Source organism: Bifidobacterium sp. ESL0690 (assembly GCF_029392315.1).
Taxonomy (GTDB): Bacteria; Actinomycetota; Actinomycetes; order Actinomycetales; family Bifidobacteriaceae; genus Bifidobacterium.
This window is the reverse complement of the sequence record NZ_CP113939.1, coordinates 230,685-346,027: the sequence shown is the minus strand read 5'-3', so window position 1 is coordinate 346,027 and position 115,343 is coordinate 230,685. Positions and strand designations below refer to the sequence as shown.

The following is a 115,343-nucleotide window of genomic DNA, read 5'->3' as shown; positions in this document are numbered from 1 at the left end:
AAGAGCTGAGATCTGGGAGACACGATGATTTGCCCTCACTGCGGTGCAACAATATCCAAGAACGCCAAATTCTGTTCGCACTGCGGGCAAAGCACGGTATCCGCAGGAACACCGTTGCCGCAAAATCCTGGCGGCACAGCGGGCAATGCTTCAAGGCCACAGAACCCCGCAACATCGGCAGCAGCACCCTCGATTCCTCTGCCGGGCGCACAAAATCCCGGTCTTCCACCGGTTTCTGGAGCGTCTGTAGGCGGAACCGAAGCGCCCCTGTCGCAAAACCTAAACCTGCAGGCAATACCTTCCAATCAGCCGACCGGTGCCGTCCCACAATTCGGTGCCACACCGTTCAACGCAACGCCCACACCGCCGACGGGCAGCCCCCAAAGTCCCGCACCGGCGGGACAGCCAAAGAAGAGTTCCGAGCTCGGCGCGCAACTGCGCAGAATATTCAAAGATATGGCGACTCAGAGCAGTCTCAAAACCATGGGAGCTTCGCTCGGCATTGGGCTAGGCGCGGCAATGGTGCTGGCCCTGATCAACGCCATCATTATCAACTCAAAGCTGAGTGGTGTCATCAATATGGCCCGGACCGCGGCACAAGGTTCCACAGCTTTGGGCATGCCGGCATCAGTCAGCATGCCGAATTTCTTCCAGGTACTCGTCTCCGCCCTCATCAGCGGCGTAGCCGGATCCTACTCCCTGAAAATCTCGGCCATGGGCATGGACGTGGACAAAATCGGCACCCATATCTTATTGTGGGGGCCGATGACTCTCTCCGGGGTGGCGCTGCTGCTCGGCGCGGCATTCGGTGCGTATCTGCTCGCCCACAAGACGACCTCGCACTTCAAATGGGACGGCATCGCCAACTCGGTTGTGGTCGGTCTGGCGACCGGTCTCATCTACGTCATCCTTGGCGCCATCTTCCCGCTTTCGTTCAACGGCGCCATCGGCGGTGGCTCATCGCCGTTGGGCGACCTGTCAAGCAGCCTGATGAGTGGTGGTTCCAAATCGTCCAGTGCCAACGGATCGATCATCATCAGTGGGGCCACACCACGCACATTCCTTATGGCCACCGTTTTCGCCGGTCTCGGCGCTCTGCTCGGCTTCGCGCTGGCACAATACGCTCCCGATAGCACCAACGCCTTCAAAGCGGCATGGCGCTGGGGTCATCGCCTCCGCGGATTCGCCCGCACCGCCGTGGAGGCGCTCTCCATTTACACGCTGGTGTACACGGTCCTCGGACTCGTGGCGTTCATCATCTTGGCGTTCGTATACAAGATTCCATCGCTGTTGCTGTTCATTCCCTCGCTATTCCCCCTCTGGCCTTTGTTCCTGCTGCAGCTCTCGTCATTCGGCGGCATTGGGCTCTCGGCTTTGGGCATGGTTTCAGGCAATCTCACCTGTTTCACGTTATTTGGCTGGACCGGACTGGCCAAAATCAGCGGCAACGACAATATCGTCAAATCAGTGCCGCCGGAACTGACGACTCCTGGAGCGCTGCACTTTCCCGGCGGTCTTGTCGCCATGACCATCGTGCTTATCATCGTCTTTATCGTCACCACGCTATACATCGCGCTGCGTGCCTCCGCCCGCAATATGCAGGATCACTATTACATGGACTGGAAGCATACATGGAAGCAGCCTGTGGCCGCGGGAATCTTCTGGTTGTTCATAACATTCGCGTCCGCAACGGGTATATCGGTGAAAATCAGCGGTGTTGCAGGCATGGCCACGAATCTGATGAGCGGCGTGATCAGCTCTGCCACAGGCGGCATCGACCCCTCAAAGCTGCATGGCTCCATCTCACTGGAATTGTGGTACTTCCTTGTTGCCATGATCTGGGCTTTCCTCATCGAAGTGGTGGCCATGACGTTTGGCCCCACGCTGGTGGCGTCCATGCCCGGCATCTGGAAGATATTCAAAGGCGGCCAAGTGGAAGCGACTCCAGCGGCCGTGCGCCAATACGTCGACGCATGTGATGCCCGATTCGGCAAAGACGGAAAGAACCGGGGTGACGGCCAAGGCAACCCAGGTGGATCTGCCGGCCTTCCTTGGCCTGGTAATCCGAACGGGCCCACCAACCCCGTCAATCCGGACGGGTCCACCAACCCTGTCAATCCGGGCTCACCTACCGGACCGCAAGGTAGCGCAAACGGGATTCCCCCGCTGCCTATGCCGGGTTCATCACTTCCAATACCATCAACCCCTACGTCGCAAAACGCAGGAAACACATCAAGCGGTGCCGACGCTCATCCAGCGATTCCCGCTCCCGCAGCAGCCGGACAAACGTCAACTGCGCCTGGCAGTATCCCGCAACCTGCCGGACAACAGAATGCAGCAAGTCCACAAACGCAAGACTCATATCCGGCCATCCAAATTCCACCAGCTGCATCGAGCCCATCGAAATCCACACCAGCAAGCGCATCGGCGGTATCAGCCGTATCAGCCACACCTCAACCCGGCGCACTTATCTCCGACATCAGCGCGACTGATGGCGTTGCCGCAAAAGCCAAGCCCATGACTGCCTCACAGAAGAGAATACTGTTCATTTGTCTGGGATTGGTGGCATTGTGCGCAGCTCTCGGAATCACATATGGCGTACTGAACGCAACGGTATTCAGCCCCAAAACGGTAGTCAGCCAATACACCGACGCCATTGCATCCGGCCGTTTCGATGATGCCAGCTCCATAGCAGACCCGCAGATCGGAGGCGCAAAATCAGTGCTGCTGCACAACAACGCGGCAAAACCGGGCAACTTCATCTCAAACCAGCACATCGTTTCGTCCAAAATCAACGACGACGGCTCGGCGTATGTCGACATCACCTACACCCTTGCGGGCAAAGAGAAGAAGTCGACGATCAAACTCGTACCCAACGGGTCACAGGGCCTTATCTTCAAGAAATGGGCCATTTCCACACCATTGGTCTCGAACATTAAGGTCGATACACCGAAAATCGTCGACGATCTGACCATCAACGATGTCGATGTCAGCGAAAAGAACGCCGAAACGAACGAAGCCGGCAGCCGCGAGAACGTCTTTGTCTTCGCCGTATATCCCGGTACCTATACGGTCGGGATACAGGAAACGGACTATCTGAAGAGCAAGAGCATCACACTGGAGCCATCGCAGCTGGGTACCCTCGACGTCAAAGCGACCAAGAAACTCAGTGATTCGCTCGAAGCCGATGTCAAGAAGAAACTCGACAAATGCGCGACCTCAACCGACGCGGAACCCAAAGGCTGCCCGTTCAGTTATCCGTTCTACAGCGACGGCGACCAATACCGTAACTTCTCATGGAGCATCCTCAAATATCCGCAGGTCACTTCCGTAGATGTGAAAAACGGCACGTTCGACGCCACTACAGGCAGAGTCAAGCTCACCTATCAACACCGATACTCCAGCATTAGCGACGATTGGGACTCCGACGATTACGAAGAATCCATATACTACTCGGACGTCACTTTTTGGCTCAACAAACGAAAATCGTAGGCAGACCGGACGGCGGCAATTCAATATTGCGCGGCTCACACGCGGAAGTCGCAAGCTGCCCACTGTGGCTTGTATATTAGAGTGTAGTTTGCTTCCGTATTGTCTGGGTCTCATTTGGATCATGACAATATCGGATTGGCATAGTGCGTAACAGCGCAGCACAACGGAAGGCGAGATATGTCGGCGATTCTCGAAGGAAAGCCCAAAAAACGACTGGCACTGGTGACAGGTCGAGCGTATCCGGAGCAGGCTCAAGCCACAGCCGAGTGCCTGGGCACCGTCCCGCTTGAGACCACGGCTTATGACTTTGCCAACGGCGAGATGTACGTGCGCTATACCGAGCCGGTGCGTGGCGCGGACGTCTTCGTGCTGCAAGCGCACACCGACCCCATCAACAAGTGGATTATGGAGCAACTGCTGATGATCGACGCACTGAAGCGCGCCTCGGCCCGTTCCATCACTGTTGTAGCGCCGTTCCTCGGCTATTCACGTCAGGACAAGAAGGGCCTGGGCCGCGAGCCCATCACCGCCCGCCTGATGTTCGATCTTTTCCAGACCGCCGGTGCCGACCGCATCATGACCGTTGATCTGCACGCCTCGCAGGAGCAGGGCTTCTTCGACGGGCCGGTCGACCACTTGACCGCAATGCCGGTGCTGCTCGATTATGTCAAGAACTCGATGCCGCTGGAAAACGCGACCATCGTCTCCCCCGACGCCGGGCGTATCAAGGTCTCGGAGCGTTGGGCCGCCAAGCTTGGCGGGCTGCCGCTTGCTTTTATTCATAAGACCCGCGACGTCACCCGCCCGAACCATGCCGTGGCACATGGCATCATCGGCGAGGTGCGTGAACGCGACTGCGTGGTGGTCGACGACATGATCGACACCGCCGGTACGATTTGTGAGGCCGTGCGTACGCTGCGCGAGGCCGGTGCGAAATCGGTAACGTTGGTCGCCACCCACGGACTGCTTTCTGGCCCGGCCGTCGAACGGCTCAAGAACTGCGGCGCGCGCGAAATCGTTCTGATGGATACCGTTCCGGTGCCAGAAGAAAAGCGCCTGCCCAATATGACCGTGCTCTCCATCGCCCCGCTGCTAGCCGCCGGCATCCGCTCGGTCTTCGAGTCCGGTTCGGTCTCTGGCCTCATGGACGGTCTGCCCGAAGACATGCACCCGCGCAATATGTACGCGTGACAGCTCTTCTCTCACTTTGACCCATCGATTCCTCTGTCGACTTTCCCGTTCCTGCTCACCATGACGTTGTCAACTGAACCATAACCGGCCTCTAATCCGCTCTGCAGGCTCTTCCCGGCACCTCCGTCCACCTTTCCGGCACCTCCGCCCACCTCTTCCGATTCCTTCCAGCCCTCCGGCTCATCATCCAGCGTCGCGAATCACCTATCAACTCCCGTTGTCGGGTGATTTGCGACGCTATAATGCGATTTATCGTCGCAAATCGCCCACTAATCTTCATTAAGAGCGGACTTGCGACGCAAAATAATACTTTAGCGTCGTAATCCACCTACTAGGCATCAATCCCAGAACTCGGCGAGCTAATTTTGTCCGCTTCTCGCCCCGTTGATATCGACTCTCGTCCTAACCTGCCAACTTCATACAAGGAACGCCGGCATCCGCCAGCTTATGCACCAGTTCGCTACGCCCCACGACATCGCGGTAAGTAAGACGCACTATCCGCGAGACGCCACTACGAAAGAGGAATCGTTCACGCTCCTGCTCCCGACGCACGACTTCCTCTATTGCTGCTCCATGGGTCATCAACGGATTGACATACTTCTCCATGCCATCAAACTCGACGACAATAACCTCCCCGCCGCGTAACCGGTACTGGAAATCGACACGATACGTTGAACCAGCATCATTAGCATATTCCACTTGAAGCTGCGGAATCGGAAATCCTTCCTCGATCATCGTGGCCCTGCAGAACGATTCGCCGCCACTTTCGCTCTTGGCGTCTGCGCAACAAATCAGACGATCTATCAAAGCCCGACCATGACGCAGGGTCTGCCGTTCGGCGGCAACATCGTCCAAAAAGACCAACCCTGCACGTAAAGCCGAGTCATAAAGCGGCAAGGCATCCCTGAATGCACAGCGTAGGCCACAATCCACAAGTGTTCTGGCGACCGAAGTCACCGGGATTCCATCGACATAGCAAACTTCAGCATGCGGCATCGAAACACGGCGCAGCAATCGGCTGTTCGAAGAGCTTGAACTATCAGCCACATATATGGTGCCATCATAAAGATTTTGGCGTAAATCAAAGCCATAAATCACAGCAGCAGTGAAAGCGGCGAACCCCCAATCTGGATGCTTGAAGTGAAGGGCACGCGCCACATACAACGTCCGATGGCGATAATCAAGCTGCTTCCAATCCTCGGCGGGGAAAAACAATCCTGGATATGGTTTTACAAGTTCACCGGCAACACTGCGACGGTACAACGCCCGGCTTTCGACAGCGTTTGTTGAAACACAGCAGCGTTTCTTTCGCTTCGCCTGCGCAATCAATGCGTTGACTTTTTGATGGTTTCTCATATCGTCACCATACGGCGAACAGGCAAAATTCCGCGAGAAAACAAGGTACTGTGGTCGAACGCTATCACTTATCCACACGCCCGGGCGTGTCGCAGGAAGCTATTCACATACTCGGAAGAGCTACCCACAATTTACCTTGCTCATCTGCGCTCAGCTTCCGAACAACCCAGCCCGCAGAACAATACTAATGGAGAAATCACGACGCTCAGGTCTAATCCAGCGTCGCAAATCACGAGCTAACCCCCCACTCGTAGAGGAATTACGACGCACACACCCGATTTACCGTCGCAAATTATCCGCTAACTCTCATTAGCAGAGGATTCACGACGGCAATCCCCTGACGACGATGGCACTGACGGCAATCCCAGCTGCTCATTCTTTATGAACCTCGACAACGCCCTCCGTACAATTTGACTTTTTTGATAAAGCGTTTTATCTTATAACCAAGTTAGTAATAGCGCACTAGTTTTTAATGTGTGTTGCGAATAACCAAGAACCAATCGAGGATGAAATGAACGCAAAGACGCTTTCCCTGCTAGATGGCATTTCCGGATCAATCAGCATTGTCGGGTCGATGAACGCGGACTACACCGTCACCGCCAAGCGTCTGCCGAAGCCCGGCGAAACCATCGCCGGAGGCCCGTTGCGCATCCTGCCCGGCGGCAAATCCGGCAACCAGGCTGCGGCCGCCGCACGAATCGGCGCGAAAGTCAATATGTTCGGAGCTGTGGGAAACGACAAGAACGCGGATTTCCTGCTTGAACAACTCAACGACGCCGGCGTCGATACCTCCCATGTCCGCCATGTCGAGGGTGCCAGCGGTACTACCGTGATCACCGTCGACGGTAACGGCGAAAACACCATCGTCTATTCGGCCGGATCTAACGCCACCGTCAGCACCGACTACATCGAGAGCCAGAAGGACGTGCTGCTGAAGTCATCGGTGCTCGGCCTGTGCTTGGAAAGCCCGATCGAAACCGTTACCGCCACAGCGAAAATGTGCCATGACGCGGGCATCAAAGTGCTTCTGAACGACTCCCCCTTCACCGACAAGCTGCCGGACGAACTCATCCAATACTCCGACATCCTTTTGGTCAACGAACACGAAATGGCACAACTGCTCAACATCGCCGAGCCCAAGAACGGCGACTGGCTGGGCATGGACTGGAACTACATCGCCCAGTCAATGCACGATTTCGGTTTCAAGGAAGCGGTCGTCACGTTGGGCGGCGACGGGGCCATGGTGCTCGACCATGATCGCACGTACCACGTCGACGCAGCCAAGATCGATGCCGTCGACACCACCGGCTGCGGCGATTCCTTCATGGGCACGCTTCTGGCTGGTTTGGCTTCCGATTTCCCGCTCAGCGACTCCGCTTCGCTGGCCTCGTACGTGGCCGCCTACGCCGCCACTGGTTACGGCGCCCAGGCCTCGTACGGCAATGCCGATCAGATCCGCGCTTTCTTCAAACGCCAAGCTCAGTAAGGCATAAAACGCAACCGGCAATGACCTGAGGAAGAGCACATACGGTCAGTCGACTAAGCTTTTGCGTGAACGCCACGATGGCTATGACGGCCTTGAGGGCAGGAACCGGAGCAGAAAAACATGAACCACACCGTGACGCTCAAAGACATCGCCAAAGCTTGCGGCGTCTCGGTCACGGCGGTTTCCCTGGTTCTCAACGACCGGCCGACCCGCATGTCGCAGGAAAAACGCGAACTCATCGTTGAAACGGCCAAACGCCTGCACTACGTGCCCAACCAGGCGGCTCGCAGCCTCGCCACCAACAAATCGATGCTGCTCGCCCTGCTCATCCCCGATATCGAAAACATGTTCTTCGCCTCTCTCGCCAAAGCGCTTGAGGACGTAAGCAGCAACAACGGCTACTCCCTGCTGATGGCGAATTCGGACGACTCGCAGGCCACGGAGCACAAATTGTTGCGGCAATTTGCTTCCCGAGGCGTCGATGGACTGTTTCTCATTCCCTCACGCGAGTCGGTGAACAATTCCGAAGCTCTCAAAAAAGACGTCAGCAATCTTGATTTCCCGGTGGTACTCACCGACAGGCTTGTCAGCGATGACTGGTGCGACGCCGTCGGCTCCGATAATTACGTCGGTGGCCAGCTTGCCGCACAAGTGCTTCTGGCAAAAGGGCACAAACGCATCGCCTGCATCTCGGGAGACACCCGAACAGGAAATATGAACAGACGTGTCGCCGGTTTTTCCAGCGTCCTCGAAAAGGCCGGTTTGCCGCTCGACCCAAATCTCAACTGCTCGGGAAACTACCGCTATACCGGGGGCTACCACGCCGCCGACCATATCATCGACGCCCACGCGACCGCCGTTTTCTGCACCAACGATCTGATGGCACTGGGATTCATCCAGCGCCTTGAAGAACGCGGCCTTTCCTGCCCGCAGGATTGCTCCGTAATCGGCTACGACAACGTTTCCGAACGGTTGGGCTTCAACCATCGCCTGACCACGCTTGACCAGAACATCAGCGCCATGGCCACCGCCTGCAACGAGCTCATTTCCTCTCGAATCAAGGATATGGGGTCGGAATCGGGCCGCAGGCCCTGGATCACGAAGCCCAAGCAGCAATTCATCCGGCCAACACTCGTCAACCGAGCGACGATATCGGAACTTTAAATACCACAAACAACGGGATGTCGTATTGCGTTTGCCCTGTGAATAAGGGCTTCTCGTCCGATAGATGTATCACAATTATAAAAAGCGGGGGCGGCTATTTATTTATCAAGGAACCCGTCTCGATTTGACTCATTAAATTAAACGCTTTATCATAGATAGCAGTATTGATAAAGCGTTTTATCGATACGATAAAACAACACCTGCAATGGCGCTGTCTGATTGTTGTTGATTGTCAGTGTTGAGTAACATCTAAAATCAGATGCTGCGAAGACGAAAGGCAGAAGTTATGAAGAAAAAGATTATTCTCGATTTGGATACCGGCATCGACGATACCCTTGCCATCTCCTACGTATTGGGAAGTCCTGAAGTCGAGCTTATCGGCATCACCAGTACGTTCGGCAACGTGCTCGTCGACCAGGGCATCCGCAACGACCTGGCCATCACCGACCTGCTCGGTCACCCCGAAGTGCCGGTGTATCGCGGCGAAAGCCATGCATTGAAGAAGGATTCGTTCGCCGTTTCCGAGGTCTCGGCCTTCATCCACGGCAAGAACGGCATCGGCGACGTCGAGATCCCAGACTCCCCTCGCAAGGCCGAAACAGAAAGCGCAGCCGACTTCATCATCGACTCGGTGAAGAAATACGGCAAGGACCTCACTTTCGTGCCCACAGGCGCAGAGACCAACATCGCCACGGCGCTCAAGAAGGCTCCCGAAATCAAGGACGAAATCGGCAACATCGTCATCATGGGCGGTGCACTGACGGTGTGCGGCAACGTCAGCCCTTGCGCCGAGGCCAACATCTCGCAAGACCCCGAGGCCTGCGACATGCTCTTCCGTTCCGGCGCACCGGTGACCATGGTCGGCCTCGACGTGACTCTGCAGACCCTCATGACCTACAAGGATTCGCAGAAGTGGCGCGAAATCGGCACTCCCGCTGCCAAGTTCCTCGCCGACATGGTCGATTTCTATATCAAGGCCTACGAGACCACCTCCCCGAACCTCAACGGATGCGGACTGCACGATCCGCTGGCCGCCGCAGTCGCCATCGACCCGACGCTGGTCACCACGCTTCCGATCAATATGAAGGTGGACACTGAGGGCGAACTGCGCGGACGCACCATCGGCGACAACGACCGCTTGAACGACCCGAACAAGACCATGAAGGTCGCAGTCGGCGTCGACAAGGAACGCTTCCTTAACGAGTTCATGACTCGCATCGGCAACGTTGCAGCTGCCGCAAAGTAAATATAGGTAAGCAAATAAAAAGAAAGATATCCATTCCAAGGACGGAAAATATGGCAGAAACAACCAAAGAGAGCACGGTTAGCTCTCAAAACCCGAAGGCGAAAGGCAGCGAACCTGAGATTACCAGCGATCAGGCTGTCAAGGCGCTTATTCCGCTGCTGATCACCTTCATCCTCGGCACGCTGTGCCTGCAGGGATTCAATCTGGTGTTCACCCAGGTCGGCCAGGACGTCGGCGCCCCGGCTCAGGCCTCGCTTATCACCGCACTGCCCAGCATCGTGCTCGGCATCGTGTGCTTCGTTTACGGCTCGCTCGGTGACTTCGTTTCGCTGAAAAAGCTCGTGATCGTCGGCATTACCCTGTTGATCACCGGGTCGATTTTCGGCTTCGTCGCGAACTTCTTCTTCAAGGCCAACATCTGGACCGTGATCATCGCTCGTGTCATCCAGACCGCAGGTGAGCAGGTGGCGGGCTCCGTCTACCTCGTGGTCGCCACGAAGTACTTGAAGGATTCGCTGAAGGTCATCTTCTTCGGCATCTTCACCGCCGGCTATCAGGTCTCCGCAGCTATCGGCGTCTTCGCCGCCGGCTTCCTGACCTCCATCCACTGGCAGTATCTCTTCCTGATCCCCGTGGTCACCATCCTCTTCCTGCCGCTGCTGCTGCACAACCTGCCGAACAAGTCGGGCACGGGTGAAAAGGTCGACGTCTGGGGCTTCGTGCTCTTCGGCACCGCCACCGCATTCCTGACCCTGTTCTTCTCGTACACGATGTGGTGGATGCTCCTGATCTCCGTCGCGCTCTACGTGGTCTTCGCGGTCTACATCCACAAGGCCAAGAACCCGTTCATCACCCCGGACTTCTTCCACAACACCCGCTGGATCATGGCCATCAGCCTCGTCCTGCTCTTCTATCTGCCGAACTATTCCTTCTCCCCGATCTTCAACGCGATCGGCAGTGAGATCTACCATCTGCGTACCGACACCATCTCGCTCTACATCGTTTGGGCGTTTGTCGTGGCGGCCATCTTCGGCACCTGCTCCGGCTGGATCATCGGCAAGATCGGCAAGACCCGCGGCATTTTCCTCGCCGGAGGCGCACAGCTTGTCGGCCTGGTCGTCGCTTCGTTCTGCGTGAACGTCAGCCCCGTGGCACTGGCACTCGCTGGCTGCGTCTATTACGCAGGCATCGGCATGATGTATTCGCCGATTATCGACTCCGTGCTGGGCACGCTGACCAAGGACGAATCCGGACGTGGCGTGGGCATGAACGATCTGGCGATGAACGTCGCCGGCTCCATCGGCATCGCCATCATCGGCGGACTGATGAGCTCCAAGCCTATGACCGGCTTCAGCTTGGCTGGCCTGAAGGGTTCCGCAGCAAACTACGGCAACCTGTTCCTGGTGGCCGCCATCGCGACCGTCGCCGGCTTGGTCGTCTTCATTGTTTGCCACAAGAAGATCTATGCTGGCACCAACGAGGAGCTTCCTTCTGCTGAGTGATCAGGTGAGTTGATTGATTGATTTTTCGATTGATTCATAGATTTATTTTTCGATTAATTGATTAATTAACTGATTGATTGACAACGGGCGGTATCGTACATCTTGCGGTGTGCGGTGCTGCCCATTTCGTTATGCTACGAAAATAGATACCACAGCATAACGTACATAGTATGGAAGAGACAAAAACTGAATTTTTAGTCGCAAAAAATAAGAGCGGCAAAATAACCAGCAACGATACTGGTACTGGAGCACGGCCTGACAATGACGCAGGAGCCGGCCCTCAGCCTAGCAACGATGCAGGAGTTAACTTTCAGCCCAGCAACCACACCGAAGCGCAATCTCGTATCAATGCCAAAACCCGACATACCAAACACACCAACATCTGGTTGCCAGATCAGCCAGGGGCTTGGGTCATGGCACTATTCCCGGCGCTCGGAGGCATTGTCATCGGCGGGATTTCGTGGCGCAATGTCTGGCTGCTGCTGGCATGGACGCTGTGCTACTGCTTCCAATTCTCGGCCGCACGCTGGCTCGCCGTTCGCTCACACGAAGTCAAGGACGCCCGAAAACGCAGACGCGGAATCGGCCATTCCGGCAAAATGAATACTCCGAATCCGATGGCTTCCAACTCGTCTTCAGGCAACCTTGCAGCCAAACAAGCCTCTGCTTCATCTACAAACAGCAGAATCCTTGGTCTAACTTCCAGCTCAGCTTCGGCTTCCAGGACAGCTCGTACGGTAACTTCAACGAAAAAACGTCATTCGAATATCTACTTCGTTCCGGCGGCGGCCTATTTCATTGCCACGGCCATCGTGGGTATTCCGGTTTTCGTGTTCGCTCCGAAACTGCTGTGGTGGATTCCGGCCTACGCCGTGCTCGCTACGCTTTCGTTCGTGGCCGCATGGTTGAGACGCGAACGAACACTGTGGGGCAATGCCGTCGCCGTCATCGCGGCAGGAGGGATGGCTCTACTCGCCACTTCGCTTGGATCACGCTTCTTCGTCGCTGCCACCCCGAACGAAAGCCTTGCTTCCAGATTGTCGCCGCTGCTGCCTTCACACAACACTTTTGCCGCGGGCTCAAACGGCGTCAGTACCGCACTTCATCAAGGCAATCCCTTGTCCGTTTCGCGTTCGATTGATGCGACGCAATATTTTCTGGGCTCGCCGCTGCTGCCTAAAGCCGGAGTGATCGCGGCCGTTGCGTTCGTCCTTACCGAATACGCGTCGGTCGTTTTCGTCAAGACCATGTTCCGCAAATACGGCAATTCCGGTTATTACGGGCTTTCGATCATTTATCACGTCGTTCTCGCCGTACTCGGCTTCGGCGCACCGACGCTGTTGCAGAACCTTGCCGGATTCACGCCGGCGCGAGGCGTGACAGCCGCCACCCTGCTTTGGGGCGTTGCCGCCACCGTACTGTTGCTGATCGCCATCATCTTTCCGCACCACAAGCGCATGAAAGCCATGCAGGTCGGCGGCATCGAGGCCTTCACCAGCCTGATGAACCTCGTCGTCATCGCGGTTGCATTGGCATAATTCAATATTCCGAGACTCTCCGACAACGTATCGCACAGATACCAACCGGTGGTATGGAACCCGCCGCTATACACCTGTCACCACTTGCCGCTGCTGGTAAACGGCATCTAAGAACTTGTTATATCCCCTTTACCAGCATCAAATCAGTATTGTGCATGAAAACTGCATCTTGCACTTCTTTAAATGACGTTTACCAGCAGCAAAGTGTCAAGACGAACGCTTGCAATACACCAAAACTCTACCTCGAAAGATAGGGGTTACCGGCGATGACGAAACGGCGCGGGCGATCCTTGGCTTTGCTGATGCCGATGCGTTGCGTGGCTTCGATACGCTCGCCCGGATGCAATGAACCCGTTGCCAAGCTCAGCGGCGGCTTGCGCAGGTCGTGGCCGTAGAGATCCATCGTGATGCCCAGCGATTTGCAGATTTTTCCGGGACCGTTGAGACAGTCCTTGATACGGCGGCCGCCACGGCGTTTTTCGATGATTTCGACGGTTCGCGTATCCATCGGTTCGGCGGCACGAATGAGCGCGCCCGCACCGAAGCCCTCCTCGAACGCGGTGACGTTCATACACAGATTCATGCCGTAAATCAGGTAGATGTAGGCATGGCCGGACGGGCCGAACATCGCGCGGTTCCGCTCGCTTTTACCGTGAAAGGTGTGGCTTGCCGGGTCAAGCTGATCGTAGGCCTCGGTTTCAACGATGCGCACGGTCAAAGTCTCGCCGTCGATTTCACGAATCAGGAGGCAGCCGAGCAACCCCTTTGCCACGGTTTCGGCGTCTTCACTCAAAAATGAAGGAAACATATTCCCATTGAAGTCCGCATACAGGATTTGCGCAAGAGCGTTTCTGAGCACAACTAAATCGCATTACAATATAGCAATAAAGCTTACTCTGATGCAAAATTCCGTTCCGTGCTATGCTCTGCCATACTGAAAAATTAATATTGCCGGAATCTCAACATTTTTAATTTGCCATTTGTCGTATTTGCAGCAGGGAAAGCATATCAAATACCATTCACGCTTTCAATGCTACGAATAAGACGTTTTGCATCAGGAAACACCCTATTGGTGTTTTCTCAGCGACGTTTTGCGAGCACCGATAAGTCAACACCCAACAAATGCGCCTCTTCGGCGGTTTTGCCGGTGACCAACAAGTCTGTGCGACGCAAGTCGGCGACCGTTTTCGCGCCGAGCAAGGCCATCAGCGAGCGCACCTGACTCTTCCAACTGTTGATTTCGGCGATCAGGCCGCCTTCGCCAGACGCATTCAAGACCTGCAGGAAATGGCCGGAGATGCCGACGGCCTTGGCACCCAGTGCGAGCGCCTTTACCACGTCGAGTGGGTTACGCACACCGCCGGAAGCGAGCACGGTCACGTTGGTTTCGCCAGTCGCTTTGTTCACAGCTTTATTCGCGCCATTAGCGGGTAAGTTGGCATCGGTTGTAACGTTGCCGGAATTTGAGGAAGATTCACTAGCGCTATCATTATTTAATATATTACATTTATTCGGCAACGACGCCAACAGACACAACGCCGTGGACTGGCCCCAACCGGCCATGTAGCCGTATTCGTGGCCAGCTCGCCGAGCGTTTTCAACGCGCGCGAAATCGGTGCCACCCCGACCGCTGACATCAACAGTGCGCACACCCAACTCAGCCAGTTGCCGCACGGTTCGCGCACTCATGCCGAAGCCGACTTCCTTGACCATCACCGGCACCGGCGAAGCCTTCACGATTGCCGCTATACGCTCTGGCCACGCGTCGAAATCGCGCGAACCTTCGGGCATCACCAACTCCTGGGCGGCATTGATATGAATCTGCAGAGCATCAGCATGAATCATCTCGACAGCCTGCAACGCCTGCTCGACGCTCACGGAAAGCCCGACGTTGGCAAAGACGAAACCGGACGGATCATGCTCACGAATCGTGGTAAATGTGGGCTCGAGTTTCGGGTCGCGAATGGCTGCATGCTGCGAACCGGAGGCCATGGCCAAGCCGGTCGCGGCGGCAACGCGTGCAAAAGAAGTGTTGATAGCCCCGGTTTTGGCCGACCCGCCGGTCATGGCATTGATATAGAACGGCACGTCCCACGTCGCGCCGCAAACCTGCGTGGCCATATCAACGTCGTTGACGTCGACGCTGCCCAAGCTGTGGTGCACGAACGCGATGTCATCAAATGCATTACGTTGCGTGTCGGCATGTTCGGCAAGCGCGAGACGAACGTGGTCGTCCTTGCGGTTCGCCCCGGCAGCAGGGAACTGCGAATTTACGCCAAGTACATGACCTGCCGAGACGTTCGCCGACATATTCGACATCCCCGAACCGGCGATACCGGCACCGCGATTACCTGCAATTCCAGCTCCAGCGGCACTCACAATATCGTTAATGCCAAACGCATCGCCGGCACCGCCGGCACTAGCACCGCCGATGCCATCGACACCACGTACACGAGAGACACCAGCAATATCAGCTATACCGGCAACACCTGCGACACCACCGATCCCGCCTACGCTGCCGACTTCAATGGCGCCGACGCTTCCAATACCACCAATCCCAGCGTCTTCACTACCGCCGGCGCGTCCGGAAAAATTTCCTTCGGCACGAGCGCTTCCAATAATTCCGTCAGACATATCGACGAGAGTTCCGCCCGCCCAATCGGCGAGCTCGACCTGTGGGGCGTGCACCGAAAGACCCAACGGAACGATGCTTTTCTCCTGCCAGCCGCGTGTGATAGCAGCACAATCGGCACTCGGTCCGGCAATCGCGATGCCGCAGTCGCCGCCGCCGGCACCGGAGCTTTTCGCCGCCGCTCCATGATTTTCCGCGACTTCTACCAGAGCACGCAAGGCTGGGGTTTCGATGGTCACGCCCGTAAATGACGAAAGGTTTTGCAGCAACTTGCGGGCCTCGCGCACGCGGGCGATGACGGCTTGCTCGTCGTCGCGGACCAACGCCGAAGCCAACGCGTCGACGCAGGCATCGCTACCGTTTAAAAAGTCCTGATACGTCCGCTCGTGTTCGGCGGCGCTCTGCTGCTGGACGTGGCCGACGAGCGAAGGTGTGGACGCGGGATTGCCGGTCCAACCAACCATCAGACGCAGGCTGCTGCCAGGCGCGAACGCGCGAAGGCGCGCGATGCTCAGCCCCGGCCATGGCATGTCAATCAGGTCGCTCAGCGCGGTGTCCTGCAAGCGATTGGTGACCCACTGCCGGTCGACGGCCGTGAAGCGGATGCAACCGCCGAACAGGCTCGCCGCCAGATCGCCGCCGGAACCGACCTTCTGGGCGCGGCTGGCCGAGACGAACGCAAGTTTATATTGCTGAATCGGGTCGAGCTCAAGACCGTAGAACGCGGTAAGCGCCTTCATCATGGCCACCGTCACCGCAGCGGATGAGCCCAGACCGTATTTACGGCCGGAGGCATCGTCGAGTTCGCTTTCGATATTGACGTCGTAGATTTTGAGGTCCCTGCCCTGCTGCTGGGCCAGCTCCTCGACTGCGTGGATGACGGAAAGCACGAACGCCGCGCCCGGCTGCTCGACATCGGGCACTGCACGCCCCGCGCGACGCCGCCAAGTCACCGACGCCTCGGGATGGCCTGCGGAATGGATACGGCCGACCGGATCAACGCCGAAAGGCTGAAGTTGAGCCGCTGTGGAAGTGGTGTCATGCTCGGTGATGCGAGCGGTCAGAAGACGATTGACGGCGACGAGAATCGCGGGGTGACCATGCTCGACCACGGCGTATTCGCCGGCGATATACAGTTTCCCGGGGGCCGTCGCTACGCTGCTACTCGGTTCCTGGGCTTGCCTACCGCTCATCGTTTGCCGTTCCTTCCCCTCGTATTTCGTCAACCACGTTCGCGCGTTGCGATGGCTTGCAAAACTCTTGAGTATCATAAATTGATACTTTTTAGTAAATCGCGTCATACCGCTTCGTGTCAACATTCTTAATGTACGCACAACCGGGGCGAAGAAGGTACCAGTAGGCATACTCTGCACCAAATACCCCGATAATCTGCGCAGCACCGCCACATTAGACGCTGATGATCCGGCAATAAACGCATTCACCGATTGCAAATGGAAAAGGGGCCAAAGTACAAGTGCGGCAAACAGAATGTCAGATTGCGGATGCAAAACCGCTCGCGTCACAGCTGCCGAAACACAATCTCACATTGCGGGCATAACATAAACAGGAGCATGGCCATCGCAGGCGCAACTTCAGATTGCGGACGCAACACCAGAACAGACGTGAGCATCACCAACGCAAGCGGCAGGCCAAAAATGGAATCATCGTGGTGCTATACACAGCGCTTGTCATAAAATATCAGTGACGATAACGATTCACCGCAAAACGCAAGGAGCTATCATGCCAGTCATTCATACCCACGTTTCCGTTTCCACCACGCCCGAGCAGCGCGAGGCGCTCAAGGCCGCATATGGCAAGGCCATCACCGCCGTTCCCGGCAAGACCGAGAGCTGGCTGATGTGCCCGTTCGAGGACAATATGCCGATTTACTTTGGCGGCACCGATAGCAAGCCGGCGGCCTACGTCGAGGTCAACGTCATGGGCGCGCCCGGAAGCATCGACCGTTCCGTGTGGGAGGCGATGTCGAAGCAGATCATGACCGCGCTCCACGATGAGCTCGGCGTACCGGAAGACCGCACCTACATCCGTTATACGGCTACGGGCGACTGGGGCTGGAACGGCGGCAACTTCTGATTGTTACGTCTGTCGGCGCTGAACAGCACTGAACGGCACCTATAGCAAATGTGATTAAAAGGCGATAAACATACCAAGAATTTTCTATGGTCTGTTTATCGCCTTTTGTGGGTTATAGCGTCTATAATCGCCGCACACAGGCAGCTATTGCAACTAAAGCAATCCATCAGCCGATAATTTTCAGCCCGCTTACTTGAAATCCAGATAGCGTACGAAAGCGCGGGGATGGTCCTTGCCGTTCTTGATGTTGCTGAAACCGAACAGTGCATCGCTTGGCAGGCTCTTGGCCTTCCACGTCTGCGAGCGGGAAAGGTCGAAGGCGATGGCGTCTTCTGCGCTCGTGGCCGGCTTGTCTTTCGCATCGACCAGAACGCCCATATTCAAGTACCGCTTGAGCTCTGAAGCGGTGAGCACTTCCGAGGGCTTGTTGACGAGCCCGCGTTTATAAAGCGTTGTTATCGTCTTCTTGTCGGAAACCATGGCATTGATCTGGCCGGCCGCAACCTGGGTCATGATTTTCGGGGAATCATCGGCATAACTGTTTTTGCCGATGTTCAGACTGCTGCCGAAACTCACCCTCCGCGCATCCTTGACGTTATCATATTTGACGAATTCGTCTTTCAACGCGCTGATTTGCTCAGAATCCTGGTGCATATTCACCGCTTCCAGCGTGAAGACCGGTGTGGGCGGCTTAGTCAGATACGTGACCACCAGCGAAATGGCGATAACGAGAGCGACGACAACCACGACCGTGCCAAGCAGAAAGTTTTGGACGAAATACGTCCCTTTCTGGCCGGCAGGAAGCTCGCGGAACGTGGTCCACTTCGACTGCTTGACATAGACGTTGTCTTTGGCAAGGCCGGAAATGGCCGCACGCTGGTCGGCGTTCAGCTGAGTAGTGTCGACTCCGCTGTGGGTATCACTCTCGTCGCCCTTGTCGTCTTCAGCCATCCGACGGCCTCAGACGATCTTCGGCATCGGGGTGGTGAGCGAAGTAGTGAGGTTGACTTGGACCACTCCAGCACCGAGATGCGGCTCGACCTTTTTGAGCGTAACGGTGCGCTCGTCAGCTCCAGCGGAATCGTCGTCGGTCATCGTAGCCGGGGACTTCACCGCGACCACTGCAAGGTCATCGATGCTCGTGCCGACGCCGTTGCACAGTTCAGTCGCTGCAGCCAGGGATTCTGTGAAACCGACTTTGGTCAGCACGCGGTCTGCAGGCACACCATAGGCGTTGTCGGCGATCCACTTCACATCCTCGACCAAGCCCATGCCCTTATGGCTGGCGTGGTTATCGGCGACTTCCGGATCGGCAGAATCGGCGGGGGCGTTTGTCGCGTCAGCGGAATCATTCGCGTTTTCAAGCGCATCAACAAATCCGTCAAGCTGCGGGGCCAACGCCTCGCCGCCGTCACGGAACAGATTGCCGATAATCGGATCACGGAAGTCCAAAGATTTCGCGGTGTCACGCAGGGAATCGATCTGATCGTCCTCACCGTCCCAGAGGTTGACCAGCGGGAAGGTCGGAATACCAAGGCTTTCGAGGCGGTGGACGTGGAACGGGTAGCGCCAGGCGAGCTTCGGATCGTCGCGCCATGTCGAAGCGCGGGTGACCACCACCGCGGCGGCCGGCCATTCTGCCCCAAACTCACGGCAGGCGATATCAAGCCATTTCTGAGCGCCGGCGTCGGCACCATACCCGGCTTCGACCACCACGACGTCGTGCAGCGCACAGGCCATTTCAACGGAAATCAAGCTCGGAATGCCCAGTGACACGTTGGCGAACGGGCCACAGTGCACGTAGACCGGCGAGCCGTTCACGGTTTCGGTCTGGGCCGGCTTCACCGCGTCGCCGAGGATACCGGTGATGCGCCAAAGGTCAATGAAATCGCCAAAAGCGACGGGGTTGCCGTCCTTGGTACCGGCGACCATCTTGGAGACGCGTTCGGCGATCTCGTCCATGGAATGGGAAAGCACGACGATCTGCATTAGCTCGCAGGTCGGGGTCAGCACCACGCGCTCGGGCACATTGCCCTTGCCGCGATCGACGGCAATCTGACGCAGCGAGCGCGACGGCACTTCGGAAACGCGCGGCACAAGAATGGTGTCGATAAGACCATCGTCAATGGCCTTCTCGGCGAAGGAAACCAGCAGGTTCTGCGCGTTTTCAATGGCAGCCATTTCGCCGCATAGGCCCCAGTCGATCAGTTCAGGATGGGAAAGCGAGGACTTGCCACCGCCAGAAGCGCCACCTTTGGAACCAGCTGCAGTGATGCCCATGCTCGGCTGGCGCAACACGGCGGTCGCGTCGATACCACGGGCACGCAGCGCGTCAATCAGCGCGATGGTGGTGGTGGTCTTGCCTTCCCCGCGCGAGGCCTTCAGCGGTGTATCAGCAGTGACGAGCACAACCTGCCCGTGCTTGCGTGGCTCGTCGGCGTGGTTTTTCAGGTAATCGAGATACCCGAACGCGTCGATTTTTTTGACCAGTCCATATTGAATGGTGAATTGATCGATCAGAGCCATGTTGTACCTGCTTTCGCGACGCATAAGAATTATCTGAAGTTGCGAAATCTTATCGCTATTTATGCACAGTCATATCCGCAAACCGACCGTGCCGGTAAAACCGCAACCAATACCCAAAGCCTATCAGCACACGTCGCCGCGAAGGACAAAACGCCCAGAAACAATCCTGTCATTCGCCTTCCAGCACCAACTCCATGCCATTGATATTCCGAACGTCTAAACTGCACTCGAAACTTTCAACTTGGCAAGAAAACTATTGGCGCGGAGCCACAAAACCGCCGTTCGGATGGTAAAGGGCATCAATCCGCGCATTCAAATCGGTGAAGAACCGTTCCATATCCTTGCGATTGCGCCTGCCCTGCATCAGAGTGCTGAAGTTTGCGTTCACCTTCACGTTCACCACTGACCCCTGTGCATCGGGTATCACTACAGCATTCATGTACTCACCCCATGCGGTCAGACTCACATGGGTGGAAAACACGCAGCTCAACGGCTGCGGACCCACCGAACGCAACCTGAAGAACTTGGAGCTTTCCAACATCTGCCGTATTTGCTCAAACATCACGTCGGCCGGCAAAGGATAACGCATCTGCTGGATTCGTGACGATTCGAATGGCTCAGCCATAATCTTTCTCCTTATGCGGCAAAAGGCCGGGCAACAGAACAACAGAAACCTTGGAATTCCAACGTTCTGCAATTGCTATCGACCGACCTTTTGCCATCTCACTTTCAGTTGTCGGAGCGGTCGAAACCGTTGGCCATCTTCATCGAGACCGTGTAGAGCACGGAGTCGAGCAGCGAGTCGGTCTCCTTCTTGATTTGGTCGGCCATCGACTGGTTCGCGGCACGCAGGATCTCGCGTACCTCGGCATTGCGAGTGGCGGCGATGATCTGGTTCGGCTCCATCGGCTCGACGTCGCCTTCAGGGTTGCCGGCGTTGAGTTCGGCCTGGGCCATGGATTCGGCGCTGGCCTCCTTGTCGCCGCCAAGCCGGGCGATCTGCTCGTCGGTGGCCGCCACCATGCGATGGCCCATGCCGCCGGTCAGCTCCTGATAGCGCTCGATGGCGTTGGAGGTTTCGGCGAACGCGGAGTTGCACAGCGCCGCGATGATGCGGTTCTCCCAGTAGAGGTTCTCAGAGGTCACGCGGGTGGTGGTCGCCTCGAGATAGGCCGGGGTGGCGTCGACGTTCGGGTAGAACGGCACCAGCGCATTGAACGGATTCGAACCGTAGGAAATCCACTGGATGGCGCGGTCGGACTGCGGACGATACGGACGAATCTGAATCACCGCAAGCTGGCTCTGACGGTTGATGCCGATGCAACGGTACATGTGACGGGTGCGCTCGTTTCCGAGGTGGCCGTACGGATCGTAAGGCGTGCCCTGATAATGCGAGCTCAGCACGTACTTGACGTCCTCGATGGTGACCTTGCGCTCAGGCTGGCGCGCCCACGGAATGTCATCGGATTCGGGAGTATGGTCGGCGTCCGGGCCGTCCCACACCTCATCGTACGGGTTCAGCGTGCGTTGCATGTACCAGGCGCGCGGGGTGTTGTAGACGTGGTCGGAATCGGAATGAGAACCGAAGGCATCGCGCGGGTTGAACGGGGTGGTCGCCTCGACGGCGAGGTCGAGGTGGTTGGCCTCGATGAACTCGTTGAGGTCGGCGGAGCACATGTGATTCTCCTGCTCGCTCAACGCGTCCTCAAGGTCGAACTCGTCGATGCCCAGCTGGTTCGGCATGGTGACGTAAGCCTCGTCGGGCACACGCTTGGCGATCCAATGATGGCCACCGACGGTCTCAAGCCACCAGATTTCGTTGACATCGCTGAAGGCGACGCCATTCATCTCGTTGGTGCCATACTGCTCGAGCAGCGAGCCCAGACGTTCCACGCCTTCACGGGCGGTTTTGATATACGGCAGCACGATGGTCAGGAAATCCTCTTCGCTGATGCCACCGGCGACTTCCGGCACGTAATCCGGCTCGCCTTCCTTGCCCTTGGCCGGCTCGAACTCGACGAATGGGTCAGCTCCGATGACACGCTCATTGGTGGTCAGCGTCTCGGTGGCGCTCATGGCCACGTTGGCCTCGTTGACACCCGCTTCGCCCCAGACGCCATCTTTGGTGTCCGCGTTCGGCAGCGACGTATACTGCATCGGATTGTCCGGCAGCTCGATATCGAGATGGTTCAGCACGCTGCGATAATGGCGAGGTTGATCCGCGGGCTTGGTCACGACGAAACGCTTCGGGTTGAATTCCCCGTTCGCCGAATCCTCGTTGCGCGCGATGATGGTCGAGCCGTCATAACTCGCGTCCTTGCCGACCAGAATGGTGGTGCATGCCATGTTTGTTGTTCCTTTCATAAAAGATCAATAATTACTGTTTACGAGATAAGGTCGTGCACTTTTCTACCAAAAAGTAAAAAGTGCATGAATGCTAAGCTGAAACTACCTAAAAATACCTTGAAATCGACACACTTTAACAATCGACCGGCAAAAGTGCACGATTCTGCTTTTCGCTCTTACTTGGCCGGATTGCCGATAAACGTGATCTCGGCATCGTCGATCGGACCGGTGTATTCAAGAATCTTATGGTACAAATCGTTGAGCCAGAAGCCCTGACGCATCTCCGGCAGCGGATCGACGGTGGCCCAGACGTGCAACACATAGCCGTGCGGTTTGTCGGGCGGAGTCGGGCCGTTGTAGTGCATCGTCACCGACGGGTTATCGGAACCGACGAACTTGCTGGCGGCGCTGGTGCGGCCTTGCGCGGCCTCGGGAATCATGGCTGGCAGTTGGCGCGAGAAGTCCGGCGGAATCTGCAGGGCGTGGGAATCGTTGAAATCGAACATCAATGCGTCAATCGGCACGTTGGCCGCCGACCAGTGAATCCACTCGAAGCCGCAGACGGGAATCGAGTCGGGATCGGTCAGCTGCCAGTGCAGATAGTGCATATTGGCCTGCACTTCATCGATGTAGAACGGAAACGAGACGATCGGCGTGCCGTCGACCTTGTATTCGGGCGCCGCTGCCCCGGTGAAATCGTCGGGAATGGTGGTGAAATCTGCTGAAATCTTCATGGTTCAAGTATCTCTCAGCCTTGTGACGAAAAGCATCCGTCACTTAATCAATAGTGAACATTCCGCTATCTGCCGTTCCAGCCACCGTGAAACACATAAGGACACAGAGATAGCGACCGTTTTGGCAACCCAGCCGACGACCGACCAGCTGCATTGCGACGACCTAGCCGACCGTAACCGGTCATTTCCATTACGCCAGATTACGCCAACAACGCACAGAACAAAGCTTCGAAAAGGAGGGGTTGGTTGCCGTTGCCGTTGAGACGGCGTCGGGCAACAGAGATGGATTCGAGACGATCGACCACACCTTGGCGGGTCAGGCGCTCGGCAAGGTTGACGAGAGACGCACGTTTTTCCTTGTTGATCAGCCCGGCCGAATCTTCGGCATTGTTTTGCAACACCGAGACATCACGGTAAACGCTGGAGATAGTGTTCAAATTGCGGTCGAGCACGTCTCGGCTGCGTCTGGTCGCCCTGCGCTTGATATCGGCTTTCTTGCCGATCTGATTGAAGGCACCGCGCAGTTGTGGCGGTATCCGGTCCTTCTCGCCCAAGCCGTTAATGCGCCGGAACTCGGCCTCCTGCTCGCCCGCTTTCTCTTCGACGTCGGCCTGCGCCTGGGCTTTGGCATTGTCGATGAGCTGGCCCGCAAGCAACACGGCATCCGAAGCCTTGGCCATGTTGAGCACGCCGGAGACCAATTCGGCCCGGTCACTTCGCACCCGCTCGTCAGTGGCATAAAGTTTGGCCACGCCAATATGACCCTCGGCCAGACGCGCGCATTGGGCAGCAAGTTTCGGCTCGATATGTTCCTGCGTTTCCAAGAACTTAGCAACGGACTTGGTTGTCGGCACCGCAAGATTGATGACGCGTGTACGCGAACGAATGGTCGGCAGCACATCCTCGGCGCTCGGTGCACACAGCAGCCAAATGGTGTGCGGACTGGGTTCCTCGATCTCCTTGAGGAGCACGTTAGTGGTGCGCTCGAGCATACGGTCGACATCTTCGATGATGATGATCCGCCAAGGGGCTGTGCTCGGCGTCTGCTCGGAGGTCTCGATCAGGTCGCGGACCTCATCGATGCCGATGGTGACCTTGTTCGTCGCCAAAATGGTGACATCAGGATGCGTTCCGGCCAGTACCTGCTCGCTCGAACGTTCGGGTTCATCACTCAGGCCATGGCTCGGACTTTCCAGCGCGGCCGCAAACGCCCGCGCGACGTTGGAACGACCGGATCCAGGAGGGCCGCAAATCAGCCACGATTGGGCGATGGCCTTGGGGTCGCCGGAAGCGACGGCGCGCAGCCGTTCGACCACTTGCTCCTGGCCGACAATCGAGTCCCATACGCTCATTGTTCCTCCACTTGTTTTCGTAACCCCACCTTATTGCCCGCCACAGATAGACAATTCAATTACATTACTTAAACGTTTCGCTTGCCTTTCGAAATCGCTAGATTCATATATGCAATATCACGTTGCGCTGCAAAATTAGCTAATCCACTATGTCGCCCTTTACAGCCCACACGACCAATCAGCCAACAGGTCATCGGCATCGGCACGAATCTGGTTCCACACCTCATCAATCGGTTTCGAGGCATCGATGACCTTGAAACGCGACTTCTCATGCGCCGCCAAATCAAGAAAGGCCTGACGTGTCCTCTCCTGAAACCCGTTGCCAGCCGATTCCATTCGATCTTCGTTGTGATCAAGCCGGCCATGCGAAGCCGCCGGATCCATATCAAGCAAGTACGTGCGTTCCGGAAGCAGGTTGTTCGTCGCCCACAGGCTCAGGTCCCTCACGTCCTCCTGCGTCAACTCCCGGCCACCGGCCTGATAGGCCAGCGAAGAATCGATGTAACGGTCGGAAATGACCACGGCCCCACGCGCGAGCGCCGGCCGAATCACCTCAGCGACATGCTGGGCCCGATCGGCGGCAAAGAGCAATGCTTCGGTGCGCGGCACAATCTCTTCCCCATGCAGCAACAACTGACGCAACGCCACACCCAACTTCGTGCCGCCCGGCTCGCGGGTAACCACAACCTCACGCCCCAGCTCTTCGACGTAATTCTTCAGGCGCTTGACCTGCGTGGTCTTCCCGACCCCGTCGACGCCTTCAAACGAAATAAACACCCCGCTCATAATCCTCAATTCCACTTACTGACAACTTCCAAATCCATTATCCGTTACGACCATACTTTAAAGCCGACTACACACCGTGAAACGAATGAATGGCCGCCGATAATGGCTCATGTCTTATTTATCAAAATGATAATCGCTACCAAATTGATATGACCAACGATCAACGATCTTCTTGTACCTGTCTTCGACCGCATCCTCAATCTTCGAAACCTCATAATCGGAAAGCCCACCCCGATTGTGCGCCAGAAAAGCATGACCATCTTTGGTCAGGATAAATTTGCTCAGATCGCGTTTCCGCCCTTTACCGACATGTACATGAACGCCATGGTGCATATCTTGCGAACTGAAGAATACCGAATAACCCATCACACGAAACAGTTCAGTCATGTCCGTACTTCCGATCTATCGACCGGGCACGCTCAATCATCTCGTAGTTCTGCCGGAAATAGCGATGGACAAAATCCAGACTATCCTTCGGAAAAGTCGACGATAATACATTCCCCTCATTATCGAGCACGGCTTTCCTGCCATATCCGATTTCCGTAATAGTCACCGTATCGGCGTTATACCCCAGGCGGATGCCATCTTCCTCAAAGAAGTCATCGCACTCCATATTGCACCTCCTTTCCTCCTGCAATACCGCCAATTGTAGCGGAAATGCGGGAGGTCGCGAGGCAGGGCGAGCGCGACGGGACCGAGACGGAACCTTGATATCTGCAGGCCTGCGTTTGCCGTTGCCTGCGATTGATCGAGCCGGCATTTTGCTCCTTTCGCTTGTATGAAATCCTCGTTGATTCCATCGAAGCACAAAACACAAAATTACCGGGGTAAAAACGGGCACTGTGGTCGAATGATAGGGGTTATCCACATTTGAGGCGTGTCACGGCCTACACCCGCCAGTTATCCACAAAAGCCGATAAAGTCCGTCGTTTTATCCACAATCAGCGGTTTGTTGGAAATTTCCCGCACACGGCACTCGCGATTCAGACAACTCGTTTCAGACAACGCTTGATTATGCCGAAACAAACCATTCGACTCGCTCAACCCTTTAAAGCCAGCTCGTTCCAACCGGTCTGAGCCATCCTCGCCCTTCTGGCCTGTTGCGGGAACGAACCGTCGGAGTCGAATTGCAGGCTTACCCCTTCTTCGGTAAAGTCCAACCCACATACGCACATGCGCAGCTTGTTATCCATAGGATCAATCCATTCGCCGATCGCCGCATAGGAAATCGGCAGGCAGTCCTTCTTGATTTTGAAATCCTGCAATACGGGTTGGTTGTTGTTGCCGGCATAACGATTCTTTTGATATTTAAAGACAACGTCACCATTGGACTTGCGATGAATCTTACCTATAATGAAACCTCTAAGCCCATAAGCTTCAGCTAATTTCACGGCGTCGAAATAAAGGTAGTTACGGTTCGGACGCAATGCGACCAAATCCTGAATAAGAAAAGCCAAGAAGAGAATTCCGACCACCACAACGGCAACAACCACATCGACTTTGGTGATTCTTCCGGTCTTTCTCCAAACTCTTACCAAAGCAAAAATCCCGATAATAACGAAAATAAGTACCATGAACAGCAAATCAACGCGTTCCTTTTTCCTGCCCGCACTGGTAAATCGTTCTATTCCGGGTTTAATGACCGGCCGTTGGTTGTCCTCTTGCATTCTTTCTCCCTAATCTAGCCACAATGCCGAGTCTATTATACAAAACACAATGAATTAATTAAAAACGATATCACCTACAGTTTTCGATATTCATAATTGAGTTCGCATCAGCTTCGTCATTGGCCGAAATGCTGCCCCTTCTTCGGCGCCGTGGATATCGCCATATAGATAAAGGCGATTATCGCACCGGCACAAATAGCCGCTACAGTCCAGGCATAACACCAACCAACTGTCCCACAAAATTTCTGCCATAACGCCTCACTAGGAATCGTACATCCGGTGGTTTGCATTTCATGCAATCCAATCCACCCATACCAAGCGAAATAGGCAACTAATACCACAATCACCAAGATGAAACCAAAAGTAACATACTTCGACGGTTTTTGGACCTTTTTGGGAAGAAACCATGAATCCTGCCCCGAGGCCGTCCAATAGCCTTCCCCCTGAGAAACCATAGGCTCCATTGGAATCTGATCCATAACACTCCTCATCGGTTTAGGTAATAAACGGCAGGCAATCACCGACTTGCAACTCCAAGCAACCTCAACTCTTCGAAGTCGTATGTGCTCCGCTTTAGCAGATTTTACTCTTTTATGTTATTTATGTTACAAGATTCAAGAGTTTTCCTGTTTACCCACCTATTTCCCGGCTATACTCTTGCGCGGAAGATTTCCAGTGACTCTGTGCATATGGCATTCGTTGCCTTTAAAGCCGGCTGATTCTCGCACCGCCCGAACCATGTCAGAACGCAAGTTCAGCTTATCCGGCTCTTTTCAAGACAACAGACCAATAATCTTGAACGCCTGTTATCAGGCATCAGGACCACTACAAAAACAGACTGTGATCCAACTTGTGGCATCGCCCTTGAACCAACGGGAATTTCGGGCATACGCCAAGCGTTAACGTCATGCCTTCGGCGGTGATGTCTATGGTCGCCAAGCGAAAAACGAAATCAGAGCCCTCTTTCCTACGAATGGATACAAAAGTGGAAAGCGGCAGGTGCCTTCGTTGGACGGAAACCGCAGAAAGCTGGGAAAGATCCCCATCATTGGCTCTCCGCAATTTGGCCACAGCGGCAGGATCGGTCTCTGGATCACTGAAGTCTCCGCCATACCAATACACTCCATTGACCTGATACAGCTTCGCAATATCGTTGGAAGGGTACATACGCTGCCCTGGCTTCAACAGTATCATCGATGCCATGCCGACGGCGGCAAGCACGCAAACAACCGCCTGCAGCCAAGCATAAAGCCAACCTGCCATACCGCAGAACACTCGGAACTGGTCCACGGCAGCAACCGTGCACCCGGTAGTCTTCATTTCATGCAAACCGTTCCACGCCATCCATGCGAAATATACGAACGCCACGGCAAGGCAGGCAACGCCTATCCAACTGGTATATTGTTTGAACGTTTGAGGTTTCAAGACCTTATCGGGAAGAGGCGCACAATCCCTTTCCGCACTCGCATTCGTGCCACGGTAGGCCTTTTCACAATCGGCAAGGTTCATTGATTCACTCATGATATTCCTCATCAATTCCCGATAGTCAGTAACTCGCTATCACCATGTTGCAGTTCAACGCTTTCAACGTAGAAATCAGCGCGGAATTGCTGTTCTATCCCCGATACCGCTCCATCGCAAGGCGCAAAACCTTCAATGCTTCCGTCCGGCCATGTCGCCTACTTCTTGGCAGTCGTCTTACGAGTTGCGGTCTTCTTTGCAGCTGCCTTGCGCGTCGTGGTCTTGCGGGCCGTGGACTTCGTCGACTTGCGCGCGGCGGACTTGCGGGTGGTCGTCTTGCGACGACCGCGACGCTTCGAGGGACCGGCGGCGCGCTTCTCGGCGAGCAGCTGGAACGCTGTGGCCGGATCGATGGACTCCGGAGTGTACTGCTTGGGCAGAGTACGATTGGTCTCGCCGTCGGTGATGTAGGCGCCGTAGAAACCATCCTTGATGGTCACGTTCTTGCCATTCTCAGGATCGGCACCCAAATCGCGCAGCGGCGGTTTTGCCGCTCCCCTACCGCGCCCGCGGCCATATTTTGGCTGGGCGAACAGGGCCTTGGCCTTGTCGAGATCGACGATGAAAATTTCCTCTTCACTGCCCAGCGAGCGCGTCTCAGACTTGCCATCCGCGCTCTTCTTGGTGAGGTAAGGACCATAGCGACCGTTGCTTGCGGTGACGACGGCTTCGCTGGTTTCGCCAGTCTTCGCATCGGTTTCATCGTATTTGCCAACTTCACGCGGCAGGCTCAAAAGCCTCAGCGCATCGTCGAGCGTAATCGTGTCTGGGCTCATCGTCTTGAAAAGCGACGCCATCTTGGGCTTGGGAGCCACGGATTTGGCAGCCTTCTTCGCACGGGCCTTGGTCTTAGTCGCCTTGCCGTCTTTGCTATTATCCGCAGTTTCGGCAGCCTTCGCCGCAGCGGCCTTGGCTTCGCGTTCGGCCTTCATCTCGGCCTCGGCCTCCGGCGAGATCAGCGCAACATAGGGTCCAAACCGCCCACTGCGAACTTCTACGGTACCGCCGGTCGCCGGGTCTTTACCCAGTACACGCGGCCCGCCAGCGTTGTTCTTGATGAGCTCGTGACCGGCTTCGACGGTCAGCTCGTCGGGAGCCATCGTCTCGGGAATCGAGGCACGCTTGGGATTGCCTTCGGCATCCAGGTTCTTCGTGTCCTCAAGATAGGGGCCGTAGCGACCGACGCGCACCTGCAGCCCGTCACCGATTTCGATGGTGTTGATGGCTCGGGCGTCGATATCGCCAAGCTGGGCGACCTGCTGTTGCAGGCCTTCGTGCGCCTCGTCCTGCGATTTCGCCGCGTCCTTGCCGTCGCCGAAGTAGAAGCGGGTGAGCCATTCCTTGCTGGTTTCCTTGCCCTGCGCAATCTTGTCGAGCCCGTTTTCCATATCGGCGGTGAACTGATAGTCCACATACTTCGGGAAGTTCGTTTCGAGCAGTTTGGTCACAGCGAAGGCGAGCCAGGAAGGAATCAGGGCACGGCCGCGTTCGTAGACATAACCGCGGTCGATAATCGTCGAAATGATGCTGGCGTAGGTCGACGGACGACCGATTTCCTTGGCCTCGAGCGTCTTGACCAGCGACGCCTCGGTATAACGGGCAGGAGGCTGTGTCTCGTGGCCGTCGGCGGTAACCGACGTGGCGTTGAGCACTTCGCCGGTTTTCATTGGCGGCAAAGCCGCGTTCTCCTCAGACTTGGAGGACTTCATTGAAGCCTTGCCATCCTTCGTCTCGGCGGCAGACGAACCGGACGCAGACCCCGAGGAGTGCCGCGGCCAACCGGAGGCCTTGAGGAATCCCGGGAATTCAATGACGGTGCCGGAAGCTTGGAAAATAGCCTCGCCTTTATCACCGGCAGGTGCGGAAAGCCGCACGGTTGCCGTGAAGCCGGTGGCATCGGCCATCTGTGAAGCCAGCGTGCGCTGCCAAATCAAAGTGTAAAGCTTCAGCTGATCCGGCGGCACCTTAGAAGCCAGTTCGGCCGGATCATGGAATTTCGATCCGGCAGGACGGATGCATTCGTGCGCTTCCTGCGCGCCGGCGGTTTTCGTAGCGTACTGCTTGGGCTTGTCGGAAAGATATTCCTTGCCAAAGTTCTTCGTCACGGACTCGCGGGCAGCGGCAATGGCCTCCTGCGAAAGCGTGACGGAATCGGTACGCATATAAGTGATGAAGCCATTTTCATAAAGGCCCTGCGCGGCACGCATGGTCTGGCGCGAGCTCATCGAAAGGCGGTTGCCGGCAGCCTGCTGCATGGTTGAGGTGGTGAACGGCGGCACCGGACGGCGGTGGTACGGCTTGGATTCCATCGACACCACGGTGAATGGTGCGTGCTCCAAGGACTCGGCAATCGCCTTGGTCTGCGCCTCGTCAAGCTGGCAGACGTTGTCTTTCTGCGCGGCGGCGGTCAGGGCGCCGGTAGAAGTGAAATCGCGGGAATTGGCCAGACGCGAACCGCCCAGCGAGACCATACGGGATTCGAAATCGACGTTCTCGCCCTGCGCGTCAGGCGCGGAAAGCTCGGCAATCACGTCCCAATACGGCGAGCGCACGAAGGCCATGCGTTCCCGTTCGCGCTCGACGATCAGACGCGTCGCGACAGACTGCACGCGACCCGCGGAAAGTCCCGGGCCGACCTTGCGCCACAGCACCGGCGATAGTTCATATCCGTAAAGCCGGTCAAGCACACGTCGCGTCTCTTGCGCGTCAACCATGTTGGAGTCCACATCACGTGTCTTGCCCACAGCGGCCTTGATGGCGGACGGGGTGATCTCGTGGAAGACCATGCGGTGCACCGGCACCTTGGGCTTGAGCGTCTGCACCAAGTGCCAGGCAATGGCCTCGCCTTCGCGATCCTCATCAGTCGCGAGATAAAGTTCGCTGGCATCCTTCAGCGCGTTTTTAAGTTGTGTGACGGTTTTCTTCTTTTCGGGGCCGACAATATAGTACGGTTCGAAACCGTCGTCGACGTCCACGCCGAAGCGCCCGAACTTCGCCTTTTTGGAAGCGGGAACCTGACTGGGCTGTGCCAAATCGCGGATATGGCCGACGGAGGCCATGACCGTGTAGTCCTTGCCGAGGTAGCCACCAATCTTCTTCGCCTTGGTCGGAGACTCCACGATGACAAGTTTCTTACCAGTCGCCATAACCGCTCCTTACTTATTCGTTTGCGGAATTCTATGGTGTCCTTATATTACTCATAACACATTGCGCTGAACTATTCCAAATACACGCCGATGCCACGACAACCATCATTATCGGTGCCCAAAAGCGCAGACGCCGCTTTCATCGACGCTAGACAAATCAGTTGGGCAACCTTGAGCTGGGACTATGCGAGCAACAAGCCAAATATCGAACAACACGGTCTCACCGCAGTACCTACCATCGAGGCGCATGAAGGTATTACATACCTGAAATAGAGTTTCCCACTTCAGTTCGCCTATGGCGAAAATGTTTGACATCTTTGCGATGCAAAATCAATTGCAAAACAAATACCCTCAGCCAAGCTATCTACATCGAACGCATGGCAGCAATCGTTCATAACGCCGACAAAAAGGACGGGCATTCATTTAACGTCGGGCTCAAAAATCGGCGAAATAAAATACTTCCTCAACGAGGATCTTTCCAGCCCTCGTCCGAAAACCCAATCGAGCATCGATATACCGAATTTCGGTTTTCTGCGTCAAGATTCGGCATTTTAGGCTAAGCGGTCGAAAATCACGGGTGAAACGGTGTTTACCGACGGTTAAATCCTTTATTTGTCCGTCCAATGTGCGAATTATTGTCGTTGTTTTGGGGGACAAATACGGCATCTGTATATTTATTGCCGCATTTCTTACTTACTCCAAAATGAAGGGGAATGAGGATGCGCAAGGACACGAAAACTGCGCTCGGCACCGCCGCGGCAACGACGATGCCGACGGCGCCGGGATCCATCTACGCCAGAGACACAGGCGAAGGATAAACCGCGGCAACATCAGATTTCAAAGTCCCGCTCCCCGTCGACCACAAGTGCGACACCCAGTCAAAGGCCATACCGAAAATCATCACGCCATTGCGCGCGGTGAAATATATTTCGGCTGGCCACCCATCCTGCCGACCTGCGCTTGTTACCTGCGCTTTTGGCTTCGGCCACAATCGCAGGCCAACAGCACAGTCGGCTCGCAACAGGTACCAACGAATAAAGGAGCTGCCAATAAGCGCCAAAACTCAATAATCCGAGAGAGAAGGGCTGTGCAACGTCTGCCGTTGCATGGCCCTTCTTTTTTTGTCCCGAAACGGCACGAAACGACTATCTTCATAAGCCGGATCGCGGTTATACACCAGATATTCCAGCCTCCAATCGCACAATTTTGACCTAGTGACGCAAAGAACAGATTTATACTGGTGCTCCATCAGAGACGCCGTTACAATGGCAAGCGCAACGCCCGAAAACCCGAGAATCCAGAGAATTTAAGATAGTGACCAAAACGCCAGCGACAAACCAGAATGACCAGACCCGCCAAACCGCGGACGAGACGACGAACGACAAGCGAATCGGCGACCAAGCCGACAATCGCGCTGAGAGCCGAAAAGCCGGCAATACGAAAGCTCACGCACAATCCAAAAAGAGCGGACAATCCGGGAATACCAGGCACTTTGAAGACCCCAAGCAATCCGCAGATACCGTACCATCCGCAAACGGCACACCATCCTCAAACGTCGCACAGACCTATGACCATGCCGAGCGCAAGCGCATCAACCGGCAGATCCTCGCGCTGGCGATTCCCACGTTTGGCCAGCTCATCGCCGACCCGCTCTTCGTTTTAATCGACACAGCCATCGTCGGGCACATCGGCGACACCGCGCTGGCCGGGCTTTCCATTGGTTCCACCGTTTTGCTCACCGTCGCCGGGCTCTGCAATTTCCTGGCCTACGGCACGACCTCTCGCGTCGGTCAGCTTATGGGCGCCGGGCGCAAACGCGAAGGGCTCGAGACCGGGGTCGACGGGCTTTGGTTGGCGTTGATTATTGGGGTTGTCATTTCTGCGGCGTTCTTCGTTGGAGCACGGCCGCTGTGCTCGCTGATGGGAGCGCGCGGCGAGGTGCTGGACAACGCAACGATTTATCTACAGGCCGTTATTTTCGGACTTCCGGGGATGCTGCTGGTCTACGCGGCCAACGGCATTTTCCGCGGGCTCAAGAAAGTGCGCATCACGCTTGTCGCCGCCGTCCTGGGCGCGGCACTCAATACCGCACTTGACTTCCTGTTCGTTTTCGGACTCGGCATGGGCATCATGGGCTCCGGGCTTGCCACGCTGATCGCACAATGGTTCATGGGCATTTACTTGGTCATTCCGTCGTTGAAGTGGTCGCACGATGCCGGCGCATCGCTGGCGCCTCGAATTTCCGGCATCACCGCTACCGCCGCCGACGGACTGCCGCTCTTCATCCGCACGCTCGCCCTGCGTATCTGCCTAGTGGCCACCGTCGTGCTCGCCACACACATGGGCACGCAGGTGCTTGCCGCCTATCAGGCCGTCAATTCCAGCTGGAATTTCGTACTGAACATCCTCGATGCCATCGGCATCTCCGGTCAGGCGTTGGTCGCCACCGAAATCGGCGCGAAACGTTACGGCCGCGCACGCGAGATGACTCGAATCTCGGCACGTGCGGGACTGTACGGCGGCATCGGCATCGGGGTTGCGCTCATCGCCGTAAGCTTTGTCGCCGCGCCTCTATTCAGCACGAATACAAATATCCAACACCTCACCACCGTCGGCATGATTGTTGCAGCCGTTTTCATGCCGCTCGCGGGTTGGATGTGGGCGCTCGACGGCATCCTCATCGGTGCCGGCGACTACAAATACCTCGCCGTCACCTGCTCGATCGTCACCATCGTCTACCTACCGCTCGTCCTCGCGCTCAACTTCATCGACGGCGCTTACAACCCCAGCTCCACCGTCCGTATGATCCTGCTTTGGGCCGTCTTCAACGTCATCTTCATCGGCGGCCGCTCGATTTTCAACGGCCTGCGCGCCCGTGGCGATAAGTGGTTGAAGAACTGACAAACCCAGAAACAGCACGTATCTCAATCAGAAACGGTGAGGTGCTTAATCTGAACCACGATGAAGGAATTTAAGCACATTTTCGAGCGGAAAACATGCTTAAATTCCTATTTGACGCAATACGAAAATCAGACCAAGACCCGTCAATCCGAAACGAATGTCCGTACCTGCGATATTATTTGTTAGTTAGCTAACGAATTAATTTTGTCGGGTCGATTTCATCGGCTCGACTGTCGAGAGGGCAAGAAGAATATGACCGATACGCCGGACGGGCGGCCGGAGAACTACGGGCGCCTGCTGCAGCAGTCCTCGAGCGCGATGTCGCAACAGCTCGGGCGGTTCGCGGCACGCTACGGGCTCACCGAAGTGCAGATGTCCGTCATCAACTTTATGAGCTCACAGCCAGGCGGCGAAGTGGCCCAGCACGCGATTGAAGAGGAATTCCACATTCAGCGCTCCACCGTCACCGTCACTCTGCAACGCATGGAAGCCCGCGGTTTGCTCACCCGCGAACAGGCAGCGGATGACGCACGGTGCAAGAAGGTGAAACTCACCTCGCGTGCCAAGCAGAGCGTCGAAGCCATTCACGGTTATATCGACAACGAGCAACGTGAGTTCGAGCGTCGCTTCTCCCCCGCGCAAATCATCGAATTCAAAGAGATGCTGGCGTTCTTCGGTCGCGATCACGATGATGATCCCGGCATCGAGCAGCAACCGCCGCGATAATCAAAATGCGTATCGCTAACGGCAGCGCCGATAATCAAAACTTCGATTATCCTTTCTAAACTTTCGGCGCTACTCGGAAACGGGCCAAAAGATACGTTGAAACGCTGAGACGGCTGCATATATAGCCAAACACCGCCTAAGACTGAAATTAACATCAACAAGCTGTAAACACAATAATTAAAGGATCAAAACAAGTAATGACCTCGCAAACAACACAACCGACGGCTGCCACGCAATCGCAACCGCAGCCGGCGAAAATCCCGGGCAAAGTATTCGGCGCCATTATCGCGGCCGGCCTGCTCTCGCTGAGCGGCGTGACCGTCGAAACCGCCATGAACGTCACCTTCCCGACGCTGATGAAAGAGTTCGGCATCAACACCGAAACCGTGCAGTGGGTGACGACGGCCAACCTGCTCACCATCGCCATCGTCGTGCCGCTGAGCGCGATGCTCAAGGCCCGTTTCCGCACCAAGTCGCTCTTTATCGTGGCAAACCTTTCGTTCCTGGCCGGCTTGATTCTTGAAATCGTCACGCCGAACTTCCCGCTGTTGGTCACCGGTCGCGTCATCCAGGGCATCGGCGCAGGCATCGCGCTGCCTCTGATGTTCAACATCATTCTCGAAACCGTACCACCGCAGCGCATCGGCCTGATGATGGGCTTCGGCACATTGCTCACCGCGGTCGCTCCCGCCATCGGCCCGACCTTCGGCGGCATCGTCGTCTCTAACACCAGCTGGCGCGTCATCTTCGCCTGCCTGCTGCCGGTCGTCCTCATTTCGCTAGGGCTCGGCATCGCCTGCATCGAGCAGAAGAGCAAGATCCGCAACGTCAACTTCGACATCCTGAGTATCGCCCTCATTGCCATCACCTTCGCCGGCCTCATTTTCGGCTTCAGCTCCATGACCACCAAGCCGATCCTGAGCATCCAGGTCGGCGGAACCATCGTCGTCGGCATCATCGCTCTCGTCATCTTCTGCATGCGTCAGCTCAAGATCGAATCCCCGATTATCGACATCCGCACATTGAAGAATCTGCGCTTCTCGGGTTTCGTTATTGCGTTCTTCCTGTTGCAGGCCATTTCGCTGGCGTTGTCGTTCGTACTGCCGAATTATCTGCAGCTCACCGATCACCGTTCTGCGCTCGTCGCGGGGCTGACCGTATTGCCGGGGGCTGCGCTCGGCGCCGTCCTCGCACTGCTCGGCGGACGCGTCTATGATGCCGTCGGCCCGAAGCCCCCGCTCATTCTCGGAGGTCTTTGCGCCGTCATCGCCATGACCTGCTTCTTCGGTTTCGGTCATCATCTCTCGAGCGGTGCGGCAGCAGCCATCTATGTGCTCTACATGTTCGGCATCGGTCTGAGTTCCGGCAACATCATGACCACCGGCCTCTCGCACCTGAATGCGCACGAGCAGAGCATGGGCAACGCCATCTTCAACACCGCCCAGCAGTTCGCGGGTGCGGTCGGCACTTCGGTCGCCGCCGCCACCCTCGCCGCCGGCCAGGCCGCCACCTCCAACATCGCCCTAGGCACGGCGAACGGAGCGACCATGGCCTTCGGAGTGTTGCTTGTCGCCCTCATCATCGAGTTCGCCGATATCCTTCGCTCGCTCTTCTAAAGGATACAAAACAACCGGCTGAAATCAGCCCCAATAGAAAAATAACGGCTGTGATGGCGCCTATTCGTCCTCACAGCCGTTTTCTATGCCTTTTACCAAAATCGACCGATAGCATATGCGCATAAATCGATCCGCTATATCAGCGAAAGCACCAAAACCGATTGATCGTACAGTACGGAATCAATAATCATTGATTATTAATCCTCCGTGCTGTGAAACCGTTGAGATAGCCGATCCATATCACTGGAATAGTGCCATTCCAGTATTTGGGAATCACGATTTGCCAGCACTGAAGCCCATTACCACTCCTAAAACGCTTCGGTGCTACGTCTTCACAGCACTCTTACCTCAATCAGCCACGTTTCGCATTGCGTGCTGCAAACGAACCGATCACTTCCCGAGCGCGTCCTTGATGGCACCGACGAACGCGTCAAGATCGGCGGGCTTGCGGGAAGTGATGAGCTTGAACCCATTGGCGTCGTCGATATGGACTTCCTCATCGACGTACTTGCCGCCGGCGTTCTCAATATCCGCGGCGATATAGCGGCAAGCGGTCAGCGTCTTGCCCTTGAGCAGGTCGGAGTTGACCAACAGCCATGCGCCATGGCAAATCGAAGCAACCGGCTTGCCCTCGGCGGCAAAGTCCTTGGCAAGCTTTTGTGCGGCCGGATCGACGCGCAGACGATCGACGTTGCAGGTGCCACCAGGCACGACGAGCATGTCGAAATCATCGGCGGAAACCTCGGAATAGACGGTGTCCGGCTCGACGATTTCACCGACATAGCGGTCGTGCCGCACCGTCTCGATAGGCGCGAGTTCCGCCGCAGCCAGCGTCACAGAAGCCCCCGCGGCCCGTAAATCGCGCAGCGGCCGGGTCATCTCCGTCTCTTCAATACCCCAGTTGCGTACGATAATAAGCACTTTCGCGTTGCTCACCGATGTAGCCATAATGCCGTCTCCTTTTATATACCGAATATCAAACACCTTCATTGTATATAAGAGAGCCGTGAACCTGAACCGCGCAACCCGAGCTGGCTCGTTACCTGCCACACATTGCGCAAGCCTCGCGTTACTGCCCGCACTTGATGCTGTAGAGCGCCCAGTCCTTGGCGTACGGGCCCAAATAGCTGAAATCGGCAATCTTGACCAGGACGCCGGCGCGCACATAGCCATCAATCAAGTCCTGACGGTGGAACACGTCGTACTGCTGGCGGAACGAGAACATCTGCAAGCTCGGCGCCTGCGGACCCATCGAAAGGAAGTACTTCGGCACATTGCCTTCGATCGGGCAAGTGGTCCCAGTCAGTTTCGCGGGGTCACCGGAGGCAAATGCGTTCTCGGTCTGCCCGAAGATCGCGCCGTTCTTTTCGTGCATGGGATTATAAACCGGATACAACATATTGGCGTCGAACATAGCGGAACCGTACATGGAGCCGTTGAGCGGGTCGGAAATAATCACCGGGCCGTTGCCTACCATCTTGACGGTTTCCCGCAATACGTCAACCTTTGCCACGGTAAGCTGCTCGTTTTCCGGCTTGCCGTCTAACACAACGTTGGAAGCAATCATCGTTCCCAAATCCTGACGGTTCACATTGCCAAACTGGCAGGAAACCGCGAGCGCGGCCAGGACGACGATCGAGACGGCCTTGCCGCCGTTACGCGAGAACCAGTCGCCGATAGCGCTGCCCGCCGGATGCTTCGGCGCCATCGCATGCCGTCCGGAGCTGTGCGGGGTGCCGAGGTGGGCACGCTGCTGCAAATAGCGGACGTAGGATTCGTCGACGCCATCGAAGGAATAGACCACCGCGCAGGCCGCAAAGACCAGCAACGGGATGATGGCGAATGGAATCATCGTCAACGGCCGGATCTCGGCGCGATACCAAGCGGCTGTCACGATATTCGGGAACCAGCCGGTCAACGAGGTCGAGCAGACATAGACCAGGCATACCAGCGCAAACGCGAGCAGCAGAGACATGGCGTCCTGGGCCATCGTAGGCGTCGCCGTGGCGAATCGTGACCTCTTCGCAGAACGGTGAGCAGCGCGATGAGCGGAATTATGACCGCGTTTGGAGCCAGCGGCGGAGGCGGCCGACGTGTTCGACGTGCCTGCCACACCCGACGCAACCGAAGCCTCAGTGGTATCAGTAGCGTCAGTAGCAACCGAAGCCGACGCGCTTCCTTCGTCGCTCTGAGGTTGTGAACCGTCCGATACTTCGGAATCCGCAAGACGGCTATCGTCCGAAACCACAACAGAGTCCGTGGATTCTACCGAAACGGCTTTGGCGTCTTTACCACCTTTGCCGGCTTTGCCACCTTTATTACCAGAGCGCCCGCCGAGCCTGATAATCACCAGTCTCGATTTCACATACCCGAACACCACCGCAACCGCAACCACCAACGCGACAATGACGACGACGCTCATGAACCCACTGAAAGCACCGCTGATATTATCACTGAAGAATATTTGCAGCGCCTGCGGGACGGTGCGGTTGGGCTTGTAGGTATGGAACCAGCTGGACGGGTCGCCGTAGCGGGACGAATGATAGTGCCCGGTCATGTAGAAGAAGAAGGCGACGGCGCAGACCACCACTGCCACGAGCACGCCGAGAATGGCTTTCCATGGCAGGCGCATGAGCATGAACGGCGCCATCAGCAGCAACCAGGTGAAGGCGATGCGCGGGTGCGCGAAAACGCAGAGCAGCGCGAGCAACACCGTCAGAATCAGCCAACGCAGAATTTGGTAACGGTCGGCAATCGCGTCGAAAAGGCGTAGCGTGACGTAAAGCCAGAACGGCAGAATACTGGTGGCCAGGCCGAACGCAATCAGCGGACCGGAAGCGAGCATCTGGAAGGGATGGCTGGCCGAAGCGACCGAAAGCAACGGCACAATCAGCATCATCGCGCACGAGAAGGGCCGCCAGAACAGCGAATTGGAATCGACGATCGCGTCCCAATTCCCTTCCTTTTTTTCTTGGGTCTTGGCGGATCCATCTTTGGCACCCGCAGACGAAGGCATGTTACGCGACCGCCGTCTGTTTAATTTCGCCTTGCGTTTCTGCTCGCTCAAAGCGACATGCACCGCGGATTCGAGGCCACGCCATCCTTCAATGAATTTGCCATCGATCTTGCGCGTGAAATAGCTGGCCCAGAGCGACACCCCGGCCGGCCAGACAAGTCCGGAAGTCACCAACCAGACGATATTGAAGGCCGCGTAGATATTGATTTTGACATGAATAACATTGCAGAAGGAAATAACCGCAGCCGCGAGGATATGGAACAGCGGCGGGTAGTAGGCGTCATTGGGCCACAGCTTCGTGGCGGCGCCAACCCCCTGCCGCAGCAACTTGCGAATGAAATAGTAATGAGCCGGCGCATCAATCTCTTGTAATGGCAGATTCCAGGCGTCCCACGTCTTCGGGAACCACGCCAAAACGATGCCGAATGCTGCCAAGACGCCAAGAACCGAGCAAATCGGCAATGCGGCATGACCTATCCGTTGTTTCCATTTTATATTCATTATCGATAATTCTACCTGCCATGTGAGCAATTTACCGTCATATTCTACGATACCGTCAAATAATTCCCTCATATTGACGATAAAAACGAAAATTCTCAGAAAACTTTCAACATTTCCTGAGGTTTTGTTCGTCTCATTCCAGCTGGGGCACATATACTTGAATCTGTTGCCTATGCTGCGGCCTAGCATCGAAAAGGTGCAAGCCTAAACGGCGGGAAACATGTGATGCCTGTAGTCCGCTCGACGAAAAGTTTTCAACGAGGCAAACTACAGGCCTGGACAGCAGGAGAAACAGATGTTCGTGCTAACCAATGCCTGGTCTACGGTGATACGTCATAAATGGCGCAGCATCATGATGCTCCTTGTCGCCGGAGTCATGATATTCGGTGTCGTCTTCGCCACCGCGGTGTCCAGCGCAAGCGACAAAGCACATGGCGAGACCTACCAGGTGCAGTCACCGATCGCCGTCATCCGGCCGAACGCCGCAACCGAAAAAACGCTCAAGGGCGATGACGTTTCAAGCGTGAAAAAGTATATGACCTTCGATCAGTACGGCACGTACGCCATGTCGCTGCAACAGATCGGCGTACAGCAGCCGCAATTCTCGATCGGCATCTCCCTGCCGATGCGTCAAACCGGGGCGACCAAGGCCATCGCCGGTAAAAGCGACGAAAGCAGCAAGAAAACCGGCGGCGAGACCACGCTCTACAGCTACTACGACAAAGACGGCATCGACATCAACCCTTGGGGCGCCTACAAGATAGCCCAAGGCAAATCCTTGGATTACCAAGGTAAGGACGGCAAGAACGTACTGGTCTCCGAGGCCTTCGCCCGCAAGAACAACCTGAAGGTGGGCAGCACATTCAAGCTCGGCAATCCGATGACTACGGATACCTACCAGCTTAAAGTGCGCGGCATTTACACTTACACCGATCCTGCCCCCGCCGGACACAGCAACGACGCCAAACTGGCCAAGGAAAACCGCAACAACGCGATTTATGCCGAACCGATGGTTCTCACCAAAAACAAACTACTGAGCGACAGCCCCCAAGGCTGGCTGAACCCACGTTTTGACGTCGGTTTCAAACTGCAAGGCACCGACCAATATAACGCCTTCGTGCAGGCGGCCAAGGCAATGAAGCTGCCGAAAGGCTACGAGGTCAGCTCGCCGACGCTCGAGCGTTACAACGCTTCGCTCAAGCCGTTGGATTCGCTTAATTCCGTCATGACCAAAGTGCGTATCGGTCTCTACGCGGGCGGCGGGGTCATTCTGCTGCTGCTCTTGGGGCTTGCGCTGCGTCGACGCAGCGATGAGATTTCGATGGATATGATCATCGGCGTCACGCGTTCCCGTGTCGGCTGGCAGTTCTCTTTGGAGACGTTGATACCGACCATTCCGGGACTTCTTATCGGCGGTATCGCCGGAGCGCTGTCTGCCAGGCCATTGGGCAAGGCACTTGCCGGAGGAATCGCCACGCCGGTCGTATCCGCTTGCTGGATGCCGATGTGGTATTCCATCGCCATCGTGGTAGCTTTGGCCGTCATCGCGTTCTTCAGGCCTCTGTTCGCTGGAATTCCGCGACTCTTCGACGAACGCGGAGGTGGTCTCGAAGCGGCTCAATCCCTGTTCGCAGACGTGTCTGAGCAAAAGGCGACAAACACGAATGACGACGATAATGCCGATGCCACAGATAATGGTAAAGCCACAGATAACAACGCATCCGAAGACGATACGGAGGCTCAAGCATGAGCAAGAACACCGATTCGAAAGATCAAGTCAAAAGCTACGAGCCCGATAACCTTGACAACAAGGGCGAAAACACGGAAGACACCTCGGCGGTGAAGTATGATGTCGTCTTCGACGATGACGACGATGCCCTGGATCTCAGTCTTGCGGCTTCCGGTCAAGTACCATATGACAGTTTGGCTGATGATAGCTCGGCTGATGACGACAAAGCCGAAAATTCGGACGAGAAATCTGAGGAATCTATTGAAAACACTGGCACCAAAGATTCAAAGAAAGCTTCCAAGGCGAAAACCGGGAATAAAGCCGGTACTAAAACGGAGAAATCCGAGGAAACCGCCGATAGCAAAGATATTGACGATATCAGCGATACCGACGAGACCGGCGACAAAGCAAGCCCTGACAATGTAGCGGCCTCGAATGCGAAACGCGTCAACGAAACGTTGGGACTAGCGGTAGAGGAAGAGGACGAGCTAAGCGCCCATGAGGCGAAATCCCCCGTTATCGAACCAGCCACCGCCGTTTCGACGCGTCTCGACAAGGAGACCGTCGCCGAAGCTGACATCCTGCTGAAGCCGAACCCGACCTTCGCGCTCGACCATGTCACCTTCACCAATCGCAAATCCGGGCGCAACGTGCTGGACAATATCGACTGGGGATTCTTCGCCGGATCGCTATACGCCATCACCGGCGCCGACGACGAACAACGCCGCGCGCTGCTTGCTGTGGCTTCAGGCTTCTATCGGCCCGACAGCGGTCAGGTGATGGTGAAAAGCCAGAGCCTTCTGGAGCTTGAAACCAACGAAATCCGCGGCCATCGCATCGGCCTGATCACGCAGCGTTACAGCCTGCGCAACGACTTGGACGCACTGACCAATCTGACCTTCACCATGCGCGCTTCCGGCCGCACATTCCTGAAGCCGATACCCGTTGCCGCTCGCGACGTGCTGAAACATGTCGATTTTGACGAAGCCGCCACCGGCGTGAAGGCGTCGGACCTCAAACCGTTGAATCAGCGTCGTCTGGCCATCGCACGGGCCATCTGCTGCGAGGCGACCGTCATTCTCGCCGATGACCCGGTTGGCGGACTCGATGCCGACGACCGTAAAACCATCCTCGACTTGCTCTCACGCATCGCGCACGCCCAGGATCCGAAGCGCTGCGTCATCGTTCTGGTTCCGGATTTTGCAGCGAATACAGATGCAAACAATTCGACAGACAGCGGTGCCAGCGATGCCGAATCCGAAACTGATACCGCCACGGATTCGGACGAATACAACAGCGCAACCGATTACGAGGCCAAAGCCGATAAGATTTATTCGTTCTGACTGACGTTGTGAACACCTGCCTTGCCAGGATACGTCCGCGAGCCATACTTAGGAATTTAAGCACATTTCAAGGCTATTTTTGCGCTTACAATGCTGCCGAAAGCTTGCAGCAGGAATTTAAGCATAAAATCTTGCCGTTTTTGTGCTTAAATTCCTATTTCTCACTTGGCCGACTCACAATCCCTCGACCGGATGATACCTGAACAAGGAAGAGCCGAACGATGCCGCCTACTCGTCCAGTTTCATATCGAACTTCTTGGCGAGCGCGGGGATATCGGGGACGCCGTATTTCTTGACCAGATCGAGCCACTGCCGTTCGTTGTCTGCCCCGAAACGGCGGGCCTTGCGAGCGTAAGCCTCGGCCGTGAGGAACCGCGGTGGGATGGACTTGCTGTTGTATTTATCGGCCACCATCACCACTTCCTGCTCCAGGTTCATCGGCACGTAGTCGGCCGGCGGCAGAGGCAATCCCTGCGCCACGACCTGCTCATGGGTCAGCCCTACTCCCGTATGGTTACGTGCAAATTGCGCAATAGACTCATCCACTCCCTGCGAAAGCAGCCAGTCGTAGCCGCGCAGACCGTGCAGGATATAGTTCGGTCCGTCGAATTGCAACTTTTCGCCGTCCGACCCGTCGTGCTTCAAGACGAGGTACGTGCCTATGTCGTGGAGCATCGCCCCCACCACCGCCAGGTTTTCGTCGAGCAGACGCGGAGGCACCATACCGCCAACCACGCCGTCGGTCGGGGAAACCGTTGCGTTGATACCATCTAGCACATTGAAATTATTACGTTTCTGCGCCAACACAGCAGGCGTGACACCCTGAGGGAAACCGCTGTCGGCATGGGTATCGCCTTTAACGGAAGAACCGGCATCTCCATACTTCCCCGTAAGCTCGGGCGCATCCTTGGGCAAGGTGCAGCGCCGCACGAACAGCGCATTCTGTCGACGCACCAGCTGGCGGGTAATCGTCGCGATAATGACGCAATGCGTGTGAATAAGGTCGTAGGCGGCCTGCGAAGGTGCGATCTTATGATGCAGCTCGTCCGCCTGTGCCAGTGTAGGAATATATCCGGTCATGCTTCCTATTGTAGAGGCCGCTAAAACAGCGTGGAATCGCGTTTGACCAGTTTGAAACGTGTTACATGTTTACGAACCGGCCCATCATAACCATTGATACGTTCAATCAACATTTTGACCCCCGTACGAACATAGTCATCCAAGGAAGTATCAATTGTTGTGAGTGCAGGAGTGGAATAAGTCGATTCGGGGACATTGTCGAATCCTACAACTTGGACATCTTCAGGCACACGTATGCCATGAGCCTGCAAACCATGAAGAACACCAAGTGCCACAGCGTCGGTCAGACAAACAATCGCATCAGGATGCACATCCCGTTCCAGCATGATATCAACCGCATGCATACCACCTTCGCGAATCATCCAGTCTCGCGGAATCAACATATTCGAGTCAACTTTGAGACCACGCTCCTCGAAAGCCTCGATATATCCTTTGATGCGCAAATCCTGGGTACCTTGCAAGGCCGACATATAGTAATCGCGCGTCTCCGGCTTTTCTTTGGCCCCCACAACCGCGATGGAAGTACAACCGGAATCAAGCAATTGCCCCGTCACATAGCGCAGAGCTTCTGTATTAGGCATCGTCACCCAATCAGTGTTGCCATAGGGAAGATAGTCTCCGGTAAGCACAATCGGAAACGGCTGCTGAAGCAATTTGCCACCTTTGCCTACGGGCTGATCAGCAAAGAGAATCCACCCGTCAGCCCCCAACTGCGAAAGTTCATTAACAATCAGCGACAATCCTTTGCCGCCCGACCCATAGGTATCGATAATCGTCCCGTACCCGGACTCACGGGCGACTTCGATGACCTTATCGACAAAATACGGACCGAAAGGCTGGGAGAAATCAAAAATACCGACGCCAATGAGCTTGCTCCCTCCTTTACGCAAGGAACGAGCGGACACATTGACGGTATAACCCAGAGACCTTATTGCCTCTTCCACACGTCTGCGCGTTTCAGGACGCATACTGCCGGTATCGTTAAGGACATTGGAAACAGTTTTGAACGATACTCCAGCATATTTTGCAACATCTTTGATGGTTATATGCTCGCCCGACCCCATCGACTACTCCTTAAACACCAATAACGCAGATAATTCACTCAACATTTAAACCAGAATCCCGCCGCTCCCATATCCAAATCAAACATTCATTAATCCGTTTATATTACCCCGACACGCCTATATAACAATGGGCTTCCACCTTTAAGAAAAAGCAGAAACCCATTGTCTAAATTCGTGAATGCAGTATCAGGATTTCACAGACCCTGCGGTGAGTCCACCGACCCAGTAACGCTGCAGGAAGAGGAATGCCAGAACCATCGGAATGATGGAAATGAACGCACCTGAAGTAACCAGATTCCAGACCTGCTCGGAAGCTGCCCCGGCCTGGGACTTCATCTGCCACTGCGTCAAACCGACTGTGATCGGGAAGAGCTTCGGATTGGACAACACTACCTGCGGCAGGAAGAAGTTGTTCCAGGCACCGACCACGGAAAGCAGGAAAACCGTGGTGATTGCCGGCGTCATAATCGGCAATGACACCTGGAAGAACGTTCTCAGCTCACCGGCACCATCTACCCTGGCCGCCTCGATCATCTCGTCCGGCAGCGATTGCGCACAATAGATACGCATCAGATAGACGCCCATCGGGTTGAGCAGTGAAGGAAGCAGCACGGCCCAAATCGTGTTGGTCATGCCAATGTTGCTCATCAAAAGGAACGTCGGGATGACAAGAGCGGTCGACGGAATCATCAACGCGCCCAGCACGATGTTGAAATAGAAGTTCTTGCCGCGGAACCTGAACTTGGAGAAGCCGTAACCAGCCATCACCGCAATGGCCGTCGCGCCGAAGCCGCCGACCAAAGCGTAGAGGAAGGAGTTGGCGATCCAACGCCAGTAGATACCGTCCTGATAAGTGGTCAGCTGCTTGATGTTCTCGAAGAAGTTGAACTTGTCGTCAAACCACAACGAACCGTGGGATCCAAAGAACAAGCCTGAGTTCGTCTTTGTGGAGGCCACAATCAACCACCAGATGGGCAACAGGAAATAGAGTATGGCCAGCACCAGCACGACGCAGGTGAATATCCTCGGGTTGCCCTTGATGTGATTGATTGTTTCTGAATTTGCGGATTGTTTTCCGTTCTTCGTGCTCATCTCAATCCCCCAATCCAGACTGCTTCTTGGTCAGCTTCATGAATATCACACTGAAAATCACGACGACAAGGCCAAGCGCGAACGAGACGGTAGCCGAATAGTTCGTTTGGTTATAGTCGAAGGCCAAGGCTTGGGCGTACATATTAGGTGTATATTCAATAGGTATCGCGGTCGGCGCCTGGTTACGCAGAATCGTCGGCTCGGTATAGAACTGCAAGGTGCCGATAAGCGAGAAAATCGTCACCATGACCAAAGAGCTCGATACCATCGGTATCTTGATCTTCGTCGCAATCTTGAACTCGTTGGCTCCGTCAAGCCTTGCGGATTCATACAAATCAGGCGAAATGGATTGAAGGGCCGAGTAAAGGATGACCATGTAATAGCCTGTCCATTGCCATGTGACCACGTTGACCAACGCCCCAAAGATGCCCTTCGAAGTGAGGAAAGCGGGCGTTCCCAAACCGAAAAGCTGGAAAACCGTGGTGAACGGACCCATGTTCTTCGAATACATGAAGCCCCACATCAATGCTCCGATAACACCAGGAATGGCATAAGGGAGGAAAATGACCAGGCGGGAAACCGAAGCGAACTTGTTCTTGAACGAGTCAAGAAGAAGCGCGAAAATAAGCGCCAGGCCAAGCTGAATAGGGACCATGACGATGGTGTAGAGAATGACCCTTCCCATGCCCTGCATGAAAATCGGATCGGTAATCACGCGCTTGTAATTGGCCAGACCAGTAAAGGCGTTGCCACGTACCTGCGTGTAAGTGAACAGAGAAACATAGAAAGCGTATGCCAGCGGGATAACCAGGAAAATTAGGAACACAATACCGAAGGGGGCGGTGAAGAACCATCCCCAACGGGCCCTCTTCTTCTCCACTGCCGAAGCTGAGGCGCCTTGTTTCTTATTAGTCGTTTTTTTCATTGAATAAACCTCCCCAAGCAGCAGGAGGGAACCATACCACTGCGTTCCCTCCTGTTATCGTTTATCGATTACTCGATAGTGAAACCTTGTTGCTTGGCATAATCATTCAACTTGGTGGTCAAAGCGCTGAGCGTGGATGAGGTATCCGCACCGTCCTTGACAATCTTGGTGAAGGACTTGATCTGCTCGTCATACGCGTAGGTCTGGAACGGAAGGAAATCGTAGCCCTTCCAGCCTTCAGCCGTCGGAATGTTGATGTCGTTGAGCTTCTGGCCGCCGAGGAACGGCTCCTGCATATTCTTGAAGAAGTCGGAGTTCAGTTCCTTGGTCCAGGAGGGGAAGAGACCGCCATCGGTGACGCCGATCTTCTGAGCGGCATCGGAAGCGAAGAGTTCACGGGCAACCTTTGCAGCAGCTGCGGTGTCCTTGGCCTGATCGGTCACAGCCCAAGCGGAGCCGCCCTGATTGACCATAGGAGTGCTGCTGTCCCAAACAGGAGCCTTGTAGATGCGGAACTTACCGTTGTCACCCTTGCTCAGTCCCTTGATGTAGCCGGTCTGCCAGGAAGCCTGTACGTAGGCGGCATACTTGCCACCCATCATATTCGTATTCCAATCGGTGGTCGTCGCGTCAGTGGTGTCGACAAGGCCTTCCTTGACGAGGCCCTTCCAATAGTCCATGACTTCCTTGACACCCTTGCCGTTGAGATCCACCTTCACCTTGTCAGGCTTGGAAGCGGAATACTTGTAGATCCTCTCATTTTTCTGGGCGAAGAGCGCAGGGTTCACGCCGGTGCCGTTGGGGGCCCAATCACTCAGGTAACCGTCATATCCGGCGGCCTTGAGCTGACGACCGGCCTGAGCGAATTCGGCCCAGGTGGTCGGAACCTTCACATTGTACTTGTCGAAAACATCCTGACGCACGAACATGACGAACGGGCCCAAGTCGACAGGAACGCCATAAACGGACTTGCTCGTGCCCATGCTCACGCTGTTCCAAGCACCTTTGGTGTAATCGGACTTGTATTTATTCATCCCGTACTGACCAAGATCGACCAGATGCTTCTCCGCACCCGATACGAACTGCGGCATTGCCTCGTACTCGAGCTGGATGATGTCCGGAGCGCCTTTCTTGGCCTTAATGGCGTTTTGGAACTTGGTGTATTCAGGAAGTCCCTGGCCCGCGTTGACCCAGCAAGCCTGAACATCGTTGTGGGTTTCGTTGAAATTGTCAACGATCTTTTCGATTGCCGGATACCAAGCCCAAACGGTTACTTTCTCTACTCCCGTCTTTTTGACCTTGTTCTGGCATTGTACGTTGTCATTGGCCTTCTTGTCGGTTCCGGCTGCCTTGGAACTCCCATTCGAGCCGCCACAGGCACCCATACCAAGCGCCATGATTCCAGCTGCCAAGGCAGCTACAATCTTGTATGCCTTCCTCATCTTTTTTCTCCTTTGAATCTCGATAGGATAGATATTTTTTCAGTTATGGTTTATTTGCCGGGGACAAACCGACATCCCCGGCAAAAAATTAATCATTTCACATGGATTGCAGTCCAGGAGACTGCAGGCAATGTGACTTTCACGGTTTCGGTATCAACGTTGAATGAAACCGTCTTGTTTTCTTCCAGAGCCACACGATTCTGATCTTCCCGCGTGTTTTTGGCGTTGATATCATCGTCATGCAGGGTCTGCGCCGTGACATTCAAACCGGATTGGGCACACACCTCATCCGGAAGCTTCACTTCGAACTCGGCCGGCGTATCCAAAGACCTGTTGACCGCGAAGACCGACACCGAACCGTCCGCACCGCGCACCGCCACCGCGTTGACACCGTCGACGTCGCCGTACTTCGGAGTGGAGATCTGCGAGGAGTCAAGCTTTGGTTCCAGCACTGTGCCGCCCTTCGCAAACTTTGCGGTAATCGAGAACGGATAGAACGTGGTCTGCCGCCAAGCCGGCCCACCGGGCTCGGTCATGATCGGCGCAATAACGTTGACCAGCTGTGCCAAGCTCGCCGCGTGCACACGATCCGCGTTCTTCAAAAGGGTAATCATCAGATCGCCGAAGACCACGGCGTCCGCCACCGAATAAATGTCTTCAAGCAGATGTGGGGCGACCGGCCAATTGCCGATACCTTCAGGGTTCTTACTCGCTTCGGCGTCCTGATACCAGACGTTCCATTCGTCGAAGGAGATGAACACATCATGCTTGCTCTTGAGCCTTGCCTTGGTGGCATCGATAGCGGCGGCGACATCCTTGATGAAGCCATCCATATCGACACCGGAAGCCAAGAAGCTGACCATATCACCATCGTGGGGCTGGTAGTAGGCATGGCAGGAAACAAAATCGACCAAGTCATAAGCCTTGGAAAGCACCGTTTCTTCCCACGCACCGAACGTGGGCATATTGTGCGCCGAGGAACCACAGACCACCAATTCGAGATCCGGGTCCATCTGCCGCATGCCACGTGCCACTGATGCGGCCAACGTGCCGTAGTCCTCGGCCGACTTGTGGCCAAGCTGCCACGGCCCGTCCATCTCGTTGCCCAAGCACCACATACGGATGTCGAACGGCTTGTCGGCGCCATTGGCGCGGCGTTCTTCGGAAAGTTTCGTACCACCGGGAATGTTGGCGTACTCGAGCAGATCCATCGCGTCTTCAAGACCGCGGGTACCGAGGTTCACCGCTTCCATCAGCTCGTTGCCACCAACCTTTTGAAGCCACTTGGCCATCTCATGCAGGCCGAATTGGTTGGTTTCAGTGGAATGCCAAGCCATATCGAGGCGACGTGGACGCTGGTCCTTCGGGCCTACGCCATCCTCCCAGCGATAGCCGGAGACGAAATTGCCACCTGGATAGCGAATGGTGGTCGCCCCCAGTTCATGCACCAAATCGATGACATCCTGCCGGAACCCATCGGCATCGGCCGTGGGGTGCCCCGGCTCATAAATACCCGTGTACACACAACGTCCAAGATGCTCGACAAAGGAACCGAACAACCGTTGATTGACCTTCGCCACCTCAAAATCATCGTCAACGACCAACCTGGCCGAATTAATGGATGATGTTTTTGACATGTTGCTCCTTTATATTTTTTCAACTACAACGTTGTATTTTATAACTAACCACATGGCGACTAATTGATAATTAATACAACCTTGTATCGGTTCTAATTGTTAAATTACACCTTTTCAGAAATACTCGCAAACCCTATAAGTACAAGGTTGTACTGAAAAGGTTCTGCCAAAAGGCGACACGCCGAAAAACTTATGGGATCTTTCATTGTGAACAAGAAGGATTTTCAGTCTGTTCAGCATATCGCCCTTAACCTCACAAAAATGATGTTCGCTTATTTGTCGAAGCGGGCCATCAATCAGCTTCACTCAGTCCTTGAACGTTTGTCGACAACGGAAGGACTCTTTCGTTCACCCTTGTCGGCCTCAGCTTCGGTTTTTGACTTTACCATCATGCTCGTCCCAGAAACGCCTTGAGTTGCGGATGACTGCGCCGCAGAATCATTATGCGATTCCGATCGGCGAGGCTTACGGAACGCAACGCGCTTCAGGCGCGGGGGGCGGCGAGTGGAAAGGAAGAGCGGCTGGACCTCGACCACCGGATTGTAGGGGGCCAGGCCGAACCACTTGACCGGCGAACCGGCCACGCGGCGGATAGCGTACTTCATCTTGAGGCTCAGCGCCTCGCGGCCGGTAATCTTGGATTCCGGCATCAGGGCCTTGTGCACGAGGACGTAACGCACCGTGCCGATATCGGGATCCGCATCCACCTTCGGGTAGACCGACTTCTGCTCCGGCAGCTCTCCGGAAGCGGACAGGTCGTGCATAATCTGGTGAATATAGGCAGGAATCGATTGCGAAACCTTGAAACCGAGCTTGATCCGAACACGGAAAATGTAGTCCGTACCGAAGTCCTCGACGGAATATTCGCGCGTGAACGGCTCGTCGGTCGTGACCACCGAGACGGCCCACCAGGCGCGGGCACGCTTGGGATGGTCAGCGAAAATCGAGAAGAAGATATCAGTGTCAAGCCGGCGCAACTCGGAGTCGGAAGTGAGGTAGACGATATTGTCGGCGAAGTAAGGAATACGGAAATCGTCATGCAATTTCGCAAGCGTCGGTTTGAAATCGCGCGGCTTCATATGGCGACGCTGCGAACGTTCGATCTTGGTGCCGTCGTTCCACGTAATCATAATCAGCAAGATTACGGCCGTAAGCAGCATCGTGAACCAGCCGCCGCGCAGGAACTTCGACATCGAGGAGATGAAGAAAAGCGAATCGGTGGTGACGAACAACGCGAAGAAACATACGGCGCCCACGCGATGATGGTGATGCCAAACGTAGGTGGTCAACAAAATCGTCGTCGCCAACATGGTGATGGTCAATGCCAAACCGTACGCGGCGGAAATGTGCTCGGAATCCTTGAAAATAGCCAGCACCGTAAGGGTCGCTATACATAGCACGACATTGACGGTCGGGATATAGAGCTGGCCACGGGTACGCGAGGGGTAGCGCACCTGAAGATGGGGCATCCAGTTGAGGCCGGTGGCTTCCGAAACCATCGTGAACGCACCGGTAATCAAGGCCTGGGAGGCGATCACACCCGCAGCCACCGAGAGGATAACGCCAACGTAGCGCACATTGGGACTCATCATCTGGAAGAACGGGTTGACAGTCATGCCGGCCAGCGACTTATCGCCGCGGTTGTTGAGCATCCACGCGCCCTGGCCGAAGTAGTTGAGGACGAGCGCGACGTTGATGAAGGGCCAGGTGAAGTAGATATTGCCACGGCCAACGTGACCCATGTCGGAGTAAAGCGCCTCGGCACCGGTGGTCGCGAGGAACACCGTGCCCATGAGCGAAAGACCCGCGACGTTATGCGAGCTGAAGAGGAATTCAACGCCGTAGACCGGGTTAATGGCCTCGAAAATGGTCCAATCACCACTCAGGTTCACGATGCCAACCAGCGCGAGGAACGCGAACCAGACCAGCACGACCGAGCCGAAGACCTTGCCGATGCTTTCGGTGCCGCGCGCCTGGACGGAGAAAAGCACCACAATAATGATGATGGTGATCATCAAGGTGAGGTTGGTGTTTTCTTCGAACGCGTGAGTGAAAGCGGGAATGGTTTTGAGGCCCTCCACTGCCGAGGAAATCGAAACGGCCGGAGTCAGCACGGAATCGGCCAGGAAGGCCGCGCCGCCAATCATCGCAGGCACGACCAGCCATTTGCCATAGTGCCGCACCAGCGAGAACAGCGCAAAAATGCCGCCCTCACCTTTGTTGTCGGCATGCATGGCGACCAGCACATATTTGACGGTGGTAATGAGCAGCAGAGTCCAGAAAATCAGCGAAAGCATACCGAGAACCGCAGGCCGGTCAATTTTCGCGAGCCCGCCCTGCCCTGCCAGGAACGTCTGGACGGTGTAGAGCGGGGAGGTGCCGATGTCGCCGTAGACCACGCCGAGGGTGACGATGGCCATCGCGAGCGTCACCTTGTCGGGGCTGGCCTGCACCTTGCGCCACCAGCGGCCGATCGGGCTGCGCGAGGTCTTGGTCAGCTTCTCGGCTTCCTCACGTTCCTCCTTGGCGTGCTTGGCAATCTCTTCGCGCTCTTCACGGGTCAACGTATCGCGCGAGACCTTGGGCGCGTTGGTGAACGTGTCGGCACGCAGCAGGGCCTTCTTCTCGGCCGCCGCGGCCCGTTGCTCGGCAGTCAGTGCCTTCTTTTCCGCGCTGGCCACCTTGCGTTCGGCGGCTTTGGCCTTGCGCTCGACATTGGCGACCTTCTTTTCGGCTCCAGCCGCCTTCTTTTCCGCGTGGACGGCGGTTTTCTTGGCTTTAGTCGCTTTGGTGGAAGCCTTGCGCGTTTGCAGTGACGTTTCGGCGACGTCTTCTGCCGCCTCAGCCTTGGCTTTCGCTTTGCCAGCAACTTTAGCTGCGCCCTTGCGCGCGTGAGAAGTTACTTCGTCGGCAGCGTTTACCGCTTTTGCTTTGGCGGCCACTTCCAACGGAGTTTTGGCCCGCGTTGTTTTGCCGGCATTATCGGCAGCTTTGACGGCTTTGACTGCATTGTTGACGCCATCAGCAGCCTTGCCAACCTTGTCGGACTTGCCTACATTGCCAGCATTGCCGACCTTGCCTGCATCACCGACAACCTTGCCGGCCTCACCGGTCATCTCGTCAACACCACCGGCAACCTTACGTTCGTCAGCAGCCTTGTCAACCGCACCGGTGTCCTCGGTTTTTTTACGGCCACGAACGCGCCTGCGAACTTCCTGATTTTGTGGATTCTGCTCCTGCTGACGATTTTGAGGTTCACTTGACCCATGATGTTGCGATTGCGCCATGATTTGTCCTCCAGAAACGGAAACTTTACGCGCTTGTCTTCTTGTCAAATCCACTTGCCGAGCACGCTCGTTTACAGACCAACGGGCAAGTCTAGCCATCTATTTGTGAAAACCAAAATCGAAGTTAGATATCTTCATACAAATATATTTTTTACTAGATAATGGCTTCGGAAATCAACAGAAAATAGGCGGTTTTACGCCGTTTTGAGGCAAAAACAGCAACACCAGCATGCTTCATTATTCAAGATTTCAACACTGAAATTATGCCGTGAGAACACGTCATTTACCGCCATCTCCCCTTTTGTTGGAACCAAGGCATACGAAAAGTGCGCCACCGTACCTGACGGCTGACGCACTTCAACACTGATATTCGGTTAAGTATCCGACTATCCAATTACCTGATTATTTGATTATTGAGTTATCGAATTACCGGGTTATGACACCTTTCCAGCTTTTCCGCTGGCAGTATCGGGACGCGGCATAACCTTGGTCTGCTCGCCGGTATCGGCCTTCTTGCCTTCGGCCACGGTGCTCTGCCCGGTATCTTCAGCGGAAGTGCCAGTCTTGCCTTCGGCATCCTGCATTTTCTGCAATTTGACGGACTTGGCAAGATTGCCGAGACCCTTGCGACCCTTGGCCAGTTCCGCGACTCCAATGCCGCTGCCGGACTTCTTGACAGCCGTTGCGGTGCCGGCTGCAGCCGCCTTGGAATGCGCATGTTCCGTGGCTGACTTGCGGGCAGCACCGGCTGCCTTCGGCTCGTGGGATTCGACGCGGCGTTTGCCGGTGGCGGCACGCAGCGCAACGCGTTTCAGGCGCGGAGGACGACGGGTGGAAACGAAGAGCGGCTGCACCTCAACCACTGGGTTATAGGGGGCCAAACCGAACCACTTGACCGGCGAACCGGCCACGTGGCGAATCGAGTACTTCATCTTGAGCGACAGCGACTCGCGGGCCGTCAGTTTCGATTCCGGCATCAGAGCCTTGTGAACAAGGACGTAGCGGACAGTGCCGATATCGGGGTCGGCGTCCACCTTCGGGTAGACCGACTTCTGCTCCGGCAGCTCTCCGGAAGCGGAGAGATCGTGCATCACCTGATGGATGTAAGCCGGGATGGACTGAGAAACCTTGAAACCAAGCTTGATCCGCACACGGAAGATATAGTCCGTGCCGAAGTCCTCCACCGAATACTCGCGAGTAAACGGCTCATCCGTGGTCACCACGGAGACGGCCCACCAGGCGCGCGCACGCTTCGGGTGGTCGGCGAAAATCGAGAAGAAGATATCGGTGTCTAGCCGATGCATTTCCCAATCGGAGGTCAAGTAAACGATGTTGTCGGCGAAATACGGAATGCGGAAATCGTCATGCAACTTGGCAAGCGCGGGCTTGAAATCGCGCGGCTTCATATGACGACGCTGACTGCGCTCGATCTTGGTCGCGTCGTTCCATGTAATCATAATCAGCAGAATCAATGCCGTGAGCAGCATGGTGAACCAGCCACCATGCAGGAACTTCGCCATGGAAGCTATGAAGAACAGCGTCTGGATGGCGATGAATACCACGAAGAAGACGATTGCAAACACACGATGGCGTTTATACCAAAGATAGACGGTGAGCAAAATCGTCGTCGTGATCATCGTGATGGTAAGCGCCAGACCGTATGCAGCGGAAATATGCTCGGAATCCTTGAAGAGGGCCAGCACGGAAAGCGTCGCCACGCACAGCACGACGTTGACCACAGGGATATAGAGCTGGCCGCGGGTACGGGCCGGGTAGCGCACCTGAAGATGCGGCATCCAGTTCAAGCCGGTGGCCTCGGAGACCATCGTGAACGCGCCGGTAATCAAGGCCTGCGAGGCGATGACACCAGCAGCCACGGAAAGAATGACGCCGACGTAACGAACGTTCGGGCTCATCATCTCGAAGAACGGGTTGACGTTGCCGAGCGCGGTGTTGCCTTGGTTGCGCAGCATCCACGCGCCCTGTCCGAAGTAGTTGAAGACCAACGCGACGAAAATGAACGGCCAGGTGAAGTAGATGTTGCCACGGCCGACGTGACCCATGTCGGAGTAAAGGGCCTCGGCGCCGGTGGTCGAAAGGAAGACCGTGCCCATGATGGCCAGGCCTGCAAGATTATGTTTGCTGAAGAGGAATTCAATGCCATAAACCGGGTTGATGGCCGCGAAGATGCTCCAGTCGCCACTGATGTTGACGATACCGGTGATTGCGAGGAACGCGAACCAGACCATCACGACCGAGCCAAAGACCTTGCCGATACGCTCGGTGCCGCGCGACTGCACACAGAAGAGGATGACGATAATCACAACGGTAATCACGAGCGTCAGGCTGGTGTTCTCATGGAACACCGGTTCGAAGAGCGGAATGGTCTTGAGGCCTTCCACTGCCGAGGAAATCGAGACGGCCGGGGTCAACACGGAATCCGCAAGAAACGCCGCGCCGCCGAGCATCGCGGGAATCACCAGCCATTTGCCGTGGTGACGAATCAGGGAGAACAGCGCGAAAATGCCGCCTTCGCCCTTGTTATCAATGCGCATGGCCACGAGCACATACTTGACAGTCGTAATCAGCGTGATTGACCAGAATACCAACGAAAGCAGGCCGAGAACCGCTGGGCGATCGATGTTGCCGAGCCCACCCTGACCGGCAATGAAGGTCTGCGAGGTGTATAGCGGGGACGTACCGATGTCGCCGTAAACCACGCCGAGCGCAACGATAGCCATGCCGAGGGTGACCTTGTCCTGGCTGGACTGCATCTTGCGCCACCAGCGGCCAATCGGGCCGTGCGCGGAGGCCTGGGTCAGCTTCTTGGCCTCCTCCTTTTCCTCCTGCTCGTGCTGGGCGATGACCTTACGCTCCTCGCGAGTCAACGTGTCACGCGAGACCTTGGGAGCATTGGTGAAGGTGTCGGCCCGCAGCAACGCTTTCTTTTCGGCATTTACCGCACGCTTTTCGGCCCTCAGTGCCTTCTCTTCGGCGCTGACCGCCTGTTTTTGTGCCTTTGACGCAACCTTGGTCGCCTTGTCGGTTTCCCGAACGAGCTTGCGAACCGCTTTCTTCTCTGCCGGCTGTTTACCTTCGTGCTTGCTTTCGCTTCTATTTTCGGTTTCGCGCTCATTGTGACGCCGATTTCTTTGATTTTGAGGCTGCTTCGACTCGCGATCCTGCGATTGCGCCATGACCTGCCCTCCAAAACGGAAAAGACGAGACTTCCCCGTACATACTTTCTTCTCATGGCCCGGCTACCGGGCGCTCTCGTTTATCAACCAAAGCGCCAGTTTAGCGTCGCAAACTCAATAAACCAAAATGAGCCGCGATGGCCGAATATATGGAAACTTTCAAAATCCGGCTAAATTCATATAAATATTGAAAATTGTACGTTTTTCACCAAAGAACCGCAAAAATCGCCATAGCTGAGCTTTATACGCCGTACACAGCCCTCGTCGTTTCGCGCGTCGCTCTCGCGACTTCACCTATCGGCAAATCAAGGGTGTCTGCGAGCGCCTTCAAGGTGTAAGGAATCATATACGGGGCGTTCGGTCGTCCGCGATACGGCATCGGAGTCAAATAAGGAGCGTCGGTTTCGACCATGATGTGGTCCAGGCCCACGATGGCCGCGGACTTGCGGATCTCCTCGTTGCTTTTGAAACTGGATGCGCCGGAGAAACTCAGATACCAGCCCTGCTGCTTTGCGATCTGGGCAAGTTCGGTGTCGCCGGACCAGCTATGAAAGACGGTGCGTTCCGGGCTGCCGTCTTTGAGCAGCGTTTCGATGACCTCTTTGTGGGCATCGCGGTCGTGAATCTGCATGGGCAGATTCAATTCCTTGGCCAGCGCGATATGGGCGCGGAAGGCGTCGCGCTGGATTTCCATCGCAGCCTCGCCGGTACGGAACAGGTCCATACCGGTCTCGCCGATAGCAACCACCTGCTCAGGGTATTTCGTGGCCAACCGGTGGACTTCCGCAAGCGCGTCCTCGAAACTCACATCGTGCCACGGCTGGTATTTCAACGGCAAGCCATCCGGTCCAGGCACTCCCCGATGGCCGTGCAAAACGGCTTCGTTCGGATGAATCGCAAGACCTGCGTGGACAGTTTTGGGATGATCGAACGCCATCTGGACGGCGACTTTGAGGTTTGGCAGCTCGCAGCCCACATCGATAACGCCTTCGACGCCGACGGCTTTGGCTTGATCCAAAATCTCGTCGACGCTGTAGACCGGCACCGGCGGCTGGTCGCGCTCGATGGCCTGCCGGTTCATCTCGCGCGCGAACGGCACCACGCTCGCCACATGCGTATGGTCGTCGACCACGTGCACCCCGTCCGGCAACGCCTCCGGCGCCGGCGCCCAGCTTCGATCCCGATGTTTCTTGCTCATGCCGTCCAGTCTATTCCGCAAAGTCCACAAAATCCTCAACCGCAAAATACGGACCTACTGCCCACAGCGGGACGTTCGTCATCCAGTCCTGCTCGCGATAGCCAGACATAGAGGTGCGATAGCCGTGCAGACCGGTTTTCGTGCAAAGCGACCTGAGGCTTTTCGCCTGCAGATTTTCCTCGGCTTTCGCTTCCAAAGGCGCGACCGTACCTGCGTGCTCGACTACGAAATCCACTTCGGCCGGGCGGCTCTCACCCGCCGTCCAGTAATATGAAACGTTGCCGCCGGCGACCAGCTGCTGGCAAACATATTGTTCAGTCATCGCGCCTTTATATTCAGTCAACGCCTTGTCAGAAAGCAAAACGTCCTTGGCTTCGATTCCCATCGTCGCGCCCAGCAAGCCGACATCATGGAGATAGAGTTTGAAAGCCGACAAGTCCCGGTAGAACTTCAGCGGTTTCGCCACTTTATCGACGCGATAGACACGGTTGGCCAGGCCCGAATCGACAATCCACTGGATGGCTGTCTCAAATTGCCGCGCCCGAGCACCTTTGGCGATATGGCCGAAGACGAACTTGTGATTCTCCCGGCCAAGATGCGCTGGAATAGAATCGAACGTCAAACGAACGCGCTCCGCTTCAACGCCATCAGGAATATGTTTGGAGAAATCGGCGTTGTAGTCGCGCAGCAATCTGCGTTGCACCGAACGGGCTGCAGCATAATCCTCGTGGCCCTCCCCCTCGATGAACATCTTGACCGCTTCCGGCATGCCACCGACATAGTAGTATTCGCGCAAGTAACGTTCCAGACGTTCCGAAAACGCTGAAGCCGTTTTGAAATCCAAACGCTCAATGACCTTGGCTAGAGGTTCCTCACCGTTCGCCCACAGGAATTCGATGAACGTCATCGGGTACATATCGAGCATCTCGACTTTCCCGACCGGAAACGAAATGCCCGCGTGTAAAGTGATTCCCAGATAAGAGCCGGCAGCGACGATATCCTGTTCGGGCGTATCTTCCTTGAACGCCTTCATCAGGGTCATGGCCGACGGGACTTCCTGAATCTCATCGATGATTACCAGCGTTTTGCCAGGCACGACATTCTGCCTCGCATAGATTCCGATATTGGCCAGCACCTGTTTGGCATCATATCCGGCGTCGAACACCCTTTTGGCTTCATCATTCATCAGGTTGATATACACGCAAGATTCATATTCCTGCCGCCCGAACTCTTTCAAAACATACGTCTTGCCTACCTGCCGCGCCCCGCACAACACCAGAGGGTCATGATCTTTCGAGTCTTTCCAACGCTTCAATTGAGCCATAATCAAACGCTTCATAACCACATCCTGCCAGTTTTACCCTAGGAAATTTCTTATGATTTGCCAATTTTACCATAGGAAAATTCTGCATTTCCGCCAGTTTTACCATAGGTAAATTTAGCGCTATTGCCAATTTTATATAGTTGAGGGCGGAAACTTTACTAGTTCTCTCTTGAAAATTTCTATATAATTGACGCATCTTGCCAACAACACGTGGGCAAGATATCAACGGCCTTACTCCTAACGATAATCATCAATACACATATGTATTTGCAAAACCTGCATCTGTCAAGATAACCGATAACAAAGGATGGTACTAGAAATATCTATAAGTTCTTCATTTTTCGAGGGACTCAAGCTTTTCTATTACTCTCGGCATAGCTTGAGGATACCTTTCCTTATACAATTCAATTTCCTTTTGCATCTTGACATCAACGCATACTGATTCACCCATATCAATAATCGTATTCAGCTCCTTACAGACTTCCCACTCGCTGCACATACAACATTTCAACATCAACAGATAGAGCGGATCAAATTGTTCGTTCCGATCATCGCCAAAAAGGTCCATGCTAATCGAAGAATCAAATAAGGTATCAATGACCTCGTCTATTTTCTCCTGAGAACACCATGAGTCAATGGGGTATGAAGCACTATCCAAGTCATCCCAGACCGCTGCCTTTAAAGCATCTTTATTGATTGTTCTGCCACCTTGCAACTCACAGACCTCACCATTAATCAGCGGACTATCTTTCTGCAATCCGCCTTCATACAACTCGTAATGTTGAGCAGCTACTAGCTTCAACCGGTCATCGGAATAATCATATGCACCAAGCCATATCAAATGACTGACTCTTTTCTCAAACGGCAATATATCGTAAACACTTTTCAACGACCATTCAGAAATCGCCGTCAGATTGGGAGCAGAGATAAAAGACCACAGCTCGTCAAGCACGGCCTGGCTTTTCGATTGGTTGAATACTGAATCAAGACACACATTTCTAAGCCAACGTTCCTCTTGACGCTGATTATCCCATCGCTCTTGAGTCTTAGAGTCCCCGAGCGTTTGCACAAGAAATGCCACAGCCAGCTTAAAAAGATAATCTTCGGTATTTTTTTGCACATCACGCTGTGAAGACTTGTCAGTAGATGCCTCTTCCCCGATATGCCCCTGCAACATTTCGGACAGCCATGCCTCGGAACCTTCTTCATCCTCAGTACGACAAACTAAATTACCGTAACACTGCTCAATCATCGCTCGTACCACATCAAGTTTTGGCTCGCCGTTATCTTCAGGCCAATGGTTCATTAATTCCGACACACCCACACGAGTACCGTTAAAATAATTTGCATACCAACCAGGCCATAAAGCTGATATCTTGTCAAGGAGCTCTTCATCTTCCCGTCTTTGCTGAGCAAGCAGCTCAATAAAACCAGATGAATTTCCCAAGCCAGAATTGTACAGAAATCTCCACTTTAGTTCTAAATACACCGCTACTTCGAATACTCGCTTATCAAGATCCACTGTATTGCGAGTAAGATCATTGAATCTATTGCGTTCCCCACTGTGTGTAAGATGCAACGCCGCATAAATAGGCTCCTCAACATCTAATCCCCACCAGTCACCAAAAGCGTATTTAATATAGGTGATCTTGGACCGGTCGCCATCTAATTCACCAATTTCAGATTTAAGTTGTCTAATTGATTCGGCATAATGCCCATCCTTAATATCCGCATTGAGATAGCCATGAAATCTATGAGTGATATTCTGCTTAATAATATTTTTCCCCTGCTCCTCTATCCACTGAGATGAATGATTGAAACGCAAAGCGGCATAAACAGTAAAAGCCAAAATCAATAACGCAGCACAGTAAACTGAAAGCCATATATCGAATAAAATGGAATCTTCAGAAAATTGAGTAAACCATTGTTTGGTATTTCCGTAGAAGGCACGAAGTGCAGCAGAAACAAGCGGAAGCGCATACAAACCAATCACATACAAACCAAAAATCTGGCTCGTTACCAGTTTAAAAGGCCATTGTTTCTGTAAATATTGGCTATATGGGTTCTCAATACATGCTGCTTTCATCTGCAGACCGGAAAGAATGCAAAAAAGTAATAGCCAAAGACAGTAATGCCGTTAATCCGATATCTGCTGAAATTGCCAGTGTAAATAACGATTTCTCGACGGAAGTATCATCATGAAACCGTATAAAACCCGATAGTTTATTTTCTTGAAGAAACCAGACCGCAAAAACTGTTAGGAGAGCCAATAGAAAATCAGGAATTTTAAAGAACGCCAGAACCGAAGCTGCTCGAGGGTAGTAAACGATTTTATCTTCAACAGCTTTTACAAAGTCTCGGATTCCAATATGGCACAAAGTGGCAACTACCTCGACAGCAAGAAAAATGAACGCCACAAGGAAAGTCACTACAACTATTTGATATATAAAACCCATATTTGTTCCCTCCTTGTTCCTTCCCAGCCATTTCTAACATTATCAATAGTCGTATTTCAATGCAGCGAACAACAAAAGCAATATGAACAACGCTCTTCGCTCATTGTCAATATTCTTGACCATTAGAATGAGATAATAAAAAAGTAAGCCACCCAAAACCTCAATAAACGCAATGAACGGAGGCACACATGCTGAAACTGGTGAATTTTGAGCCATGCCCCGATTCCGGACGGTTCTACGGCGGCGACGCGGGGCGCAAGGTGGGCGTGAACTGGGAGGGCGAAGACTGGATGCTCAAATTCCCCGGCCCCACAAAAGAGCTAGCCGGCTCCGTGCCATCTTATACGTCAGCCCCGCTTTCCGAATTCCTAGGTTCCCAGATATATGCGATGCACGGCATTGACGTACACGAGACGAAACTCGGCATACGCGAGGGGAAACTGGTCTGCGCCTGCAAGGATTTCGAAGCAGGCCATGGCAGACTCGTCGAATTCCGTGAACTCAAGAACTCCATGTCGGACGATGAGACCGGCTTCTCCGGCTCCCCTTCAGACGGGCGCAACGTCGTACTCGCCGACGTGAGGGCCACTATTTACCGCCACCCTTGGCTTAACCGAATTCCCGGCACTATCGAACGGTTCTGGGATATGTTCATCGTCGATTCGTTTATACGCAACGTCGACCGCAACAACACAAACTGGGGCATTCTCATCGACGGCGAGCACACAGAACTCGCCCCCGTCTACGACAATGGCAGCTCGCTTTATAACAAGCGCACACCGAAACAAATTCACCAACATTTGCATGACGAAAAACTACTCAATCAAGACGTCCTAGACGTGCGTTCCTGCTATCTCGACGACAGGGGACACCATATCGCGCCGCTGAAATACATTGCCTCCGGACAGGACGAGGAATGCAACAAGGCGCTGGCACGGTTCATATCTAGCTATGATCAAGCTCAGCTCGACGCACTGTTTGACAGCTTGCCAAGCGAGTACGCAGGCGTGCATGTGGCTGACGACGAATACCGCGAATATCACAAGCGCATCTTGACCCAGCGATACGAGCAGGTACTACTGCCGGCGTACCACAAAATCGACGTACAAAGGTAAGTTCCACTATCCATTACTTACGTTTTATCGTATTGCAATATGCATGATGAAACGACCTCGCCTATACTCGCTACCTTTACTTCAGCTTGAGCGCGGCGGTGTAGACGGCCTTGCGATTGGGGAGGGAGCCGTCGGGGAGCGGATGGGCTTTGACGACTTCGGCGATGGCGTCCTTGATGCGCTCGTTGGTTTTGGCGGCACGTTCGACGGCGAGCGCTGCCAAATCATCGACGCTCAGGACCGCTGCTGTGGCCTCGCTGGCTTTGAGGGCTTCATCCTCGCTCGCGCCGGCGATGACCAAGACGATTTCGCCGCGCGGCGGGTCATCGATGACGGACTGATGGATTTCGCCGATAGTTCCGCGGCGAATCTGCTCGTAATCTTTCGTCAGTTCGCGGCACAGGGCCATCGGACGGTCTGGGCCGAACATCTCAAGCAGATCGTCCATGGTTTCGGCGATGCGATGCAGCGTTTCATAAAAAACGATGGTGCGCCGCTCGCCCAGCAACGAGCGGAAGCGCTGGATGCGTTCGTTGTGCTTGCGCGGCACGAAGCCCTCGTAGCAGAAGCGGTCGGTCGGCAGGCCAGAAAGCGCAAGCGCATCAAGCACAGCGGAGGGGCCAGGAGCACAGGTCACCGGCAAATCGCGCTCGATGGCACGACGGACGATGGCCACGCCCGGATCGTTGACGGTGGGCATGCCCGCGTCCGAAACCACCAGCACGGTCGCACCACGCTCGACTTCGTCGAGCAGACCGTCGGCCTTCGCGCGCTCATTGTGGTCATGATTGGCGACGACGCGCCCGCTGACATGCACGCCGAGTCGGTTCGCCAAATCGTAAAGTCGCCGCGTATCCTCCGCCGCAACGATATCCGCACGTTCCAGCAACGCCCGAAGTCTGGCCGAAGCATCCCCGACATTGCCAATCGGGGTTGCTGCCAACACCACCGTTCCCCGCGGAATCTCGACCATCACGCCATCTTTCGGCACCTTTCGTTCACGGTCTCCGCGACCATTTCGTTCATCAATCGCGTCTTCTGGCACCTCGCGTCCATCAGTCTCGTTTCCCGCAGATTTCATATCACCTGTATCCATACTTCAAGTATCCATCACCACAATGACGCACAGAATTCCACCAAACAAACGAAACTTCTGAACCTTAGTGCCCCTATCCGCTCAATCCTGTCCGCAAACGCAGATTTCTAACACAGGAAGCCTACGTGTATAGATGCAGGATTGACCGGTTAGAGGAAGAAGGATTATTCGCAGTGAACACCGTCGGGCAACCTTCTTAGAATCCTGAAGTAGGAATCAGTTGGTTCGACAGCATCATTGATCATCATTGATCATCATTGATAAGACAGGGAAAAGACCGCTGACTGCGAAAGGGGCACAAAATGCAATACATTACTAAGACCATCAAAGGCATCGACGGCAGCGAGGCGACGCTCACCGGCTATATCATCGACAATTCCAAGGAAATCGACCCGGACCGTAGGCGTCCGGCCGTTCTCATTTTTCCCGGTGGCGGGTTCAACAAGGTGACCGATCGCGAGGCCGAGCCCATCGCGATGATGGCCGTAGGCGCGGGCGTGCAGGCATTCGTGCTGCGCTATTCCATCGCTCCTTCGCGCTACCCGGTGCAGATGCTGGAAGGCGCCGAAGCCATGAAGCTCATCCGCGAAAACGCCGAAGCTTGGCATATCGATCCCAAGGCCGTCACGGTCATCGGCTTCTCCTGTGGCGGCCAGCTCGCCGCTTCGATGGCCACCACGACCGGTGACGATGTGATGCGCGAAAACGGTTACGATCCTGATGAGATTCGCGCCAACGGCCTGGCACTTGGCTACTCTGTGCTTACCGCCGGCAAGTACACGCACGCCGGTACAGTCGACAAGCTGCTCGGCGAGAAGAAAACCGACCAGAAGATGCTCGATGAAATCTCCTGCGAAAAGCATGTGGACGCCAAGACGCCGACCACCTTCATCTGGCAGACCGTCACCGATGCCGTGGTGCCGGTGCAGAATTCACTGCTCTTCATCAACGCCTGCGTCGACGCCGGCGTGCCCGTCGAGGCGCACATCTTCCCGCACGGCCCTCACAGCCTCGCGCTGGCCACCGCCGAAACCGCGGCCGCCGGCAACGCCGCGCAAATCGAGCCGAGCGCGCAGGTCTGGCCGAGCCTCTGGGCCGCTTGGATCAAGCGCAACTTCGTGAAGTAAGCGCGGACTTCAACCGCAGGAAACCGGCCGCCAAGTCACCTTTGACGGCCGGATAATTTAGCCTTCATCCCCGCTCGCATTCTTTTCATCGGCAGCGGCACGGTGAAGGCTACGCCATAGCTGAATCGCCTCAACCAGAAAATAAACGGCGGCGACCAGCAGGCAAAGAAGAAAAACAATATTGGATGCTTTCAGCAAGGAGCCATCCTGCATGGATTGAACGACGGAAACGCCCAACCAGATAAACGCCGCCACACTGCCCAGTGCATAAAACCACAAACGCGTCTTGTCGCTCATTGCCCATCCCCCAATTGTTCCCTGCGAAACTCATTGCAGATATTCATATGCCGATGAAGCCAGTAAACCATCGTCTTCATCGACACCAATTCCGCTTCTGGTACGTTCGTCGCGATATCGCCAGAAACATTCACTTTCGAAACGGAAATAACATGTCGAGAATCTGACCGAAATAGCCAAATTCTCGACATATCTTTTTACGATTGCGTTGCAACTTTCCCAGATATTTTTCAGAAAAGCCGCAATGCAATTATCGTCAAATCACAGTCCCGGTCAGGCCTTCTTCTTCTTGCTGACCAGATCGTAAGCAACAGCCGCGATGACGACAAGGCCCTTGATGGTCTTGACGATTGCCGCGTCCGCGCCCATAATCGACAGGCCCTGGTTCAAGACGCCCATGATCAGAGCGCCGACCATAGCGCCAGGAATCGTGCCGACGCCGCCGGCGACAGCAGCGCCGCCGATGAAGCAGGCCGCGATGGCGTCCATCTCGAACTCCATGCCGGTCTGGGCGGTTGCCGAAGCCAAACGCGAAAGCGTGATGATGGCCGCGACGGCGGTCAGGAAGCCCATGTTCAGGAAGATCTTGAAATCAACCATTCTGGTATTGATGCCGGAAAGCGTTGCCGCCTTGCGGTTGCCGCCGACAGCGTAGATATCGCGGCCGAAGACCATGCGGTTGAGTACGAACCAGTAGACCGCGACGAGGATGCCGATGATGAGCAGCACAATCGGGATACCGCCGGAGGTTTCGTTGCCGGAGCTGGCGAACAGATAGGTCACGTAACCGATAACGACCACCTCGACGACGCACTTGAGAATCACCCAAGACATCGGCTCAATGGTGCCGCCATTCTTCAGCGCCTTGTTGCGCTTCTTGATCTGCGACCAGATGACCAGCACGATAGCGACCAGGCCGACCACGATGGTCAGACCGTCGAAACCGCCCCAGAACCCCAGGATATTGGGCAGATAGTCCTTTGCGATGGCACGGAACTGAGTGGATTGCAGCGGGATGGATTCACCTGCGACAACGGTTGCAAGACCACGGAAGATCAACATGCCGCCCAGTGTGGTCACGAAGGCGGGAACACCGACGAACGCAACCCAGAAGCCCTGCCAGACACCGATCAACAGGCCGATGACGATCATGAAGACGATGGCGAGCATCCAATTCATGTTCCAGTTCTTCATGGCGAACGCGCCGACGCCGCCGATGAACGCCACGACCGAGCCAACAGAGAGATCGATGTGGGTGGCGATGATCAGCATAAGCATGCCGATCGCGGTGATGAGCACGTAAGCGTTCTGCTGGAACAGCGCGACGACGTTGTTCGGATAGAGCAGCCTGCCGCCGGTGAGGATCTGGAAGATGATGATTACCAGAACCAACGCCAGATAGATGCCGTATGAGCGGATATTGCCGAACAGCAAATCCTTGATCGAAGCGGTTTTCACCGTCTTCGTTTCGGCGCTTTGCGGAGCGCCTTTTACTTCTGCTGAAGCCATAATCTAAAGTTTCCTTTCTTAATAACGATCCTTGGGTTCCGATCAGGCGAAAGCCTTGTCGAAATCCATGCGCTTAGCGTCAGTCATGTAATGCATAAGCTCTTCCTGGTTGGTCTCGGAAGCGTTGCGGCAAGCCGTGATCACTCCTTGACTCATCGTGTAAATGCGGTCGCAAATGCCCAGAAGCTCAGGCAATTCGGAGGAAATGACGATTACGGCACTTCCGCTATCCGCCAATTCGTCGATGATCTCGTAGATCTCGTATTTGGCGCCGACGTCGATGCCACGGGTAGGTTCATCAAGAATCAGGACCTTAGGATTGGCCGAAACCCACTTGGCGAGCACGACCTTCTGCTGGTTGCCGCCGGAAAGGTTGCCAGCGGGCATATCGATGGAAGGGGCCTTGGTATGAAATTCACGGCGATATTTCTCCGCGATTGCAACCTCGCGGTCACGATTGATGACCCCGTGCTTGCTCAAAGCCTTGAAATTCGCCATCGAGGTGTTCTCCTTGATGGTCGAAAGCAGATTGAGCCCGTAGACCTTCCTGTCTTCAGTGGCATATGCCACGCCGTGATCGATGGCGGCGCTGACGTTGGGGAACTTAACCTCCTTGTTTTCCACAAAAATCTTGCCCGTCGCCCCGGTGCCATATTGACGGCCGAAAATGCTCATGGCGGTTTCGGTTCTGCCCGCACCCACCAGTCCGGCCATCCCGACGATTTCTCCGGCGCGAACGTTGAAGCTGACATCATTGGCGATGAGCCTCTGCTCGTCGAGCGGGTGATGGACCTTCCAATGCTCCACGCGGAAAATCTCCTTACCGATTTTCGAGGTGTGCTCCGGATAGCGATTGGTGAGCGAACGGCCGACCATATCTCGTATCAGCGCATCCTGGTCGAGCGGGTGCTCCTTGTCGATGACGAAATGTGAAATCGTCTGACCGTCTCGAATAACCTGCACGCTGTCGGCCGAAGCCGCAATCTCATTGAGCTTGTGCGAGATGATAATCGCGGTGATGCCGCGTTCGACGCGCAACCGGTCGATAAGCTTGAGCAGCTTCGTCGATTCCTCATCGTTCAACGCCGCGGTGGGCTCGTCGAGAATCAGAAGCTTGACGTTCTTTGTCAGCGCCTTGGCGATTTCGACCAGCTGCTGCTTGCCGACACCGATATTGGCAATCAACGTGTCGGGATCTTCATCCAACCCAACCGTCTGCATCACCTCTCTGGCGATTTTGCGCTGCTGGGAATCGTCGACGAAGATTCCCTTTTTAATGGGGTTGCCCAGGAATATGTTCTGAGCGATCGTCATATAGGGAACCAGAGCCAGTTCCTGATGGATAATCACGATGCCAAGCTTCTCCGAATCACGGATACTCTTGAACTCGCAGGTCTGTCCGTCGTAGACAATGTCCCCTTCATATGATCCATACGGGTATACACCCGACAACACATTCATCAACGTGGATTTCCCGGCACCGTTTTCACCGCAAACAGAGAATATCTCACCTCGTTTAACGCTGATATTGACATCGCTCAACGCTGTTACCGGGCCGAAACGCTTGGTGATGTGTTTCATTTCAAGAATCACATCTTGCTGATTAGGCACAATTACTCCTTCATAAACCAATACGGACGGGAAAGGTGCCGCGCCGCACAACACTCAAACAGCAACAGCACGGCACCTTTCTTCCATTCACTTTTCGGTTCAGATTCCTGCGTCCTTGGCGGAGATATAACCGGAATCCACCAATTCCTGCTTGGCGTTGTCCTTATCGACCGAGATAGGAGTCAGCAGCGAAGAGGGAACCTTCTTCTTGCCGTTATCGAAGGTGTCCTTGGCCTTCGGCTTCTTGCCGTCGACCAGATCCTTGATGAGCAACGCGGTGGTCTTCGCGAGCTTGCGGGTGTCCTTATAGACGGTCATGGACTGCTTGCCTTGGAAGATGGCGCGCACGTTGGCCTTTTCGGCGTCCTGGCCGGTGATGACCGGGTAATAGTTCCAGCCGGCACCTTCGACCGCATTCACGGTTCCCAGCGCGATGGCATCGTTCGGGGCGAGCACGGCATCCAGCTTCGTTCCGTTGTTATAGAACGAGTTGATGCGGTTCTCCATCTCGGCCTGGCCCTTCTGGCGATCCCAGTTATCGATACCGATGGACTGGTAATCGGCAGGGGACTTCGGGACCTTGCCGGACTTGGACTGCAGCACGCCGGACTTGAAGTAGGGTCCGAGCACCGACCAAGCGCCCTCATAGTAATACTTCGCGTTGTTGTCGGTCGGAGAGCCGGACATGAGCTCGACGTTGAACGGGCCCTTCTTGCCTTCCTTCAAACCGAGTTTCTTTTCGATGTACTGGCCCTGCAGCTTGCCGACTTCCGTCAGCGAGAACGTCGTGTAGTAATCAACCGCATCAGTGTTCATGATGAGGCGATCATAGGCGATAATCTTGGCGCCGTTGGAAGCGGCCTGCTCGGCCGCGGCACCGGTTGCCGTGCCATCGATGGAGGCGATGACAATATACTTGGCACCCTGGTTGGCCATGTTCTGAATCTGCGAGGACTGCAGATCGGTCTTGCCGTCCGCATACTGCAAAGTCACCTTATATCCGTAGCTTTCCAGCTGTTTCTTCAGATTCGTGCCATCGATTTGCCAACGCTCGAGCTGCTGCTCCGGCATGGAGATGCCGATGCTCACCGGGCCCGAGCTCTTACCGCCGGCCGCGCCGTTGCTGCCTCTTGCACCACCGCAAGCGGCAAGAGGAACGATCATGGCAGCTGCTGCTGCAAGCGCAATACCTTTAATCAGTTTCTTCATATACTTCCCTTTCCTCATTAATCGGGGATTTGAACTTCTTCTTTTACACAAAGCAAGACGCAACTTTGCGAAAACTTTTCAATGTAACAATATTTATGCTACATTTTATATGATTTAGTCTATTTATGACCACTTTTATACCCGGAAATCAACTTCGTTTCCCAAGTACAAAATTTAAGTTAAGAAATTTTCGATAATCCAAAAGCGATTTCGACAATGACAATCGGATTGGACTTCAAATAGGGAATCCGCCGCTCGCAACATTGTGCGGCGGATTCCTTGAAATCGAACGATTACTCGCTCAGAGCCTCGATCATGTAGTTGTTGATCGTGGCCTTGACGCTCTCGAGGTGATCGGAGTGCGTGGAAGCGATGAGCTCGCTCTGCGGCTTGTCGATCACATAGTCCTCGAGCGTGGCCAGCGTGGCGGTGCCATCCTCAACGGTCTTGCCGATGCCGGAGTCGTAGGAGCTGTAACGCTTAGAGACGAGATCTTCGATGTACTTGTCCTCGTGCATCTTGGCGGCGACCAACAGGCCGGCGGCGAAGGAATCCATACCTGCGATGTGGGTGCGGAAGAGGTCTTCGGCTTCGAAGGAGCTACGGCGCGGCTTGGCGTCGAAGTTCAGGCCACCGTGAGGGCCGATCTGGCCTTCGGCGAGAACTTCCCACATCACTGCGGTGGTCTCGTAAAGGTCGGTCGGGAACTCGTCCATATCCCAGCCGATGAGCTTGTCGCCCTGGTTGGCGTCGAGCGAACCGAGCTCGCCGGCGTCGCGCGCGATGCGGATCTCGTGCTGGTAGGTGTGGGTGGCCAGGTTGGCGTGGTTGCCTTCGAGGTTGAGCTTGAAGGTGCCCATCAGGTCGTACTTCTGCAGGAACGAGATGGCGGTGGAGGCGTCGAAGTCATACTGCAGGCTGCAGGGCTCCTTGGCCTTCGGCTCGATCAGGAACTGCGCGTTCATGCCGATTTCCTTGGCATAGTCCACGCACATGTGGAAGAACTCGGCCATATGGTCCTTTTCACGGGCCATGTCGGTGTTCCAGAGGTTTTCATAGCCTTCACGGCCACCCCAGAAGACGTAGTTCTCGCCGCCGAGACGCTTGCCGATCTCCAGGCTGTGCTTCAGCTGCGCGCCCGAATAGGCGAAGATGTCAGCGAACGGTGAGGTGGAAGCGCCATCGACGAAGCGAGGGTTGGTGAAGAGCGAGGAGGTGTTCCACAGCAGCTTGATGCCGGTGGACTTCATGTTCTCCTCGATCTTGTCAACCACCTTGTCGAGGTTGGCGTTGGTCTCGCGCAGGGTGTCGCCTTCCGGCGCCAGGTCGCGATCATGGAAGCAGAAGTACTGCACGCCGAGCTTCTGGAAAAGCTCAAAGGCATAGTCGACCTTGGCAAGCGACTGATCCATCGGATCGGTGTACTTGTAATAAGGACGATGTGCGGTACCGTCGCCGAACGGATCGACGAGCTGCTGGTCGAAGGTGTGCCACCAAGCCACGGCGAAGCGCAGCCAGTCCTTCATCGGTTTGCCGGCAACCACGCGGTCGGCATCATAGTAATGGAAACCAAGCTCTTCCTTGACTCCCTTGTCGTGTCCGACATATTGAATCTTGTCAACATCCCACAACCCCATAGGTTGCTCCTTTGCACACGTGCCGTCGTTGCTGACGACATTGGTTAATTCGTTTCACTAACACAATATGACGATTTGTTCAATATGTCAAATCATTTAATTATTGAAATAATGCGATTTTCCTCTATTCGAAACATTATTTTCAAAAAATTATCTTCATATTCAGCTATCCCCGTACCCGCCGGCAAAACAAAACCCGCCACTTGCAATCACCCTTGCAAGCGGCGGATTTCATCCCCTGTTAGATATTTGATTGCCTCCGTTAGCCTTCAATGCCGCCGGAACGCAACAGCGTTTTCCCCCAATGTCAGGATCACCGCTACGTTCGATATTGATAGTGGCGCTCTGCGAACCGCCTGTTTCCTGGTCTCCATCAAATAGAAACCGCTAAATTTGGTAATGGATTACTATAAAGCAAAGTTAATCAATAAATCAAAAAGCAAACTCGCGACGGCCGTCGTTGATTAATCGATAGAGAGGTTTGGGAGCGTCAGTGGTTTCAGAATACAAATCCCTCAGCCGTCAAATCTCGGGCTACGCAGCTGTGTCAGCGAACCAAAGCCAAGCCGGGACTTGATGGACAATATGCGAACCATCGCGATAATCTTTCGCTTCACCATCAAGGACGATGAGCGTGGCCTCTCTCATTCCCTGCTCATCCATGACCTCCCAAAGGGCACGCAGCTCGCGCCGCGCGGTCTGCTCATCGTCCATCGAAACGGTGACCTGATAGAGCTCGTAGGCCTCGTGCCCCAGTACATCACCGACCACGAAATCAACTTCATAACCTTGCTTTTTTGTACGATACGACGAAATACCATCACGGCGTAAACCAACGTTTCGCCGACGCAATTCAAGATAGACAGATTGCTCAAGCCGCTGCCCCACATCGCTTACACTCGCCCGAGAATACGCGAGCGCCAGCCCGGGATCGACGGCATAAATCTTGGGCCGAGCCGTTGTGTTGGCACTTAACGACACCGAGAATTCCTTCAATGCGAACAGCAGATAGGCCTCCTCGAAATATTTCAGAACGTCGCTGAGCAACGCACGGCTCGAATCAAGCCCGGCACTGCGCAAATCGTTCTCAATTTTACGCAAAGAGATGCTTTTACCATTGGAACCAAGTACCCTCCGGGCGAACGCCACCACCACTTGCGGACGACCGATGTTGTGACGCTCTACAACATCCCCGGCCACCACGCGCTGCACATAGCCCTGCAGAAGAGCAATGGCCTGCGGCATCGGAAGACTTTGCGCTGCAGGGAAACCTCCACGGTCGAGATATTCGGCGAAGGCTCGTCGCAGATAAATCTGTTCCTGAGTGGAATAGAAACCGGCTTTGCCAATGGTTTTCCCAACTTCACCTGAGTCACCTTCAAGTCCGCCATACGCCCGCACAAATTCACGAAAGGAGTATGGCAGCAACTCAAAATCAAGCGCACGGCCACGGAACTCTGTGGAAACCTCGCTGGAAAGCATCTTTGAAGATGACCCGCTGACATAGATGGTCGCTTTCATGGTATCCACCACGCGACGCAGCCATTTGCCCCAATTCTCCATCTCCTGAAGCTCGTCGAAAAACAGGTACACTCCTCCATCCTGCGCTTGCGGGTGCAACAAGAAGAAGGTATCAAGCACCGCGTCGCCGGTGGCCGAAGTGACCTTACCGAGCCTGTCATCCTCAAAATTGAAATAACAGATACGTTCGGTCTCAACACCTGAGACAAGGAGCCTGTCCATCTCCTGAAAAAGACGGTAGCTTTTACCGCTGCGTCTCATACCGATAACGACTTTGACAAGGTTGCCAACTTTAGGCGTCAGAGGTTTACCCAAATCAAGGTCACGCGGGACGATGGGGCGAAAATCATCCAACGAAAAGTCCTGTATCTTCTGTGCAATGACCGTATCCATAATTCCTCCAACCGGTAAAGTAATCTTACCAATTATTTAAAAAATGGCAAAATAAAATTGCCACTTTCTCATAAATTGATAGCATAAAATTACCAATTATCAAAACGTCGTTAAAGCTATAGTCATGTGCCCTTAGACATCCCAGCAATGAAGCAGCGACCCAAAGGCTTGCCCAGACAAGGCTCAACGCACAGACCCGAACACTTCAGACGGTGCGGAGCTCGCCTTTGACCTGGAGCGTTACCGGGTCGCCGGAGACGCGGCGGACCGTGACGTCGCCGTGGGTGACGGTGATGACCAAGCGCGAACCGTGGATGGTGAGCCGGTAGGTGAGGCTCTCCCACTCATTGGGAAGGTGCGGGTCGATCGAAAGTTCTTCGCCCCCCGAATCGCGCAGGCCGCCGAAACCGGCGACCACCGACATCCACACCCCACCGGCCGAAGCCAGATGGATGCCGTCGGAGGTGTTGCTGTGAAGGTTGGCGACGTCGGCGTACAAAGACTCCAGGAAATACTGCATGGCCAGATCACCATAGCCTACCTCGGCCGCGAGGATGCACTGCGAGGCCGCGGACAGCGAGGAATCTCCGGTGGTCAACGGGTCGTAGAAATCGAAATCACGGCGCTTGACGTCCAAACCGAAGTTCGAGGAAAGCAGATAAAGCGCCAAGACCGTGTCCGTCTGCTTCAAGACGCGACGGCGATAAATCACGATCGGATGGTAATGGAGCAGCAGCGGCCGCTGCGTGTCATGCTCGAAATCCCAAGGCTCACGACGCAAGATGTCGTCGTCCTGGAGATGGACGCCGAGCTTTTTGTCATACGGAAGCTTCATCAGCTCGGCGACCTCGCGCCAATGCATCGATTCGCCGGGCTTGACGCCGAGACGCTGGACCACGGCATTGAGCTCTTCGCCGTCGAGCGATTCCAAAGCGTCCGCGGCCTTGCGCAGGTTGAATTGGGCCATGACGTTGGTGTAATAATTGTCGTCCACCAAGGCGGTGTATTCGTCTGGGCCGGTGACGGTGTTGATATGGAAGGTGCCGTCCCAGCCCATGTAGCCGAGGCTCGCCCACATCCGCGCGGTTTCGACGAGAATGTCAATGCCCTCGGTTGCCAGGAACTCGTGGTCGCCGGTCACCGAAACGTACTGGTTGACGGCGTAGGCGATGTCCGCGTCGATATGGCATTGCGCGGTGCCGGCTTCGAAGAACGCCGAAGCCTCCTCGCCGTTGATGCCGCGCCACGGGAAGAGTGCCCCCTCCACACTCATCATCCGAGCGCGCTTGCGAGCCGCCGGCAGCATGCGGAAGCGGTAGGAAAGGATGTCGCGGGCGCGCGCGGGGTTCGTATAGATAAGGAACGGAACGATATACGTTTCCGTATCCCAGAAGTAGTGGCCGGAATAACCGGTGCCGCTCAGGCCCTTGGCCGACACGCCGTTGGCGACGGTCGCGGTGGCCTGCGCGAGCTCGAAAAGCTCCCAATGCATCGTCTGCTGGAGCCTTCCGTCGCCGCCATCGTCGATAGCGACGTCCGATTCCTGCCAGAAACGCTCCAGCCACGCGCGCTGCTGATCCTGCAGGCGTTCGAGCCCCTGTGCGACGGCCCAGTTCAGGGTTTCCGCGCAAAGCCTGATAAGCTCGGCGGAATTCTGGGTACCGATAGTGGAGACCTCAAGGCCTTTATCGACACCGATAGGATTGATGCGATATGTGTTATATGCGGCGTAACGCAGCACTTGCTTCTCGCCGCCATCCGGCACTTTGACGTCGAAGACGTCGGGAATCATTTCGCCGTCGACCTGCTGGCAGAAGCCAACGCCCATCGTGAGCCCCGAATGCAGGCAGTGGAAGGCGCCGAAACTTTCATCGGCCACGCCACGGGAAATGGCATCGACCTCGAGCTTGCGCAGTCCGCCGTCGGCGATCAGGTCGGCCTTACGCGGGTCGACATCGCGGGAAACCACGGGGTGATCGGTGTTCATCTTGCCTTCAACGTGAACGTTCATGGCACGTCCGTGGGCTCTGAACGTCAAGGTTGTGGCCATCAAATCCGCACGGAAAAGGCAGACCATCGTGACGATACTGACCTCAAGACTTGCCCCGTCGCCGACCTCGTATGTGTAGGAGCGGGTGGCGGTGCCCTCTTTGAAATCAAGGCTCTGGCAGACTTGTTGCGGATCCGTGAGCTGCTTGCCGTTTACGGAAAATCGGAAATCCACAGTATCCGGCACGCCTTGCACCACCTGGCCCACGCGAGCGAAACCATAGGCTTCCTCGGCGTGACGGATGGCGAAGGTCTCGTGGAAACCGCTCAGGAACGTGCCCGCACCGAGATTTCGGGGCGCACTGGCCTCGCCACGCACGCCGATGGTGCCGTTGGAAAGCGAAAAAAGCGTCGCACTCTCGGCGGTCGGCTTGCCGTATTCGGTGAATTTCCACGGATCAATGGGATAACGCTCCGCATCCAGCGGGTCGTCTTGCAAGTCCAATTGCCGAATCTCGTTACTGTCCAACACTTTCCTCCAACATAATGCTGTCTTCCCGGTACCGTCTGACGACATTGCTCACAGCCGGCAGGTTCCCCCGCGCTTGGTTGCCCGCAATCTCAGCGTTGCATGGGCAGCCAGCGCATCGTTCACTGTTGGCAAGCATACCCCGAACCTTGTAATATTACCGGCCCACGAAACACCATGAGAACGTTAACGCAAAACCTTTGGCAGAATTGGGGCTTTGCCGCCGTCACTTCGATCCGTCAACTTCCGACCATTATCAAGGTGCATTATTCTGACGCCACCGTCACGAAAGTGCACTTTGGCACCCGCAAAACGTACTTTTGCCACGCCAGCGTACCAAAAGTGCAAGTTAGCGCTTTCAAAACGTACTTCCTGCACAGTGACGTAAAAAACGTACACTTTAGCGATTGCAAAAGTCCGAATTTGCGGATTAGCGGCTAAAGCAGGGGGCCGAACCTGAAGAACCGAACCCTCCCCGTCACTCACCGCGGCTGACGGAAGTGACGATCGCCGAGCGGCGGAAACGGGGTGTGCGGCTCGCGCTGGTACCAGTAGGCGACGCTGGCCACGTCGTCCGAGCGCTCGAAAAGGCCGGCTTCCTGGCTGCCGATCTGTTGGACGGTCACGCGCAAATCGCGTTCGAAATAAATCGGATCGGGAATGTGCCAGCGATACATCCCGCGCATCACGGGCGTGGACTTGTCCCAATACTCGCTTTCGCGGTTGCCGAGGCTTTGCGAACGGAACGGGAAACCGACGAACGGGGCGCAATAGGTCTGCTCTCGCATATGATGATTTTCATCAAAAGTCGCGAAACTCCAAGCCCCACCGAAATAATCCTCGGTGCCGGTGCTGGTGACGGTCGGGTAATCGATGTCGCCGTCGAGGTAGAACTTGACCTCGCCTTCGCCCCACCAACGGCTTTCCAACGCCGTCAGCGCGAGGTAGGTGCCGACGTAGGTGCCTTGGCCACGAACGCCGTCGAGAATCGTGTAATCCTGCTGCTCCTTAGTGACCCGCTCACGACGCCACTGGGCGTGGAAGCGCATCGCATCGACCGGCAGCGCGTCGTATTCCGTGTAATCGATTTGATAAAAGAACGCCGGAACGTCCTCGTTGTGGTCGTTGCGCAGGACGATTTTGGCATGCTCGAAGGGCATGGCGAAGTAGCAGTTGAAACCGCGGTTGGGGGCTACGACGATAGGCATGGAGTTGACGGGGCAATCCTGGGCGTGGCCGCAGCAGAAGAAGTCGCCAATCGGGCAGACGACGGACGGACTTTCCTCGCCGTCCCAATAGAACTCGAGGATCAGGTTGCGCAAAACGTTCGGGCCGGTGGGTGAGGTCTTGTCGGTGACGGTCATCCAGATATGGCGGATGACGCCGGGGCCGTCGACGTCCATCAGCGTCACGGATTCGCCGGCCGGAACAGTGCCGAGGCAGGGCGTTCCTTTGCGCGAAGGGCCGAGCTTGCCGGCACTCATCGCCGCCACGCCTTTGCCGCCAGTCGGGTTTTCCGCGTTGACGCAGCGTGAGCGCCCGCGCGAGGCCGTCGCCAACCCGTCAAGCATGCCGCCGCCGAAATTCCCGCACACGCTTAATCCTGCGCCCGGATTTACCGACATTCCATTCATCTTTAAACCTTTCCGATTCCGCTATTCTCATTGGCGCTCAATTGATTAGGCCGCTTTATCAATACGACACTCTATCGCACCTTATTCCTGTCATTGACTCGTACACAGTATGGTGCCGGTAAACGGACCAGTACCTGAACTCAGAGTCCGTTTACCTGCATCAAACGCATAAATCCACACAGTACTGCTGGGAAACGGACCATAAAACTTTCCCGGAGTCCGTTTGCCAGCAGGAGCTCCCCAAACGATTGCCGACACCAACGGCACATGCGCGGAACAGGCAATCGTTTAGCGGCAATCTCACTTCACTTTCACTTCACCGCACCAGCGACAATGCCTTGATTGAGCTTGCGCTGGAAGATGATGAAGAAGATGATGGTCGGGATGATGCTTAAGAGCGACGCCGCGGCCAGGGTGGTCGCGTCCATCGTGTGCTGGCCCTGCAGGGTGGCGAGCGCCAGCGGTACGGTCTGCACGTTGTCGTCCATCAGGAAGGCCATCGGAATCATGTATTCGTTCCATGTCCACACGAAGAAGAAGACGAACAGCACGCTGATGGTCGACCACGAAATCGGCAGCACGACCTTCAGAAGCGTCTCCCAACGGCTGGCGCCGTCAAGCGTGGCCGCCTCGAGAATGGCCTCCGGGAATGTGCCGTACACCGACGAAAGCAGGTAGGTGCCGTACGCACTTTGGATGATGGTGAAGATGACGACGATCGCCCATTGCGTGTTGTAGAGGCCGATGTGCTTGAACATGGTGTAGAGCGGGAAGAGCAGCGCTTCCTGCGGCATCATGTTGGCGAGCATGATGGCCAGGATGATCCAGCGATTGCCCTTGACCTTGCCGATGCCCAGCGCGAATGAGTTGAGCACGGAAAGCACCACGCCCAGCACTGCGACAATCAGGGAGATCAGCAGGGAGTTGCCGAGTTTCACCGGGAAGTCGCTCATCTTCCAGAAGCCGACGATGCCGCTCATCGTGGGGTGCGCCGGCAGGGAAAGCGGACCGGTGGCGTTGTAGTCGCCGATGGTCTTGAAGGCGTTCATCGTCAGGATGATGATCGGGAAAAGCATGATGAGGGCGCCGACGATCAGCAGAATCAGCGCCATCCAATCACCCCATGACCGGATGTGCTTGGCCTTATGACTGACTTCAGCGCTCCTGCCTTGGCTCTGCTCTTGCGAGACGGTTACAGCGGTTTTCGTATTACTTTGAGCGGCAGAAGCGCTGGCTTGCGCCATGCTTGCGTTGCGTACGTAGCGCAGACCGCGCGCGTTGCGTCGCACCGTTTTGATGGCCCTGGACTTGACAGCTGACTTTGCATTTGCTTTGGCGGAGCCCATAGCGGCCGCCGATATTGTTGCTTCAGACATGTTGCACTCCCCTCAGTCGTCCATATTCTTCTCGACACGGCCCTGGAAAATCGTGAACACCACGGAGAACACGATGATGACCAAGGTCAGCGAAGTCGAGATGGCGGCGCCGTAGCCGACCTGATGGATTTGGAAGAATTGGTTGTAGGAATAGTAGGACGGCACGATTGTTGTAGTACCGGGGCCACCTTTAGTCAGCAGGTAAACTGGACCGAAGGTCTTCAACGCGCCGATGGTGGCGGTGAGGATGACGACCATCAGTTCCGGCATGATCGACGGCAGCGTGACCACGCGGAACTTCTGCCACCAGTTCGCGCCGTCAAGCCCCGCGGCCTCGTAAAGCTCAGGGTCCACGCGCTGCAGACCGGACATGAAGATCACAATCGGATAACCCAGCTGAATCCAGATCAGGATGAACATCAGGCTCGGCAGGGCGAGTTTCGGGTTGCCGAGCCAGTTGATGGCCACCGGGCCGCTGGTGAACTTGGCGATGAGCGCGTTGATCGCACCGTCGTCCGGGCGGAAGATCCAGCCCATGATGATTGCGGCCACGGCGACCGGCAGCAGCTGCGGAAGATAATAGAGCGCGCGGATGAACGAGGCCGTCTTGGAGCCGAACTTCTTCTGGATGACGTCGGTCAGCACCGAGGAAATAAGGAGACCGAGGATGGTCGGGATGACCACGATGGCCACGATGATCCAGAACGAATTAAGGAACGATTTCCAGAACGTGGCGTCGCCCATCAGCCTGATCCAGTTCTTGGGCCCGACGAATTTCATCGGCCCGACCCCGCGCCAACGTGTGAAGCTCAGGCATACGTTCCACAGGAACGGGACGATGATGATGACCGCAAGCCCCAGCACACCGGGGATGAGGTAGGGAATGAATTTTGAGGATTTATTGCCGGGAAGGCGCGACATCGCGGGCCTCTTGGCTTTGTCTTTTTGCATTACAACCTCCTTGGAAGTAATGAACTACGAAATTGATGATTGCGATGGCGGGAACTCATCGGGTGAATCGAAACGAGACGATCGGGACGAAACGGGATGGGCTGAACCGACTCGAAACGAACCGGACCGAATCGAAACGACAACCCCCGCTCAGTCCTTGAAGCCCATGTCGACCACGCCGGTGTCGTAGGACTTGTGAAGCGAGTCGAGCACCTGCTTTGGCGTTTCGGTGCCATTGACGAGCTCTTGGAACTGCGAGGAGATGTCGTCAGTCAGGTTCGAGGCCGGATAATCCGGGTAGTAGGAAAGGGCGCCTTTCTTGGAATATTGCGAATATTCCTTGATCATCTCCTGGTTCTTCACGTTGGTGATCTTGCTCATGTCGGCGGCCAGCGGGATGCCGCCGGCGTTGCCGATGCCGTCCTGATTCTCCGCAGAGAGCACGTTGTTCAAGAGCTTCGCGGCGAGGTCCTTATGATGCGATTTGGTGGGGATGGTCAAAAGGTTGCCCGTGCAGCCCTGCAGCATCTTGGTGCCCGGCAGCGCGGCCGCGGTCCATTCGAAGTTCTTGACCTGGTCGATAAAACGGCTTTGGTTCCACGTGCCGGTCTGGTAGATCGGGTATTCGTTGCCTTTGATGAAGGAGTTCGTGGTGTCTTCGGCCTTGAGACCGGTGGCGCTGCGCGAGATATAGCCTTTCTTGACCCAGTCGTTGATGGTGTTGGTGGCGTAGGTCAGCGGTTCGGCGTTCCAGTTGACATCATGCTTGTACATCTGCCAATCGTCGATGAACCGCTTGTCGGCCTTCGTGCCCACCAGCGACCACCAGAGCCACATCACGCCGTATTCCTGCGCGTCGGCGGCGATCGGGGTGATGCCGCGAGACTTGAACTCTTTGCACGCCTGCTCGAATTCGGCCATCGTGGTGGGGATCTTGATACCGTATTTGTCGAACATCGTCTTGTTGTAATACACACGCTGGTATTCGGCGTAGCTCGGCAGACCGACCCACTTGGTGCCGTCCATAATGCCCATCGCATCGTATTTGGCGATCGAGGCGTCGGCCTTGGTGATCTTCTTGTCCCAGCCGTATTTCTTGACGTACGGCTTCAAATCACTCAAAAGCTCCATCGAGGAAAGCATGCCCGCAGAACCGTTGCCGCGGTTGGATTCCATGATGTCGGGGGCCTGGTTCGAGTCGAGGAACTGGCTGGAGTTCTGCGCGATCTGGGTGAAGGACTTGACCTCGAACCTCACCTTGACGCCGGTCTGCCTAGTGAACTGGTCGGCCGCCTTCTTCCATGCCTCGGTCTGGGCCGCGGTGGGCAGGTCATAATACCAGAACGAAATGCTTTGCGGATGCGCGTCATCCTGGGCGTTGCTCGACCCGCAGGCCGAAAGCGCCGTCAACGAGAGCACCGCCGCGAGCGCTGTCGCGACAATCTTCCTTATCTTCATCTTTCCTCCTTGAAAATTTATAGATGGATGGAATTATGTAACTAATAATCGAAACGTTTCGATTCATGGGACAATGAACGCACTTTATTTTTTTACGTAATTCCTTGCTCCATTGAAAGGCAGAATCAAAGCTCGCAGCCGCGCCAAGCCCTCATCACTGAAAAGCTGGCCGGCCGAGCGCCGGTTCTTCACTCACCCCAACGTTTGGTGTCGATTCAATCCATAAGTTCCCCTTCCATGTCCCTGCTTTTGCGAGCAGAAGCGATTGGTCTCGAAGTTGAAATTTCGGCAACCTTCGGTGCCGCGGCGAGCGAGCCGCGATCGATAAATTTCGGATCGATCAGCGTCACTTCCCCGGCGATTCCCTGACGGTGCTCGATGGCGGAAATCAGCGAGCCCATGGCTATCGAGCAAAGTCGTTCCGGTTCGAACGGCTCTTCGCTCACCGGCCGACGCATCGGTTCGTCGCGCAGGAACGTGCCGCAGGAAAGCACGGAAATATCGTCGGGAATCTTGAAACCGGCGGCCATCAAAGCGGTGACCGCGAGGTTCAGGATATTGACACCGGACTGACTGACCAAAGCCGTCGGGCGCGGGCTTTGAGCAAGCATATCAGTCACGAATGTTCTGGCATCGAACGTCGCGTTATCGACCGGACCGGATTCGAAGACCTTGAGGCCGATTTCTTCGGCGCGGGCGAGGAACGCGTTGCGGAAGAGCAGCACATAACCGGCGTGACGCGCATAGTCGATTTCCTGGGCCCGCAAAAACGCGACCTGACGATGGCCCAACGCGAAAAGCCTGTCGGCGCTGCGACGGCCCATCTTGGCGAAATCGATGTCGATGCAGGCACAATCCTTGTGGTTCTCGGGCAGCCCGATGGCCACGCACGGCTTGTGGTAGCGAGCGGCCTGCGCCACGCGCGCGTCGCGTTCCTCAACGTCGAGCAGAAGCACTCCGTCGACGAGATTGCTGTGCGTCACGCGTTCGATGTCGGCCACGGCATCGGCGCCGGTGAGCAGCAGCACGTCATACCCTGCGGCCCTGGCCTGCCACGCGGACTGCATGAAGTATGCATTATATTGCATCTGGTTCATGCCCTCGTGCATCGGCTCGCTGATGGCGATGATATGGTTCAACTGCCCGCGCATCTTCTGCGCGCTGGCATCGGGAATATAGCCGAGTTCGTCGATGGCCTTCAGGACCTTGTCGGTGGTTTTCGAGGAGATGGAGCGTTTGCCGGAAAGCACGTAGGAAACGGTGGAAACGGATACTCCCGCGGCTTTCGCAACTTCCTTGATACCAGCCATGCGCCGCCTCCTTTACCGTGCACGTAGCGTCGGGCTTTACCCGGCTATGTTCCAACGTTCTTGATTTCGGATAACTTTCATCGAAACGTTTCGAAACTACTCGCTAGTTTAGAACAAAGTCCATCATGATGTCAATTTTGGCCGCTTGAACGTTTCTCGCCGTTCTATCCAATTTCAAGAGCCGACATCAATCGCCGTGAGGCTCCGTCGGATGCAAAGCGGCGCGGCGACGACGTTGCCAGAAGCGCGGCGGTTGGCCGGCGATAAGCGCGTGGCGAATCGGGCGCGGCTTCTTGTGACGCACTCTCGTCACGGTCACCCCGATGAGGAATATGGTCAGGCCGGTGACGATACCGTTCAAAATGCCGTCGTTCTGGGAATGGTCGAGGTCGGGAATCGGCTCAGGAATGGAGCGCCGGCTTCCGGTGATGATCAGGCGCTCGGTATTGATGCCATACGGCGTGCAGGTCATAAGCGTCACCAGGTCCTGCCCCGGCACGATTTTGTAGAGGTGGGTGTCGGTCGGTTGGATGATATGGATGCCGGTGACCAGGTAGCCCATCGTGCGGTTCAAAGTCTGGATATAAAAGAAATCACCTTTTTTAAGCTCGTCGAGCCGAGTGAACAGCAGCGCCCCCGGCAGGCCGCTGTGCCCGCTCAACACGGCGTTGGTCGAAGCACCGCCGACCGGAAGGCTGGTGCCGTAAAGGTGGCCGGCCCCGTGGCGCAGAACCGTCTCGGAGGTGCCGTGGAAAATCGGCATGCGCACCGAAATCTTGGGGATGCGCACGGTGCCCATCATCCCGGTGCCGTCGTTGAGCAGGGATTTGTAGTTGGTGTCCCTCTCGCTTAGCGGCTTGTCGAGGTCCGCGCCTTTGGCGAAGGGATCGACGTATTCGCCGAGCGTGGCCTGCCCGCCCGCGGCGATCTTGCGGTTATAGGCCTGCGCCTTGGCATATTCGTCGGCGATCTTGCCTTGCGGCCAGGAATTGAAACGCGCGCTGTTGCTCTGCGTCATCTCACGTTCGAGGTTCATGTCGGAAAGCCAGCGCACCGGAAACCAGGCCAGGGCCACAAGAAGCGCCACGACGAAAATGGCGATGAGAGCGTCGACGGTAAGAATCACACCGCGACGAAACCCGTCTTTCTGCTCTTCCGGCTCGTTCAGAACGGCAGCGAAAGAAGCATCCGACAGCCGCGATTGGCCGGCTTCCTCCCCGTTCGACGACACCATATATAACCTCCTTTTAGGCACGGGTAACGCAGGGTTGATGAGCCACAAGAGGGCTCAACGACTGACGTAACGACAGTATTGTTGAAAGAATTACCGGCAGGAATACCGATAACATTACCGACATTATTACCGGCAGGCCCACGCGAACCTGAATCAGCGGAACGACGCAGCGAGCCCAGACATAATGCCGTGAACCAAAACATAGTAATGGCAAGAAAAGCGCAACCACATCGGGTCACGCCCTTCTTGCCATTACCTGAAGCGAATCATCGCTTTCGATCAGGTTTCGATGAAAAGTAATTTCAACGATTCATGAAACCAAGCCGTGAAAGCGGTTCTTCACTTGGCTGCTCGCCTCATTCGCTTGACTTGTTGAGCTTGCGACGGGCGATCACGAGAGCCGCGACGATCATGGCGAGCACCACGATCAACAGAAGCATCATCAGGATGCCCACGCCGCCGGTCAAAGGCAGCTGCGAGATCGAGTTGACGTTGTTGACCAGAACAGCGCCGCCGCTGGCCATGGATACTGCACCCAAGGCCGCAGGAGTGGAACCGGAAGCGACCGTTCCGTTTGCGTCGATGAGGCCGAAGACAGCGTCCTTCGTATTGGCGAACTTCGAATCCGCCGCGTTGGTTCCGCTGCCGCCGCCGACCTGAACATCAGTGGAAGGCATGAACGTGGAGGAATAACCGCTAGGAGCAACGGTTTCCTTGAGCGTATACACACCGTCGGCAAGGCCATCAATCTGCAGTTGACCGAGATCGTGAGGGGTATCCGCAGTCGAGGTCGATGGAGTGCCATCGAACACGGCCAGATTGGCAGTTGCCCCGTTTTCGCTTTGGTTGGCGGCCTTCTTGTAAACGCCGTTCGACTGCTTCAGGAACGTGATCGGAGTGGTTTCGCCCTTCTTGGTCAGCTGGAAAGTAGCACCCTTCAGACCAGTGCCATCACTCTTCTTCACCTTCATCACATCGAAATGATGGAAGTAGGTCTCGAGAGCGGTCGGGCTGTTGGAGCCATCCTGGCTATCGTCTTTGGTGACGTCGCCGTTGGTGCAGGGATTCGGAGAGGACGGAGCCGGAACGCAGTTGACGACATTACCGTTGCTATCCGTTTGCGCCGCATCGGCGCTCGGCTGCTTGGTGGTGTCGTTCGAATACGAGACGGTCACACCGTTCTTCAGAGGCTGTCCGCTAACCGCGTTGTCGTTGATCTTCATGGCATAGGTGATCGTGATCGGCTTGCCATAGGTTTGGCTGCGGATGGAAGGAGACAGATCGAAGACCATATACGTCGTATTGCCGTTGGCATCTTCATTATGGGTGAAGGTATAATCGCCGGACGCATGGGGAGTTGTTGCGGTCAGTGTAGTGGTATCGACCTTTACTACAGGCGTGACGGTGTCGTCAAAAGTCAGACCAGTACCTGGGTGATCACTCATCGTGAAGATATAGTGGTCATAGCCAGTGGTCAGAGGAACCGCACTCGTCAGCACGTAATGCAGTTTGCCGCCGACCGAGGTATCCGAATTATCCTGCGAAGTGTCAAGAGCCTTCCTCACCGAAGGAGCATCGCCCTTCATATTCACTGTGCCCAAAGCGATGGCTCCAAGCTGGGTGTAGCTGGTGGAGCCGGAAGTGATTCCGGTGCTCACAAGCATCGGGATGGCGTCCTTGAAAGCTGTGCTGCCAGTATGAAGCGGCTGCGTCGTCGTATCGACGACGACATAGATACCCGGAGAACTCACCGGAATACTTGCCTGGTACGTAGTGCCGCTGACCAGAGATGCAGTGGTCGGAGTGCCGGCCCCCACCATTTGGCTGAACGTCTGATGCGAGCCATTCTCGACAGTGCTCTTCATCAAAGCGGTGACGAAGTCACGCAGTTTGCCGCTCCAAGCCGAGTTGGCACTGTTCGATGTGGTATCAGAGGAACCGGTGGCGGCATAGCCGAGCCACTTCGAAGCGACTTCACCGACCGGGTTGCCATCATAGCCGGTATCCGCAGCACTGCTGCCCTTTGCGGTTGTCAAAGCGTCGGTGGCGGCAGCCTTGGCGTCGGCGGTGGTACCCACGGAAACCGAGGTCAACGTGCCGGGCGTGGAACCACTGGGAGTGGTGTCGTCATACTGGGCGGTGAGATAATCGCCGATTTTCACGGCGACGAACGTGTGGTCCTTCATGGTCGCATCAGTACCGTTGATGACGATATTGGGCGCTGTGACACCGGACATGTTCATGGTCTGTGTCGCCGCATTGGCGACACCGCTTAACGGCGAGAACGCCAACAACGTGGCCGCCGCAATCGCGCCTGCTGCCAGCGCACGAAGTTTTTTGCTACTCATAATTGGGTTAGCCCTTTCTTTCTTGTTCAATCCCCTTTACAAGATTGAAATACTGCTTTTTGTTCGGTTAAGTTATGAAATCCTATGTTCCGTAGCCTTTCGGGCTCGGTCTGCAACGCGGTACCACAAGCATCACCCCTTTGGAACCTGGAGTGCTATACGTCATTTCGCATGCGCCCCCTTATGTATCAAGTTGGAACGAAGACGCCGGAAAGCGAAGTAACCGCCGATGGCTGCCACCGCCACAATGAATGCCAACAGGAAGGCCAGCCATGGGCGCCTGCCTGTGAACGGCAGATTGCTAAGAAGGGGATAGCCGGTGAGCTGAGCCGTAACGGTTGCCGACTGGTTGCCCTGATCTGTCGGGGCCGCGTCGAAGTTATGGTCTATCTCACGAGCGCTAGCGTTATCGGTAGCGGATACGCTGACCGTGCCGGACGTCATGGTGGCAGGTATATCGGCCTGCCAGTTGCCCGAACTGTCGGTAGTGACGGTTTTGGTGCTGGCGTCAGGCCAAGTGACCAACACCTTGACGCTGCTCATGGTTTCGCCGGTTTTCGGCTTGGTCACAGTGCCTTGGGCCAGACCTGTTGCGCGATCGACCGAACTGATGGTGACAACGGGCGGATACATGTCGATGACTTGGTTGTTAACCTCACCGTAGTTCGAAGAACCACCAGGAGCGGTGAGTACAGCGATAACCGTGTACCAGATATATGGAGTGCCGTCGCCCTTCGTATGATTGGCATCACTGAACTTGCTTGCATCGATAACGCAGTTCCAGCCGATCGAGGAGCCGATCTGGCCCTCGTCGCACACCTTCCACTTGTCATCGGGAATGGTGCCTGCCGGAACTGGCGAAGATGTCTGCGCGTCGTTTTGCGGTATCGCGTAGACTCGCAAAGTCGAGTGGCTAGAGCCGTGGTAGCTGAGAGGAATCGTCACTTGGGCGGGCGTTGAAAGGGTTCCAGAAGAGCCGGTATGCGGCACTATGATGGACGAAATCTGCGGATTTGAGTTTAGCCTCGCCCGAAAGTCTTCCCGTACGATATTCGAGAACAAGGAGCTGAGCTCGTAACCACTGGTCTCTTCCGTCTGCCAAGCGTGATAGCGGACGTGATTCTGAAGCAGCGGATTGATTGAGGTGTTGTCATCGATGCTCCAGGTGTGGTCTTCTCCCACTATGGCGGTGCCGACACGGTCGCCTCTGGTCGAACTGTTGTCCGGATCGCTGTCGCTAATCAGAGAGTTAGGATCTTCGCGGTAGAGCGTCACCTTGTAGCCCGGGGTACCGGTACCGGTGATGGTTCTGCTGTCAGGATCGGCGTACGGTAAAGGCGACTGATTAATGAAAGGCGGATCAGGCCGATCAATCGCATACTTGGCATAAGCAGTGTCGATAGTCCAGCCCTTGGCAATGGCATCGTTGATCTCGGCTTGCGACGTATTGATGTTGATATCGACGGGATTGCTGGGATCAGCATCGTTATAAAGCGGATTGTAGGCGTCACGGACGCTGAACGAGGAATCGCCCGTCGGCGCGGCCGTTGAGATGCAGCCGTCATAGGACTGAGGTCCGTTCGGGTCGCTCGTGGTCGGCGTGGTGGTGATCGGCCAGGTGACCAGCTTGAAATAACCGTCAAGCTTAGGCTGGATCGCCCTTGCCTTGCCGAAGTCGATGCTTCCATCGGCATTCTGCGCAATGTTGGCAGTGCCAGCATTGGGAACGATCAACTTGCCGTTGGGGGTGCTGTTGCCCCACCCATAACCCCTGTTGGTGGCATTGAATGCAGGCTTGCTCCCATCATAGTAACTGAGGGCAGGCGCCCCGGTAAACTTCACGGGGTCTGGGGTCAGCGAAGTCACCGGTAGCCAATTATGCCCGTCAAGCCCGAACCATTGGTAGTAGAACGACGTGTTCTGCGAACACGGATAGGGCATCCTCTGGGTGTTTCCGCTCGAATCCCTATAGGTATAAGTATTGCCCAGCGCCCTGTTGTACCACTCGACGAAGAAGGAGTTGGCCGGAGCCACCATAGTGCTCCCCGACGATTGCCCGGTGAATCCGTAATCGGTGACCAATCCCCAGTTGGCCTGGCCGCCGCTCCATAGATTGGTGTTGTTGTCCCAGCCAATATAGGAAATCGGCCCGTTGTTGGCATAGGGCAATTTGGCATTGGCATCGGCCACACTGTTCACGGAAGGGCTGTTCACGCCGTTGGCATACATATAAGCAGGCCGTTCCGCCGCGATATTGGTGATATAACTGATGGCGCCAAAATCACCAAACTGATAATCCCAAGAATTTCGTGACCCTCTGCCGGTCGAAGCGAGGATATAGACGTATTGCGGCAGAAACTTCACGCCGCCGACGTCGCCGTTGGCGATTTGATTGCCCACACTATAGGCAATGTCACCTTCCAGCGACATGGTGATGAAGTCGTAATCACCGGAAACCATCACATTGTGGATGGTATAAAACTCATCACGGTTGGAAGCCCAAGCCGCTGCCGCCCTTCGACCCGTGGTTTCATTGACGCTCGAACCATCGCCGCCATAGGTATTGAGATATTTCGCGGCGCGCAGATCTCGAGTCCCACCGGACGCCTTCCCGTCGGAATTGGTACGGGAGAAGATGACCTGCATGCCACAATCGTGGCCGTTGCTCTGCCCCATATTGCCCGTATAATCCGAAGAGCTCCCCAAAGACACGCAATTGGGGTTTACCATGCCGTGAGGCAGACGCACCACGAAATCCATGCGTAACTCGTCGGCGATGTTGTTGCCCTGCATTTTGTTGTTCTCGCCCAGGAACTGGAAAAGTTTGGGCTTGCAGTCGACCTTCTGGTCGGTCGGGACGGCGGTAGAGGAACTTTGAATACATGCCGCAGGGAAATCGGATTGCGTGAAATCGCGGGTCAAGGACGAAGACGAACTTTCGCCGCCGCGCAAAAGTGGGTTGGAGGCAGCACTCCCCTCAGCGTCCGCGATAACGAAATTCGCAGGCAACGCGCCTATGAGCGCGATTGCGATGACCGCAAGCGCACATAGCAGTTTCTTCCTGAGCACTACACGTTTCAAAAAGCACTCCCCAGTCTGCCCATAACTCCTTAGGCAAAAAAATAAAATATATATAATAAATAACGTTTGACGTACAAACGTTAAATATTGTCTAATTTTCTATTTTCTATGTATTTCAATTTGACTTCGCTTTTCATATTACAGAAAGAAAGATTGCCGAGAGCCTAATAATCGAGGTAACAAAACGGCTTTATTTGACCAGTTACAAGGTTTTTTGGAAGTTTTCCTAAATAGTCAATTCCGATAATTTTAAATATTAATTATGTTAAACCGCTTCTCGCAGTTGGTCTTACAAAAATTTAATCAAACGTTTTATAGAACTTCAAAATAATCATATTGTGATATTAACTATCTCTTTCAAGATTTTGCCATTTTTACTTGTTTGACAATTTTCACATTTTCTTTACATAAGACACTGGTTGTCGATTCCCAAGACCCCCGCCGAACAGATTCACGTCGGCGATGACGCGAAACAATATATAGGAAGTGAGCGTGGGCTCATTGCCCAGCAAGCCTCAAGTAACCCGTGAAAGCCTCCCGAACCCGGCAGAAGCGGAGCGCCATTCCCCAGCTTTGCCGCAAGACGATTTGTGAGATTCATATGGGGGTCAGGCATTTGGCAGCCAATTGCCAGAATGTTGCTGGTAAAGTGGCGAAGTTGGACCAAATCAGCTGCCACCTGCACGCCGCATCCGTTCATGGCGTCTGCAGACCAGCCGACTGCCCACACGGCCAAGCCGCCAAGCCGCTCACCAACATATAGCAGCCAACGGGCTTGCGACCACGAACGCGAACACTGCAATTAATAGGACTATAGACGGGACACCATGGGTTTCATTCACTTCCTCATTGAGCTTCTGAAAGACCCGCGCACCATCATCGCCGGCTGGATCTCGATGGGGGTGGCGCCGACGCTCGGCTTCATCTTCCTCATCGTCTTCATCGAGACCGGCGTCGTTTTCTTCCCATTCCTGCCCGGTGACTCGCTGCTGTTCGCAGCCGGCTTCTTCGCCGCACCCGACGCAGTGACCGGCAAATCCGCGCTCCCCCTGATCGCGCTGTTGCCGATTGTGTGGCTCGCCCCGATCATCGGTGACCAATGCAACTACTTCATAGGCCATTTCTTCGGCCGCAAGATCATCGAAAGCGGCAAGGTCAAGGCCATGACCCCCGAACGCCTCGCCAAAACCGAGGCCATGATCGACAAGTGGGGCCCGCTCGCCGTCTTCCTCGGCCGTTTCTTCCCGTTCATCCGCACGTTCATGCCGTTCATCTCCGGGCTTTCGGGCATGCGCTGGCGGCGGTTTACGCCGTTCTCGATGCTTGGCGGACTCACTTGGTCCACTTTGTTTACTTTGCTCGGCTACTTCTTCGGTGGCATTCCCATCGTGCAGGAGAACTTCGAGTTGGTCATCGTCGCCATCCTCGTCATCTCACTGCTGCCCACCATCATCGGCCTCTTGAAGGCCAAGTTCGGCAAGAAGAAAACCGCGGAGAGCGTGGAGGAAACCTCAGCGGTCGAAGAAAGCGAAATCGCCGACTGAGCTTTTGAAAACTCCACGATTGGAGTAATATTGTATTGCAAAAATAGATGTCAAACGTTATTATCGTCCCAACAACAGCCAATCACCTGTTAACCGGCAATGCGAAAAATCATCAATGAATATAAGCAAAATGGCGCAAACGGCTCATTTCGCAACTTTACAGCACGACGTGTCGCAATAATATACAGACTTGGAATATAGTTATCGAAAACGGTAATTCATTTGTTTTATCAACATTTTCAATCAATTTGTTGCAACAAAGATGTTATTAGACCCCAGTTTAACCATTAAATGTGAGCAAGCTCACATTGACAATCTTGAATTTATGGTAAATTGCGGCTTTTTTTAATTCTCGCCGTATATCGTTATATGTTAAAGGTTGTTTTTGATGGGACATTGAACGTTGAATTCACGTGCAAGGAAGCATCGATAGAAGCCTAAAGCAATAACATCTAAGGCCAACTCGAAGGAGTCAAGATGAAGGTAGTGATTTTCTCCACCTGCCTGGTCGACCTGATATTTCCCAATGTTGGGAAAGCCATGGTTGAAGTTCTGGAAAGATTCGGCTGCGAAACTTACATGCCGATGCAACAGATCTGCTGCGGACAGATTACATTCAATAGCGGATACGTCAAGGAATCCACAAAGGTGATGCACAACGAGATCGATGCCCTGATGAGCGTCGACGCCGATTACATCGTCGGCCCTGCCGGTTCCTGCGTCAATATGTTGAAGGAACTGCAGTTCCACCTGCCCAAGGGCGATGACGCGTACAAGGCCAAGGCCCACGAGATGGCCAACAAGACCTACGAGTTCTCGCAGTTCCTCTACCGCGTGCTCGGCGTGCTCGATGCCGGGGCGGAACTGGACGCCGTGGCCACTTACCACCGTTCCTGTCATATGACGCGCCTGCTCGGCGAGCGCGAAAGTCCTTATATTCTTATGGACCACGTCAAGGGCCTTACGGTCAAGGAACTGCCGCATATCGAAAACTGCTGCGGTTTCGGCGGCATGTTCTCCATGAAGATGCCCGAGGTCTCCCAGGAAATGGTCAACGAGAAGGTCTCGGACGTCGAAAGCACCGGCGCACAGGTCTTGATTTCCTGCGACCCCGGCTGCCTGATGAACATCGGCGGGCGTTTCAACCGCCTGGGCAAGAAGATCACCATCATGCATCTGGCGGAAGTGCTCAACAGCAATGTCGACATGAGCCGCGTGAAGTACGTCGACGCCACGCAACGCAGGGCCATCGACCAACAGACTTTGGAACATTCCAACGCGCACGAGGAGGCCTTGGTATGAGCGACACCCAGATGGACGATACCCTGTTCAAGCGCACCGGCAAGAAGACCGGTACGATGCTGCAATACGGCGACCCCAATTTCGTCACCCGCGTGAAGATCAACGAAAAGGACAAGTTCGCGCACAAGGCCATTTCCAACGCGCAGGACGCGCAGTGGGTCAAGCGCGAGACCGCACGTGCCGAGCTCGGCAACTGGGAAGGCTGGCGTGACCTCGGCGAGCAGATTCGCCAGCAGTGCGTGCGCTACCTGCCCGACTACTTGGAGGAATTCTCCGACAACGTCGAAAAGCGCGGCGGGCACGTCTTCTTCGCGCAGACCGATGTCGAAGCGCGTGATTTCATCACCGACCTGGTGAAGAAGAAGCAGGCGCACAAGATCGTCAAGCCGAAGTCCATGGTCACCTCCGAAATCGGGCTCGACAAGGCCTTGCTGAAGATACCGGATGTCAAGGTCACCGAAACGGATCTGGCCGAGTTTATCTTGGAGCTCGACAACTGGGATGAGCCCTCCCACTTGGTCTTCCCGGCATTGCACAAGAACCGCGACCAGGTGCTCGAGCTCTTCCGCAAGATCGGCTACACCGGCGACAACGACCCGCAGCACGAGGCACGTTTCTCCCGCAAGGTACTGCGTGAACGGTTCCTTGAGGCCGACATGTCAATCACCGGCTGCAACTTCGCCGTCGCCGACCAAGGCATGGTCAACATCGTCACCAACGAAGGCAACGCCGATCTTTCGATGTCCATTGCGCCTACGCAGGTGGTCGTCATGGGCATGGAACGTATCGTGCCGACACTGCGCGAGGCAGAGACAATGGACAATATGCTGGTCCGTTCCGCCGTCGGTTCCAAGCTCACCTCCTACTGCAGCTTCGTATCTCCGAAGCTCCCCGACGAGGCCGACGGACCCGAGGACTTCTACGTGGTCATCGTCGACAACGGGCGTTCCAATGCGCTCGGCACTGAGTTCGAGCCAATCCTGCAGTGCATCCGCTGCGCTTCCTGCCTGAACGTCTGCCCGATCTACCGCAACATCGGCGGCAAGGGCTATGGCTCCATCTATCCGGGGCCCATCGGCGTCGTGCTCTCCCCGTTGCTGCAAGGCGACTATGACGAGTTCCACGACCTGCCGTATGCGTGCTCGCTGTGTTCGGCCTGCACCGCGACCTGCCCGGTCAAGATTCCGCTGCACGAGATGATTCTGAAGCACCGCGAGATCGAGATGAACGACAAGCACATGGGCGACCTGATCGCCGACACCGTGATGAAGGTCGTCGGTATTGGCACCGGCCATTCCTCGCTCTTCCGCACCGCGCTCACCTTCGACCACGTCGCGATGAACACGATTGCCAAGAAGGGTATCAAGACGCCTTCCGGCAAGCGTGTTCCCGACACGGCCAAGAACCTCAACGAAAACGGCAAGCACGAGGAATGGATGCCGTTCGTCTTCGGCGGGTGGACCAAGGTCCGCGACCTGCCCGAACCGCCGGCCCATTCCAAGAACTTCCGCACGTGGTTCAACAAGCGTAAGAAGGAGCAGTACAAGGCTGCGGGCAACAACGAGGAGTTCAACAAGGCACAGCGCGAGATTCTGGCGCAAAACCCGAACACCCCGGACTTCGGCTCGTATGACAACAGCGTTTCAGCGCGCAAAGCCGCGAAGGACGGCCTCCTGGAGCGGGCACCATTGAGCGACGCAACCGTGCCAGTGGCTTTGGGATCGATCGAGGAAGCCGGAACCGGCAACTACGGCAAGAAGGCCGTCTCCCCCGTTCCTCTGCCTACCCCTGTCGTCACCCCGGAGGCTGCTGCTGCGGCTGCCGCCAACCCGGTGCTGAAACAAGCAGTAGCGAACAACCCGACGAATCCGGCCGCGCCGAGCGATGCCGCAACAGATGGAAAGAAGGACTGAGCAATGACCGATCGCGAGGTATTCCTTGATTATCTAGCGGCGAAGAGCGGGCGTCCGCGCCATCAGCTCCAGAATCATCCGATGACCCCGGTCAACGACCTTCCGGAGAGCACGCTTTCCGGGCATAGCCAGGATGAGCTGCTTGAGATCGCGCGCCAGAACGCGCCTGCCGTGCACGTCGATTTCCAGACCACCACCAAGGCGGAGCTCCCCACGGCGCTCAACAAGTTCATCGCGGCGAAGGCCGACGGCAAACTGCTGCTGCCGACCTACGACGAGAACTATCAGGCCTTCGGGCTTGAAGAGTGGCGCGACGGGCTCGACCCGAAGCCTTCCTTCTGGGTGCCGGGCGCCGGCCGCGAGGTCAACATCGACACTGCGAACCACTCGGAGGCGGCCATCGGTTTCGCCGACTTCCTGTGTGCGGAATCCTGCACCATCACCGCTCCGACCACACCCGGCCAGGGCCGTGCCTTCCACTTCCTGCCAGTGCACTACCTGAGCATCATCCGCAAGTCGAAGATTGTCGCGCGCACCCGTCAGGCGATGGACTACTACGAGCCGGCTTTGAAGTCGGGCGAGCTCAAGACCTCGAACATCAACTTCATCACCGGCACCTCATCCACCGGCGATATCGAGATGGTTCTGGTCGTCGGCGTCCACGGTCCGTTGGATATGACCTATCTGGTCGTCGAAGATATGTGATTGCCGCTGACTTACTGCGTCTGTCGCCTGACTAGTCACAGGCGATAGATTACCGTTGAAATAATAAATTGGGCACTCCTCACGAATTCCGGGGAGTGCCCAATTGCTATCTATTGGGACTTAGCGGTCCATTAACATCAAAACCGAAATATGTGTGCGGCATCGTGTCGCCGTCGACGAAGGCATACTTAAGGTATGTCGAAGTCGTCGGCGGCGCGATGACGCTCCATATTTTTCAGTGCTGTCCATACACATTCTGGTAGCGATCATTCAACTTATCGATGTCTTCCTGCGCAATCGGGATGATGTCGCCGATCTGGCGGGCGGCCCACATCGTGTGCGCCACCTCCTCAGTCATCGCAGCGGCCTTGACGGCAGCCTCGCCGTCCTTGCCGATGGTGAACGGGCCATGGTTCTGCATCAGGACGGCCGGGGAATGAGGGTACTTCTTCAGCGTATCCACGACGCCCTTGCCAATAGCCTCAGAACCAATGAGCTCAAACGGACCGACCGGAACCGGGCCACCAAACTCGTCGCCCATCATCGTCAAGCCGCAAGGAATGTTCTGGCCGGTGGCCGCCCAAGCCGTGGCGTAGGTGGAATGGGTGTGCACAACGCCGTAGACATCCGGCATATTGCGATAGATATACGCATGGGACTTGGTGTCGGAACTGGGGCCGGCCAAGCCGTCGACCGGATCACCGTTGAGGTCGCAGACCACCATCGACTCCGGCGTCAGGCTCTCGTAGCGCATTCCAGAAGGCTTGATGACCATCAGATCGGCCGTGCGCAGACGCTGCGAAACGTTGCCGGCGGTCCACACGACGAGGTTCCACTTGATCAGCTGCTCGTGCAGCGAGGCGACGACCTCGCGCACCTGCTTGACCTCGGCGCGGACTTCAGGTCCGAAATCATCCAAAGTAGTCATATTTATTCCTTTCAATCACGATTACCGCAAACGCGACTTCCACGTCACTGGCAATCATTCATATTTATTGATATTCCAAATTTACAACATCTACGTTACCGCTCACATAAGCGCGGCCGCAAACCGAAGCCCCAAGAATGTCATGATAAAAAATTCCGCCATACCGCACCACCCGCTTGCTGCAAGTAGTGCGAATATGGCGGAACCTAACACGACTTCACGAAAGCTTACAGGCTCTCGAGGTCCTTGCCACGGGTCTCCTGCGCGAAGAGGTAAGTAATCGCGCCGATGACCAGGCAGATACCGAAGAAGCTGAACGCCTTGGTAATCACGGAGATGTCGATGTGCTGGGCGACGAAGCTGCCGCCGACGAGCACGCCCATGAGAGCCGGGCCAATGACCTTGGCGATGGCGCCGAGGCCGTAGCCCAAGCCGAGACCGGTGGAACGCACGTCGTTCGGGAACTGCTCGCCACCGAAGGCGTTGAGGATGCCGAACGCACCATCGGCGAAGGTCATGATGATGAGAACCGCGATGTAGAATGCCCAGCCGGAGCTGTGGAAGAACGCGGCGTAGAAGCAACCCAGAGCACCGACGATGCCGAAGATGAACATCGTCCAGCGACGGCCGATGACGTCAGCGAGCCAAGCGGAGCCGAAGCGGCCGATGCAGTCGGCCACCGAAACGCCCATGAACAGGTAGGCGACCATCTGCGGGGTGAAGTGGAACGCGTCCTTGAGCAACGTCTGGCCCCAGGACTGGATGGCGAAGCTGCCCATCATGAAGCAGAACGAGCCGATAGTGATGATGACCAGCGGACGCATGTGCTTGCTGAAGAGCTCCTTGTAGCCGACCTTCTTCTCGACCTCGACGTCAGGAAGCTCGCCGACCTGATCAAGCGGGAGTTCCATGGCCCAAGCGAGAGCCTCGCGAGCCTTGTCGTCCTGACCCTTGGTCTGATAGAAACGAGGGGATTCAGGAACATAGTGCAACCAGATGAGCAGGAGCACCGGCAGGGCGCCGATGGCGATGAGGATACGCCAGTTGTCGCCGACGATGCTCTGGGAGACGGAGCCGAGCAGCAGACCAAGCGGGATGAAGACCGACGCGAGGCCGGAAAGCATGCCGCGGTTCTTGCTCGGGACGAACTCCTGAACGTAAGGGATGGAGGTGATGTTGAGGCCGCCGACGCCAACGCCTACGCCGATGCGCAGGAAGGCGAGCAGCGCCCAGGCGCGGTCGGGCAGGAACACCGAAAGCACGGTGAAGGTGACGAAGCAGATCACGCACCACTGGAAGGCGTGCTTGCGGCCGAACTTATCGGCCAAGCGTCCCCAGAGAATGGAGCCGATGACGGTGCCGAGACCCGAGCAGGCCAGAATGACGCCGGCTTCGAAGCCTGTCAGCTTCCATGCGGTGGTCAGCAGCGAGACCACGAAGCCGATGAGGAACATGTCGAAGAATTCGGAGACGTTGCCGAGAATCACCAGGGAGATGATGCTTTTCTGGTGACCGGTCAGCGGCCGGGAATCCATTTGCTCATAGGCTTTCAGCGGTGCCGACGATGCGGCGGGTGAAGCCGGAGCGTTTGTAGTTGTGCTCATATTCTTATTCCTTGTTTCTCTTTAATATTTGACAATAAATACTATCGATCGATGTCAGTACCCAGCGGGATGTCCAGCTCGTCGGGACGGATGCGGGTCAGATCGCCCTTGTGGGTGATGGCGAACTTGGAAGCACGCTGGCCCCACTTGACGCCTTCGGCAATGTCACCGGAAAGGTAGCCGTGCAGCGTGGCCGCGACGAACGAATCGCCGGCGCCCGGGCGGTCGATGACCGGAACCGCGGTGGTCTTGTATTCGGTGAAGCCTTCGTGGGTGCGCAGGTACGGGCCTTCCATGTGGTTGGTGGAAACGACATACTCCGGGTCAAAGCGCTTCATCAGCTCGGCGGTCACCTCTTCGGGTGTGCCGGTGATGCCGAAGACCTTTTCGGCGTCGGAAATCGAGCAGAAAAGCACGTTGGCTTCTTCGGCGATGGGGGTGAGCACCTTGCGCGCCTGTTCGCCGCTCCACAGCTTGTGGCGGAAATTGACGTCCAGCGCGAGCTTGGCGCCGCGCTCGACGGCATGGTCGGCGGCATAACGCACCACTTCGGCGGTGGTGTCGGTCAGCGCGGCGGTGATGCCGGTGAGGAACATGAGCCTCGTGTCAAGCATCGTATTCCAGTCGTACTCGTCGATGCCTGTGCCGCGGAACGAAGTCCAATCGCGGTCATAGATGACGTTCGCAGGCATCGGGCCGGCTCCTGGCTCCATGAAGTAGAGGGCGGTGCGGCCGCCTTTCTTGCGGACCATGGTCTTCATGTCGACGCCGACGGAACGATACTCGGTCAAAATGTAGTCGCCGAGATCGCCTTCCGGCAGCGAGCTGGTCCACAGCGTCTTGCGTCCGAGCTGCGCGAGCAGGCCGGCGACGTTCGCCTCGGAGCACGCGGGGTTCATGGAAACGGAACGGGTGAACATCAGACGTTCGCCGCTATTGACGGTGAAACGGATCTGGCCTTCGCCGATGGTGGAAAGATCATAAGTTGCCATATCAGCACTTCCTTGTAACTATTTGCATTACGTTGCGAAACGTCTGAAGACGTCACGCTTCTTTCCTGCCGAACACCCGGCAGGCTGACAATCCGACGATCCGAACGCTCCGGGCCTTGCGTTTGCGGCGCAAAAGCGAGAATCGACATGTTCGAAAATCGCCATTCCGACCCGAAGCCGCGCTATACGTCGCGTCGCGAACCGGAAAGACCGTTGACCCGTATCCTTCAGTTGACAGGGGCCACGGTGAGGCTGCACCCGCTGGAAATCGCGAGTACAGAACCATGAAGTTATGTATTTTTATTTATCACAACAGATTGGCCTGGCACCGGTATCAGCACCGAAATACCGAATAACCGAAAGCAAACCTGCTGTTTCTTTTATTATCGGTTGCGTCGATAAACCCGCAGCGTTGAAGCGGCAGTCTGCAGATTCATCATCACAATCTGTTGAATTTAGTTCTATTTTATATTCAATGATATTAAGTTATGTGTGATTCCATGCGCTCCGCAACCGTATGGGCGGAGCACACGGACTAAGGAATCGCTAGCGCGAGGCGACTGTGATACCAGCGTCACCCAACCAGCCGGCGACCTTTTGACGGGCCTGCGAGCTGATCTCGCTGGAGTTCGGGGCGTCGTCGTTCCACATCTCAAGCATCATGCGTCCGGACCAATCCTGCCGCTTGAGCTCCTTAAACGCGGCGGCGAAATCGGTGACGCCGGTGCCCATCGGGATGCGGCGCGGCTGACCTGGCAGCACGTCCTTGACGTGGATGGCGAGCATCCGGCCTTCACCAGCCCTGAGTTCAGAGGTGGTGTCGAGCTGCTGCTCGGCGAGGTTGCCGATATCGGGGTACATGGTTAGCCACTGCGAGTGAATCTCGTCGCAGATCGCCAAGCCCTTGGTGATCGAGGTGACGTCGTTGCCGTCCACGTTCTCGATACCCAGCATCACACCGGCCTGTGCCGCGTACGACGCCGCGCGACGGAGGGATTCGACGTAGCGGACGCGCTGCCCGTCGTCCGGATCCTCGTAGTAGGCGTAGTATCCGGCAACCTGCACCACGGGGATGCCGGCCTCGTGGCAGAGGTCGATGGCCTTGCGGAAGATGTCGTCGGCCTCCTGGCGGACTTTCGGATCGGCGGAACCCGGCCCTACCTTGCGATGGCAGCTCAGGCACATGCCCCCGATCTGCACGTCCTGCCGGTCGGCCGCGGCGCGGAAATCACGGGCCTGCTTGGCTGTCCAATCGAGACGGGCCATGCGTTCGGGCGACTCGTCGACGGAGATGTCCATGAACATGAACCCTCCGTCGCGCACCTGGACGAAGAACGAATCCCAGTCGTCGGTGTGCTTGAGCGCCTTCTCGTAGATGCCAAGCCTGACGGTGCTCATTGCGGCCACACCTCGCTGATGGTGTCTTGCAGGTGCTTCGCGGCGGCCAGCGGATCGTCGGCCTTCACGATGCCACGTCCGGAGATGATGACCCCGACCGGAGCGCCTTTGAAGAACGGCAGGTCGTCGGCCTTCACGCCGCCAGTGACGGTGACCATGAAGCCCATGTCGTGCAGCTCCTTGATGCGCTGGATGTCGTTGGGGCCCCAAGTGAGCTTGCCGGCGACTTCCGCGTCACGGGAACGGTGAACGATGACCTGCGTGGCACCCAGGCGACGCCATTCGCGGGCCTGGTCCGGATCGTACTTCTCACCGAGCTCGATCTGCACTTCGCCGCCGTACTCGTTGGCGACCTTGACGACCTGCTCCACTGTGGTCATCGAAGCACCGGCCACCACGGAAACCCAGTTGGCTCCGGCTTCGAAGCAGTTGCGGGCGATCAGGGCGCCGGCCTCAGCGATACGCACGTCGGCCAGAATCGTCTTGTTCGGGTAGAGGGCACGTACCTCGCGCACGGCCTTGAGGCCTTCGGCGATGATGAGGATCGTGCCGCACTCGATGACGTCGACCTGGCTGACCGCACGGTTCAACGGACGCAGGGCGCTCGGCATATCGGTGGTGTCGAGGGCGATCTGCAGCTTCGGACGTTGCAATTTCTCAGCCATCTAAATCAGCCTTCCTTCTTGAAGGTGAAGAACTTGGCGGCGTTCTTGATCAGCAGCTTGTCGACGTACTCGGGGTCGAAGCCCTCGTCGATCATGCGCGGGCCGTCGACGGCGGGGTTGTAATCCACGCCGGAGACGGAGCCGTAGGCCTTCTGGTAGGAGCGCTTGCCGGAATCGGTGCCGAGCAGGATGCGGTCTTCGAAGCCGTCCTTCTTGAACGCCTTGAGCTCCATCATGCGGTTGGAATCCGGCTGGTACTTGATGCGGTTGGTGCCGTCGATCTCGAGGTAGACGCCCAGGTCGAGGATCTTCTCGAGGTAGTAGACGTCGGCGTTGCGCTGGATGTGGCCGATGGCGATCTGGTCGGCGGGCACGCCCTGCTTCAAGAGCTCCTGTGCCTGCTCGAGGCCACAGGTGCCGTAGGTGGTGTGCGTGTTGACCGGAGCGCCGGTCTCGATGGCGGCCGCGGCGGCTGCTTCGAGGCACTTGTGCTCGAACGGGGTGATCTCGCCGTAAGCGGTGCCGACCTTGATGACACCGGCCTTGTAGGGCGTGCGGTTGACGAACGGGCCGGTGTAATCGTTCTGGTCGACGCCCTCGCGGATATCGGCGATGACCAGCTCGGTGATCTGGTCGACGGAATAGCGGTTGACCCAGTGGGACTGGGTCTCCAGATAAACGTGCTCACGGTGGAAGCCGGTGGCGCCGATGACCTTCAGGTCCTTGACGTTCTTGGCGACCTCGACGAGCTTGGCCGGGTCACGGCCGCAGTTGATGGGGCACATATCGACGATGGTGCCGCCGTACTTGCTCCACTTCTTCGAAGCCTCGGCGAAACGCGTGGCCTCTTCTTCGGCCTTCTCGACGGAATCGAGCTGATGGTCGCCATCGATGTAGACCTCGCCGGCACCGACGCGGATGAGATGGTCGTGGGCGTCGACCACACCGAGGGTGCTCGGATCGACATCGCCCAGAATCGTACGTGCAAACGACATTGTTAACTCCTTATTTGATTCACCACTGTTAAATCAATTTTTCATTTGTGGATCGCCGACTGCCTGCCGCCGAATACCTACGACCGGCCGCCGGTCACTCGCAATTCCTTACGCAACGGGCTTTCTCGGATTGCGGATTTTGTGGCCACAAATCTAGACCACAGCATCTTTCCAATCTCACCCACTGCGTTTTCAATTCTCACGATATGCGATTGCAGATGGACTGGCCCATCCCCTCATGAACATACGTTCAGCGACTTGTAATGCAGAAATTTTGCTATGTATTGAAAATGCCACGGAAATCAAGATAAAATTTTTCAAAATGGGATAAGATGAACATATGTTCAGCGATGAATCACTAGCAACCAGCTCTTCACGGCAGCATATCGAACTTGTGCTGCGCGTGGCGCGTTCTTATTACTTGGAAGACAAAACACAGGCCCAGATCGCCCGCGACATCGGCTACTCGAGGCCAACGGTCTCGCGGCTGCTCAAGGAATCAAGGGATTCGGGGATGGTCCACATCTCCATCGGCCACGAATTGGAACGCATTCGCAAGCTCGAGAAAGAGCTGGAACGCAGATTCGGACTCAAACACGTGCGCGTGGCGACGGTCAACGAGGGCGAAAGCTCGGGCCAAGTGGTGCCAAGATACGCCGCGGCCCTGTTCTGCGAGCTTTGCAAGCCCGACTCGCTGGTCACCGTCTCCAACGGACGGGCCGTGGCAGCGACCGTGCACGAAATGCCGATCTGTGAATGGCCGAAATCCAACGTCGCACAGATGATCGGCGCGCTGAGCCCTGACAATCCGATGATTGACTCCCCAGACATCTGCCGCATGCTCGCCAGCCGACTTGGCGGCACCTTCACTGCCCTGCCCGTGCCGATGATTTTATCGAACGCGAAAATCGCGAACAGCATGCGCAAGGAACCGCAAATCGCCACCGCCCTGGCGCTCGGGGGCGGGGCCGATATCGCCATCGTGGGCGTCGGCGCCGCCACAGAAAACAGGCTCGGGCACATCTTCGACGAATATGTGGACCCCGTCACCGCACGAACACTGCACAAGCGCGGAGTCGTCGGGCATATCTGCGGGCATCTTATCAATGCCGAAGGCGAGCACATCCACTCGGATCTTTGCGAGCGCACGATTTCCATCGATATCGAACGTCTCAAGAAAATCCCGATGGTCATCGGTGTGGCATGGGGGCCGACCAAGGTCAACGCCATCCACGCATGCCTGGTCGGGCACCTGATTTCCGCTTTGGTCACCGACCAGAAAACCGCCGAGGCGCTGTTGGAGATATAGGAATACGGTTTACCTCAATCCGTCGAAGCGCTGTTGGGAATTTAAGAGCATGCTTTATGCCAATTCATCGAAGCACTGCTGGAAATTTAAAATGCATGCCTTACTTCCTGCCCAACAAACGCTATCGGAAATAAAGGAATACACTTTGTTGGCAACCCTGAAATGCTGCCGGCAAATATAGGTTTCCCTCTCAACCCACCGAAACGCTGCTGGAAATATAGAATACATACCGTCCGGCCAACGAGGCAACACCCAAAATATGCGTTCTGGCCTCAACCCGCCGAATTGTGCTTGGGATTGGGTTGTACTAGAATATGTAACGTTGTCTTGAGTGATGAACTTAGGCGGCATGGGGCTGTAGCTCAGTTGGTAGAGCGCTTCGTTCGCATCGAAGAGGTCGTGGTTTCGATTACCATCAGCTCCACAAGCAAGGTTTCCGACGTTTCGCCGGAAACCTTTTATTATATAGCCTCAGGCTATCTGCCGTCCGAGCTCTCTGTGGCACGCCTCGCGCATGAGATCGGCGAAACTCACACCGCGCTTGTCGGCGGCCTTACGAAGCGCCTCCGCCTCACTGCCCGGCATACGGAACGTCACCGGAACCATTGGCTCTTCATACAGCGGCGGACGTCCCAGTGGTCTGTTAACAACAAGCTTGCCGGGGGTGCCGTGGTAGATGCCATTGTCGGCGTCCTTGTCCCACTGGTCAATCATCTCGTTAGTGACCTCGACCCCACCTTTTGCCCTGTAGTCCTTCATGAATTATCTCCTTCCCAACAGTTGACGAATCTCACTCTCGCCGAACCCCATTTCGGCGAGGAACTTCTTTCTTGCCGGCGCAACATGGAAGATGATCCATTCGTCATCCTCCATGCCGGCATACGCGATCATCTCGGTGAGCCTGCCATGCCAGTCCCAGCCAATGGCGAGCATCTGGTCCGGCTCGTAACCGCCCTGGCGAGGAAGCATGCGTGCAGCATCAGTCCACGCCGCGACGATTTCCTTCTCATCGAGCCAAGGACGTTTCTCCAACACTCTCGGATGCAAGCAAACTTGCAATTCCCCACCTCTTTTCTTTTCGTATACATAAAGAATATCTTTTCGTATACAAAATAGCAAGACACTTCGCCACAAGAAACAGCGGTTGTTTATAGAAACAGCTCTTAAAGCTACGAATCCACGATTTTTGAAATAATCAAACTAAGAGGAAATATGTTTTAGGCACACCCACAGGTACACAAAATCTTAGATGTTGAAAATACCATCAGCTCCACAAGCAGGTTTTCGGCGGCTCGCCGGAAACCTTTTTCATTGCTGCATAGTTGCCAAACGCTGCTCAACGTAACGTTCGAGAGCTTCGGCAGTCAGGTTGCTGTAGCTGCTGATTGAAGCAAACTGGGGGCCGGCGGACGTGTCGGTGCCGATGAAACCGGTCTGGGCAATCGTTGTTGCGCCGGAAGCTGCTGCAGACTCGATGCCGGTCATGGAATCTTCAAGGGCCACACACCTTGCCATTTCATGACGGAAAGTATCCAATTGCACATCGTCCGCAAATTCCGCCGAATGCTCAGAAGCAGGAACATTTCGGTTGCCCTGATTGCCGTAATTACCATGATTACCGGTGTTGCCGAGACTATCGGAATCCAATATCTGAGATGAAACATCAGTACGGCCGCCGGTACTGCTGCCCAGCTGACTCGTCATCCCGTTTGCTGCAAGAATCTCCCTCGGAACCTCAATGCCAATGACTTCTGCTGCGGCAAGGTAGGGCGCGGGATTCGGCTTTTTGGGCAAGTCGTCTTCACCGCAAACGTAACCGACGAACGCGCCTTCGGGGGCCTGGCGCACCAGATTCTCGGCCATACGTCGCGGTGATGCCGTCACCAGAACAGACGGAATGCCGGCAGCGACCAGCGAGCGCAGCACGTCCTCAACGCCTTCAATCCAAGGCATGTGTTCCGCTTCCTTACGAGCCACGCCTTCGATCATCAGCCGCTCAATCTCGGAGACCGGCAACTCGGTGCCGTTGTCCACCATCTTTTGCGCGACTTGCGGAACCGGCTTGCCCGAACAAGTCCAGCCGATGTCCTCGCTCCAATAGCCGCCGTGCTCGCGGGCGATGCCCATTTCGACCTGATGCCAGTAAGGCTCCGAGTCGATCAACGTGCCGTCCATATCCCAGAGCACAGCCTTCAGCATTTCCAGCCCCTCATTCGTAATTTATCGGTTCCGTTTCAATCTCAACAGACGAAGTCGACAATAGTGCAATAACGCAAATATATTCGTCCGTCCCGAAAGCGGCGAAAGTCCTATTATTATCTGTCTCGTATTCACGTCTTGGCGGCACCGAATAAACAAATGTCAAGATTCCGTTTGCTTGTTCCAATCAAGAGGATAGAAAACCCTAACAGTTACAATTGCAGCGAACGCATGTCACTGCATATCGCCTCTGACTTTCGCATAGCTCTCGTAGACTTCCGGAGTCGGAGTTCCCGTTTGAACGGCTTCGATTTTAAGCTTCCATTGCGGCGGTTCCTCTTCACCGCTCAGCACCCAAGCAGCTTGACGCGCGGCCCCGATGGCAACATATTCGTCTTCGGCCGGAATGGTGACAGGCATTTCGAAAATCGCCGGGGCCAATACCCGCACCGCTTTCGACTTGGCGCCTCCTCCAATCAAGAGGATTCTGGTGATCCCACCATCGAACTGCTTGATCAGCTCCAAGCAATCACGGACCGAGCAAAGCAGTGCCTCGACAAACGCTCTCGCCACGTTTTCAGGTGTCGTGTTGGAAAGGGTCATACCCGATAAAGCCGCATTGGCGTTTGGTCGAATCGGAATGTATTCGCCGTCAAAATACGGCAAAAGCGTCAAGCCCTTCGCTCCCGGCACGCTGGAAAGTGCCAGCGACGATAATTCCTCATATCCGACGGACAACAGCTTGCAGCCGGCGTCGAGGATACGGGAACCATTCAGCGTCCCGGCCTCGGGCAAATAGTGTCCGGTACATTCAGCATATCCGGCAAGCATTCCGGAAAGATCATATACAGGTTCTGGGGCTACCGCTTCGGCGACAGCGGAGGTTCCCAACGAAATGCTCGCGTCACCGGCAACCATGTTCAGGCCGAACGCGGCGATCTCGTTGTCGCCTCCTCCCGGTCCGATAATGCAACCGTCATCGATGGCGGAACCGGCCACCTTTGCCGATGCCCTGAACGGTGAAGCCTCTCTAGGACCTAGTACTTTGGGCAGGATGATGTCATGCCGGCCCAGCACCATATCGATAAAGTTGTACAAATATCTATTATTCGCGGCATCGAAATACCCCGTGCCAGAAGCTTCGGAGCGATCGGTGACCAAAGCCTCAAGATGGGCGTCCTCACCCTCATCCACTGGGCCGAACCCCGCAATCCTCCAACTCAACCAATCGTGCGGCAGGCAGATGGCTGCGATACGCGCAGCATTTTCGGGTTCATACTCGGCCACCCAGGCAAGCTTCGAAATGGTGAAACATGTTACGGGCGCGGACCCGATGGCATGGACCCAGCGTTGCGTGCCGAGTTTCGTTGCTTCACAATCGTCAGAATTCTTGGAATGAGCAGACTCGCCGCTCACAACCATCGGAGTGTGCCAAGGGCCTTTCGGAATATGGTTCAAGTCGTCGATTGCGCCAAAAGTTCGGATTATCTCGTCTGATTGCGGCGCGGAACGTGTGTCATCCCATAAAATGGCATCACGGATAACCCGCCCGCTCCGATCGAGCAGCACAAGGCCATGTTGCTGACCTCCGACGGATATGGCCGAAACGTCGTCGAGTCCCCCCGCCTCCTCACAAGCTTTCAGAAACGCCTGCCACCAGTATTCCGGGTCGACACTGGTGCCGACAGGATGTTTGGCCTTACCGAACCTGACAAGTTCACCGGTAGCAGCGTCGGTAACACGCACTTTTGTCGATTGCGTTGAAGTATCGACTCCAGCGACCAATTTCCTACTTCCGCAATTGGGCGATTCCCCTATCATGTTTCCCCTCAATTCCTGACTGCGTTATCAGAGCGGCAAATTCTGCTTCCGCCTTCTGGCAACATCGCCGACTCAATTATTCCAGATTCGTATGCCTGGCAAACATCGTTTCTGTGGTTTCACCAAGCTTAGACATAAGAATAAGGACCAAAGCGTCAAAAGTGAGCCAAGAGAACTGTTCGAAAAGCGTGCCCATAGGCTGCCGGGAATCTGCGGTTCCATCGTGTGAATCGGGACGTTTGGCACTGCCGGGAATCCTTACGACGAAATCAGACAACTCGCCGATGGCGGCTTGAGGCGCCATCGTAAGTGTTGCTACTTTGGCCCCGATTTCTTTGCATTTCCGGGCCATCGCCAGCAAAACCGTTGTCGTGCCCGACCCGGAACAGATGACAAGCAAATCATTTTTGGCTATTGAAGGACTGGTCGATTCCCCGACGAAATGCACCTGCAATCCGAGGTGCATCAGCCGATTCGAGAATGCTTGGGCCGCATCGCCGGAACGTCCCAGTCCAGCTACAAATACCCGTTTGGCAGTTAGAATTGCGCGAGCCAGCGAATGCAAGGACTCGTCGTCTATCCGAACATAGTATTTATTGATTTCTCCGACTATAAGTTCAAGTTCCTTATTCATGGCTACGCTGCTTTCGGCTGGTTCTTGTGAATTCGGTTGGCAAGCAATTCGGCTTCCAACGCCGGATCCTGCGCATGGGCTATGCCGCCTCCGACAATGATGACGTCCGCCCCCGCATCGAGATAATCATCGACGGTGTGCTGGTTGATCCCTCCGGCCACCGCGATTTTGAAAGACCGGGAAATCGACTTCATCAATTTCAGATCATCAAGCGCGGTACGCCCTTGGGCCTGCAAGTCCACACCGGCATGGACCGCGATGTTACGTACGCCTATTCGTTCCAGTTGCGGAATACGAACCGCGGGATCGGGGACACAAATCATGTCCACAACTACTTCGCCGCCATATTTTTCTGCAGCCTGAAGGCAACCTTTGATCGTACCCAGATCGGAGACGCCAAGCACGGTCACATAACGAGCTCCCGCACGAAACGCAAGTTCGGCCTCATACTTACCCGCATCCATTATCTTGGTGTCAGCGAGTATGTCGATATCGTTGAATTTCCGCTTGAAAACTTCGACCGGATGCACCCCTTCAGCCATGGCAAAAGGCGTGCCGATTTCAACGATGTCTACATATTGATGCACTTTCGAGATGAGATCGACTCCTTGTTCAATATTCATCTCATCAAGAGCGACCTGTAGTTTCATAACATCATTCTTTCTGGATTAAATAGGCAAAGCTGATTCTCACGAATGTATATGTCGGTTGATGTACCGCCATAAATCCCTTCCGATGATGGCCTCGCCGATTCCCGTTTGCGCGATTTTCTGCAGCGATGAAAGCGTCACCCCGCCATCAACCGTTCTGGGCTTTTCGATAGAAGCGATTCGATTTAAAAGTCCAAAATCGGCAACAGTCCCTGCCGTTCCTGGGTTGCTCAGCATTTGCAGAACTCCGTCGGCAAGTTCGACAATCGTAGAGGCTGCGGCTGGCAACGTCTGTGGAGCAAAGCCAATCCATAGTTCGACATTATTTGCATGCGCCAATTCCTTTGCCTTTTTAAACTCAGAAATCGACGCATCCAATGCAGACGGCAGATCCTCCACTTGGACAACAATCCGGCAAGGTCGATATTTCACCAGCTTCTCAACCCAGAGAAGCGGTTTGGCAACCATAAGGTGAATCTCAATCTTGTCGCGTTCATTGCCCAGGTGATCCAATATTTGCGGGGACACGGCCTTCCTTATCGGATAGCTTTCGTCGATAATATCGACATGTATCCATGCCCCACATTGATATAGGACCTTTGCGTAGGCCAAACGCTGGCTTTCCGGAGCCGCAAAAATACTTCCGAAAAGATTCAACGGAGCATCGGATATCAGCGACGTTATGAAATCACTCATTTCTTTCCACTCCATGGCCTACACAGCCGTCCATTGGTCATAATGCCGACCATCAACCATCATGCATTGCCCTCGCTTTAGCTCCATGCGAGCTTTCTCAGCTGTGATTGCGACACCTGACCGACAGGGAACGGACCGGCGAGAACCTTGCCTTCGCCGAGAACCAGAACCTCATCGGAAATGTCAAGAATCTCTTCCTCTTCAGAAGAAACCATGACGATTGTCATATCATTTTGCTGGGCCAGAGAACGAAGGATTACATGAATTTCCTCTTTGGCGCCGATGTCGACGCCCTTGCTCGGCTCGTCAAGCAGGAGAATATGCGGCCGCTGAGCTAGCGCTCGAGCCAACAAAACCTTCTGCTGATTGCCTCCGGAAAGGGATTCGACCGGGTTTTCCGGCGCTCCTTTCAGACCAAGCTGCTTCAGTATGGTTCCGGTATCCTGACGCATCTTGGATTTATTGAGGAATCCCGATTTGGAATATCGTTTCAGTTCCGGAAGCCCGGCGTTCTGATAGCTGGACATCAGCGGGACGATGCCGTCCTTTTTCCGTTCCTCGGTGAGGAACGCGATCCCACGCTTCATGGCGTCTTTAGGCACCTTGGGCGCAAACGGTTTCCCGTCGACTTCGATTTCCCCGCCTTTGGCTGGCGCGATGCCTGCGATGGCACGAAGCGTCTCGCTTTTACCGGCACCACCCAAGCCGTAGATTCCAAGAATCTGGCCGGATTTTGCGGTGAAACTGATATCCTGCAGAATTCCTCCGTTGATGTGCTTCACCCGAAGCGTCGTCTTGCCATCACTATGCTTTTTCTCACTGGTTGCGTTTTCCGCACCCTCGGAGGCTTTCGCATAATCGACACCGGCGATGGCGGTAACCACAGCATTACGGTCAACGGTGGCGGTAGGCGCGTCAATGACAACCTGACCATTCATCAAGGCGACGATACGATCCGCCACCTGATAGAGCTCGTCAAGTTTGTGGTTGACAATGAGAATGCCAATATTCTTGGTAGTCGCCAGCTGCTTCAGATAATCCATAAGAGAGGTTACCTGATCGCCTTCAAGTGAAGTCGTTGGCTCATCGAGCAGCAAGTAACGGGTGTTCTTGCTGCAGGCAATAGCGATTTCCAAGAGCTGACGCGTTGCGACCGAATACGAGCCGACCTGCTTTTCCACATCGACATCGAGCCCGAAATCGCCAATCACTTTTTTGGCTTTCGTAATCATGTTCTTTTTATCGAGCAGACGGCCGTGATTCCGTTCCTCGCGTCCAAGCCACATATTCTGGGCAACGGTCAGATTCGGCATGAGCGACAATTCCTGATACACAGTCGAGATGCCTTGCTCTATCGCTTCTGACGGATCGGAGAACGAGACTTCCGCACCATCCAATCGCAAACTTCCACCACTTTGTCGATGGGCCCCAGAAAGAACCCTCAACAAAGTCGATTTGCCTGCGCCGTTATGGCCGACAAGACCAACAATCTCACCGGGGTGAATTGTCAGTGAAACGCCTTTGAGCACAGGCACGCCGACATAGTCTTTTTCGATGGAAATCGCCTGATAGCACTTCTTACTGTCCATATCGTTCTTCTGTGCCTCAATCGAATTCTCTGTCATCGTCTCAGCCTACTTGTCCTTGAGCAGGCTTCTGGCCGGATGTGAATTCCTTAAGCGGACGCAGAATATTCGGCTGGATTTTCTGACCCTTGGTGTACTTGACGATCTCTTTGACCACGCGATGGCCATAGTCTTCAGGTTCCTGGGCAACGCAACCCATATACTTGCCGGTCAGCGCTATGTCTGCAGCGCAGAAGCCATAGACCTTCACGTCTTTGCCAGAAGCGTTGACGGCTTCCAAAGCACCCTGGAGATTGGGGCCGGAAGAAGCGAAAATCGTATTCAAATCCGGATTGCCCTGAAGCATATCAGTGGTCACATCGAGAGCATCAGTAATCTTAACGTTCCCGTCGACCCTTGCAGCCACCTTTGAATTCTTATCCGAAGCGATCTTGGACTTGAAACCTTCATCACGAGTCATAGACGCTGCTTCGTCAGGCTCGGTAACCAAACCGATATTGAGCTTGGCATCCTTGCCCATATCCTTCAGCATCTGCGCAGCACTTTGCGCTCCGCCCGCCTTGTTATCGGCTCCGAGATACTGTTGCACGAATGCGCCCTGCGCCTTCATAGCCTTCGCATCGACCATGATGTTGACAGTGAAGACAGGAATCTTCGCATCATTGAATGTGCGAACCGTTGCGGCAGCAGGCTCGGACTTCACAGGATTCAGAGCAACCGCGCAAGGCTTGTTCTGCACCGCGGCCTCGGCTTGGGAAAGCTGCTTTGCGTCATCGTCTTCCGCGATCAGCACTTCCGCCTTCATGCCGTGGGCCTTGGCCTCTTGTTCAAAGCCACGCTTCATCGCGACATAATACGGATTGGTCTGGTTCGGCAACAGTACGGAAATCAACGGAGTTTTGGATTTGCAGGATGCAGGAACCTGAAGTTCTGCGCTGTCCTTTTTCGCATCGGCAACACCACTGTTGACACCGGAGCAAGCCGTCAGGGAAAGGCCGAGCACGGGAGCCAGGCAGATGGCGGCGATCCTCATCAATTTTTGTCTTTTCATGATTTTCACTTTCTTCTAAAACATCTGTTAACTACTACATTTGAATGGAATGGGGATGTTTACTTTTTGGGCTCTTTACCTCCATCGGTTTCCGCGGCTTTCGCCACTAAATCGGCCGTCGCGTCAAGATGCTTTTTCTTACCGAACGAAATGCGGGACTTGTTGGTGTCAAACAGAACACCGACGAGAATGATGACGCCAATCACCAGCGGCTGCCAATAGCTGTCAACACCGATAACATTCATACCGTTGGAAACCTCAGCGATAAGAAGAGAACCGATGAACGCTCCAAGGATGGTGCCGACACCGCCGAACAGGCTGACGCCGCCGACAACAGCCGATGCGATGGAGTAGAACTGTTCATTGCCCGATCCGGCTGTCGGATAGCCCACCATGAGCCTGGAAGCCGTGATCACACCGCCGAAACCGGCGCAAATACCTGAAATGACATATACGAAAATGGTTGTCCGCGCGATGTTGATGCCGGCAAGACGAGCCGTGTCCGCGTTGCCGCCAACGGCATAAACGTGAACACCGGTCGCCGTGTTGTTAAGAACGACACCGATAATAACCGCAGCGATAATCACCATGATGATCGGCATAGGGATGCCGAAAATAGTGCCGCGCCCAAAGAATGCGAACATCGGGTCGGAGACGGTGACCGACTTGGCTTGGGTAAGGATCTTAGGAATTGATGCGGAAATGCCGAACGTCGCAAACGTGACAATGAACGGCGGCATATGGCCATAATGAATAACCGCACCGTTGAACAATCCCACCACGATACCGGTGAGAATTGCAAGAAGGGCGGCGATCCACCACGGTATACCAGCGCGCATCGCCAACGCGGCAATCATGCCCGTCAATGCGATATTCGAACCCACCGAAAGATCGATGCCGCCGGTCAACAGCACGCAAGCTTGCCCCAAAGCCAGGAAAGTCACTACTGAACCGTTGAGCAGCAATACCTGAAGGTTGCTTGCCGTGCGGAATTCTGGCGAGAGGATTCCCATAAGAACTGCGACGAGCAACACCACTATCAGCACGCCGAGTTCCTGTGGCATCTTAAATTTTGACTTCATGTAAACTCCTTCGTTCATTCGCCAATATCTATGGTGTCTAGGCAATCGCCATTCTAAATGCACGCAATTGAGAATACAAGTCGTTTTTTATACTCATTTGAGCAAAACTAGCATAATTTTCCTTTTATTATGCGAAAATTATGAAGTTTGTTATAAACGAATTATCAAATGAGCGCTATGATTGATACAGCACACAAAACAGAGGCGGGATATGAAAAAGCAGGACGACAACAGACAGTTGGGCGAAATAGCCAGACGTTTTTATATTCTGAACGAAAGCAAGTCAGAAATCGCCACTTCACTAGGCATTTCCCGCTTCAAAGTCGCTCGAATGCTCACGGAAGCCAGAGAAAAAGGCGTGGTCACCATTGAGATACACGACTCCGCACCGGTTTCTCCCGCCTTGGCGCAAAAACTTCAGAAATTCCTCGGCGTTGCGGAAGTAATCATCGTGCCAAGTTCACGCGATATTTCGGTCGAGCGGGATCTACTCGGCGAAGCCGGCGGAAAATATTTGATGAGTCATATAAGGCATGGATCCATTGTCGGGTTTTCATCCGGCAGAACTCTTCTCCCCATCGCACACCACGTTTCAGGGCTTCCCAGCGCGACATTCGTGCAACTTACCGGCGTGGTCGGCAACGACCCCACGCTTTCCCCGATCACCCTGCTCAGCCAGATAAGCAGCGGATCGGACTCAACGGCAAAAGCCCTTTTTTCGCCGCTTTTTTCCGCGACCACGACGTCGGCGATGGTGGCTCGAATGGAGCCTGCAGCGGCGGAAACCCTCTCCTACTATTCCAAACTCGACATGGCCTTTCTTTCCGTAGGTTCGTGGAACCCACGGCTCTCACGGTTGACTTCATTGGTGCCGTTTGAGGAGGCGCAAAACCTCGATAAAATAGGCGCCGTGGCCGAATGCGGCGGAATGTTTTTCGACAAAGACGGAAATTACGTTCACTCGCCCATCAACGAACGACGAATTTCCATCAATCTCGATGAACTTAGAAATACCCCAACGGTTGTATTCGTAGCTGGAGGCAAGGAAAAAGCCAAGGCGATTCAGGCCGTCTGCAAATCCGGATTGGCAACTTGCCTTATCACCACCGATGAGGTCGCCGAGATTCTTCTCAGCACGCGCAGCGGAACGGAGTGAATCCGTCGTGCGTCAGTCGAAATAATTGCCCCAGACGACCAGGGAACGCGGGTCGACGAACGGATCGGAATGGGAAGTGCCATTAGGCTTCGCGGCATGGCGCGGCTTGTGGGCGGCGCCCTGCTCTTGCGATGACGCGCCAGCTCCGGCTGCGTCCGATTGCGTATTTGACGCATACGGATTGGCAGCATCGTTGGCATAATACGGCCGGCCGGGAAGCGCACGGGTGTGAGCCTCCACCTCATGACGCCAGCGACGAGCCTGACGCGAACGCTGAATCTCGGTGATGTCGCCATCGGAATCGGCCGCGAAAATGCTGGAACCGCTCGGACGCTCGAGACGCCTCACCTCACGCCGCAACTGACGGTTCTCCTCCTGCAATTCGAGAATCCGCGAGATACCGGCAAGGTTGATGCCATCTTCCTGGCTCATCTGCTGGGCTTCGGCGAGCTTGTGCACGTCACGCAGGGAGTAGCGGCGCGCGCCGCCTTCGGTACGCTGCGGAACGATCAAGCCTTGACGGTCGTATTGACGTAGGGTTTGGGGATGGATGTTTGCCAAATTCGCGGCGCGACCCACACTGAAAACCGGCAGGTCGATATCGAAACCGACGTCGTCGGCACCGTCCAAATCCGCCCGTTGCTCAACCAGCGCGACCGCGCACAGTCCATACAGCGCCTGTACCTCACGAGAAATTCGAGCCATCATTCACCTCCGCTCGTCATTGTCTGTCACTTTATTCATAACGTATTGCATTGACCCCTTTATCTGTCAACGTAATACATATTGCCTATCTTACCTAAAACTGCTTAATTGGCCTATTCGCAACGTTCTTACGCGATTGCAAATAGACCAATCAAATCACACGAATCACTCGCGCTCTTTGGCCACCTCGTCGACGAACTCGCCGGAATTCTTGTCGAATTCCTTGGCATCGTGCTTCTGCGCCATGCTGGGCCTGCTCGGCACGCGAATCTCAACGCGTCCGACCAAGTCACCATCACGGCCAGGAACACCCTTGCCGCCGACACGGACCTCGGTGCCGCTTGACGTGCCGGCCGGCACGCGGAACGTCACTTCGTTGCCGTCGAAGTCAAGCGCCTTGACGCGGGCACCAGCCACCGCCTCGCCGATAGTGACCGGCAGCGGCATCACGATGTTGTTGCCGTCGAGGCTGAACTTCGTGTCGTTCTTCACATGGATCTGCAGGTACATATCGCCTGCGCGCCCACCGTTGGAACCGAGCTTGCCCTTGCCGGGAAGCCGGATCTTCTGCTCGTCCTTCACGCCGGCCGGGATGTGGGTCTTGAACTTGCGTCCGCCCGCTTTGAGCGAAACGGTCGCGCCCTTCACGGCCTGACGGAACGTCAGCGTG

General features: G+C 55.4%; 85 protein-coding genes and 1 tRNA gene (1 of these 86 only partly in view). 22 read left to right on the top strand and 64 right to left on the bottom strand.

The window, feature by feature from the left end; translation table 11 throughout:
• The first annotated feature begins 114 nt into the window (after positions 1-114).
• On the top strand, positions 115-3,492 hold the full coding sequence (locus OZX62_RS01235; RefSeq protein ID WP_277176242.1) for a hypothetical protein: 3,378 nt from the start codon (positions 115-117) through the stop codon (positions 3,490-3,492).
• A 177-nt stretch (positions 3,493-3,669) separates the two neighbouring features.
• The gene (locus OZX62_RS01230; RefSeq protein ID WP_277176241.1) at positions 3,670-4,683 is read left to right on the top strand and encodes a ribose-phosphate diphosphokinase; all 1,014 of its coding nucleotides are present in this window, start codon (positions 3,670-3,672) and stop codon (positions 4,681-4,683) included.
• A gap of 402 nt (positions 4,684-5,085) precedes the next feature.
• Here the strand turns inward: OZX62_RS01230 and OZX62_RS01225 are convergent, their stop codons facing one another.
• Positions 5,086-6,039, bottom strand: coding sequence for a hypothetical protein (locus OZX62_RS01225; RefSeq protein ID WP_277176240.1), 954 nt, complete (start codon positions 6,037-6,039; stop codon positions 5,086-5,088).
• 511 nt (positions 6,040-6,550) lie between these two features.
• Here OZX62_RS01225 and OZX62_RS01220 point away from each other — a divergent pair.
• From OZX62_RS01220 to OZX62_RS01200, 5 genes are all read left to right on the top strand, one after another.
• Complete coding sequence (locus OZX62_RS01220; protein ID WP_277176239.1) at positions 6,551-7,525, top strand: ribokinase; 975 nt, start codon at positions 6,551-6,553, stop codon at positions 7,523-7,525.
• A 120-nt stretch (positions 7,526-7,645) separates the two neighbouring features.
• Positions 7,646-8,689, top strand: coding sequence for a LacI family DNA-binding transcriptional regulator (locus OZX62_RS01215; protein WP_277176238.1), 1,044 nt, complete (start codon positions 7,646-7,648; stop codon positions 8,687-8,689).
• A 286-nt stretch (positions 8,690-8,975) separates the two neighbouring features.
• Positions 8,976-9,935, top strand: a complete 960-nt coding sequence (locus tag OZX62_RS01210; protein ID WP_277176237.1) for a nucleoside hydrolase — start codon at positions 8,976-8,978, stop codon at positions 9,933-9,935.
• Positions 9,936-9,985: 50 nt separating this feature from the next.
• Positions 9,986-11,437, top strand: a complete 1,452-nt coding sequence (locus OZX62_RS01205; protein WP_277176236.1) for an MFS transporter — start codon at positions 9,986-9,988, stop codon at positions 11,435-11,437.
• Positions 11,438-11,607: 170 nt separating this feature from the next.
• Complete coding sequence (locus OZX62_RS01200; RefSeq protein ID WP_277176235.1) at positions 11,608-12,975, top strand: YwiC-like family protein; 1,368 nt, start codon at positions 11,608-11,610, stop codon at positions 12,973-12,975.
• Positions 12,976-13,213: 238 nt separating this feature from the next.
• Here the strand turns inward: OZX62_RS01200 and OZX62_RS01195 are convergent, their stop codons facing one another.
• Positions 13,214-13,783 (bottom strand): DNA-3-methyladenine glycosylase, encoded by a 570-nt coding sequence (locus tag OZX62_RS01195; protein WP_277176234.1) that lies wholly within the window; start codon positions 13,781-13,783, stop codon positions 13,214-13,216.
• Positions 13,784-14,055: 272 nt separating this feature from the next.
• On the bottom strand, positions 14,056-16,800 hold the full coding sequence (locus OZX62_RS01190; RefSeq protein WP_277176233.1) for a phosphomevalonate kinase: 2,745 nt from the start codon (positions 16,798-16,800) through the stop codon (positions 14,056-14,058).
• Positions 16,801-17,347: 547 nt separating this feature from the next.
• Here OZX62_RS01190 and OZX62_RS01185 point away from each other — a divergent pair.
• Positions 17,348-17,701 carry a phenylpyruvate tautomerase MIF-related protein gene (locus OZX62_RS01185; protein ID WP_277176232.1) on the top strand — a complete coding sequence of 118 codons (354 nt, stop codon included), beginning with the start codon at positions 17,348-17,350 and terminating at the stop codon, positions 17,699-17,701.
• 189 nt (positions 17,702-17,890) lie between these two features.
• Here the strand turns inward: OZX62_RS01185 and OZX62_RS01180 are convergent, their stop codons facing one another.
• The 13 genes from OZX62_RS01180 to topA all read right to left on the bottom strand — a co-directional run bounded on the left by OZX62_RS01180 (position 17,891) and on the right by topA (position 31,779).
• Positions 17,891-18,652 (bottom strand): hypothetical protein, encoded by a 762-nt coding sequence (locus OZX62_RS01180; RefSeq protein WP_277176231.1) that lies wholly within the window; start codon positions 18,650-18,652, stop codon positions 17,891-17,893.
• A 9-nt stretch (positions 18,653-18,661) separates the two neighbouring features.
• Complete coding sequence (locus tag OZX62_RS01175; RefSeq protein ID WP_277176230.1) at positions 18,662-20,227, bottom strand: formate--tetrahydrofolate ligase; 1,566 nt, start codon at positions 20,225-20,227, stop codon at positions 18,662-18,664.
• Between the two features lie 253 nt (positions 20,228-20,480).
• A complete protein-coding gene (locus OZX62_RS01170) occupies positions 20,481-20,852 on the bottom strand; it encodes a hypothetical protein (protein ID WP_277176229.1) in 372 nt (123 codons plus the stop codon).
• Between the two features lie 104 nt (positions 20,853-20,956).
• Positions 20,957-22,573 carry a C69 family dipeptidase gene (locus OZX62_RS01165; RefSeq protein ID WP_277176228.1) on the bottom strand — a complete coding sequence of 539 codons (1,617 nt, stop codon included), beginning with the start codon at positions 22,571-22,573 and terminating at the stop codon, positions 20,957-20,959.
• Between the two features lie 176 nt (positions 22,574-22,749).
• Positions 22,750-23,307: a YbhB/YbcL family Raf kinase inhibitor-like protein gene (locus tag OZX62_RS01160; RefSeq protein ID WP_277176227.1), complete on the bottom strand. Its 558-nt coding sequence runs from the start codon at positions 23,305-23,307 to the stop codon at positions 22,750-22,752.
• 200 nt (positions 23,308-23,507) lie between these two features.
• Complete coding sequence (locus OZX62_RS01155; protein WP_277176226.1) at positions 23,508-24,659, bottom strand: DNA polymerase III subunit delta'; 1,152 nt, start codon at positions 24,657-24,659, stop codon at positions 23,508-23,510.
• 159 nt (positions 24,660-24,818) lie between these two features.
• A complete protein-coding gene (tmk, locus tag OZX62_RS01150) occupies positions 24,819-25,445 on the bottom strand; it encodes a dTMP kinase (protein ID WP_277176225.1) in 627 nt (208 codons plus the stop codon).
• A gap of 114 nt (positions 25,446-25,559) precedes the next feature.
• Positions 25,560-25,832, bottom strand: a complete 273-nt coding sequence (locus OZX62_RS01145) for a DUF4160 domain-containing protein (RefSeq protein WP_277176224.1) — start codon at positions 25,830-25,832, stop codon at positions 25,560-25,562.
• On the bottom strand, positions 25,825-26,058 hold the full coding sequence (locus tag OZX62_RS01140; RefSeq protein ID WP_277176223.1) for a hypothetical protein: 234 nt from the start codon (positions 26,056-26,058) through the stop codon (positions 25,825-25,827). The genes OZX62_RS01145 and OZX62_RS01140 overlap by 8 nt, the downstream gene beginning before the upstream one ends.
• A gap of 427 nt (positions 26,059-26,485) precedes the next feature.
• On the bottom strand, positions 26,486-27,112 hold the full coding sequence (locus OZX62_RS01135) for a hypothetical protein (protein WP_277176222.1): 627 nt from the start codon (positions 27,110-27,112) through the stop codon (positions 26,486-26,488).
• 116 nt (positions 27,113-27,228) lie between these two features.
• On the bottom strand, positions 27,229-27,591 hold the full coding sequence (locus OZX62_RS01130; protein ID WP_277176220.1) for a hypothetical protein: 363 nt from the start codon (positions 27,589-27,591) through the stop codon (positions 27,229-27,231).
• Positions 27,592-27,937: 346 nt separating this feature from the next.
• Positions 27,938-28,633: a hypothetical protein gene (locus tag OZX62_RS01125; protein ID WP_277176219.1), complete on the bottom strand. Its 696-nt coding sequence runs from the start codon at positions 28,631-28,633 to the stop codon at positions 27,938-27,940.
• A 158-nt stretch (positions 28,634-28,791) separates the two neighbouring features.
• The gene (gene topA, locus OZX62_RS01120; RefSeq protein ID WP_277176218.1) at positions 28,792-31,779 is read right to left on the bottom strand and encodes a type I DNA topoisomerase; all 2,988 of its coding nucleotides are present in this window, start codon (positions 31,777-31,779) and stop codon (positions 28,792-28,794) included.
• Between the two features lie 1,590 nt (positions 31,780-33,369).
• Here topA and OZX62_RS01115 point away from each other — a divergent pair.
• The 3 genes from OZX62_RS01115 (at position 33,370) to OZX62_RS01105 (ending at position 37,022) form a co-directional block, all read left to right on the top strand.
• Positions 33,370-34,680 carry an MATE family efflux transporter gene (locus OZX62_RS01115; RefSeq protein ID WP_277176984.1) on the top strand — a complete coding sequence of 437 codons (1,311 nt, stop codon included), beginning with the start codon at positions 33,370-33,372 and terminating at the stop codon, positions 34,678-34,680.
• A 252-nt stretch (positions 34,681-34,932) separates the two neighbouring features.
• The gene (locus tag OZX62_RS01110; protein ID WP_277176217.1) at positions 34,933-35,406 is read left to right on the top strand and encodes a MarR family winged helix-turn-helix transcriptional regulator; all 474 of its coding nucleotides are present in this window, start codon (positions 34,933-34,935) and stop codon (positions 35,404-35,406) included.
• A gap of 197 nt (positions 35,407-35,603) precedes the next feature.
• A complete protein-coding gene (locus tag OZX62_RS01105) occupies positions 35,604-37,022 on the top strand; it encodes an MFS transporter (protein WP_277176216.1) in 1,419 nt (472 codons plus the stop codon).
• Between the two features lie 390 nt (positions 37,023-37,412).
• Here the strand turns inward: OZX62_RS01105 and OZX62_RS01100 are convergent, their stop codons facing one another.
• Positions 37,413-37,970: a type 1 glutamine amidotransferase domain-containing protein gene (locus OZX62_RS01100; RefSeq protein WP_277176215.1), complete on the bottom strand. Its 558-nt coding sequence runs from the start codon at positions 37,968-37,970 to the stop codon at positions 37,413-37,415.
• Between the two features lie 121 nt (positions 37,971-38,091).
• Entirely contained in the window at positions 38,092-40,539 is a 2,448-nt protein-coding gene (locus OZX62_RS01095; RefSeq protein WP_277176214.1) for a DUF6541 family protein, read from the bottom strand.
• Between the two features lie 295 nt (positions 40,540-40,834).
• Here OZX62_RS01095 and OZX62_RS01090 point away from each other — a divergent pair, with 295 nt between their 5' ends.
• The gene (locus OZX62_RS01090) at positions 40,835-42,289 is read left to right on the top strand and encodes an ABC transporter permease (RefSeq protein ID WP_277176213.1); all 1,455 of its coding nucleotides are present in this window, start codon (positions 40,835-40,837) and stop codon (positions 42,287-42,289) included.
• Positions 42,286-43,611, top strand: coding sequence for an ATP-binding cassette domain-containing protein (locus OZX62_RS01085; protein WP_277176212.1), 1,326 nt, complete (start codon positions 42,286-42,288; stop codon positions 43,609-43,611). Before OZX62_RS01090 ends, OZX62_RS01085 begins: the two co-directional genes overlap by 4 nt.
• Positions 43,612-43,839: 228 nt before the next feature.
• On the opposite strand, the gene OZX62_RS01080 is transcribed toward OZX62_RS01085, so the two are convergent.
• The 12 genes from OZX62_RS01080 to OZX62_RS01025 all read right to left on the bottom strand — a co-directional run bounded on the left by OZX62_RS01080 (position 43,840) and on the right by OZX62_RS01025 (position 62,313).
• Positions 43,840-44,691, bottom strand: a complete 852-nt coding sequence (locus OZX62_RS01080; RefSeq protein ID WP_277176210.1) for an HD domain-containing protein — start codon at positions 44,689-44,691, stop codon at positions 43,840-43,842.
• Between the two features lie 20 nt (positions 44,692-44,711).
• Positions 44,712-45,755, bottom strand: a complete 1,044-nt coding sequence (locus tag OZX62_RS01075; RefSeq protein WP_277176209.1) for a LacI family DNA-binding transcriptional regulator — start codon at positions 45,753-45,755, stop codon at positions 44,712-44,714.
• A gap of 186 nt (positions 45,756-45,941) precedes the next feature.
• Complete coding sequence (locus OZX62_RS01070; RefSeq protein WP_277176208.1) at positions 45,942-46,847, bottom strand: carbohydrate ABC transporter permease; 906 nt, start codon at positions 46,845-46,847, stop codon at positions 45,942-45,944.
• 1 nt (position 46,848) lies between these two features.
• Positions 46,849-47,772, bottom strand: coding sequence for a sugar ABC transporter permease (locus OZX62_RS01065; RefSeq protein WP_277176207.1), 924 nt, complete (start codon positions 47,770-47,772; stop codon positions 46,849-46,851).
• Positions 47,773-47,840: 68 nt separating this feature from the next.
• Positions 47,841-49,214: an extracellular solute-binding protein gene (locus tag OZX62_RS01060; protein ID WP_277176206.1), complete on the bottom strand. Its 1,374-nt coding sequence runs from the start codon at positions 49,212-49,214 to the stop codon at positions 47,841-47,843.
• 92 nt (positions 49,215-49,306) lie between these two features.
• Positions 49,307-50,851, bottom strand: coding sequence for an alpha-L-arabinofuranosidase C-terminal domain-containing protein (locus OZX62_RS01055; RefSeq protein WP_277176205.1), 1,545 nt, complete (start codon positions 50,849-50,851; stop codon positions 49,307-49,309).
• A 302-nt stretch (positions 50,852-51,153) separates the two neighbouring features.
• Entirely contained in the window at positions 51,154-53,532 is a 2,379-nt protein-coding gene (locus OZX62_RS01050) for a KUP/HAK/KT family potassium transporter (protein ID WP_277176983.1), read from the bottom strand.
• Positions 53,533-54,572: 1,040 nt separating this feature from the next.
• Complete coding sequence (locus OZX62_RS01045) at positions 54,573-57,335, bottom strand: KUP/HAK/KT family potassium transporter (RefSeq protein WP_277176204.1); 2,763 nt, start codon at positions 57,333-57,335, stop codon at positions 54,573-54,575.
• A gap of 241 nt (positions 57,336-57,576) precedes the next feature.
• Positions 57,577-58,533 carry a TatD family hydrolase gene (locus OZX62_RS01040; protein WP_277176203.1) on the bottom strand — a complete coding sequence of 319 codons (957 nt, stop codon included), beginning with the start codon at positions 58,531-58,533 and terminating at the stop codon, positions 57,577-57,579.
• A gap of 10 nt (positions 58,534-58,543) precedes the next feature.
• Positions 58,544-59,872, bottom strand: coding sequence for an ATP-binding protein (locus tag OZX62_RS01035; RefSeq protein ID WP_277176202.1), 1,329 nt, complete (start codon positions 59,870-59,872; stop codon positions 58,544-58,546).
• Between the two features lie 319 nt (positions 59,873-60,191).
• Positions 60,192-61,943, bottom strand: coding sequence for a hypothetical protein (locus OZX62_RS01030; RefSeq protein ID WP_277176201.1), 1,752 nt, complete (start codon positions 61,941-61,943; stop codon positions 60,192-60,194).
• Positions 61,924-62,313 carry a hypothetical protein gene (locus tag OZX62_RS01025; RefSeq protein WP_277176200.1) on the bottom strand — a complete coding sequence of 130 codons (390 nt, stop codon included), beginning with the start codon at positions 62,311-62,313 and terminating at the stop codon, positions 61,924-61,926. Before OZX62_RS01025 ends, OZX62_RS01030 begins: the two co-directional genes overlap by 20 nt.
• Positions 62,314-62,501: 188 nt before the next feature.
• Here OZX62_RS01025 and OZX62_RS01020 point away from each other — a divergent pair, with 188 nt between their 5' ends.
• Complete coding sequence (locus tag OZX62_RS01020; protein ID WP_277176199.1) at positions 62,502-63,428, top strand: HipA domain-containing protein; 927 nt, start codon at positions 62,502-62,504, stop codon at positions 63,426-63,428.
• 76 nt (positions 63,429-63,504) lie between these two features.
• Here the strand turns inward: OZX62_RS01020 and rsmI are convergent, their stop codons facing one another.
• Positions 63,505-64,509 carry a 16S rRNA (cytidine(1402)-2'-O)-methyltransferase gene (gene rsmI, locus OZX62_RS01015; protein WP_277176982.1) on the bottom strand — a complete coding sequence of 335 codons (1,005 nt, stop codon included), beginning with the start codon at positions 64,507-64,509 and terminating at the stop codon, positions 63,505-63,507.
• A 317-nt stretch (positions 64,510-64,826) separates the two neighbouring features.
• On the opposite strand from rsmI, the gene OZX62_RS01010 reads away from it, so the two are divergent.
• A complete protein-coding gene (locus OZX62_RS01010) occupies positions 64,827-65,651 on the top strand; it encodes an alpha/beta hydrolase (protein ID WP_277176198.1) in 825 nt (274 codons plus the stop codon).
• 57 nt (positions 65,652-65,708) lie between these two features.
• Here OZX62_RS01010 and OZX62_RS01005 read toward each other — a convergent pair whose 3' ends face one another.
• The 15 genes from OZX62_RS01005 to OZX62_RS00935 form a co-directional block, all read right to left on the bottom strand.
• Entirely contained in the window at positions 65,709-65,948 is a 240-nt protein-coding gene (locus OZX62_RS01005) for a hypothetical protein (protein WP_277176197.1), read from the bottom strand.
• Positions 65,949-66,221: 273 nt separating this feature from the next.
• Positions 66,222-67,457 carry a multiple monosaccharide ABC transporter permease gene (mmsB, locus tag OZX62_RS01000; RefSeq protein WP_277176196.1) on the bottom strand — a complete coding sequence of 412 codons (1,236 nt, stop codon included), beginning with the start codon at positions 67,455-67,457 and terminating at the stop codon, positions 66,222-66,224.
• 42 nt (positions 67,458-67,499) lie between these two features.
• Positions 67,500-69,038 carry a sugar ABC transporter ATP-binding protein gene (locus OZX62_RS00995; RefSeq protein WP_277176981.1) on the bottom strand — a complete coding sequence of 513 codons (1,539 nt, stop codon included), beginning with the start codon at positions 69,036-69,038 and terminating at the stop codon, positions 67,500-67,502.
• 129 nt (positions 69,039-69,167) lie between these two features.
• Positions 69,168-70,277, bottom strand: a complete 1,110-nt coding sequence (locus OZX62_RS00990) for a sugar-binding protein (protein ID WP_277176195.1) — start codon at positions 70,275-70,277, stop codon at positions 69,168-69,170.
• A 293-nt stretch (positions 70,278-70,570) separates the two neighbouring features.
• Positions 70,571-71,914: a xylose isomerase gene (gene xylA / locus OZX62_RS00985; protein ID WP_277176194.1), complete on the bottom strand. Its 1,344-nt coding sequence runs from the start codon at positions 71,912-71,914 to the stop codon at positions 70,571-70,573.
• 534 nt (positions 71,915-72,448) lie between these two features.
• Positions 72,449-73,828: an ATP-binding protein gene (locus OZX62_RS00980; protein ID WP_277176193.1), complete on the bottom strand. Its 1,380-nt coding sequence runs from the start codon at positions 73,826-73,828 to the stop codon at positions 72,449-72,451.
• 205 nt (positions 73,829-74,033) lie between these two features.
• Positions 74,034-76,349, bottom strand: a complete 2,316-nt coding sequence (locus tag OZX62_RS00975) for a glycosyl hydrolase family 65 protein (protein WP_277176192.1) — start codon at positions 76,347-76,349, stop codon at positions 74,034-74,036.
• Positions 76,350-76,828: 479 nt separating this feature from the next.
• The gene (locus OZX62_RS00970) at positions 76,829-77,971 is read right to left on the bottom strand and encodes a glycoside hydrolase family 172 protein (protein WP_277176191.1); all 1,143 of its coding nucleotides are present in this window, start codon (positions 77,969-77,971) and stop codon (positions 76,829-76,831) included.
• Between the two features lie 320 nt (positions 77,972-78,291).
• Entirely contained in the window at positions 78,292-79,092 is an 801-nt protein-coding gene (locus OZX62_RS00965) for a carbohydrate ABC transporter permease (RefSeq protein ID WP_277176980.1), read from the bottom strand.
• 276 nt (positions 79,093-79,368) lie between these two features.
• Positions 79,369-80,307, bottom strand: coding sequence for a sugar ABC transporter permease (locus OZX62_RS00960; RefSeq protein WP_277176190.1), 939 nt, complete (start codon positions 80,305-80,307; stop codon positions 79,369-79,371).
• Between the two features lie 150 nt (positions 80,308-80,457).
• A complete protein-coding gene (locus OZX62_RS00955) occupies positions 80,458-81,765 on the bottom strand; it encodes an ABC transporter substrate-binding protein (protein WP_277176189.1) in 1,308 nt (435 codons plus the stop codon).
• 215 nt (positions 81,766-81,980) lie between these two features.
• Complete coding sequence (locus tag OZX62_RS00950; RefSeq protein ID WP_277176188.1) at positions 81,981-83,075, bottom strand: LacI family DNA-binding transcriptional regulator; 1,095 nt, start codon at positions 83,073-83,075, stop codon at positions 81,981-81,983.
• A 187-nt stretch (positions 83,076-83,262) separates the two neighbouring features.
• Complete coding sequence (locus tag OZX62_RS00945; RefSeq protein WP_277176187.1) at positions 83,263-84,309, bottom strand: class C sortase; 1,047 nt, start codon at positions 84,307-84,309, stop codon at positions 83,263-83,265.
• Between the two features lie 356 nt (positions 84,310-84,665).
• Complete coding sequence (locus tag OZX62_RS00940) at positions 84,666-86,657, bottom strand: isopeptide-forming domain-containing fimbrial protein (RefSeq protein WP_277176186.1); 1,992 nt, start codon at positions 86,655-86,657, stop codon at positions 84,666-84,668.
• Between the two features lie 162 nt (positions 86,658-86,819).
• Complete coding sequence (locus tag OZX62_RS00935) at positions 86,820-89,738, bottom strand: hypothetical protein (RefSeq protein ID WP_277176185.1); 2,919 nt, start codon at positions 89,736-89,738, stop codon at positions 86,820-86,822.
• Positions 89,739-90,565: 827 nt separating this feature from the next.
• Here OZX62_RS00935 and OZX62_RS00930 point away from each other — a divergent pair.
• The 4 genes from OZX62_RS00930 to OZX62_RS00915 all read left to right on the top strand — a co-directional run bounded on the left by OZX62_RS00930 (position 90,566) and on the right by OZX62_RS00915 (position 95,202).
• The gene (locus OZX62_RS00930) at positions 90,566-91,282 is read left to right on the top strand and encodes a VTT domain-containing protein (RefSeq protein ID WP_277176184.1); all 717 of its coding nucleotides are present in this window, start codon (positions 90,566-90,568) and stop codon (positions 91,280-91,282) included.
• A 477-nt stretch (positions 91,283-91,759) separates the two neighbouring features.
• Positions 91,760-92,584, top strand: a complete 825-nt coding sequence (locus OZX62_RS00925; protein ID WP_277176183.1) for a (Fe-S)-binding protein — start codon at positions 91,760-91,762, stop codon at positions 92,582-92,584.
• The gene (locus OZX62_RS00920; RefSeq protein WP_277176182.1) at positions 92,581-94,497 is read left to right on the top strand and encodes a LutB/LldF family L-lactate oxidation iron-sulfur protein; all 1,917 of its coding nucleotides are present in this window, start codon (positions 92,581-92,583) and stop codon (positions 94,495-94,497) included. Before OZX62_RS00925 ends, OZX62_RS00920 begins: the two co-directional genes overlap by 4 nt.
• 3 nt (positions 94,498-94,500) lie before the next feature.
• Positions 94,501-95,202, top strand: a complete 702-nt coding sequence (locus OZX62_RS00915) for a lactate utilization protein C (protein WP_277176181.1) — start codon at positions 94,501-94,503, stop codon at positions 95,200-95,202.
• Between the two features lie 235 nt (positions 95,203-95,437).
• On the opposite strand, the gene OZX62_RS00910 is transcribed toward OZX62_RS00915, so the two are convergent.
• From OZX62_RS00910 to OZX62_RS00885, 6 genes are all read right to left on the bottom strand, one after another.
• On the bottom strand, positions 95,438-96,130 hold the full coding sequence (locus OZX62_RS00910) for an L-ribulose-5-phosphate 4-epimerase (RefSeq protein WP_277158581.1): 693 nt from the start codon (positions 96,128-96,130) through the stop codon (positions 95,438-95,440).
• A 227-nt stretch (positions 96,131-96,357) separates the two neighbouring features.
• Entirely contained in the window at positions 96,358-97,734 is a 1,377-nt protein-coding gene (locus OZX62_RS00905) for an MFS transporter (RefSeq protein WP_277176180.1), read from the bottom strand.
• Positions 97,735-97,775: 41 nt separating this feature from the next.
• Complete coding sequence (locus tag OZX62_RS00900; protein ID WP_277176179.1) at positions 97,776-98,726, bottom strand: sugar kinase; 951 nt, start codon at positions 98,724-98,726, stop codon at positions 97,776-97,778.
• Positions 98,727-99,272: 546 nt separating this feature from the next.
• Positions 99,273-100,124 carry an L-ribulose-5-phosphate 3-epimerase gene (locus tag OZX62_RS00895; RefSeq protein WP_277176178.1) on the bottom strand — a complete coding sequence of 284 codons (852 nt, stop codon included), beginning with the start codon at positions 100,122-100,124 and terminating at the stop codon, positions 99,273-99,275.
• Positions 100,121-100,789 (bottom strand): 3-keto-L-gulonate-6-phosphate decarboxylase UlaD, encoded by a 669-nt coding sequence (locus OZX62_RS00890; RefSeq protein ID WP_277176177.1) that lies wholly within the window; start codon positions 100,787-100,789, stop codon positions 100,121-100,123. Before OZX62_RS00890 ends, OZX62_RS00895 begins: the two co-directional genes overlap by 4 nt.
• 5 nt (positions 100,790-100,794) lie before the next feature.
• Positions 100,795-101,784, bottom strand: a complete 990-nt coding sequence (locus OZX62_RS00885) for a hypothetical protein (RefSeq protein ID WP_277176176.1) — start codon at positions 101,782-101,784, stop codon at positions 100,795-100,797.
• Positions 101,785-102,124: 340 nt separating this feature from the next.
• On the opposite strand from OZX62_RS00885, the gene OZX62_RS00880 reads away from it, so the two are divergent.
• Together OZX62_RS00880 and OZX62_RS00875 are read left to right on the top strand one after the other, a co-directional pair.
• Positions 102,125-103,093, top strand: a complete 969-nt coding sequence (locus OZX62_RS00880) for a sugar-binding domain-containing protein (protein ID WP_277176175.1) — start codon at positions 102,125-102,127, stop codon at positions 103,091-103,093.
• Positions 103,094-103,444: 351 nt separating this feature from the next.
• A tRNA-Ala gene (locus OZX62_RS00875) sits at positions 103,445-103,517 on the top strand.
• Between the two features lie 47 nt (positions 103,518-103,564).
• Here the strand turns inward: OZX62_RS00875 and OZX62_RS00870 are convergent.
• The 10 genes from OZX62_RS00870 to OZX62_RS00825 form a co-directional block, all read right to left on the bottom strand.
• Positions 103,565-103,852, bottom strand: a complete 288-nt coding sequence (locus OZX62_RS00870; protein ID WP_277176174.1) for a CopG family transcriptional regulator — start codon at positions 103,850-103,852, stop codon at positions 103,565-103,567.
• A 3-nt stretch (positions 103,853-103,855) separates the two neighbouring features.
• The gene (locus tag OZX62_RS00865) at positions 103,856-104,128 is read right to left on the bottom strand and encodes a hypothetical protein (protein WP_277176173.1); all 273 of its coding nucleotides are present in this window, start codon (positions 104,126-104,128) and stop codon (positions 103,856-103,858) included.
• Positions 104,129-104,401: 273 nt separating this feature from the next.
• A complete protein-coding gene (locus OZX62_RS00860; protein WP_277176172.1) occupies positions 104,402-105,292 on the bottom strand; it encodes an HAD family phosphatase in 891 nt (296 codons plus the stop codon).
• Positions 105,293-105,526: 234 nt separating this feature from the next.
• On the bottom strand, positions 105,527-107,113 hold the full coding sequence (locus OZX62_RS00855; protein ID WP_277176171.1) for an FGGY family carbohydrate kinase: 1,587 nt from the start codon (positions 107,111-107,113) through the stop codon (positions 105,527-105,529).
• Positions 107,114-107,189: 76 nt separating this feature from the next.
• A complete protein-coding gene (hxlB, locus tag OZX62_RS00850) occupies positions 107,190-107,747 on the bottom strand; it encodes a 6-phospho-3-hexuloisomerase (protein ID WP_277176170.1) in 558 nt (185 codons plus the stop codon).
• Between the two features lie 2 nt (positions 107,748-107,749).
• On the bottom strand, positions 107,750-108,397 hold the full coding sequence (hxlA, locus tag OZX62_RS00845) for a 3-hexulose-6-phosphate synthase (RefSeq protein ID WP_277176169.1): 648 nt from the start codon (positions 108,395-108,397) through the stop codon (positions 107,750-107,752).
• A gap of 39 nt (positions 108,398-108,436) precedes the next feature.
• Positions 108,437-109,093, bottom strand: a complete 657-nt coding sequence (locus OZX62_RS00840; protein WP_277176168.1) for a hypothetical protein — start codon at positions 109,091-109,093, stop codon at positions 108,437-108,439.
• A gap of 77 nt (positions 109,094-109,170) precedes the next feature.
• Positions 109,171-110,718, bottom strand: coding sequence for a sugar ABC transporter ATP-binding protein (locus OZX62_RS00835; RefSeq protein ID WP_277176167.1), 1,548 nt, complete (start codon positions 110,716-110,718; stop codon positions 109,171-109,173).
• 4 nt (positions 110,719-110,722) lie between these two features.
• The gene (locus OZX62_RS00830) at positions 110,723-111,730 is read right to left on the bottom strand and encodes a substrate-binding domain-containing protein (protein ID WP_277176166.1); all 1,008 of its coding nucleotides are present in this window, start codon (positions 111,728-111,730) and stop codon (positions 110,723-110,725) included.
• 59 nt (positions 111,731-111,789) lie between these two features.
• The gene (locus OZX62_RS00825; RefSeq protein WP_277176165.1) at positions 111,790-112,812 is read right to left on the bottom strand and encodes an ABC transporter permease; all 1,023 of its coding nucleotides are present in this window, start codon (positions 112,810-112,812) and stop codon (positions 111,790-111,792) included.
• Positions 112,813-113,023: 211 nt separating this feature from the next.
• On the opposite strand from OZX62_RS00825, the gene OZX62_RS00820 reads away from it, so the two are divergent.
• The gene (locus OZX62_RS00820) at positions 113,024-113,968 is read left to right on the top strand and encodes a sugar-binding domain-containing protein (protein WP_277176164.1); all 945 of its coding nucleotides are present in this window, start codon (positions 113,024-113,026) and stop codon (positions 113,966-113,968) included.
• A gap of 12 nt (positions 113,969-113,980) precedes the next feature.
• Here OZX62_RS00820 and OZX62_RS00815 read toward each other — a convergent pair whose 3' ends face one another.
• Together OZX62_RS00815 and OZX62_RS00810 are read right to left on the bottom strand one after the other, a co-directional pair.
• Positions 113,981-114,673: a helix-turn-helix transcriptional regulator gene (locus OZX62_RS00815; RefSeq protein ID WP_277176979.1), complete on the bottom strand. Its 693-nt coding sequence runs from the start codon at positions 114,671-114,673 to the stop codon at positions 113,981-113,983.
• Between the two features lie 165 nt (positions 114,674-114,838).
• Positions 114,839-115,343: the 3' portion of a DnaJ C-terminal domain-containing protein gene (locus OZX62_RS00810; RefSeq protein ID WP_277176163.1), read on the bottom strand. The gene runs 548 nt beyond the window's last position; only the last 505 of its 1,053 coding nucleotides appear in the window; its start codon lies beyond the right edge, outside the window; its stop codon occupies positions 114,839-114,841.

What these genes read in the sequence shown, in the direction of transcription:
- OZX62_RS01230 (WP_277176241.1), top strand. Translation starts at nt 3,670, where the DNA reads ATGTCGGCGATTCTCGAAGGAAAGCCCAAAAAACGACTGGCACTGGTG.
- OZX62_RS01225 (WP_277176240.1), bottom strand. Translation starts at nt 6,039, where the DNA reads ATGAGAAACCATCAAAAAGTCAACGCATTGATTGCGCAGGCGAAGCGA.
- OZX62_RS01220 (WP_277176239.1), top strand. Translation starts at nt 6,551, where the DNA reads ATGAACGCAAAGACGCTTTCCCTGCTAGATGGCATTTCCGGATCAATC.
- OZX62_RS01215 (WP_277176238.1), top strand. Translation starts at nt 7,646, where the DNA reads ATGAACCACACCGTGACGCTCAAAGACATCGCCAAAGCTTGCGGCGTC.
- OZX62_RS01210 (WP_277176237.1), top strand. Translation starts at nt 8,976, where the DNA reads ATGAAGAAAAAGATTATTCTCGATTTGGATACCGGCATCGACGATACC.
- OZX62_RS01205 (WP_277176236.1), top strand. Translation starts at nt 9,986, where the DNA reads ATGGCAGAAACAACCAAAGAGAGCACGGTTAGCTCTCAAAACCCGAAG.
- OZX62_RS01200 (WP_277176235.1), top strand. Translation starts at nt 11,608, where the DNA reads ATGGAAGAGACAAAAACTGAATTTTTAGTCGCAAAAAATAAGAGCGGC.
- OZX62_RS01195 (WP_277176234.1), bottom strand. Translation starts at nt 13,783, where the DNA reads ATGTTTCCTTCATTTTTGAGTGAAGACGCCGAAACCGTGGCAAAGGGG.
- OZX62_RS01190 (WP_277176233.1), bottom strand. Translation starts at nt 16,800, where the DNA reads ATGAGCGGTAGGCAAGCCCAGGAACCGAGTAGCAGCGTAGCGACGGCC.
- OZX62_RS01185 (WP_277176232.1), top strand. Translation starts at nt 17,348, where the DNA reads ATGCCAGTCATTCATACCCACGTTTCCGTTTCCACCACGCCCGAGCAG.
- OZX62_RS01180 (WP_277176231.1), bottom strand. Translation starts at nt 18,652, where the DNA reads ATGGCTGAAGACGACAAGGGCGACGAGAGTGATACCCACAGCGGAGTC.
- OZX62_RS01175 (WP_277176230.1), bottom strand. Translation starts at nt 20,227, where the DNA reads ATGGCTCTGATCGATCAATTCACCATTCAATATGGACTGGTCAAAAAA.
- OZX62_RS01170 (WP_277176229.1), bottom strand. Translation starts at nt 20,852, where the DNA reads ATGGCTGAGCCATTCGAATCGTCACGAATCCAGCAGATGCGTTATCCT.
- OZX62_RS01165 (WP_277176228.1), bottom strand. Translation starts at nt 22,573, where the DNA reads ATGGCATGCACCACCATTCTGGTCGGCAAGGACGCGAGTTATGACGGC.
- OZX62_RS01160 (WP_277176227.1), bottom strand. Translation starts at nt 23,307, where the DNA reads ATGAAGATTTCAGCAGATTTCACCACCATTCCCGACGATTTCACCGGG.
- OZX62_RS01155 (WP_277176226.1), bottom strand. Translation starts at nt 24,659, where the DNA reads ATGAGCGTATGGGACTCGATTGTCGGCCAGGAGCAAGTGGTCGAACGG.
- tmk (WP_277176225.1), bottom strand. Translation starts at nt 25,445, where the DNA reads ATGAGCGGGGTGTTTATTTCGTTTGAAGGCGTCGACGGGGTCGGGAAG.
- OZX62_RS01145 (WP_277176224.1), bottom strand. Translation starts at nt 25,832, where the DNA reads ATGACTGAACTGTTTCGTGTGATGGGTTATTCGGTATTCTTCAGTTCG.
- OZX62_RS01140 (WP_277176223.1), bottom strand. Translation starts at nt 26,058, where the DNA reads ATGGAGTGCGATGACTTCTTTGAGGAAGATGGCATCCGCCTGGGGTAT.
- OZX62_RS01135 (WP_277176222.1), bottom strand. Translation starts at nt 27,112, where the DNA reads ATGCAAGAGGACAACCAACGGCCGGTCATTAAACCCGGAATAGAACGA.
- OZX62_RS01130 (WP_277176220.1), bottom strand. Translation starts at nt 27,591, where the DNA reads ATGGATCAGATTCCAATGGAGCCTATGGTTTCTCAGGGGGAAGGCTAT.
- OZX62_RS01125 (WP_277176219.1), bottom strand. Translation starts at nt 28,633, where the DNA reads ATGAGTGAATCAATGAACCTTGCCGATTGTGAAAAGGCCTACCGTGGC.
- topA (WP_277176218.1), bottom strand. Translation starts at nt 31,779, where the DNA reads ATGGCGACTGGTAAGAAACTTGTCATCGTGGAGTCTCCGACCAAGGCG.
- OZX62_RS01110 (WP_277176217.1), top strand. Translation starts at nt 34,933, where the DNA reads ATGACCGATACGCCGGACGGGCGGCCGGAGAACTACGGGCGCCTGCTG.
- OZX62_RS01105 (WP_277176216.1), top strand. Translation starts at nt 35,604, where the DNA reads ATGACCTCGCAAACAACACAACCGACGGCTGCCACGCAATCGCAACCG.
- OZX62_RS01100 (WP_277176215.1), bottom strand. Translation starts at nt 37,970, where the DNA reads ATGGCTACATCGGTGAGCAACGCGAAAGTGCTTATTATCGTACGCAAC.
- OZX62_RS01095 (WP_277176214.1), bottom strand. Translation starts at nt 40,539, where the DNA reads ATGAATATAAAATGGAAACAACGGATAGGTCATGCCGCATTGCCGATT.
- OZX62_RS01090 (WP_277176213.1), top strand. Translation starts at nt 40,835, where the DNA reads ATGTTCGTGCTAACCAATGCCTGGTCTACGGTGATACGTCATAAATGG.
- OZX62_RS01085 (WP_277176212.1), top strand. Translation starts at nt 42,286, where the DNA reads ATGAGCAAGAACACCGATTCGAAAGATCAAGTCAAAAGCTACGAGCCC.
- OZX62_RS01080 (WP_277176210.1), bottom strand. Translation starts at nt 44,691, where the DNA reads ATGACCGGATATATTCCTACACTGGCACAGGCGGACGAGCTGCATCAT.
- OZX62_RS01075 (WP_277176209.1), bottom strand. Translation starts at nt 45,755, where the DNA reads ATGGGGTCGGGCGAGCATATAACCATCAAAGATGTTGCAAAATATGCT.
- OZX62_RS01070 (WP_277176208.1), bottom strand. Translation starts at nt 46,847, where the DNA reads ATGAGCACGAAGAACGGAAAACAATCCGCAAATTCAGAAACAATCAAT.
- OZX62_RS01065 (WP_277176207.1), bottom strand. Translation starts at nt 47,772, where the DNA reads ATGAAAAAAACGACTAATAAGAAACAAGGCGCCTCAGCTTCGGCAGTG.
- OZX62_RS01060 (WP_277176206.1), bottom strand. Translation starts at nt 49,214, where the DNA reads ATGAGGAAGGCATACAAGATTGTAGCTGCCTTGGCAGCTGGAATCATG.
- OZX62_RS01055 (WP_277176205.1), bottom strand. Translation starts at nt 50,851, where the DNA reads ATGTCAAAAACATCATCCATTAATTCGGCCAGGTTGGTCGTTGACGAT.
- OZX62_RS01045 (WP_277176204.1), bottom strand. Translation starts at nt 57,335, where the DNA reads ATGGCGCAATCGCAGGATCGCGAGTCGAAGCAGCCTCAAAATCAAAGA.
- OZX62_RS01040 (WP_277176203.1), bottom strand. Translation starts at nt 58,533, where the DNA reads ATGAGCAAGAAACATCGGGATCGAAGCTGGGCGCCGGCGCCGGAGGCG.
- OZX62_RS01035 (WP_277176202.1), bottom strand. Translation starts at nt 59,872, where the DNA reads ATGAAGCGTTTGATTATGGCTCAATTGAAGCGTTGGAAAGACTCGAAA.
- OZX62_RS01030 (WP_277176201.1), bottom strand. Translation starts at nt 61,943, where the DNA reads ATGAAAGCAGCATGTATTGAGAACCCATATAGCCAATATTTACAGAAA.
- OZX62_RS01025 (WP_277176200.1), bottom strand. Translation starts at nt 62,313, where the DNA reads ATGGGTTTTATATATCAAATAGTTGTAGTGACTTTCCTTGTGGCGTTC.
- OZX62_RS01020 (WP_277176199.1), top strand. Translation starts at nt 62,502, where the DNA reads ATGCTGAAACTGGTGAATTTTGAGCCATGCCCCGATTCCGGACGGTTC.
- rsmI (WP_277176982.1), bottom strand. Translation starts at nt 64,509, where the DNA reads ATGAAATCTGCGGGAAACGAGACTGATGGACGCGAGGTGCCAGAAGAC.
- OZX62_RS01010 (WP_277176198.1), top strand. Translation starts at nt 64,827, where the DNA reads ATGCAATACATTACTAAGACCATCAAAGGCATCGACGGCAGCGAGGCG.
- OZX62_RS01005 (WP_277176197.1), bottom strand. Translation starts at nt 65,948, where the DNA reads ATGAGCGACAAGACGCGTTTGTGGTTTTATGCACTGGGCAGTGTGGCG.
- mmsB (WP_277176196.1), bottom strand. Translation starts at nt 67,457, where the DNA reads ATGGCTTCAGCAGAAGTAAAAGGCGCTCCGCAAAGCGCCGAAACGAAG.
- OZX62_RS00995 (WP_277176981.1), bottom strand. Translation starts at nt 69,038, where the DNA reads ATGAAACACATCACCAAGCGTTTCGGCCCGGTAACAGCGTTGAGCGAT.
- OZX62_RS00990 (WP_277176195.1), bottom strand. Translation starts at nt 70,277, where the DNA reads ATGAAGAAACTGATTAAAGGTATTGCGCTTGCAGCAGCAGCTGCCATG.
- xylA (WP_277176194.1), bottom strand. Translation starts at nt 71,914, where the DNA reads ATGGGGTTGTGGGATGTTGACAAGATTCAATATGTCGGACACGACAAG.
- OZX62_RS00980 (WP_277176193.1), bottom strand. Translation starts at nt 73,828, where the DNA reads ATGGATACGGTCATTGCACAGAAGATACAGGACTTTTCGTTGGATGAT.
- OZX62_RS00970 (WP_277176191.1), bottom strand. Translation starts at nt 77,971, where the DNA reads ATGTCGGTAAATCCGGGCGCAGGATTAAGCGTGTGCGGGAATTTCGGC.
- OZX62_RS00965 (WP_277176980.1), bottom strand. Translation starts at nt 79,092, where the DNA reads ATGGCGCTGATTCTGCTGATCGTCGGCGCCCTCATCATGCTTTTCCCG.
- OZX62_RS00960 (WP_277176190.1), bottom strand. Translation starts at nt 80,307, where the DNA reads ATGCAAAAAGACAAAGCCAAGAGGCCCGCGATGTCGCGCCTTCCCGGC.
- OZX62_RS00955 (WP_277176189.1), bottom strand. Translation starts at nt 81,765, where the DNA reads ATGAAGATAAGGAAGATTGTCGCGACAGCGCTCGCGGCGGTGCTCTCG.
- OZX62_RS00950 (WP_277176188.1), bottom strand. Translation starts at nt 83,075, where the DNA reads ATGGCTGGTATCAAGGAAGTTGCGAAAGCCGCGGGAGTATCCGTTTCC.
- OZX62_RS00945 (WP_277176187.1), bottom strand. Translation starts at nt 84,309, where the DNA reads ATGGTGTCGTCGAACGGGGAGGAAGCCGGCCAATCGCGGCTGTCGGAT.
- OZX62_RS00940 (WP_277176186.1), bottom strand. Translation starts at nt 86,657, where the DNA reads ATGAGTAGCAAAAAACTTCGTGCGCTGGCAGCAGGCGCGATTGCGGCG.
- OZX62_RS00930 (WP_277176184.1), top strand. Translation starts at nt 90,566, where the DNA reads ATGGGTTTCATTCACTTCCTCATTGAGCTTCTGAAAGACCCGCGCACC.
- OZX62_RS00925 (WP_277176183.1), top strand. Translation starts at nt 91,760, where the DNA reads ATGAAGGTAGTGATTTTCTCCACCTGCCTGGTCGACCTGATATTTCCC.
- OZX62_RS00920 (WP_277176182.1), top strand. Translation starts at nt 92,581, where the DNA reads ATGAGCGACACCCAGATGGACGATACCCTGTTCAAGCGCACCGGCAAG.
- OZX62_RS00915 (WP_277176181.1), top strand. Translation starts at nt 94,501, where the DNA reads ATGACCGATCGCGAGGTATTCCTTGATTATCTAGCGGCGAAGAGCGGG.
- OZX62_RS00910 (WP_277158581.1), bottom strand. Translation starts at nt 96,130, where the DNA reads ATGACTACTTTGGATGATTTCGGACCTGAAGTCCGCGCCGAGGTCAAG.
- OZX62_RS00905 (WP_277176180.1), bottom strand. Translation starts at nt 97,734, where the DNA reads ATGAGCACAACTACAAACGCTCCGGCTTCACCCGCCGCATCGTCGGCA.
- OZX62_RS00900 (WP_277176179.1), bottom strand. Translation starts at nt 98,726, where the DNA reads ATGGCAACTTATGATCTTTCCACCATCGGCGAAGGCCAGATCCGTTTC.
- OZX62_RS00895 (WP_277176178.1), bottom strand. Translation starts at nt 100,124, where the DNA reads ATGAGCACCGTCAGGCTTGGCATCTACGAGAAGGCGCTCAAGCACACC.
- OZX62_RS00890 (WP_277176177.1), bottom strand. Translation starts at nt 100,789, where the DNA reads ATGGCTGAGAAATTGCAACGTCCGAAGCTGCAGATCGCCCTCGACACC.
- OZX62_RS00885 (WP_277176176.1), bottom strand. Translation starts at nt 101,784, where the DNA reads ATGTCGTTTGCACGTACGATTCTGGGCGATGTCGATCCGAGCACCCTC.
- OZX62_RS00880 (WP_277176175.1), top strand. Translation starts at nt 102,125, where the DNA reads ATGTTCAGCGATGAATCACTAGCAACCAGCTCTTCACGGCAGCATATC.
- OZX62_RS00870 (WP_277176174.1), bottom strand. Translation starts at nt 103,852, where the DNA reads ATGAAGGACTACAGGGCAAAAGGTGGGGTCGAGGTCACTAACGAGATG.
- OZX62_RS00860 (WP_277176172.1), bottom strand. Translation starts at nt 105,292, where the DNA reads ATGCTGAAGGCTGTGCTCTGGGATATGGACGGCACGTTGATCGACTCG.
- OZX62_RS00855 (WP_277176171.1), bottom strand. Translation starts at nt 107,113, where the DNA reads ATGATAGGGGAATCGCCCAATTGCGGAAGTAGGAAATTGGTCGCTGGA.
- hxlB (WP_277176170.1), bottom strand. Translation starts at nt 107,747, where the DNA reads ATGAATAAGGAACTTGAACTTATAGTCGGAGAAATCAATAAATACTAT.
- hxlA (WP_277176169.1), bottom strand. Translation starts at nt 108,397, where the DNA reads ATGAAACTACAGGTCGCTCTTGATGAGATGAATATTGAACAAGGAGTC.
- OZX62_RS00840 (WP_277176168.1), bottom strand. Translation starts at nt 109,093, where the DNA reads ATGAGTGATTTCATAACGTCGCTGATATCCGATGCTCCGTTGAATCTT.
- OZX62_RS00835 (WP_277176167.1), bottom strand. Translation starts at nt 110,718, where the DNA reads ATGACAGAGAATTCGATTGAGGCACAGAAGAACGATATGGACAGTAAG.
- OZX62_RS00830 (WP_277176166.1), bottom strand. Translation starts at nt 111,730, where the DNA reads ATGAAAAGACAAAAATTGATGAGGATCGCCGCCATCTGCCTGGCTCCC.
- OZX62_RS00825 (WP_277176165.1), bottom strand. Translation starts at nt 112,812, where the DNA reads ATGAAGTCAAAATTTAAGATGCCACAGGAACTCGGCGTGCTGATAGTG.
- OZX62_RS00820 (WP_277176164.1), top strand. Translation starts at nt 113,024, where the DNA reads ATGAAAAAGCAGGACGACAACAGACAGTTGGGCGAAATAGCCAGACGT.
- OZX62_RS00815 (WP_277176979.1), bottom strand. Translation starts at nt 114,673, where the DNA reads ATGGCTCGAATTTCTCGTGAGGTACAGGCGCTGTATGGACTGTGCGCG.